Raw genomic sequence first — 115,343 nt, 5'->3', positions numbered from 1 at the left:
AAGCAGTAGGCTCTTCATCAAATACGTTTTTAATACCAAAGTTCATGTTTAAGTTATCGCTAAATACGTAAGAAGCACTTAAATCAAGATATACTGCAGGGTCAATTTCAGGAACAACTAAATCACTAGCTTGTAATGTATCACTAACCATTAATTGATCATCTTCAGTTGTACCAATATAACGGAACAATGCAGATAATGTTAAGTCGCCATTTGTCCAGTTAACACGAGTGTTAGCTTGAAAATCAGGCTGCATTCATCAAACGGTGATTGTTCTCCAATTGAGTCTGAACAGTCCACAATAAATGTGTCTTATGTGGTTTGACCAGAACACTTCACTCAATCTGTTTTTTTTTGCACAAATTAGGGCTAACTGTAAATAAACCGCTTCTTTTGCACACGATCAGCAATCAGAGCTCTGTAGATAGTTTCTGCTTGTTTAATCTCGCCATTCTGCTGGTAACTTAAAGCTAGCAACATGGGAAGTTGTTGTTTTTCCGTATTGTTGATGATTATTTATAGTGTTATGACTTGTAATTATAATGAAATCACTATAGTAATTATATTTTGCCAAAAGAAGCTATTCTTTATATGTGAAAGTCAGTACAAAGGTTGAAAAATAAGTTTGATAACAATATATTATCTGCACATTGAGGTAACTACTCATAAAGTGGTGGTACGTAATATCGAGGTAACTTTTTCACCACTCCATAATTCACTATAAGGTATATGTATCAAGTATTTTTTCAAATAAATTAAAAATAATGCTTGATGTACTTTTAACCGTTTTTTACTTGTTTTTTTACTTTGGTAAAAACACACCAATTATAAAACTGTTCACAATAGGTGATCAATATAGCTCAAAAAATCAGTCAACATTGTCATTGAATAACACCTCTTCCAATTTGCATTGATTTACGATGAATTTTAAATTTATTCTATTAGTATCAAGTAACCAAAAAATTATAACTTTTTAGTTCTTGTTGACTATAAAACAACCTCTCATATATTGATTAAATATTTGCTATGTATGTTTTATTCATTCGTAGTAAGTCAACTAAATAATATTTCAAGGTGTTGAAAATCACAATAAATATTTAAAAATTATGACTTTATATTTTAATATCAATACGTTATAAAAATTAAACTAACTACACACTATTAATGAAAGCTAGTATAATAGTCATAATACATATGTAGCTAAGTATATTTTATAAATAACTACACCCATGGTTCGATATAAAGGTTTTATGATGCAAACAAAATTATTCACTCAACAAATTCAAAATAACATTATTAACCTCTTAAATAGTAAACAGTTTAAAAATGCTGATGATTATATCGATATACATTTATCTCAAGATAAAATGAACGCCAATCTTTGGCATTTAAAATCAATAGCAAATCAAGGTTTAGGTAATTTAGAGCAATGTATGAGTTCTATTCAGAAAACGTTAAAGTTAAATCCTAAACATTTACCTGCATTAGCAAATCTAGCAAAACTACATTCTCATAATAACAATATAGATGATGCTTTCAGTGTATATAAGAAAATATTAGTTTTATCTAAAAACGATATCTCTGCTCTATTCCATATTGGAGTTTTATTAAATGATCGAAAACAATATAAAAAAGCTTTAGTTTATCTGCTTAAGGCCAATCAATTAAATAGCCAAGATATTAATATTAAAATAGCTTTAGGTCAGTCTTATTTAAATACCGATGATCTAGTTAATGCTCTTAATTTATTTAATCAGGTTTTGTTAATTCAACCCAATAACTTATCCGCGTTAAACAATAAAGGAATAAGCCTAAAGAGACAGTGTTTATGGCCAGATGCTATTAACACTTTACAACTGGCATTAGAGCTTTCACCTAGTAATATAGAAATAATCAAAAATTTAGCAAGCTGTCACACTCTTAATGGAGAATACCAAGCCAGCAAAGATCTATATAAACAAGCCGTTTCACTAAATCCGTTAGATATAGATGCCCATCACTGGTTAAACCAAATTCTTTGGGAAAATAAAGATCCTGAGTTTTTAGATTCATACAAATATGCACTTAAAAAGTATAACCAATCTACTGAGTTGATGCTTAGTATGGGTCATAAATTATTTCTTGCTGGAGAATACTTACAAGCAAAAGAAATTCTAGAGCAATCTATAGATTTGAATGGTAGTCATTATCCTACACTAATTAAATATGCTGTGGTTTTAAGAGAACTTGGTGATCTAGAACTATCACATTCCATTATCAATAAAGCATCAAAATATGGGGGGCATGATTTATTAGTCCAAGAAGAATTAGCCATAAGTCTCCTAAGTATTGACAAACCAAGACAAGCCTTAAAAATATTAAATAAACTATTGAAAGCACAGCTTAATAATCAAGGGTTGTTTGCGTACAAGTCAATTGCACTTAAATTATTAAATAGTGCTGAATATGATTATTTTTGTAATTATGATCACGTACTTATGTCAGAAATATCAATTCCTAAGGGTTTTTCAAGCTTAAAAGACTTTAACGTTAGTTTAGTCGATACATTAAGGGATTATCATCACGCAAAAACGAACCCTCTAGATCAATCATTTATCAGTGGTAGCCAAACCTCAGAAAAATTATTTGATTATCATGTACCAATAATACAGCAGTTACGCACAGCTTTTAGAGAACAAACCAGTGAATTTTTCTCAAAACTTCCCAAAGATAATAAACATCCCATATTAGCAAAAAATACGGGTAAGTTAATTGAAACAGATTCTTGGTCTGTTATTCTACATAATGCAGGTTTCCATAAAAATCATCATCATCCTGCTGGCTGGTATAGTGGCCCTTATTATGCGCAAACCCCAAAAATAATTAATAACAATAAAGATAAGCAAGGGTGGTTAAAACTAGGGCAACCAGGTTTTAAAATGATGACTCAATTAGAGCCGGATAGGATTATTGAGCCTAAGGAAGGACTAATGATTAGATTCCCATCGTACTTTTGGCATGGCACTATTCCATTTAAGAGTAATGAAGAAAGAATTACCGTTACCGAAGACATTAAACCCATTTAAAAAAGATACTTTTTGTTACATTATTTCATACTTTAAATAGAAAATTTATAGATATTCATTTTAGTGTGTGTAAAATTAATCTTTAGTTACAATATGTAATAATAAAAATTAATAAGGAATTATCAATGAACTTCAAGTTATTATCCCTAATCGCATTTACAACTATCCTTGCTGCTTGTTCAGGGAAACCTGCAAATACTGCAGGAAATACTGCAAACCAAGAAAATGGCAAAATCTGTACATATGAAAAAGTTACAGGTACCAAAATTGGTACTAGAGTATGTAGAAGCCCAGAACAAATGAAAGAAGAAAAAGTAGCCGCTGATAGAGCTATGAAAACATTAAATCGCGGGCAAGCAAAAGGTAGTAACTAAACAATTTATACACCTATAGTTCAATTATAAATATTGAACTATAGGTCTTTCATATCACTTATATTTTTTCTTTATAATTTTTCCAACGACCAGAACTAGCTTTATATAATGGCTGCCGAACCTGCCATAAACTCACTGTTTTAACGTTATTTTTTACTCGATGAAATTCAAGGCAATCGTTATGCCAATCTAGTTTTAAAAATTTAAGCAGCTTGGCAATACTAGGCTTGGGACTATCAACCAATTCATCATAACTGACTTCAATAATATCTTTTGGGAAAAGTTTTTTCCAATGTGTCATTAATTTTTTTTGCTGTTGGGAATGATGTATAATTTGATTAATATCATTCGCATAATTAAATTCCTTTGATAGTTGCTGAAAATAAAGAGAAAGGCTGTTATCTCTTATATCTCTTGTTGTAAAGACTATCTTAGCATCTGGAAATACTGTTTTTATTAATCCCAGGTAATGGATATTATCTGGTCTTTTATCTGTAATTAATTTAGCGTTCGGAAACATTAACTTTATTTTTTCTTGATATTCCCCTCTCCACTTTTCAATATCATTTAATTCAATGTTATGTAAGGATAATGGGTAAGGTGAAAGTAAAGATTTAACTTTTTGACTGAAGAATTCATTTTCCCCTCCAGCGGTAACCTCAGGGTGTGCTGCAAGTATTTGCTCTATTAGTGTAGAGCCTGATCTAAACATACCACAGATAAAGATAGGAGCTGAAAAGCTCCCTTCTGATAACTTATTAAGCCATTTTTCAGAAAAGTGTTCAATATTTTGATCTACTAGTAGTTCTTGCTCTTTTTCACAATATGATTGGTTTATCAGTTTTTCTTGATTATTAGCTAACTGGTAATAATGAAAAGCTAGCTCATATTTTTTCAGTTGGTCATATACTTTCCCAAGAGAATAATACAAAACAATTTTCTCATCTACATAGCTATAATTGGATTGAGCTAAATTCTTCGCTTGCTTAATTAATTCTGAGATATCATCATTTTCTGATGATAAGAAAAGTAATCTAGCTATTGCTAAACTATGGTTACCATCAATATTGATTATTTTTTTATATAACTTCTCAGCATCAATTTTATCACCTTGCTCTTCAAATATACCCGCTAAATTGAATAATGCTGGGACATAATTCTCTTTATGCTCTAATGCACTTACTAAACAGCTCTTTGCGTTATTATAGTCTTGTAGATGATCACCAAATAGCACAGCTAAATTCAGGTAAATCTCCTCAATATTTCCCGCTTTTTTTTCTATCGCTGTTTGATAATTATCAATAGCTTGTGAATATAGCCCAGCTAGTTTTTGATAATATGCAAGATTGAAGTAGTTATTTCCGTCAGCTGAGTTACCCGCTATTTTAGTTGAAAAGAGCTCTACAGCCTCAAGCCAATAATTCTCTTGATGACAAAGGCTAAGGAGTTTATTCACGTAATTCTTGTTTTCTGGAATTAAGCAACATAAAGCTAATAAAAACTTAGCGGCTAACCTGGATTTTTTAAACTTTACTTGTAAACTTATTAACGAATTTAATGCTTCCTCACTTTCCCCTTCTTTATCAATATACGCCAATAAGAAAGAATGCGTTCTTTCATAATCACACTTATCAGTAGCAAGTTGTACATGTTTAGCTAAATCAGTCATAAAAGATATTTTCTTCATTGTTAATTGGGTTTGATATCCCAATTATTTGTTAAATAATCAGCAAAAAAAATGCGATACCTAAAGTATCGCATTTTTATCAAACTAAGGTGAACAATTAGAAGTTAATTGTTGTACCTAGGTAGTAGTTAGTACCAACATAGTGATACAAGGTAGTATCAGTATTTGAATCATCGTAATCTGTGTAGTATGGCGGCTCTTCATCTGTAAAGTTATCAATACCAAAGCGGATTGTAACATTATCATTCATGTGATATGAACCACTGATGTTATGTGATGCAAATGCGTCAGCATAGTTATCTGAATTACCCGCAGCAACGTCTGCTCTATCTGCAGCATCAGCATAGAATAAAGAAGATGTTTCTAACTTATCAACCCACATTACGTTGTAACTAATTGACCAGTTATCACCAAGTACTTGTGCGCCAAAGTTCACTTTAAGCTTTGGAATAGAACCTGAACCACTTGAAGCAGCGCCAACAGTATCAATTGGATCTTCACCTTCAAAAGCAACAGTAGACCATTCATCAATTTGTGAAGCATCTAAGCTTAATTTCCAATCTAAATTATACGCTTCAAACTTGTACTGTACGTTATAATCAATACCGTTAACAACCCATGTTGAAAGGTTATCAGAAGTTGCTGGTGTACCGTCAAAATCACCTACATTGTTACGTACAACGCCATTACAGAATGAGTTAGAACCACCTACGCCACCTTCAGCACCGGCAGAGTAACACTTGTCTAAACGTGTGCCAACACCAATTGAACTTACAACATTGTCGATTTCAATATTGTAGTAATCAATAGTAAAACTTAGACCTTCTACTGGTTCAACAACTAAACCTACAGTGAAAGTGTCAGCAGTTTCTGGACCTAACTCTGGGTTACCACCTGTTACAGCACGTAATTGACCGTTACCTTGGTCCCAAGAACCGTCACCTGGGATTAAGCCAGCAGAGACATCTTTAGCACAAGCACCAGCATATGCTGAACTAGCATCTGCACCGCCAACACCCTTACAAGGATCATTGTAGTTAGTGTAGCTATCAGATTGACCGCCAAACAACTCACCTACAGAAGGTGCACGGAATGCTGTTGATAGAACTGAACGAAGCATGACCATATCGTTCATTCTCCAAGTTAAACCTAACTTGTAAGTATCATCTGAACCGAAAGTATCATAATCAAATGCACGCATTGCGACTTCTAAATCAACTTGTTCAGCAAATGGTACACCAGATAATAATGGCACAATCATTTCGAAGTACATTTCATCAACCGAGTACTCACCAGCAGTAGGTTGTACAGCATTACCAGCACCGATTCCTGCAGCAGTAAATGCATCAGGTTGATTGAATGCTGACTCTTCACGATGTTCAACACCTACTGCAAAACCAACAATACCTGCTGGTAATGTAAATAAATCACCAGACACTGCAGCACCTAAATGATGCATTTCAGTACCAGATGTCCCTTGATCCGTATAACGAATGTAGTCAGCATCTGTTGCACTTACTGCACCTAAGCCCATGTAATTAATACAAGGATTCGCTGCGTCATTTCCTTGAACAGAATAGTTATCATGAGTACCTGTAACTGTTACACCTTCACAGTTTTGTTCTACAGATCTGTTCATCTTATCCATGTTGATATAGTTTTTAGACTTATCAATAGCCGTATTACGACCATAGGTATAGAAAACATCCCAAGAATAATCGCCAATCATACCTTCAAGACCAGTAGTCAGTTGAAGAGTATTAACTTCTTGTTCAAAAATTCGAGGACCAACTTCTTGCATACGACGTAAAGGATACGATAAAACGTCTTCACCTGGAGTAGCAAGAGTTGGGTAAAGCCCCATAAATGGATAAACTTCAGGATTTTGAGAAGGCATCCAGTCTTTACCATTCGCGCCATAACCATAATATACAGGCTGTGGAGCCATTTGCTGTACAGAACTACGATTAGTATAATAAGCTTCAGAAAAGAAGCTTACGTTATCAGAGATTTCGTAATTACCAAGCACTGAAATGTTATAACGTGTTGCTGGTGTTGATAGGTAAGACAATGCAGAGTAGTTATAACGGTCATTATTATCACCGGCATTTACCCATGGGTGCATACCTTCTGGTGTAGAAGTGCCATTTCCGCCTGGTTCAAACTGATAACGTGAAAAATCACGTCCATCATACATATTCATACCTAATGAGAAAGAAGAACCGCCACAGTATTTATATGGACCATCACCGTCATCAGTTTCCCAAATTGGACACTCAGAATAGCCACGAGCAGCTTGACGTACAGAACCACGGTCATAATAGCCTAAGTTAACAACTATGTTACCTTTATCGCTTGAAAGACCGATTGTTGTACTTAATGCAGACTCTTCGCCATCACCTTCAGAAGTTTCTGAGTAAGTTGCGTCAAACTCAATACCTTCAAAGTCATTTCGCATGATAATGTTAACAACACCAGCGATGGCGTCTGAACCATAAATTGCAGAAGCACCATCTTTTAATACTTCAATACGTTTTACTGCTGACATTGGAATTGTATTTAAATCAACACGAGCAGAAGCACCAGTACCTGAAGCAACAGCACGACGACCATTGATCAACACTAATGTACGGTTAGAACCTAACCCACGTAAGTTTACTGTCGCATTACCGTTACCGCCATTGTTCACAGCAGCAGTTAAGCCACCTGATTGAGCAGTTAAGTTTTGAAGTGCATCAGCAACGTTAGTGATACCCTGGATTTTCATATCTTCAGTAGTGATTACACTTACTGGAGAAGCGTTTTCTAGGTCAGTACGTTTAATACGAGAACCTGTAACCTGGATACGCTCTACTTTTTCAACTTCTGCTTCGTCTGCTTCTGCTGAAAATGCAGGTGCTGAAATTGCCGCAGCTGCTCCTGCACCAAACATCATGGCGATGCGCACTGCTTTAGCGACTTTGCTATTGTTGTACATAAATACTCCCTGGATCACTTTCGTGAGACTAGTGTTTAAATTCAAGACTATGTTGCCTTGTTGAATTATTTTTGGTCAGATACCTGACCTATCGGTTAAGATATTAAACTTAATATTGTTAATAGGTCAACACAAACAATTACATTTGAATTACTTTTATAAGAAGTCGCAGTGAAATTAAACAAAAAATACTTTATAAACAATTAGATAAAGAGTATCTCTTCACGTGGAAACTTACAAAAATAAACATCAACAGATCGCAGTAACCTTGTTCACTATAAAAATTAAGCCAAATGCGACAGCATATTAAATTTTAATAATTTTGTTAAGGGAGCCAACATTTAAAAGAATAACGTTTTGGAAGGTATAAAAGAATAATCAGGGAATAATAAAAAAATGATTAAAATGACTTAATAACAGACACGCTCATGTAGACAAAATGAAAAAATTTCATAAATTTATGCTTAGCTGAGCGCAGACGATGATAGTGTTGATTAGGTGTTTTTATATTTAAAGTTTTTTATATTTAAATTTATGGCAGAGAAAAAATTATTAGTGCCAAAGCTTCTACATGCATATTCAAAGTGTATTAGTTATATATAAGCTATGTATAATTGCTACACAATAGCCAAAAACTGACTACACACTTAGCAAATTGAAAAAATAAATCGCTATTAAATTCAAGTCCTACAGCACTCAAATTATCAGCAAATTTTATACGCAATAAATTCTATGGTTATTGATGCTAGTGGTGTAAAGCCTAACATTACTAACTTCGAGCTTTCTCCTCGCGTTAACTTGGATACCAATAAGTTTGACGTGGTCAACCAAATTCAGTCAACCTAGTTAAGCAACCATTTCTAATTCTCTACCCACTGATTCAAAAACGTTAGGACTTTGATAATCCAGATATGAATGAAGTCGGTGGCTGTTGTACCACATGGTTATGTAGTTCAGTACATCTTGCTGTGCGGCATAACGTGTTTCATAATTACGCCAATGAACACGCTCTTGCTTCAAGCTCCCGCAGAAACTTTCGGCAACGGCATTATCCCAGCAACACCCACTTTTACTCATACTGCCAACCAACCCACGAGACTTGGGTAATCGACGATATTGATGACTGGCATACTGAACCCCCTGATCTGAATGAACTATCAACCCTGCTTTGGGTTGTCGTTGCCAAATAGCCATTGTTAATGCATCACAAACAAGCTGCGCTTTCATTCTTGATCCCATGCTCCAACCCACGATTTTTCGTGAATATAAGTCAATCACGACACATAAATATAACCAACCTTCTGATGTCCAAACATAGGTGATATCAACTACCCACGCTTTATTAGGTGCTTCAACAGCAAAGTTTTGCTTTAGCTCATTTTGATAAATGGGTTTGTTATGCTCGCTGTTGCCTTGTATTTCTTTTTATAACGAACCCAAACGTTCGCTTCTTTCATGAGCTGAGCCGTCTTACGTCGACTAACCGGAAGGCTTAATGTATTGAGTACTTTTTTAATCCGCCTAGCGCCATAAGTATGGTCACTGAATTTAGCAATATCTTTGATCAACGCCATCATTTCTTGATGTGTTGGATCATAGCGGCACTTACTTTACGCTTTTGAAAGCTATAGAAATTATTACTTTTAACACCCAGTACGTGGCACATGACTACCACAGGCCAGATCTTCTTATGTTGGGCAATGAACGAATATTTTACTTTGTTTCTTTGGCAAAGAAGACCGTCGCTTTTTTTAGGATTTCACGCTCTATTTCTAAACGCTTTACTTGAGCTTTTAGGTTACGGATTTCTGCTTGCTCAGGTGTTAATTTCCCGTTGCCACGAAAAGCGTGACCATCCTCATTGTCAGCTTCTTTGATCCAACGACCCAGCATATTAGGATTAACCCCTAAGTTTCTTGAGGCTTCTGCCTGGCTATAGTTTTGTTCAACGACTAAAGCGATAGCATCAAGTTTGAATTCTTTTGAATATTTTTTACGTTTTGTCATTTTCGATCTCCAATTAAAATTATTATCTCTTAACTAGGTAGTCGAATCCATTAGACCACGTCACTTCAGCCTGACTTATTCAAGTTATGCACTTATTATTTGAATCTAGGACTTTTATTGCCACACATCATCTAATATTAAATTAAAAAAAAAGTGACCAACAAATGTTGGTCACTTTTCAATTGATTAGTACTGAATTAAAACTAGATAAAATATAATCTTAATTTTTGATTAATCAAACGAGTAAGAAGCACTTAAGAATACACGTGGGCCAATAACATCATATGTTTCTGGGAAGGTGTTAGCTTGTTGTTGTGAATCACCTAAAGCAGTAGGCTCTTCGTCAAATACGTTTTTAACACCGAAGTTCATGTTTAAGTTATCGCTAAATACGTAAGAAGCACTTAAATCAACATATACTGCAGGATCAATTTCAGAAACAATTAAGTCACTACGTAATACTGGGTCATCACCTAACAGTTGATCATCATCAGTTGTACCAATATAGCGAACCAATGCAGATAATGTTAAGTCGCCATTTGTCCAGTTAACACGAGTGTTAGCTTGGAACTCAGGTTGTGGATTACCACATGTAGCACCGTAGGAACCCGCACATTCATTGATTTTATCTAAACCAACAACTGGAACTACGTCAGAGGTATCAAGGAACGTTGAACGAAATTGAATGTTCAAGTCTGAACCGCTATCAAACAAACCAAAATCTAGTTCAGTGTTATAAGTAACGTTAAAATCAACACCGCTTGTTTCAATTGATGCAATGTTTGCATTCAATGATTTAACAAGGCTAACGTTACCGTCTGAACGACGAGTAATATTTTGACAAGTTTCATCAGCCGCATCTTTTACAACGTTATAACAAACATCAAGTGTATTATTTACACCGTATAGAGAGATAGCATCTTCAATTTCAATTTTAAAGTAATCAATAGTGAAATCTAAACCTTCCATTGGTTGAACAACAACACCAACAGTAAAGGTATCAGACGTTTCTTCTTGCAGTTCTGAGTTACCGCCAAATGAACCTTCAATTTGTGTATTAGCTTGTTCGAATACACCAATTTGGTCAGCCGCAACACCATCAGCAAGACAAAGTGCATCACTTGTTATACCCGCTTTATAACCATCAACAGCACATGGATCAACCGCACCAGGGAAGCCTGCAGATGAACCTAAGAATAACTCAGAAACATTTGGAGCACGTACTGCTGATTGGAAACCAACACGTGTGCTAATCCAATCAGTAGGCGCCCAGTTCAAGGCCGCAGCAAATGATGATACACGACCGATGTTAGAGTAATCAGCAAAACGTGCTGCACCCCATAAACTTAATTCTTCAGCAAATTCTTTACCGCTAAGCAGTGGTAAAGAGAATTCGGTAAAAATCTCATCAGAAGCATATGAACCCACTGTTGCTTCACCAGCATTAAAACCTAATACATCACCTGCTGATAAGAATTCATCCGGACGGAAAGTTGATCCATCTTGACGTTTCTCATAACCAAATACCATACCCACTGATTCAGTTGCACCAGGAAAAGTAAAGGGTAATGCACCCGATACTGTTGCCATAAACACTTCTTGTTTAAGTGTAATAACGTTAGTTGCACCAATATTTATAAAATCTATAGCAGCATCAGAAATGTTACCTTCACCAAAAATATTCAGTGGTGCGCAGCCCGCTGAAGTATCTTGACACGCTGTACCCGCGTCATTCACTAAAAGAGCTTGTTTAAAACGTGAAGCGGCAACATCATTATTTAGTAGCGTTGATTGATCCATTTGTGAACGACTGTAATAAACATCGTAAGACCAGTCATCGTTAAAGTAACCATCAATACCCACTAAGATACGCATTGCATCACGTGTATCGATAGATTGGCGTGAGCCATTTTCTACCATACGACGACCAACAAACATTTCATAGTTACCCGCGTCGTTTAATGCTGATTCAAGGAAATCATCTGACTCATCAGTTGGAGTTCCATTATCATTTGTTTGTTGTGCATTTAAGAAGGCGTCTTGAACGTCAGCACCAAAAAATGCACTGTTAGGATTTACTTCGATAGTAGTAAATGCTGGTGTTGGTGCTAGCTCTTGCGGCACCTCATTACGAATAAAGGAAAGTTCAGTGTAGATACGAGTCTCGTCATTAATGTAAAAATGAGAGAATGCGTTCATGGTTAAACGCTCTTGTGGTAACTGTAAGAAGTTATCTGGTGCATAGTTAAAACGGTCGGCAAGCGTGAATGTGTTACCTGAGCCATCTGGATTGAATCGGCCTAAACTTGAGCCTGCGTTTGGACCAATATTAAGCGTTGGACCACCAAATACACGCGTACCAGGAATACCAGAAGAGCCACCTGGAACTAATTCGCCATCGCCTTCAGTTAACGCAACACTTGCAAAATCACGGTCGCCTTGGAATAACGATTCACGTTTAGAGTAACCCACATAAAGTACCGCATTACCACGGTCATCAGCAAAATTACCACCCATAGTTAAATCTAAGTTAAACTTCTCAGCATCGCCTTCAGTCGTAACGTCATACAAGGTTGAAATTTCAACACCTTCAAAATCATCTTTTAATTTAAAGTTAACAACACCACCGATTGCATCAGAACCGTATACCGCAGAAGCACCACCCGTAATGATTTCAACATTTTCAATTAAAGAAGCTGGAATAGTATTTAAATCAACAACGCCTGATTGGTTAGCAGGAACCCAACGACGTCCGTTCACCATAACTAACGTACGGGAAGTACCTAAACCACGTAAATCAACGGTCGCAGTACCATCACCTGGATTGTTTGAGCTAGGACCAAACGAAGGTAAAGTAGAAGGTAACTCAGCAAGTTTTTGCTCAATGTTAAGGTTACCTGAAATTGCAAATTCTTGAGCGCTGATTTCGATGATAGGTGTTACAGCTGTTAATTCAGAACGTCGAATACGTGAACCAGTTACCTGGATGCGTTCAACGCCTTTTTCTTCTGCTGCTACTTCTTCAGCAAATGCCATAGCACCTGGTGCCGCTAAAATAGTTGTTGTTGCGCCGGCTACAAGAGCTAAGCGAACAGCCTTAGTAAGCTTGTTACTTTGATACATTGATGTACTCCCTGGACCACTTTCGTGATATTAGTGTTTAAATTCAAGGCTATTTTGCCTGTTTTTGAATTATTATTGCTCTTTTGGTTGTAAAACCTAATTTGCTCTTTTGGTCGTAAACCTGATATGTCAGCTAAGACATCGAACTCAATACTGTAATATTTAAGTTAACAGGTCAATACAATGTTGTTGCAATTTAGTTACTAGGTCAATACAAAGGGTTACGTTTGTTGACTTTAGATTAAGTAAATAAGTGAAAACAGCAAAATACCTGCACAATACTGACTAAAAAAATAAAATGTCATCCCGAGTGAAACTTACATAAATAAACACTAATACATCACAACAACCTAGTTCAACATTATAATTAAACCATATAAAACAATTAATAACGTTCAATTATAATATCTAATGAAGAACTGGATTTAAAAAAATAAAAAAATTTGGACGATATAAAAAATAACCCGTCAATTAAGATAAACCAATAATTACAATAAGTTAACAATAAATTAAACCTACGTAAACAAAACAGAACGTTTAACTACTTATTGTTAACATTTATTTTATCAATGAGCCCAAGTAATACTGAGGAACTATTGTATTACTCGTTATTTTAAGAGGGATATTGGTATTTAAGGTTATAAAAAAGCCTAAGTTATTAGTACCACCACTCATTAATTACATATTCAAAATATCTAAGTTAGGTTTAATTAGTACACATTAATTGAAAAATGATTTCACACCTGAAAATTGCAAAATAAAGGGCAATCAAATAAAGCTTTCACTGTGGTATAGTTAGCGCTAAATTTTATACGCAATAAATTCTATGATTATTGATCCCGTCCTAGACATGAGTTTATGGATAACCTTATGTAGTGTCGGCTTTGTTGCAGGGCTAATTGATGCCATCGCCGGTGGCGGCGGAATGCTAACGGTACCAACATTACTAACGTCAGGCTTGCCACCACATGTTGCCTTGGGTACCAATAAGCTTGCTGCGTCTTTTGGTTCATTCACCGCATCATTTGCCTTCTATCGTAAAAGGCTCTTTAGCCCTAGATATTGGCGATTTGCTATTATTGCTACTGCCATTGGTGCTGTTTTAGGCACCATAATGGTTAATTTTTTATCCGTCGAATTTTTAGATAAGTACATCCCAGTACTCATAGTAATGACCGCGATATATACCTTACTTTCAAGCTCAGTCATTAGTGACATACATGGTTTGCCGTTAAAAACCATGTCGATTAAGTTCAAGCAAGTTGTGCAAGGCTTAATACTTGGATTTTATGATGGGTTTGCAGGCCCAGGTACAGGCGCATTTTGGGTAAGCTCGTCTAGTGCAATATATAAGATCGATATTCTTTTAAGTTCTGGCTTAGCCCGCTCAACCAATTTTGTCAGTAACTTTTTTAGCTTATTAACCTTTATCTATCTTGGCCATGTTAACTTTGTCTTAGGCATTTCTATGGGAATATTTATGATGCTAGGTGCGTGGGTAGGCGCTCATTGGGCGATTAAATTTGGTAGTAAGTTTATCCGCCCAGTATTTATTACTGTGGTCATTTTAATGTCTGTTAACTTAGGCTACCAAGCTTGGCTAAGCTAAGAAAGGTTACTTATGCAAAGTGCAATTAATAAAATTCACGCCATTCTCGATCAACTTGACGAGCAAGCTCTGCAAGTTGATCAACAAAATAAGCATTCTAAATCGCATAAAATAATTCAAGAAAATGATATTTTTTCTGAAGCATTATTCCTCACCCATAGCGATCTGTTCCACCCTTATATTGTTGAAGTAAAAAATAAAACCAATGAATTGTCTCGATTACTATCCGCTAACAAGAATGCACTTGCGCACAGCCGCTTGCTCATACTAGAACAGCAAATATCGGCGTTGCGTAACGCATTGAATTCAAATAGTGCGCTACATAAAGAGCCAACTCAAAGGCTTGTTGCCATAAAAGCCCGTCGTTATAAAAAAGCGGCTCAAGCGGTAATGCAATCGAGTCACAACTTACATAAAAAACTCAATGAAACCTTCGAGTTTGAACGCCGATTAGTAGAAATGATCCAAGTGCGTGAACGACAAGGCCACGACACATCAGTGACACAAGCAAAGCAATTTACTGAAGAAATTCTTGCGCTGCACCAACGTCTTGGTCGATGTCGTCAAGCCATATCTAAATTAGAGCGTGAAATAGCCCAAGCTGAAAAATTTTAACTAATAGCTTACTGCCATTAACTTTTTTGATGAAAATCAGTCTAAAAACATAAAAAAAGTTGGTATTTTCATTGCGCTAGCATTACGCTTGAAAATATAGTCATTTAATGAAGCGGCGCCTACATGAAAATTTCTGATGATATTCACAACTACTATGAAAAATTAGTGGATCAGCACTTTGCTACGTTAAAATTAGAAGAAAGCTATAATGCTGAGTTTATAGCAGATTTGGTTTGCGTGGTGTTAAACCAATTACCCACCCGCTACATCCGTCATGAAGTTGATATGGCCTTTTATTTACCCGCATCTGAACGTTGTGAAATGGAAAACAATGTCAAATTAGCGGTAGCAAAAGCATTAGAATTTATGAAAGCACATACTTAATATGTTAATGAATAAATGATGGAATTCGACCAAATCAGGGCTAGCGCTAAAAACTAAATAATTAAATCAACTGGGTAAAGCCTTTGAATATTCCAGAGCTTCCTAATAATCATGCCTTAGCTGTTTTATTGATAACCGTATTGGCATTGTATTTATTTCGTCGAGAAGATACTCCCTTAGAAACCTCCTCACTTGCTGTGATAGCAATTTTAAGTGTGATGTTTACTGTTTTTCCATTTTATAGCGATGGCAAACACTTTGAGCCAAGCTCTTTATTCTTTGGTTTTGGCCATGAGGCTTTGGTTACCGTGTGTTCCTTGATGATTATTGGTCATGGCATTGTGCGCACCGGGGCCCTGGAGCCTATTGGCCGATACCTGGCTAAGTTATGGAAAATAAGTCCCGCACTATCTTTATTGATCACACTTATTTTAGCGGGCGGGTTAAGTGCCTTTATTAACAATACCCCTGTGGTAGTTTTATTACTGCCTATTTTGATCAGCGTGTCGTTACGCACTAAAACAGACTCATCACCCATGTTGTTACCTATGGGGTTAGCCACCTTAGTCGGCGGAATGGCAACAACGATAGGCACCTCAACAAACCTACTCGTGGTTAGTATTGCAAGAAATATGGGCGCAGCTGAATTTGGGCTATTTGACTTTGCTAAACCGGCACTAATGGCTTCAGTCGTTGCTGTACTCTACTTATGGCTAATTGCGCCAAAACTTTTACCCCGTAGATCACCATCAATGCCTGATACGTCGCCACGTATATTTAGTGCTTACCTCAATATAAACGAAAACAGTCTTGTTAACGAAAAAACCATTACCGAAATAATTGCCTTAACCGATGGCCAAATAAAAATAGAGAGTATCCAGCGAGGGCCCGAAAATCGAAATATTATCCCTTTACCCGATACTTTGCTTGTTGTTGGCGACCGATTAAAGGTTCATGACTACCCCGATCGTCTAAAAGAATATGAAACCGTATTAGGAGCCACTTTATTTTCTGGCTTACATAAAGTTGACGACGAACATCCATTAAAAGCTGAAAAACAAACCTTGGCTGAAATTGTCATCATCGCTGGCTCTGGTCTTGAAGGTCGCACCTTACAACAGGCCAATTTCATTCGTAAACATGCCATAACGGTAGTGGCATTGCACAGAGCAGGTAAAGCCATGGACATTGGTGCTAATGGCATAGGAAACAGTCGCTTGCAGATTGGTGATGTATTACTTGTGCAAGGAGAAACCGAGCAAATAAGTTTATTAAAATCCAAAACAGGTCTGTTAATAATCGATGGGGCAGAGTCATTGCCACAAACAAAAAAAGCGCCATTGGCTTTAGGCACATTACTCGCCGTGGTGGTTTCGTCGGCACTGGGTATTTTACCCATTGAAATTAGTTCAGTATGTGGGGTGCTGATACTGTTGGTGACTAAATGCTTAGATTGGCAAGAAGCTGCATCTGCGCTTAGTACCCAAGTTATTTTAATTGTTGCCGCATCCTTAGCTTTAGGCTCTGCAATGATGATAACCGGAGGCGCAGAATATATAGCCCAGGTTTTTGTCGCCTTATCTTTTGGTTTACCACCAGGCGGAATTTTAGCCGCGTTAATGTTGTTATTAGCCATATTAACTAATATTATTTCTAACAATGCTGCAGCCGTTATTGGTACACCTATTGCTATTTCAGTGGCTAGCCAGTTAAACCTTTCACCTGAGCCATTTATCTTAGCGGTATTATTCGGTGCTAACTTGAGTTATGCCACACCTATGGCTTATAAAACTAACTTATTAGTGATGAATGCCGGTGGCTATAAATTTTCTGACTTTATGCGTATTGGTATTCCCTTGATTCTACTGATGTGGGTAACACTCTCTCTGCTATTAAATTGGTTGTATTTATAATCTGGGTGAGAATTAAGCATAGGTTTACGCCAAGTTTGCCTTTGATTAATACTTTACCTCACAAGGTAACTTTATAGCCCTGTTTTCCTTTGCTTTGAATACCATTAATTGCAGCTAAAATTTCTTCTTATTGGCTGTAAAAACATAAAAACCTTCTCTCTTACACTGAGCGCCTAGTCAGTTCCAAAGAGACTAATAGCGATTGTCATCAAAACTATCGTGAAAATAAAGAGGAATAATTAATAAGAAATTTAAGTGACTAGCATGCAACATGTAAGCTAAAAGTGATCGGCATCGATGTTATTCAGTGATAGGACTCAATGGTAAAATACACACATTATCACTGGCTGTATTTGCAATATAAGTCAATGTTGCTATTTAATTCTTTACGAAAATGTATAACCCTAGTATTTTTATCAGTATAGACTGATCGAGAAACTATCTGTTTTATCTATTATTTTTCGCTAAAACGTCATCATGTAAATACTTTTCTTATGTTTTCACTCATATAATAAAGGATTAAATTTTATAACTTTAACTACTCTTATCGTCACCTAGAGATCTCATTATTTCCTCAATTAAGGCATAACTTTCATAAAACGTCTAAGCTTATCTTGGGCTCTTACCACCCAACGAGGAGCCCCTTCCCCTATCCCTGCCACTTGAATATTTGGATGCATCTTCATCACTGAAGCTATTGCCATTTCTTGTTCAGGGTCGACATCAACAAACAAAATATACTTACCTTCATGCAACATTTCCTTAAACTGTACAAAATTGATATTAGGTGTTTGAATGCCGATAAGGCCGCCCTCCCAAGTACAAAAACCAAGTATAATAATAGACAAGAAAATAAAGGGTATCCAACCCACAGTAGATGCTGTCCAGCCCATAGCATATGAAATCAAGAGAGTGATAATAGCGCCAATAACGCCATAAATAGCACCAATTTTTGTTGAATGGACAACATCTTGTTTCAATACGGACTCTACTGCATGTAAATCATGGGTTTCAACCTCAGTATCATTTTCACTCAGCACATGAATTTGTGAATCAGTAAAACCGTGTGACTTGAGATCTTTTTCAACTTTTTCAACTTCATCAATTTCGGCTGTAACGTAAAAGTGTCTGATCATAATTTTTTCCACCTAGAATAGGATGTATAAATTTGCTATTTTCAGCTAGCGTATAACGAATGAAAAACAGGCTAAACCCCACAACTAAGCCTACTACGTTTTGAAGTATAGCAGCGATTTTTAAAAGACCATCTGGCAGTGAAGATAAAAATATTTAAGCTTTGTGTTGGCAATAAATTTGTTAAGGTCTTGTTTGGGAACATAGGTTTTTAACGCTAGGATGTTAATCTTCTTGTCGTCAATTTTTTTATACTAATTTAATTAAGTGATCAGCTTTTTTATGAGGGAGAATGGATAAATATAAAGCATTAAATTTAGTCAGTAGTTGTTCACCTTAGCAATTTTATAACGACGGTGTTGTTCATTTTAACCATCAAAAATGAGCAGATAATTAAGCAACTTGGTATTACTTCCATTCAACTGCCGTCACTATCTCCTAATTACTATTGGGCTAGGTCTAGAGCATTTTGCAGTATTCATTTTTTAAGTCATCAAATTTAGTTAATTACCATTTCTGAGGACTTGTCTGATGGAGTAGTCTGAAAGGATCGCCTGTTGGTATCAAAAATTTAAGGAATTTTGACAAGGAATAACGTTTCCATTAGCGTCCACTTTGCTATTGGGGCAATTCTGGATCAAGAGTTCTACTACGGCGCAAGGTAATTTTGTTGCAATCTGGCCTGTCATCACAGATAAATTTTGGCGTAATTTTGATGAGTAATACAGTGCTTAACGAGATGATAGTATGTTGTGTTGGTGCGGATGGTGCGGAGAGAGAAAAAATATATAATCGCTGATAACTAATTGAAGCTGCTTTTTCTAAGCTATGCTTAATAATGTACAAACAGGGTTATTTCGATAAAAGAATACCATTACAAGATTACAAATGAGTGGTTATAACTGACTTCGTTATTGCACCAATTGTAGCAGTTACGCTTTCTTGTGTAAGTCATTGATAAAAAATATTGGTGGCAACCCTAATAGCCACACTCCGGCACATGAGTCGTCTGCTGCGGTTGCTTCCTTCCGGACCTGGCCGAGTTCACAGAGTATCATTGCGGAGGGACCAAAAGGGTCACCATAGAGGCGCTAAAAAGAATATCTTCTAACACGCCGCGAATTATGGCTAATCAATGGCTTGGTTGCAAGCGCTAGTTACTAAATTCAGACTGCTTGCAGATTTTTTGCACAAACATCAGTGAAAACTTGCTTAAATTCGATTAACGCTTGATTTATATCGTTCGTTATAACGACTGCAGGATGAAGTCGCACTTCCTTTTTAATCAAATCAAAACTTAAGAGTAGCACTAGCACATTCGCTTGCTTGGCAATATGCAAAAAACCAGTTCTCCACTCGATGTGTTTTGCTGGGAGTTCCTTCCGGTGCTATCGCTAAAATAAATTGCTTATTATCTTTAAATTTTCAACTATGTGGTCTACAAGACTTTAGTTATGGTTATGTTCAACACCAATGCCACCAATGGCTGTCAATAACGACTTTATTGGCCAGTGATAGATACTGCCCTTAGCGAGAAATCACTGCTTAATATTTAATGAAAAAATAATCGCTATGCCAACACCTCGCCAAATTTAAGGGCTGAGGGGCCACGAAAATAATAAACTTTTCATGTTGTGGCAACGCTGCAGTAATTTTCAAACCACAGCGCACCACTGCTTGACTGGCGAATCATCTTACAAGAGCATAATCGCGGGTTGTTATACACGCAGGTAATCTTCGTTTGATTGACTGATTCATTTAATACTTAGCCAGTACTTAACGCGATCTTGCTAGCTTTTCGTTAATTTCTAACAACACTGACTTGATAACCAGTAAGTTTTCTTTACCTAGTCTTAGCAATAGTTTTTCTGCGTCATCTAAAGACTCTAGCGACGGATCTTTATATTTATACATAACGCTAAGGCGCTCTAACTCAGGCTCGTTTTTAGGAATTTCCATATCTAAAACCTTGGTTATAGCATTGTGCAATACTTCGGTAAAATCTTGTTCAGGGTAACCTAACTCACCATAAGCTTGATCAATTAACGGCTTTAGTTCAACGTACCATTTAACTAGCGTTTCGCTGTCCATTGAGCGAAGAAGATCAACGTAGTTGCTAAAACGACGAGTGCTACTTTCATCCCACTGCAATTTAATGCCCTTGTCTGTAGGTTCTTCTAGCGCAGTAAATTTTTCACTAGGTGTAATTAATGGGGTGTGCTCATAAGCTAAGGTACCTTGGCTGAAATTATCAGTAAATACCACAAACCGGCGGATTATATCTTCTGTAACGACCAGTTTCAGTAATTCTTTGCGCCAAGTTAACGTTGGTAATTTAGTGCTAAACCAAGTGTCACTTTCGTCCAATGTGGGTAATAAAATTTCAGGCTCAAGCTCAATAATGTCTTCTTCGACCTGCTCTGTCGTCATTTCTGGTTCAATTAACTCAGGCGTAATTTCTGGCTCAAGCACGGGTGTTTGAACCGGTGCAACGGCAGTAGTAGCAACGGTATCATTACTGTTTTTTTCATCTGCTGCAATCACGTAGAAATAGATAACCAAGGCAATGACAATAGCAATAATTACTGCAATAATGGCCCAAGGAGTTTGTTTTTGTTCAGTATTTTTAGTTGACATAATAACCTTAAATTTATGTAATACCCATTGTATTAATGAATTGGTTTAAGTAATGGCATAGTAAGTAATAAATTTTTAATAACATTGCACCTTACTGTGCATCCGCCTGATTCTCAGGCAAAGCGGCAATAAAGGCCGCATGTTGATTACAATTTTCAGCCACCCGACAAATATTTGGAAATTCACTCATATCAAGATTAAATCGATAGGCGTTATATACTTGAGGCACTAAGCAAATATCAGCCATAGTAATGATATCGCCAAAACAATATTTTCCTGAGTTTACTTTTAACTGCTGCTCTACAGCCACAAAACCTACATTCATCCAATGATGACTCCAGGTAAGTTTATCACTTTCTTGTAGTGAAAAATGATTAACTAGGTATTGTTGTACGCGTAAATTATTAACCGGATGCATTTCACAGGCAATATCAAGCGCAAACGCCTTTACTTTTGCTTTAGCCACAATATTTTCAGGATAAATAGCCTCCGACGGATATTTATCATCTAGGTACTCAACAATTGCAATCGACTGATGCAAAATAACATCTTCATCAATCAAGGTGGGAACTAAATGTGTTGAGTTTAATTCAGTGTAAGCTTTTTTATGCTGCTCGCCACCGTCTTTAACTAGATGCACAGGAACTGATTCAAACGCCAGCCCCTTTAAGTGCATAGCAATTCTTACTCTATACGCAGCAGATGAACGCCAGTAACCATATAATTTCATATCTAATACTCAAATAACTTTTGCAGTAAAACCAATATCGGCATGTTAACGTTAAATTTTAACAGTTTTTTTATTAATATCGTAGTCACGTAATTTGTTGGCAATGGCGGTGTGACTCAGTCCTAATTTTTTGGCTAATTGTCGCGTACTTGGATAAGCAGGATAAAGTTTACGCAATAAATCGGCTTCAAAATTTTTCACTGCCGCATCCAAAGTACCTTCAAAATCTTGCTCAAGGTAACCATGCTCGCGCGTATACGCAGGTAAATGCAGGTGCGAGGTTGTAATGATATTGCCATCAATTAAGGATACAGCTCTAATCAGCACATTTTCTAGTTGTCTAACATTACCAGGCCAAGGATAGTGTTCAATAAACTCAAGACATTCTTTATCGAAAGAAACATGGGTCTTGCCAACACGTTGACCAAATTTAGCGACAAAAAGTTCCGCTAAAGGTACAATATCTGAACGTCGCTCACGCAACGATGGAATATTAAGCCCCAAAACATTTAAACGATAATATAAGTTTTCTCTAAACTCTCCAAGAGAAACCATATTAAGTAAGTCGCGATTGGTTGAACCTATAATACGGACATTAACTTTGATTTCTTTTTCGTCATCAATGCGTCTAAAAGTGCCATCTTGAATGACCCGCAGCACCTTAGTTTGTAACTTGGCTGACATCTCGCCTACTTCATCGAAAAATACAGTGCCGCCGTCCGCTGATTCGAATATACCTTTTTTACTTTTTGCTTCTCCAGCGGCGCCAGAGCCAAATAACTCTGTTTCCGCGGCATCGTCAGGTAATGCTGCACAACTTAAGGTCATAAAAGGCTTATCCTTGCGATCACTGGCCGCGTGACAAGCGCGAGCTAATAACTCCTTACCTGATCCTGTTTCACCCACAATTAACATAGAAGAGTCGAGCAAGGCCATACGCTTTGCTTCGCGTATCAATTTACGCATTGAACTGCTATTAGACTGGATGCCGTTAAAATCGTTTTCATTGGCTTTTTTAAAGGCACTAATTTGTTGACCTAATCTCGCTTCTGATTTTAATATCAGTACTGCACCCGCAAGTACTTGCCTGCCATCACCTTCAGCAATGTGAATAGGGATGATATCTGCAACAAAGTCACCTTCTTGAAATTTAACACGGCGAGTTTGGGCCAGCACTTCTGCACTGCCCAACCAGCGGGTAAAATTAAAACCTTTAAGCCATTGTCCAACATACTCACCAATAATATGCTCAAGCGAGCTACACATTATTTGCGCAGCAATATTATTAACCACACGAATTTGGCCATTATTATCAATCGAGATAAAAGGGTCTGGAAAGGTTTTAACTAAGGTTTCAAATTCATTTCTTTCACGTTCAGATGGCATGTAAGGTGTTGTTTTAACATCGATGACGCCATCTATTAATCGCAATTGCGGCATGAAATTTTGCAGCTCTGAAAACTCTAAATCAGGGATGTTAATAAAAATTTTCCCTGGTTGTTTTAACTCGATCCCACGTAGGTCGATCCCACGTTCAACAAATATTGCTAATACACTTTGCGCAATACCAACTCGGTCCTTGCAACCAATTTCTAAACGCATTTAATAACCTCAAGCAAATCACAAAATCCAATATCACCATTGTAAACTATTTTTTACAATAAAAAAAAGCCCCCTTTAATAGGAGGCTTAGTATTAGTGTGTCGTATGAAGTTAAAGAAGCTGATCTGTTTTGGCCGCACAAATAAAGTCATTCTTATGCAGCCCTTTAATAGCATGGGTCCACCAAGTAACTTTTACTTTGCCCCACTCTAATAAAATGGCTGGATGATGAAATTCTTTTTCTGCTAATTCAGACACTTTATTTGCAAAAGCCCATGCTAGTTTATAGTTTTTAAATTTATAAACACGTTCTAGCATCATAATACCGTTATTCACTTCAGGTACCCAATCAGGTATTTGAGCCAATAAACTTGCTAATTCGTCATCGCTAACCTTTGGTGCATCTACTTGGCATGCTTCACATTGTTGATTTGATAATTCGCCGATCATAAAAATTCCTTTAACTTACTTTTGAAGTTGTTTTTAATTCAAATTTAGCTGGATGTAGACCTATTTTTTTCGCTTGTTCTACCAACGCCATAATATCTTCTACAGTTAGTTTTCGTACTTCATCGAGATCACTAATCTTGGTGAGCATAAAATAAACCGGTTGCAAAATATCAATGCGATATTGTGTCCGTAAAACATCTAAAACATCGAGTGGCTTTCTTTCAACATTTTTATCATGTAATGCATATTCTGTTTCAGTTGGAGAAGACAAAATACCACCACCATATACACGTAAACCTTTTGGGGTATCAAGTAAACCAAACTCTACGGTAAACCAATAAAGCCGAGCTAAAAACACACGGTCTTCCTTCGAAGCATTTAAACCCATCATGCCATAAGCTTGGGTATAATTAGCAAACGACGAATTAGTCAGTAAGGCACAGTGACCGTATATTTCATGAAATATATCGGGCTCTTGTAAATAGTCAAACTCTTCTTCGGAGCGAATGAAGGTCGCAACAGGAAATTTCTTTTCTGACAGTAAGCGGAAAAACTCACCAAAACCAATCAGTGCTGGCACGGGTTCACAGCTCCAACCCGTTTCTGCCCTTAATACCTCACTAACTTCTTCTAGTTGAGGAATACGATCAAGTGGCAGATTTAACTTACTTAAACCGGCGATAAATTCATCACATGCGGTGTTTTTTACTGTTGAAAGTTGTCGCGTAATTAACGCTTGCCAAATTTGATTTTCTGCTGCTGACCATGCAATGTTACCATGTTCATCTGCAACCTTAGAAACGTACTTACTCGCCTTCGCCATTCGTTTAACCTTACTGAGTGAATATCAATTTTTTTGTTAATTATATCTTGATATTTGGAACTACTTTAGTTGTCATAATCATAAGGCAACACTCATAGAAAAAGCACGGCTTTTACGGTGGTTATTTTTTAACCATATCAATAAAACTGTAAAATTTATGTTACATCTAAATATACAGTTAAAAAAATTATATTTATTTTCAGTGACTTGGCTAGCTCCTTTTCACCAGTGATTGCACTTGGCTGACAATCTGTTGACGAATATGCCCAAGCTTTGGCGCATCGTCGGTAAAGGGAATAGGTCGACATAAGTGCATGGCTTTGAGCCCCAATCGGGCGGTTAACATACCTGCACCTAGGCCTTGTGCCATACGCGCTGATAATTTTCCTAACAGCTCTGCGCCTAACAGATCTGCACCTAAATCAGCCACTAATTCACTTGCGCCTGCATAAGCCATGTTAATAATCACTTGTTTAATGAGTTTGACTCGGCTCCAGTAACTTAGTTTTAAACCATATAAAGCGGCTATTTTATTAACCAAACGTAAATTTCGCCATAACATCAGCAACATATCAATAATGGCAATCGGACTTAGGGCTACTAAAACCACTGACTCTGAGGAAAATTTTGCAATTTCTTTCAATGCTTTTTGATCCACTTGAGATAAAACGTTGCGAGCATATAACTGCATTATTTCCACATCGTTGTACTCTTCAAGGTTTAACTGCTGCCATGAGCTGTGATCAAATTCAGCTAGGTCAACCGGTAAACGCTGAGATATTTTATCACAAAGGCTGATGGCATCAATTTTGCCTTCTTCATTGATAATATCTTGTGCTTGTTGTTTAAGATTTTGCTGATATTTAAACTGCCTAAGCCCAGCAAATTCGCGCCACACACTACGGCCGCAAATAAGTGATAAACCAGCCAGTAAGATAGCGTACAAACTGGCGATTATCGGCGATTGACTAAAGCCATTAACAAAAAACTGTACCGCTTCAACCGCCACTAAAGTAACAAAAACCACCCCTAGTGTACGCCAAAGCCAGCTTGGTTTTTTGCTGGCAATAACGCTATTATCGTCAACCGTTTCTACTTGCTCATCACAAACCCAATCCTGCTCATTAACAATAATTTGCTGGGTGTTTTCTCTTGTTGGCTTATCGGCAACATCAACATCAAATAATATTTGTTGTTGATGTTTTTCTTTATTTTCTGTCATTTTAATTTATCTCCAAGCAAAAACTGCAACATTTGATCCATGCGAAGATGCGGTAAACATTCGTCACTACTAGCCGGTTCAATCGGCGAAAAAGCAATATAGTTAAAAGGTTGCTTTTGCCAATAATCAAGCGTTGGAATACTCGCCGGCACCGCACCAGGAAATAAGGTCATCATTTGGCCATTACTTAATTGACGACCTTTAATAACCGGAATATTTTGGCCTTGGTACAGGCTTTTGCCTACTTTGGTTGCTTTGACCGAGGCAATAGCGATTGTTTTCATTTTAATGGCATCAAAACTCAGCGCTCGCTTAGTTTGAAAAACTAGCTTGTTGAGCAAGGAAACTAAATTACCGTGTTGTTCAGGTGTAACATGGTCGGCCTTAGTGGCGGCAAAAAGTAATCGATCAATTTTAGGCGAAAATAAACGCGACAGTAAACTCGATTGCCCATATTGAAAGCTTTCCATGATCATTGCCATGGCATGTTGTAAATCTGCAAAACTTTCTGGGCCTTTATTTAATGGCGTTAAACAGTCAGCAAGCACAATTTGTCGATCAAAATTAATAAAATGCTCTTGATAAAAACGCCGCACTACACGCTCTTTATATTCAATAAATCGTGCGCGCAACATGCCGATATAACTGTCGTCTTTAGCATTTTGGTAGTCATTACTGTCAATATCGTCAAATCCGTTATAAGGAAAAAATTGCAATATTGGCGCATCTTTTAACTCACCGGGTAGAATAAAACGTCCTGGTTGAATAACAGACAAGCCAAGTTGATGACGAAAGAGTAACAGTAAGTCGGTATATTCTTGTGATAGTTGCGCTAAAACGGCTTCGTCAACAGTGGCAAAGGCATCAAACTCAGCCAGTTTATCGAGAAAGCCCTGTGCATGTTCACTTCTGGGAGCTTGCTTAAGGAGTTCTGTGGTCTGTTTCGACCATTGCTCAAATGTTAACGACAACATAGGTAAGTCAAGCAGCCACTCACCTGGATAGTCGGTAATATCAATATAGAGCGTTGCCGACTCCGTAGCATACTTTAATAACGAGTCTTTCGGTTGATAACGCACCGCTAAGCGTAGCTCGCTAATACCGTTAGTAGGTTTTGGCCATATTGGCGGCGACTGACACAAGGCTGATAGTGCCCCGTCATATTCAAATCTTGAAATATGAAGATGTTTTTGTGGCACGCGTTTAGCGGCAATGTAACGACCTTGATGGACCACATTAAAAAAGCTGAGCTGCGAATTATTACCTTCGTTGAGTAACTGATTCACTAAAGAGGTAATAAAAGCGGTTTTACCACTGCGGCTAAGTCCGGTTACAGCCAATGTGATATGTTGGTCGATAGAACGATTAACGATATCGCTAGCTTTTTGTTTTAACTTGTTTAACTGAGCTTTATTAATAAATGCCATACTTGAATGCTATCTTTTTATTTTCAATACGTTGAAGGTAGAATACTTGTCTTAACAATACTATTATTGCCTTAGATATTAGCGACTTTTACATTGAGATAACAGTGCTATAACGGCTTTATCATTAAGTTTACAACGATAAAAAAAGCGGCCTAGCCGCTTTTTTTTATAGTTGATTAATTTCTCGTGACACCGTAAATTCTGGTGAGGTGACATAGCGTTCAATCACTTGTAGTTCCAATTCTAATATCTTGAACTTGCGCCTAATATCCTGAAATGCTTGTTTAGGCGGCTCACCTGCTTGCCAGATTCGCGACTTCACTTTAATCGACTCGTTGGTAATGTCTTCATCAAACCCTTGTTGTTCTGGCGCTTGCTGCTTAGGCTGCTGCTGACCAGCCTGACCATGGCCAAAATGACCTCTTTGGGCGTTACGGTTAACATGGCCTACATTGGCGGGTTTTTTATCTAATATAAACCAAGCCGCAATATAGATAACAATAAACCATCCCATGCCTAACAACACACCAGAAACCACGAGTATACGCACCAACCATGATTCCCAGCCAAAGTAATCGGCAATACCGGCACAGACACCGGCTAACTTTCCTTGACTAGTATTTCGATATAACTCACCTCGGGATTTGCCAGTCATAATTTATTTCTCCACTCCGGTGTTTCAACATCCAAAATAGCTTCTAAGGTTTTTATTCTGTCAGCCATTTTATCGGCGAGTTCAGACAACTCAGTCAGTTGAATATACTCTTCTTCACTGAAACCCTGGCTAATTTGGCGTTTACTACGATAATGCAATATCAACCAAATAGGCGCTACGACGACCATGAATATAATTACTGGGGCTATGATAATCTCCTCCACGATTTTTCTCCTTTAATTGCACCTAATTAAGGCATATATTCTTAATCTATGATGATTTATTTTTAGTCTCTGATTTCATTTTAGCTTTTAATTGCGCTAATTCATCATCAACTTTTTCATCTGAAGCCAACTCTGAAATTTCATCAGCCAATGACTTGCTGCCCATATCGTAAGATTCGACTTGTGCTTCTATACCATCAATTTTACGCTCGTAGCGGTCAAAGCGGCTGAGTGCGTCATTAACCTTATCGCTGTCAATATTCTGTTTCACTTTTAGGCGTGAGTTCGCTGTTTTTTCGCGCATAATAATCGCTTTTTGACGCGACTTAGCATCGGCTAATTTGTCTTGCAACTGTGAAATTTCACTTTGCAATTTAGCAATATGGCTATCTACGCGGCTTAACTCTTCACGCAAAGCACAGGCGCTTTCAACACATTTTTTCTTTTCCATTAATGCTGCACGCGCTAAATCTTCGCGATCTTTACTTAATGCTAGCTCAGCTTTTTCTTGCCATTGTGATGCATCCGCTTCAAAGCGACTAGCTTGGCGTGCTAATTCTTTTTTATCTGCTAAAGTTTTTGCTGATGAAGAGCGCACTTCAACTAACGTGTCTTCCATTTCTTGTATGATTAAGCGCACCATTTTTGCAGGATCTTCTGCTTTGTCTAATAAGTTGTTAATATTAGAATTAATGATATCTGTAAACCTTGAAAAAATACCCATATTTACTTCCTCGTTCGAAAAGTGACTTAATTGTCTTAGGTTTTACTATTCACGTTCTGCGCCAAGTTTTTATAACACTATAATATATTGATTAATAATGTTTTATTATTATTTAAAAAAAGGCTTCTCTCTAAGCCGTTAATAAAATACACTATTTGTTAGTGAAAAAAACCAATTATTAGGTCAGTTCATGACACGTTTTAAACAACAAGATAATCTCATTGGCCAATCTAACAATTTTTTAGAAGTGCTTGAGCAAATTTCACAGATAGCACCTTTAAGCAAGCCTGTGCTGATCATCGGTGAACGCGGCACAGGTAAAGAGCTAGTTGCGGCCCGTTTACATTATTTATCTAAACGATGGGATCAAAATTATCTAAAACTTAATTGTGCAGCCTTGAATGAAAATTTATTAGAAAGTGAATTATTCGGTTATGACAGTGGTGCCTTTACTGGCGCTAGTAAACGTCATGAAGGTCGTTTTGAACGCGCAGATAACGGCACTTTGTTTTTAGACGAAATCGCCAATACCACTGGGTTAATCCAGGAAAAATTATTACGTGTTGTAGAATATGGTGAATTTGAACGTGTGGGCGGCTCAAGAACCATTAAAACTAATGCTAGATTAATCGCAGCAACTAACGAAGACTTACCGTCAATGGCCGCAGCAGGCGAGTTTCGTGCCGACTTACTTGATAGATTGGCCTTTGACGTAATTACCCTGCCGCCTTTACGCGAACGTTTAGACGATATACTGGTATTAGCCGAGCACTTTGCTATTAACATGGCGCGCGAACTTGAATTTGAGCTTTTTAGTGGTTTTACCGAAAAAGCAAAACGTGCCTTGCTTGAACATCATTGGCCGGGTAATATTCGAGAATTAAAGAATGTAGTAGAACGCAGTGTTTATCGTTGTAATAATCCACACTTACCTGTGCATGAATTAGTCATAGATCCATTTGAGTCACCTTATCGCCCTTCTAAACGTATTAAAACTCAAGATCGCATCATAGCTTCACCTGTTACTCAAACCAGTGAAACGACGACAGCAACGCCAGTTAAAGTAGAAGAAAAAATTCAGCCAAGCACGCAAGCTTTACAATTCCCACTGTCATTAAAAGATTTATCACAAAACTATGAAGTCGACTTGATCAAGTCGGCATTGGCGCATTGCCAATATAGTCAAAAGAAAACCGCTGACGCCTTAGAATTAACCTATCATCAGTTAAGAGGCTATTTAAAAAAATATAATCTACTCGATTCAAGTAGTGCAGACGAAGAATAAAGATTAGCTATGGCTTACTCTAAACTTACATACTATTACCGCTTTGCACTATTGATATTAGTGTTGTCAGGTTGTGATTCAAACGAAGCACTTTCGTTAAGTAAAAAAAGCATTATCTATTGTAGTGAAGGCCCTCCCGAAAGCTTCAACCCCCAAACAGTATCCTCTGGTACGACTATAGATGCCACGTCACATCAGTTATATAACCGTTTGATTGAGTTTAGCCCTATTGATAATGCGATTGTACCTGCTATTGCTAAATCTTGGCATGTGACACGTGACGGAAAAATGATCACTTTTTATCTTCGCAAAGATATTCAATTTCATCAAACTAGCTATTTTATGCCAACAAGGGCGCTTAATGCTGACGATGTGCTGTTTAGTTTCAATCGCATGCTGGATATCAACCACGAATATCACCCTATATCAGGTGGCAAATATCCATTTTTTCAGAATGCTCAATTAGCCAGTTTGATTGATAATATAGAGAAAATTAATGACCACACCATTCGCTTTCGACTTGCACATTCTGACAGCTCATTTCTTGCCAACATTGGTGGTGATTCAGCCGTTATTTTATCAAAAGAATACGCCGACGAATTAGTCGAACTTAACGCTATGCAAGAAATAGATATGCTTCCCATTGGCACTGGGCCCTTTAAGTTTAAACAGTATAGTTCAGGGGCTTTTATTCGTTATGAACCTCATTCAAATTATTGGCGAGGTAAGTCAGCGCTTAAACAACTCGTTTTTGACATAACTCCTAGAGATACCGCTCGCTTAACTAAGTTATTAGCCGGTGAATGTGATGTAATTGCCTACCCTATTGCACATGAAAAAATTAAACAACACCCCAATCTCATTTTAGAATCAGTGATATCTTTCAATGTGGGTTATTTTGGTTTCAATACCCGCAAACCACCCTTTAACGATCCTTTAGTACGCAAAGCTTTATCCTACGCTATTAATAAGCAAGCAATTCTAGAGGCGGTTTATACCGGCCAAGCAGAAATTGCTAACGGCATTATTCCAAACTCTTCTTGGGCTTATGATGCAAGGATAACAAGCCAAGATTATTCAATAGCTACTGCACAAGAATTATTAACGCAAGCAGGTTATAGCAATGGCTTTTCTATGGATTTATGGGCAATGCCGGTGCAGAGATCCTACAATCCTGATGCCATTACGATGGCAAAACTTATTCAGGCTGATTTACAAAAAATAGGGGTAGAGGTTAATATAGTGTCAGGTTATGAATGGTCAACTTTTTTACGAAAGGTTTCTGAAGGCGAGCATCAAAGTGTGCTATTAGGTTGGTCAGCTGATAACCCTGATCCCGATAACTTTTTTTCGTCATTACTCAGCTGCTCTTCAGCAGATACTGGCAGCAATCGCACCTTTTGGTGTAATAAAAAATTCGATCAGCTTATCCAAAAGGCGCTAAAAACAAATAACATTAATAAACGAAAAATCTATTATTCAAAGGCGTTAAAGTTGATCAATGAAGAAGTCCCTTTAATTCCCATTGCCCATTCAAAAAGATATCAAGCACGGCATAATAGTGTAAAAGGTACTGTCTTACGCGCCATCGGTGGGGTTGATTTTAACGGGGTTACAAAAAACTAATATGCTAATTTTTACTCTGCGTCGTTTTAGTTTGTTCTTTTTTACCTTGTTGTTATTAACAATGTTGTCATTTAGTTTGAGTTTTTTATTTCCTGGTGAGCAACTCATTAACCTAACTGGCCAAATAAGTGCTTCACCAGAGCAGCTAGCGATTTTAGCTGATGAATATCAACAGCAATCGGGTTTACTGGGGCAATATGTCAGTTATTTGAAACACCTATTTCAAGGCGACATGGGTTATTCAATGACCAGCCACCTACCGATTTCAAGCGAAGTACTTAACCGTTTACCTGCAACGGTCGAGTTGGCCAGCGTTGCTTTGTTAGTGGCAATGTTTGTTGGTATTCCCGTTGGCTTTTGTGCCGCGATTTACCACAGAAAAGCGGCTGACAATTTAATATTGACCATTGCAATGATTGGCTACTCAATCCCAGTTTTCTGGTTGGGCATACTCGCTATATTGGTATTTTCTATCCAATTAGGTTGGTTTCCTTCTTCCGGACAAATAAGTCTTTTGTTCGAAATTAAACATATTACCGGTTTACAGTTAATTGATATTTTACTCAGCGACAGTCCGTATAAATGGCAAGCTTTTCAAGATGCCACTCGACACCTTATATTACCTGTGATTGTAGTGGCATTAGCACCCGCCACCATCTTTATGCGCTTAGCCCGCTCAGCTATGCTCGAAGTTTTAGACACTCATTACATTAAAGCGGCAAAAGCAAAAGGCTTAACCTTTAGTCAAATTATTTATCGTCATGCTATGCGTAATGCTATTATTAAAGTTATCAGAGATATAGGGTTACAATTTGCTAATCTGATTACTATAGCTATGGTGACAGAGGTTATTTTTAGTTGGCCTGGCATCGGCAGCTGGTTGATCGAAAGTATATATCAGCGTGACTATACCGCTATTCAAGGCGGACTTATTGTGCTTTCAAGCTTTATATTCATTGTTCACATGATTATAGATTTAGTCTATGCAGCGCTTAACCCTTTAGCTCGGGAGCCTAATCATGGCACGTGATAAAATATACTTAGAAGAAGAGTTCCCAACCCCGCTAGTGCAGTTGTGGCATAACTTCAAACAACCTCCTGTTGTTATGATTGGATTTTGCTGTTTTTTATTTTTAATTGTGCTGGCAGTATTAGCCAATATCATTACGCCGTATTCCTCAGTGGAAAACCATTTAGATCACTTATTATTACCCCCGGCATGGAGTGATGATGGCGATGTCAGCTTTTTGCTTGGTACAGACAACCTAGGTAGAGATATGTTGTCGCGTTTAATTCAAGGTACCTCATTAACTTTTGGCTTAAGTATTATTGTGGTTATTGCCTCTTTAGCCGTTGGTGTTGTTATCGGTTCACTATCCGCCTTAACCACCGGGATTAAATCTAGCTTTCTTAACCATTTTCTCGATGTTATTTTATCCATTCCTTCCTTACTTTTAGCGATTATCATTGTTGCCATACTCGGTCCTGGTTTAGAGAATACCTTGTGGGCCATCATTATGGTGTTAATACCGCAATTCATACATGTCACTCGCAATGCCGTTAAGGAAGAATTTGCCAAAGACTACGTACTAGCATCGCGTCTTGATGGCGCTAGTTCGATTAGAATTTTACGTTATTCTATTTTCCCCAATATTATCGAAAAATTAATTAGCCAAGCAACACTTGCTCAATCAGCTGCTATTCTCGACATTGCAGCACTGGGTTTTCTTGGTTTAGGTGCCCCTATTCCTATGCCAGAATGGGGAGCAATGCTGGCTAATGGCATTGAGTTATTTTACATTGCTCCTTGGACCGTTTACCTACCCGGCTTAGCTATTTTATTTTCAGTTATCGCGACAAACTTAGTCGGTGAAGGCATGCGCCATGCCCTAAAAGTGCGCAAGGAAAACTAATGAACTTAATTGATATTCGCAACCTTTCGATAAAATTGCAGACTTCAACAAAGCCAATATTTGCTGTTGACCGAGTAAACCTAACCATGAAAGAAGGTGAGGTTCGTGGTCTAGTAGGTGAATCTGGATCTGGAAAATCGCTATTAGCACAAGCGATTGTCGGCGTGTTAGATGAGAAGTGGGAAGTTGATGCCGACCGTTTTCATTGGCGTGGCAACGACTTAATGCGGCTATCTGCTGAAGAAAGAAAAGCGATTATATCAAAAGACGTCGCCATGATTTTTCAAGAACCTATGGCATGTTTAGATCCAACCACCACCATTGGCGAACAATTAGAAGAAGCGGTAGATGTTGAGCAACTAACGGGCTATTTTTGGCAAAAAAGACAACAGCGTAAACTGGCTGCTATTAACTTATTGCACAAAGTGGGTATCAAGCAGCATGAAGTCTGTGTGAAGAGTTTTCCTCATCAGCTAACCGATGCATTATGCCAACGTGTAATGATCGCAATGGCCTTAGCACGTCGTCCTATGCTTCTTATTGCTGATGAGCCTACTGCGGCAATGGAAAGTACCAATCAAGGCCAGATATTTCGTTTATTAGCGAGCCTGAATCAACTAAAAAATATGTCGATATTATTAATAAGTCATGATTTAGAAAATGTTACCTATTGGACCAACACCATTACCGTGATGTATAGTGGCCAATTTGTTGAGGCAGGCACCACAGAGCAAATTTTTAACCAACCTTATCATCCCTACACCCGCGCTTTGGTCGACAGTAGCCCAAAAGCTAACCGAATGATCCCAAATAAATCTCGACTAATGACATTGCCTGGTAGTATACCTACTTTGCAACATTTACCGATAGGCTGCCGATTAGGCCCAAGGTGCCCCCGAGCACAACAAAAATGTGTGCACGCACCAAAAATTAAGAATTTTCATAGCCATCAAGTCAGTTGCCATTTTCCACTGAAGGATAACTATTCGTGAGTGATGTTTTATTACAAGTCAGTAACCTGAGTAAAACCTATAAAGATAAAAATTATTGGTTTAATCGTAAATGCGTCACGGCACTTGAACCTTTATCTTTTGATATTATGGCGCATAAAACGCTCGCTATTGTAGGCGAAACAGGCTCTGGAAAGTCTACGATTGCTAAACTACTAGTTGGCGCTGAATTGCCAAGCACTGGCCACATTAGTTTAAATGGCCAAAGCTTAGAACCAGGTAACTTTAAGCAACGTTGTCAATATATCCGAATGATTTTTCAAGACTCAGGCACCACCTTAAATCCTAGTCTGACGATAGAACAATTATTAGATGAACCACTGCAACTCAACACCAAGCTAAATGAAACTGAGCGCCATCAGTTGATCCGAGAAACCTTGCAAAAAGTGGGTTTATTAGCTGAGCATATGAGCTTTTATCCTCATATGTTTTCAGGGGGTCAAAAGCAACGTATTTCATTAGCACGGGCGATAATATTAAAACCACAAGTGATCATTCTCGACGAGGCTTTAGCATCACTCGACCCATCGTTACGCTCGCAAATGATCAACCTACTGCTCGATTTACAACAACAAATGGGCTTGGCATTTGTATTAATCTCTCATAACCTTGGCATTGTCAGACACTTTAGTGATGAGATGATGGTACTAAGCAAAGGTGAAGTTTTAGAGTTTGGTAAAACTGCTGATATTTTACAAAGACCGAAACACAAGTACACTAAAAGGTTGATAATGAGCCAACGTTTTCAACTGCTGCATCGTTAGCTTTAATGGCCAATTACGTCGTTTTAATGATTGTAATACCAATCTCATTAATGAAATTGGTATAAGCATGACAAATAAGTTATCTGCCATACCAAGTTGATCACTTTATTTTTTCAAATGAGCTACCTACACCTACCTACCTAATAACCCACTTCTTTTACACAATTACATAGCTTAGTTATAGAACAACTAACTGGATGATTTTTGGTATTTATGCTCTTCGATGTTATACCAGTGTCATTGAATTATTACCCATTGGTGCGGGTTAACAAACAAATATTAAACCCTAAGAAGCAAAAAACCAGCCTATTGGCTGGTTTTTTATTTAACGCTTTATTAGCTCAAATGATAGCTTGAGTTAGTATTGTGTCGTCGGTGCTTGCACTTTTTTACGTACAATCTCTGCGCCAACTTTCAGCGATTCAACATAACTTAAATAAGCCGCTTGTGCCAATTGCTGAGTTAACTGCTGCGACAAGTTCGGTGAGTTAACGGCTGTACCTTCGTTAACGGCTTGCACTTCAAGTAATGCTAAATTGCCATTACTAAGATTTACTGTCGTTGCCGATACCGCGTTTTCACTTGGACGAGGTAGTTTGAAGGCTTCACGGGCCAAGCTTGCATCTAAGCCGCTACCCACACGTGCCACTGCGGCTTTAACTTCCATGGCAGCACCAATTTCAGCTAATTGCTCAGTGATATCGCTGCCAGATTTGAATGCAATAAGCAATTCATCCGCAACAGTTTGCGCTTTTTCAGAAGCTTTTTTCGCACGTAAAATATTTTCAATTTGTGCGCTAACTTCAGCAAGGGGTTTAACACTCGCTGCTTGGTATTCATTTAGACGCATAACAATGGCTAAGCTATCGCTAACTTCAACAATGTCAGAGTTTAGTTGTTCATTCACCACGATATCAGAAAAAGCCACATCAACAACATTGCTGACATTAAAAGGGCCGCTATTAACACCACGCGTTAACCAGTCAGATGTTTTTATAGTGGCATTAATTGCGCCTGCAGCGTCGTATAAACTGTCAGGAAACTCGAAACTTAAACGAGCTACTTCTTGTTGAAGCTCAAAAAACTTGTCTTGCGCTTTTTCACTTTTAATTTTTGAGACAATATTGTCACGTACTTCAGCTAAGCTTTGCACTTTCTCAGCCTTATAATCAGTTAATTTAATGATGTGAAAACCAAAGTCAGTTTTAACCACATCACTAACACTGCCTATACCAGACAAAGCAAATACTGCGTCATCAAATGCTGTGTCCATTACGCCAGCATCAATCCAATCTAGATCGCCGCCATTTTCGCCACTAAAGGTATCTGCTGAATGCTCTTTTGCTAATGTAGCAAAGTCTTCACCGGCATTTATTTTAGCAAGTAAGGCTTCTGTTTCGACTTTAGCTTTCGCTTCGTCATCACCAAATTCAATGAGAATGTGGGCAACACGACGTTGTTCTTCATCGCGGTATTGACTAATATTGCTTTTATAATAAGCATCAACATCAGCGTCGGTTAATGTCACTGTGTTGGCGATAGTGTCAACATCAAGTGTTATGTAGTTAACTTTTACTTGCTCTTGATTTTCAAAACGCGATTGGTTAGCAAGATAATAGTCGTTAACTTCTTCATCGCTTAACTCGATGCTCGCTTTAAATTGTTCCGCATTAATCGTAGCATAACGAATGTCACGTTGTTGATTTTGTAAAGCAGTAAACATATTTTCTTGGTACGGTAAGCTAAACTCGCTTGCTACCAATGCTTGAGTTAATTGACGACGGGTCATTTCAGTGCGTAGATAGTCACGAAAATCAGCTGACTGATAAAAACCCGCTTGATTAATCATCGCTAAGTAACGATTATTGTCAAAAACACCGTCAATTTGAAATTCTGGCATATTTTGAATGGTACTTTTAATTCGCTGATCTGCTACACGAATGGCAAGCGCCTCTGAGTTTTGATCAATAAGTTTTTGGTTAATTAAATTATCAACCACACCCTTGCGAAAATTACTCATGTAACTAGGATCAGCTGATAATGTTTCAAACATTTCACCAAACTGCTGCGCCATACGGTTACGTTGTGCTTGATAAGCTTTATTAAACTCATCTTGTGATATTTTATCACCATTAACATCAGCCACTGACGTATCAACTGAGTTACTGTAACTACCAATGCCGGCAACAGCGAAGGTTAAAATAATAAAACCAAGAATAATCTTAGCCGTTAATCCTTGAGAGCTTTCTCGAATATTTTCTAACATCTTTATCTCTTTACACGAGGGTATTGTACTTTTCGGGCGATTTTAACTGCGGCATTACTTTACCGCTATTATACGTTGTAATTATTGAGTAGCTGGTTAATTTGTTAAAGTATCAATTCACTTTAACAGCAAACTAATCTGGCTATTTCACTAACTTATACGCTTTAAAATCGCAATATGAACGGGCATGTTAGCCCAATAATAATAAAAATGAAACCCTTTTACTCTAGCGATGAAATAACGGTTAAATAACCATCATTCAAGTATAAAAAACACGAATATCATCAAGTTTAGCTTTAGCTGTTTTTTATAGCTTTACTACTTATTGAGAATATCATCCAAGTTAGCTTGCTCTTGTGTTGATAAATCATGTTCATTTGCCTTAACTTGACTACGTTTTCGTAAAACAAATATCACACCGATGATAAAACCGAAAAGAATAACCAATGGACCAAACCATAGAATATAAGTTTGTTCTTTCAATGGCGGTCGATATAAAACAAAATCGCCATATCGGTAGACCATAAAGTCAATAACTTCTTGATCACTCATACCTTCTTGCAGCAAGTTGTAGAGGTTCTTTCTTAAATCTACAGCAATTTTAGAGTTCGAATCGGCTAAATTTTGATTTTGACACTTAGGACACCGTAACTCTTTCGATAATATTTGAAAGCGTAATTGGGTTGCTTCATCTTTAAATTCAAAAGTGTCTACTGGGCTAGCATTTACGCTAGTTGCCCAAAAAACACTCAGCAGCATGCTGATAATAAACAAGCGTATGGCATGCTGTAATGTTCGGATCTGATTGTCTATCCGGTTTTGCATTAAGACGCTCCTTCTGCCATTTCTGCTTCGAGAGTTTCAATTAACGGCAGAAACTCTTTTTGCCATACCTGATCGTTAATCGGACCTGCAAAACGCTTACGAATGATACCCGTGTGATCAATAACAAAAGTTTCAGGCGCACCAAATACACCAATATCTAGACCAAGTGCACCCTGTTCATCAAAAATTGAGAATACATAAGGGTCTTGATATTGTTTTAACCAACTTAAGGCGGCCTTGTGATCGTCAGTAAAATTAAGGCCATAGAGCTTAATACGCGGATCACGAGCAATAGTAAGCAGATAGGGATGCTCATATTTACATTGTATACACCAAGTCGCCCAAACATTAAGTAAAACAATATCGCCTTTTAGATCATCTCGACCTACCGGTTGTTCAATCGCTTTTAATGTCGGCAATTCAAAGTTTGGCAATGGCTTGCCTATCATAGCTGATGGCATCGACTGCGGATTAAGAAATAAACCTCGATATAATAATACCGCCAATAAAAAAAATAGAATTAATGGGATAAAACGAATAATACTTTTCACTAATTATGCCTCTTGTAAAACAACGGGTTTAGCTTGGGTAAGCTTTTGTTCTGTTACCAGCACGCGCTTACGATAGCGTTTACTTAATATGGCTAAGAAACCACCTATTGCCATACAAAAGCCACCTAACCATATCCAGATAATAAAAGGTTTATAATATAAGCGCATTGACCAGGAGTTTTGCTCTAGCGGATCACCTAAAGCGACGTAAATATCACGCCATAAGTTGGTATGAATGGCGGCCTCGGTCATCCCGGTACGTTGTACTTTGTAAGTACGTTGCTCAGGCTTTAATAAGGTAACAAATTCACCGTCCAGTGAGACCTTAAGTTGCCCTTGAATTGCGCTATAATTTGGTCCTAAAACATCTTTAGTACCGACAAACTCTATCATGTAACCTGATAAATTAGCACTTTCCCCTGGCGCCATTTTCACGTTCATTTCTTTTTCATAGGTCGACACCATAGTCACACCAATAACCGTAATTGCAATGCCGGCATGGGCAAGCGCCATACCAATATGATTAAGTGGCACGGCTGAAAATTTCAAGCTACCGTCGGCCTGCTTAGCATTGATAAATACATCTTTTAAAACCGCTAAGACAATCCAACAACCTAAAGTCATGCCAATGAATGCGCTTAGGCTAAATTCACCCGCATAGATAAACGGCCAAGCAGCACCAAAGAAGACACTAAAAATTGAAGTTTTATTTAAATGTTTAGCTAGTTCACCTTTACGCGCTTTTTTCCAGCGAGTAAGCGGCCCAACACCCATAAATAGAAATAGAGCGATCATCATAGGAACAAATACCGCATTAAAATAGGGTGCACCTACTGATATTTTGCCCAAGCCCATAGCATCGATGATTAGCGGGTAAAGTGTGCCTAGTAAAATAGTCACTGTCGCTGTGACCAATATTGACATGGCAATTAAAATAGCGTTTTCACGTGAATAAAACGTAAAGCGGTTTGGGCTACTCACATTGGCAGCTCTGATAGCATAAAGCGTTAACGAGCCGCCAACGGCTATCGCTAATAATACCAGTAAGTAAATGCCGCGCTCTGGATCTACTGCAAATGAATGTACTGAAGTAATAACACCTGAGCGGACTAAAAATGCGCCTAATAAAACCAAAGAAAAAGTAAAAATAGCCAGTAATAATGTCCAATGCTTAAAAGTGTTACGTTGTTCTGTTACTGCTAACGCATGAATCAGCGCAGTACCAGCAAGCCACGGCAAAAATGAAGCATTTTCAACAGGATCCCAAAACCACCAACCGCCCCAGCCAAGTTCGTAATATGCCCACCAACTGCCTAACGCGATGCCTACCGATAAAAATGACCAAGCGGCAACCGTCCATGGGCGAGACCAACGTGCCCATGCGGCATCCATTTTTCCAGCCATAAGCGCAGCAATAGCAAAAGCAAAAGCAACTGAAAACCCAACATAACCCATATATAACATTGGTGGATGAATAATTAAGCCAATATCTTGTAATAATGGATTTAAATCAAGACCTTCAAGCGGAAAATTTGGTAATAAACGCTCAAACGGGTTAGAGGTTAATAGCGTAAAGAGAATAAAGCCAACCGCAATCATGCCCATTACCGCTAAAACACGGGCAACAAACTCTTTTTCTAATTGCTTACTAAAAATACTCACCGCGAAGGTCCAACACGTTAAGGCAAAAACCCAAAGTAGCATAGAGCCTTCGTGTCCGCCCCAGACCGCACTGATTTTGAAATAATAGGGTAATAAACTATTAGAGTGACCCGCAATATATTTGACTGAAAAGTCATCAACCGTAAAGCTATAGCCTAATAAAGAAATACTGATGGCTACAAAGAAGAAAAGACCAAAACTCAAGGGTTTGGCACTATTGATTAATTGATGATTGTTCTGCGCTACGCCAATCAGCGGCACTACGCTTAAACATAATGCAAACGCTAACCCGATAATGAGTGCGAAGTGCCCGAGCTCTGGGATCATGATAATTCCTGTAAATTAATGTTAAAACATTATTGGGACTTAGTTTAGCTGATTTTAACTAGACAAGACTAGCGCCAAATCAGATCTTCTCTGCTTAAATATCACCATAAATGTTACCAAAGGTAAATTTTATAGTGATACTTTAGCCATTAACTTTATGGTACTTGTACTGATATTTTCATTGTGATCAAGCTTTTTTCCATCGCATCAACATTAAGTGCTTCGGCTTTAAAGTCACCTGACTTAATACCCACACTACCTTGCATCGACACGACTGCGTAAATATGAACTTTATCCACGCTACTTAAACGCATTTGCGGCGTCATTGCTTGTGAATCATCTAAAACTATACTGAGCGGCAAGTCACTGGCTTTAATTTTTACCGCAGCTAAAGGCATTCTAGGCCCCTCAGTAGCAATGGCATATATATATACGGTCTTATCTTCACTGTTGATCAATTGTTCTTGAACATTAGCCGCTAAAGAAACCTCAATAGTAAGATGGGGCAAGTTTGCCTCAAGTTCAGCACTAACGGCTCCAGAAGCTGTGTTTTTATTGCTCAAGCGCAATTGGTTTTTAGCTTCTTCTACAGCGCCCGCTAGCGCTTGTGTACTTATCCCTGGCCGGTCGCTATTTAAAACCACTTCCCAGTACTGCACTGCTTTAGCAAATTTTCGCTTGGTAAAACTGTCCATACCTAAAAGGATATTGGTTGATGCGTCTAATGGATTTAACACTAATGCCTTATCAATCACAGCTTGAATGTCTGAGTTCAATTGCTGATTATTTTTATAATACATAGCTTGAGCTTTTGGCCCTAATAACTCGGCATGCTCGCCGACTTGCTTCATTACGCCGTCAAACGCTTCAATCGCATTGTCAAACTCACCGGCAGAAATGTAGGCTTGACCTAAACTGAACAAAGCTTGTGAATTACTAGGGTCGTCTTTTACCTCGCGCTGAAGTTGCTGTAAACGAAAAGCCAGCATTTGTTCTGGGGTTAATTCACTCTGTGCGATATTTTCATTACTAACGACAGGTGAACTCAATTGAGCATACGAACCCAGGTTCATGTAGGTATATAAACTAAAGCTAACAACAGCTATTGCTATGCCTAGTGGCCATAACCATGATGCCTGTTGTTTTTCAAGCGTTGACGATTTACTTAAGGTAGCATCTTGCAAAAGTGTTTTATCTAACTCTGCTTTTAATTGTAGGTAACTGTCTTGCCCAATACTGCCCTCAGCCAAATCGTTTTCGAGAAGTGACAAGTGCTCATGGTAAAGTGTGACATTGGTTTCTTGACGAATATTTAGATTTTCCGCACCGATAGTATTTTTAGATGAAGAAAAAATACGCCAGACAATAATTAAAGCAATCACTATTAATGATAAAACTGCCAGCCAGAATGTAGTCATATTATTTAATTTATACCTATGTTGATCAAATTATTTAAACTGCTGAGTATTAGCCGTGTAAGAGGTTTTAATTAAAGCTATTTAAAGCAATAAGTAACGATTAACACCCTCGTTTATAAGTGCCATAGCGTAACAATTTTATCCGGTTTTTTCTAGCGATACCGTCGCAAAAAAGCCACTTATTCATCGTAATAATAGTGATAAATTAGTCGCAGTAAACGTGTCCTTGCTATAACCGCCTAATGGCTCAAGTTTATTTTTCTAATATACCAAGTAACATTGCTTCCTCCCCCTAAGTGTATAGGTACCCGTTCAAGGTTTAATTGCAGTTAAAAAAAGCATAAATTGCTTAGTCAGATAAAAAAACAGAATTGCAAGCAGAGGTAAAAAGGGGGGATTAAACCAGTTTTATTACGTTTGGCGCTGATATTAATTAAGCGCAGCGTAGCCGTGGTGTACTTTAACCAGCATAAGTGACAATAACTTAATGAAATTGGTATAAGCTTTATAGTTTACTGAAGGAAGTGATGTTATAACGATTAGTCTTTTCAACTATAACTCATGCGCTAGAAACAATTAAGCCGCTTATGAAAGCGGCTTAATGTTCAATCTTTAGCAAGGCTATTAATTAAGCGTTGCAAGCATCTTTAAGTGCTTTACCAGCTTTAAAAGATGGAATTTTTGCTGCTGCAATTTCGATAGTCGCACCAGTTTGTGGGTTACGACCTGTGCGTGCAGCACGGTCACGTACTGAGAAAGTACCAAAACCAACTAGTGCCACTTGCTCGCCACCTTTTAATTCTTCTGTTACTGCTTCGATAAATGAATCTAATGCACGACCAGCCGCAGCTTTAGAAATGTCAGCACCCGCAGCAATTTTCTCGATAAGTTGAGATTTGTTCACAGTGTATTCCCCTTCAATTGTTATTATTCAGCGCAATCTTCTGTTTAGCGTCCAGCAAAAACTTTATCTTAAGCTTCTTTTTGAACATAAAGCGCCGAGTTAAAGAAAACTAAAATATTGATAATAATTTTTATCTCTACTAGTCCCCTTATAAATTGGGGGCTCTAGCGTTGTTAGCGCCATTAACTTACCATAGTTTCAGCGTTTGAAAAGCGTTAATTACGTTTTTATCAATTTTTTTGCTCTTTTTTTAATTTTTTTAACAAAAACAGCTATTTTATAACCACTTCCTTGTCTGACTGCCATTTATCAACAGGATGTACTAAAGCAATGTTTAACACTTCATCTATCCATTTCACTGGGTAAATGGCTAGATCAGCTTTTACATTATCAGGGATTTCTATCAAATCGCGCTCATTATCTTTAGGTATAATAACCGTTTTGATACCACCACGATGCGCGGCAAGTAATTTCTCTTTTAAGCCACCAATTGCCAGTACTTCACCACGTAAAGTAATTTCACCAGTCATTGCCACATCAGCTCTGACTGGATTACCGGTTAAACTTGATACTAATGCCGTACACATACCGACACCAGCACTTGGGCCGTCTTTTGGTGTTGCACCTTCAGGTACATGCACATGAATATCGCGTTTTTCATGAAAGTCACTATTAATCCGTAACTTTTCTGTGCGACTTCGCACTACCATCATTGCCGCTTGTATCGACTCCTGCATTACGTCACCAAGCGAACCCGTATAGCTCAACTTACCTTTGCCTGGCACAGAAGCGGTTTCAATGGTCAGTAGCTCACCGCCGACTTGAGTCCAAGCAAGACCAGTGACTAAACCAACACGATTTTCATCGTCTGCTTTACCATAATCAAAGCGTTGCACACCAAGAAATTCTGATAAATTCGCTTGATTTATCGTTACTTTTTTGACGTTTTTATCCAATAAAATCGATTTAACCGCTTTACGACATAACTTAGAGATATCACGTTCTAAGCCACGCACACCAGCCTCGCGAGTGTAATAACGAATAATACCGACAATAGCGCTGTCTTCTATTTCAATTTCTTTACTTTTTAAACCGTTGCGTTCTATTTGCTTATCAAGCAAGTGATTTTTCGCAATGTTAAGCTTTTCATCTTCGGTATAACCCGATAGATGGATGACTTCCATACGGTCTAGCAAGGGGCCAGGAATATTCATACTATTTGACGTAGCAACGAACATCACATCAGATAAGTCATAATCAACTTCCAAATAGTGATCATTAAAGCTACTGTTTTGCTCTGGATCTAGCACTTCTAATAATGCCGAGGCAGGATCGCCACGCATATCAGAAGCCATTTTATCTATTTCATCTAACAAAAATAACGGATTTTTCACGCCAACTTTAGCTATTTTTTGAATTAGCTTGCCCGGTAATGAGCCAATATAGGTTCGTCTATGTCCACGTATTTCAGCTTCATCTCGCACACCGCCTAACGCCATACGGACATATTTACGACCGGTCGATTTAGCAATAGATTGTCCTAGCGAGGTTTTACCTACACCTGGAGGCCCAACTAAACACAAAATAGGCCCTTTTAAATGACTAACACGTTGTTGAACGGCCAAGTACTCTACTATGCGTTCTTTAACTTTATCGAGTCCGTAATGGTCTTTATCTAACACTTCTTGTGCTAATTTAAGATCACGCTTTAATTTACTGCGCTTTTTCCACGGCACACTAATCATCCATTCGATATAGCTGCGCACAACAGTGGCTTCAGCTGACATGGGTGACATCATTTTTAATTTTTTTAATTCTGTTAAGGTTTTTTCTTTTGCTTCTTTAGGCATTTGCGCTGCTTCGATCTGCTTTTCTATTTGATCAGCTTCGTTCGTCCCCTCTTCGTCATCACCTAATTCTTTTTGAATTGCTTTCATTTGCTCATTCAAATAATATTCACGCTGGCTTTTTTCCATTTGCTTTTTAACACGCGTGCGAATTTTTTTCTCTACTTGCAATAAATCGATTTCACCTTCCATTAACGCCATTAAAAACTCAAGACGTTCTGAAACATGGGTAATTTCTAGTACCTTTTGTTTGTCGACTAATTTAAGTGGCATATGAGCGGCCATAGTGTCAGCTAACTGCTCGGCATCATCAATACCTGAAACCGACGTTAACACTTCCGGTGGTATTTTTTTATTTAATTTAACATAACCTTCAAACTGAGAAATAGCCGAGCGAATTAACACTTCAGTACTATCGTCAGGAACACCTTCAACACTTAAAAATGTAGCATTGGCGGTAAAGTATTCATCGGTTTCAACAAACTCAGTAATTTGAGCTCGACGCACACCTTCAACCAGTACTTTAACGGTACCATCAGGTAATTTAAGCATTTGCAAAATAGTAGCAATAGTACCGGTTTGGTACAAATCGCTTTGTGCGGGGTCGTCCACTGCAGCATCTTTTTGTGCAACAAGGAATATTTGCTTATCATTTTCGTTGGCAATATCAAGACAACGGATAGATTTCTCGCGACCAACAAATAATGGGATAACCATTTGTGGATAGACAACGACATCACGTAAGGCTAATACGGGAATTTCAACTACGCCAGATAACTCTTTAGTCATTGGTTACTCTCTCGGTGAATAGTATGATGTGATTTTTAAGGATATGTATTTGTATATGGGGTGTTTGTAAATACTTTCAACAGATGAATAAAAAAAAGTGACGTTAACCAAACTGGCTAACATCACTTTTTAGACTTAAATTAGCGAAATAATTATTCTGATGACGCTTTATCTTGCTGCGTTTCATAAATAATAATAGGTTTAGACTCGCCTCTAATCACCGTTTCATCAACAACAACTTTAACAGCATTTTCCATCGATGGTAATTCATACATAGTTTCTAGTAGAACCCCTTCGACAATCGAGCGTAAGCCACGAGCACCCGTTTTACGCACCATAGCTTTATGGGCAATAGCGGTTAAAGCATCGGCTCTAAATTCAAGTTCAACATTTTCCATATCAAAAAGCGCAGAAAATTGCTTAGTTAAGGCATTTTTAGGCTCTTGTAAGATTTGAATAAGTGCCTGTTCATCAAGCTCTGTCAAGGTTGCTACGACAGGCAGACGGCCAATAAATTCAGGGATAAGGCCATATTTAACAAGATCTTGAGGCTCAACATCTTGAAAAAGCTGCGTTAAGGTTTTCTCGTCGTCTTTGCCACGAACTGTCGCGCCAAAACCAATACCTGTGCCGGTTTGACAACGTTGTTCAACAACTTTATCAAGGCCTGCAAACGCACCACCACAGATAAATAGAATCTTCGAGGTGTCAACCTGCAAAAACTCTTGTTGTGGATGCTTACGACCCCCTTGCGGCGGTACAGAGGCAATAGTACCTTCAATGAGTTTCAATAACGCTTGCTGCACACCTTCGCCCGAAACATCACGGGTGATTGATGGATTGTCTGATTTACGCGAAATCTTATCAATTTCATCGATATAAACAATACCACGTTGTGCTTTTTCAACGTCATAATCACATTTTTGCAGTAGCTTCTGAATGATGTTTTCAACATCTTCACCCACATAACCTGCTTCGGTTAGTGTGGTGGCATCAGCCATGGTAAATGGCACATCTAATAAGCGCGCTAATGTTTGCGCTAGTAATGTTTTGCCACTACCCGTGGGGCCAATGAGCAAAATATTACTTTTGCTTAGCTCTACACCATTATGTGAGTCACCATTGCGCAAGCGCTTATAATGGTTATAAACCGCAACAGCAAGCACTTTTTTAGCGTGTTCTTGCCCGATAACGTAGTCATCTAAGCTTTCACGAATTTCGATTGGCGTTGGTAAGCTTTCTTTATCTTGCTTAGGCGCAATTTCTTTAATTTCTTCGCGGATAATGTCATTGCATAACTCAACACATTCATCACAAACAAAGACTGAAGGGCCTGCAATTAACTTACGCACTTCATGCTGACTTTTACCACAAAATGAGCAATACAGTAATTTTCCGTCATCACCGTCACCTGTTTTCATATCGGTCATACGGTACCTCTAATATTTTAAAATTTTATAAACAAATACTATTCAGTATTTCATAAATCGCGAAAAAAATAACAACGCGCATCACAAAATAGAAGGTTATTTATCCATTCTTTGTTCTAGTATGGCATCAACTAAACCATATTCAACCGCGCTTTCAGCACTTAAGAAATTATCACGGTCTGTATCGTCAGATATTTTCTCTAAGGATTGGCCGGTGTGCTCTGCCATTAAACGATTAAGCTTGTCTTTGATATACAAAATTTCTTTTGCATGAATTTGAATATCAGAAGCTTGTCCTTGAAAACCACCAAGAGGTTGATGAATCATGACACGAGCATTAGGTAAACAATAACGTTTGCCCTTTTCTCCACCAGACAGCAAAAATGCGCCCATACTAGCCGCTTGACCAATACAAACTGTGCTAATATTTGGTTTAATAAACTTCATGGTATCGTAAATAGCCATGCCTGCAGTCACAGAACCCCCTGGAGAATTTATATATAAATAAATATCTTTATCTGGGCTTTCTGATTCTAAAAATAGCAATTGAGCAACGATCAAATTAGCCATATGGTCTTCAACTTGACCACAAAGGAAGATAACGCGCTCTTTTAACAGTCTTGAGTAAATATCGTAAGAGCGCTCACCTTTGGCAGTTTGCTCAACAACCATAGGTACTAAGGCACTTTCGGTCATACTCGTTAAATCGTGAGAATTATTGTGAGAAGTAAACAACTAACTTTCCTTTTATAAAAAAATGGCTCATATGTCCCCATACAAGCCATTTAAGCGATTGCTCAGCAGAATGTCAATCTAAAAGGTCTATTTACCTTCAGGATTCATAATATCTTTAAAGCTGGCTTTTTTGTCTGTTACCTTTGCACTGGCAAGTAACAATTCTACGGCTTGTTCTTCTAATGCAACATTTTGCATTTGTTGAGCAAGTTCTTTGTTAGTTTTGTAGTACTCAATAACTTCAGATGGATCTTCATAAGCTGAAGCGGCTGACTCAATTAAGTCAGTTACTTTAGCTTCGTCAACTTTTAATTCGTTAACTTTGATCACTTCACCTAAAAGCAAACCCGTTTTAACGCGGCGTTTTGCTTGTTCTTCAAACATTTCAGCTGGAAGCTCTGGTAAGTTATTAGGGTCCATTTGATCGGCAAAACGTTTCATAGCTTGCTCGCGCAATACGTCAACTTCTTGCGCAATAAGTGCCGCTGGAATATCTAATTCGCTAACTTCAAGTAGGCCTTCAATCACTTGCTCTTTAACTTTAGCTTTAACAGCTTGGTTAAGTTCGCGCGCCATGTTTTTGCCAACTTCTTCACGAAGTGCAGCAACACCACCCGTTTCTACGCCGAATAGTTTTGCAAACTCATCATCTATTTCTGGTAAAACGGCTGATTCAGTTGTATGCACAACAATATCAAACTCAGCAGTTTTACCTTTAAGCTTCTCAGCATGGTAATCGTCTGGGAAAGATACCGTGATAGTTTTTTCGTCGCCAGCTTTCATACCTATGATGTCTGTTTCGAAACCAGGGATCATACGACCTGAACCTAATTCAAGTTCAAAACCTTCAGCTTTACCACCTTCAAATTCTTCACCGTCAACGCGGCCATTGAAATCGATAGTTAGCTTATCGCCTGTTTTGGTTTTACGCTTGTTTTCTTTCCACGTTTTATGCTGATTTTGTAATGTTTCAAACATTTCATCAAGGTCAGCTTCGGTAACGTCGACTGCAGGACGTTCTACCGCTATCTTATCTAAATCTTTTAAAACAACATCAGGGTAGATCTCAAATGTTGCTTCAAATTCTAATGGTTGACCATCTTCATTGCTTTTGGCAACGAATGCTGGACGACCTGCTGGGTTTAATTTTTCAGCAACAATCGCATCAACAAAGTTGCGTTGCATAAATTCACCAGCAACTTCTTGACGAACAGATTGACCATAGCGTTTTTGAATAACCGATGGTGGCACTTTGCCTGGACGAAAACCATTGATACGTTGGGTCTTACCGATGTGGCGAAGACGATTTTTAACTTCAACATCTACTGTTTCGGCAGGAACAGAAATCGTTAAACGACGTTCCAAACCTTGTGTAGTCTCAACTGAAACTTGCATTTAATTACCTCAAAAAACTTAGCGTTTGTACGCTTTCTATAACGCATCTAAATATAGTCAACAAAACTTTATAGTAAAGTTATGTCTGCAGCCTGCCAGCATTACTAGCAGAACCCGGAAAATCCGAATAAAGATGTTCAGATTAAAATAATGACGCGAAATTATAGCGGTGCTTTAAACAAGAGTCGAGCATAGAACGCAAATAAATTAAAAATTTAATGCTATTGAGGTAATAATAGAAAGTAAAATGGCTATTTAGGGATATTTAACTGAAGAATTTTAATAAAGTTGTTAGTAATGCAATATTTGAACTTCTTACTGAGCTTAGTGGAACCTAAGCCAGTGTTTAATTTTTTAAGCTACATTTTTAAGCTACGTAAGGTAGTTAAATAAATCACATAAAATAAAAAGTGGTCGGTGATGCAATATTCTAACTTGCGACTGAACTTAGTAACACCCAAACCATCGCTGATTTTTAAACTACGTAGACTAATTAAATAAAAAATAAGAAGTGGTCGGTGATGCAAGATTCTAACTTGCGACTGAACTTAATAACACCCAAACCATCGCCGATTTTTAAACTACGTAGACTAATTAAATAAAAAATAAGAAGTGGTCGGTGATGCAAGATTCTAACTTGCGACTGAACTTAATAACACCCAAACCATCGCTGATTTTTAAACTACGTAGACTAATTAAATAAAAAATAAGAAGTGGTCGGTGATGCAAGATTCGAACTTGCGACCCCTTGGACCCAAACCAAGTGCGCTACCAAGCTGCGCTAATCACCGATATACTTTTTACTAAACCATACATAAAAATGGGGTGGCTAAAGGGACTTGAACCCTCGACAACCGGAATCACAATCCGGGGCTCTACCAACTGAGCTATAGCCACCACTGTATGGCGCGCCCTGTAGGATTTGAACCTACGACCCACGCCTTAGAAGGGCGTTGCTCTATCCAGCTGAGCTAAGGGCGCACATTGCCTACAGATGCTAAACAAGTTTTATTAGGTATAAAACTTGCCTTTTTTTATTTTAAAATAAAAACATTAAAAATAAAAAAATGGTCGGTGATGCAAGATTCGAACTTGCGACCCCTTGGACCCAAACCAAGTGCGCTACCAAGCTGCGCTAATCACCGACATACGTTAAAAAAGCTTGCTCTCTCAACGGATGCGGATATTACCTAGTTGCCCGTTGTCCGTCAAACACTTTTTTTAAATAAATGTGCGTTCGCTCATTTTTACAGCATCTTGATTAAAATACCACTGATATTGGCTGATAAAATAAAAATATCCCCCTTATTTATCAATAAATAATTATTTCGACACGCTATGCATTTATTTTCTACAAATAGCTTTTCTATTATGCGAAAATAACCACGTTTTTTAGCCTTTTGTGAAGAATTATGACTGCAGCTCTTATTGACGGTAAGTTGATCGCCCAGCAACTACGCCTTTCTGTTAAAGATAAAGTACAACAACGCATAAAAAATGGTCTGCGTGTTCCCGGATTAGCCGTGATTTTGGTCGGTTCAGATCCCGCCTCTCAAGTTTATGTTGGTAGTAAAAGAAAAGCCTGTGAAGAAGTTGGCTTTGTATCTCGTTCTTATGACTTGCCTTTAACAACATCTCAAGAGCAACTTTTCAACTTAATTGATGAGTTAAATAACGATAATGCAATAGACGGTATTCTTGTTCAACTGCCCTTACCTGCAGGCTTAGATGCCAATTTAATTATTGAGCATATTAATCCATTAAAAGATGTTGATGGCTTTCATCCCAACAATGTAGGTAAATTAGCTTTACGCCAGCCTGGACTTCGTCCCTGTACGCCAAAAGGTATTATAAAATTAATCGCCTCAACTGGCGTGGAACCTCACGGCTTAGAGGCTGTTGTGGTCGGTGCATCAAACATTGTTGGTCGTCCTATGACACTGGAGTTATTACTCGCCGGTTGTACGGTTACCACCACCCATAGGTTTACTAAAGACCTAGAAACCAAAGTAAGAAATGCTGATTTATTGGTGGTAGCTGTTGGTAAAGCTGAATTTATTCCTGGTGAATGGATAAAAGCAGGCGCTATTGTTATTGATGTGGGTATTAACCGTTTAGAGAACGGCAAGCTAGTGGGTGATGTTGGCTTTGCTAAAGCAAAAGAAAATGCGGGTTATATCACGCCGGTACCCGGCGGTGTGGGTCCAATGACGGTTGCTAGCTTAATAGAAAACACCCTTATTGCGTGCGAAGAGTTTCATAGTAAATAGTCTGGTTATTTGTCAATGTAAGCGCTTGTGCATTAATGCGCTAATGACACTACCTGCATGGACGCAGGTATTTATTTTTTGTCTGGAACAAAAAACTGCCGGCACATCAGTACATAAAAGCCTGCTATTGCAGGCTTTTATCTTTATAATACGCTTGTGCTAAGGTAACTCTAGCCTTTACGCCACGTTGTACCGCCCGCACTATCTTCTAGAATAATATTCAATGCCGCTAGCTTATCGCGTGCGTCATCCGCCATTGCCCAATTTTTATTGGCACGGGCGTCATTACGTTGTTTAATCAAAGCTTCAATTTCTGCCACTTCATCGCTATCGCCATTCCCACCTTGTAAAAAATCTTCCGGTGAATTTTGCGCAACGCCTAATACTGCACCTAATGAAACTAAAATAAAGGCCAGTTTAGAGGCGGCTTCAATATCTGTTGCTTTGATGCGATTGATTTCTTTCGCTAATTCAAATAAAACTGGCATAGCTTCAGGACAATTGAAGTCATCATTCATCGCTTTTTCAAAACGCTGAACATATGCGTTGCCTTTTAACTCTACCTTAATGGGCGTGACATCACGCAACGCCGTATAAATACGCTCTAAACTTGCACGCGCCTGCGTTAAGTTATCCTGTGAATAATTTAATTGGCTACGGTAATGACTCGAGGTTAAAAAGAAACGCACACTTTCTGCATCATAGGCATCAAGCACGCTGCGCAAAGTAAAAAAGTTATTTAAAGATTTTGACATCTTTTCTTTATTTATTTGCACCATACCGCCATGCATCCAGTAATTAACGTACGGTGTATCGTGAGCACAACAAGATTGAGCTATTTCGTTTTCATGGTGTGGAAATTGTAAATCTGAGCCTCCGCCATGAATATCAAAATGTTCACCTAAATGCTTTAGATTCATCGCGGAACATTCAATATGCCAACCCGGGCGACCTTTACCCCAAGATGACTCCCAGCTTGGCTCATCGGGTTTAGCCATTTTCCACAGCACAAAATCTAATGGGCTACGCTTTGCTTCGTCAATATCGACACGAGAACCCGCTTGCAGCATATCTAAATTTTGCAAACTCAATTTGCCATAATCTTTATAGGTACTGACTTCAAACATAACATCACCATTACTGGCAACATAAGCATTTTTTCGCGCTATAAGGCGTTCAATCAAAGCAATGATCTCAACCATATGACCGGTAACCGTTGGGGCAACATCTGGGCGCATAATATTAAGATCATCAAAGTCTTGATACATTTGCTCGGTCATACGTAAGGTTAAGGCTTCACAGGTTTCACCGTTTTCATTAGCACGTTTGATAATTTTATCGTCAACGTCAGTAATATTACGCACATGCGTTAAGTCGTAGTCTAAATATTTTAAGTAACGGGCAATAATATCAAAGGCAACGTAGGTTCTGGCGTGACCGATATGACATCGATCATAAATAGTAATACCGCAAACATATAAACCTACCTTGTTGGAAGTGATCGGCTTAAAAACTTCTTTTTTCCTGCTTAAGGTATTATAAATCTGCAACATAATGGCGCTTTTTCCTGTCTAATATCAATACGTGATTAAATTCACTTATCCCCACAACGGGAATTATCGCAATTGTACCCCAAGTATGGGTATGAATCATCAACTTGGCTCATTTGCAGAGAAATTTTCTGATAAATTTACGATGAATTTTGCCAAGAAATGTTTCTTTTATTGAGTTACAATTTAGCCAGTTAAATTTCCTTTAGATTTATGAGTAAAAAAATGATCACATTTAAAACAAGCTTAGGCGACATTAAAATTGAATTAGATTTTGATAACGCACCTGTTACCGCTAAAAACTTCCAACAATACGCTGAAGACGGCTTTTATAATGGCACAGTTTTTCACCGTGTTATTAAAGGTTTTATGGCGCAAGGCGGTGGTTTCGCATCAGGTATGGACGAAAAAGACAGCCGTGAATCAATTCAAAACGAAGCAAATAATGGTTTAAGCAATACCCGTGGTACTTTAGCTATGGCACGTACCCAAGACCCACATTCAGCATCAGCACAATTTTTTATTAACTTAGCTGATAACGACTTCCTTAACTTCAAAAGTAAAGATGTGCAAGGCTGGGGTTATTGTGTCTTTGCTAAAGTGGTTGAAGGTATGGACATAGTTGACAAAATGGCTGTAGTTGATACCGGTCGTTCTGGCTATCATGACGATGTGCCAAAAGAAGAAATACTAATTGAAGAAACTATCGTAGCCTAATACTTAAATACGCACGTTAACGCCATGAGCGAAATTTCTCACTTGAGCAATAAATCAGCTTTAACTTATTTTATTGCTGATTTACATCTCGCGCAAAACAGGCCCGATATAACGGCCTGTTTTTTAGCTTTTTTAAAAAACGAAGCACCTAAAGCACAAGTATTATATATTTTAGGCGATTTATTCGAATACTGGATTGGCGACGATGACGATAGCCTTTTTATTCTAGACATATCTCAAGCGATAAAAGCACTATCAGCACTGGGTTGTAAAATTTATTTTATTCATGGTAATCGTGATTTTTTATTAGGTAAACGTTTTGCTAAGCAATCCGGTATGCAACTATTACCCGAGGTCACCTTAATAGACTTATATGGTAAGCCGGTGATTATTATGCATGGTGATACCCTTTGTACTCGCGATGTTAGTTATCAGGCTTTTCGTAAAAAATCACGTAGTTGGTGGTGGCAAACGATGATCAAAAGCTTACCTTTATTTGTTCGACGAAAAATTGCTAATAATTATCGTGACAAAAGTGCGACAGCCACAGCGATGAAATCACAAGACATTATGGATGTTACGCCCAGCGAAGTAGTTCAGTGTTTAGAGCAATACCAAAGTCAGATTTTGATCCACGGCCATACGCACAGACCTGCGATACATGAAATAATAGCCAACAAAAATGCAGCAAAGCGTATTGTCCTCGGCGATTGGTATGAGCAAGGTGCTTGGCTTAAAGTCACGCCTGATACCATGGAATTAATGGACAGCCCATTTGAGCTCAACAAGTCATAACCGCTTTTTCTGAGCACATTTTATCAGCCTACTAGTGTTGATTTAGGTGAAATGTGATTTAAGAAGAAAATCCGCCTGCCTAACTCTATTTCTCACCCTAAATATTGCCACTTCTTTACCATCGATGCCCATGGACCTATTAATGCCGTGGCATCATGTGCTTACATAGATGTAAGTTATTAACCTAATGCCGGCACAATGACCTAAATGGCTAAGTGCGGCCCTGTGATCCTGACATACCATTTATCCTGAATATAAAAAAGTGCCTGAACTTTCACTCAGGCACTTTCATTCAGGCACTTCATTAATAAAGCTAATAACTACCTAGGGTTGATCACTACTTAGGTATTTGGCTACTTACCCAGTCATTCACTCTTCGCTCTAATATGGCTAATGGCATAGCACCGCCACCAAGCACGGTATCGTGGAAGCCTCGAATGTCAAAACGATCGCCGAGTGTTTGTTGGGCATTTTCACGTAAGGCTAATATTTTCAGCATGCCAATTTTATAGGCGGTTGCTTGACCTGGTAACACTAAGTATCGACGCACTTCAGAAATAATAGCTTCTTCAGCAATAGGTGTTTTTTCTTTAAAGTATGCAATAGCTTGCGCTTCAGTCCAGCCTTTTGCATGTAAACCGGTATCAACCACCAAACGGACGGCGCGCCACATTTCATTCACCAGTCGACCAAAATCAGAAAAGTCATCTTGATACGCGCCCATCTCTTTCGCTAGCAATTCAGCATATAAACCCCAACCTTCGCTATAGGCAGTAAAGTTAGCTTGCCGACGAAACTGTGGCACTGATGTTAGCTCTTGTGCGATGGAAATTTGCATATGATGGCCCGGATTACCTTCATGGTAAGCCACGCCTTCCATTTCATTTTTCGGCATGGCTGACATATCAGATAAATGCGCATAATAAACCCCTGAACGACTACCGTCTGGCGTACCTGGGTTATAATGTTGAGCTGCACCATCTTGTTCTCTAAAGGCTTCTACACGCTTAACCACTAAATCAGCCTTTGGCAACAGGCCAAAGTATTTTGGTAGTTGTTGATTAATAAAGCCTAAGTAAGCTTCAGTATCACTAATATAACCTTGTCGCCCTTCGTCAGTATTTGGATAAAAAAATTGTTCATCCGTTTTAATAAAATTAAAAAACGCGGGTAAGTCGCCTTCAAAACCAACACGGTCTTTAATCGCGATCATCTCATCGGTAATACGCGCGACTTCTTTAACACCAATATCATAAATTTCATCAGCAGATAATTCAGTGGTTGTTGAAGCGCCAATCATATAATTATAAAATGCTTGACCATTTTTTTGAGATGAAACGCCTGTTGGGTTACTCACTGTGTTGACTATATCACTTTCAAACCAAGCAATTAACGCTTGGTAACTTGGTAAAAAGGCTTCAAGCAGTTGCTTTTTAGCGTCTGACTCTAAAGTTTTTGCTTGTGCTGCCGTAATTTTTTTAGCGTCAACTAGCGTTGTAATTTTTTTCTGAGCATCCAACCAAAGTGGCGAATCACTTGCGCTTTTTGCATTTGAAAATGGACGACCCGTAATCAAATTACCTGCCTGTTCAATAACGCCTTCGTAAGCAAATTTTGGTGGTCGTGTACCTAACGCAGCATTTTCTTTTGCTCGCAGCAATAATTGACTAATTGCCGTACTAATACCGCCAATACGTTTGATATATGCCTGCATATCGCTTAACTCATCAACACGGTGAAAGTTAATTAAAAACTGGGCGGCAAAGGCTTGAATGCCATTGAATTGAGTAAAGACATAATTGTTATTTTTAAATTTTTGGCCGGCTTTAGCTTGTTCATATTGATAAAGCCAAATATCGTATGAGATTTTAGCCTCGGCGGTTAATTTGTTGTAATCAAAACTAGCGCTTAACTCAGCAACCGTTGCCGCTTGCCATGCCAATTGCTTTTGCTCAAAAGCTTCAGTCATATCATTGATTTGATCGTACTGCTCTTTTCGCCCTAAAAACGTCAACATTATGGGGTTACTTTGCAGCTGCTCTTCATATTTAACCGCAAACCATTCATTTAATCGTTGCGACTCGCTAAGTTTATTTTGTTCAACCGGTTGAATTACCGACGCTTCGGTCGGTGCTTGAATGGACTTTTGTGTTGAACTATTAGGTTGGCAGGCAGATAAACAGGCCACAACTCCAACTAATGCAATTATAGTGCGCATCAATTATTTTCCTTATTATTGTATTTTATATGAATATCATGTTCATAGGCAGCGCATCAGACAGAACGCCTGCTAGCAGTCTAGCGAGTTATGCTGAGAATTAAAAATTTTATCCGACATTATTCATCATTGGGTAGGTATAAACCCTAAAAGCCAAAATATATAAGACGGTCATAGGGTTTTAATTATTCACTGTAATAGATGTTTTTTTCAGTAACGATTGCCTTTAGTCATTATTCTTTATTCTTTAGTGAGCAAGTCGAACAGCTAAGGGGTTTTCGCCGCTAAAATGATGGTGCACCGCTATGAAATTTAAAATCATTATCTGGGCTGATGATTAATTGGCTTTCTACCTCAGCAAAGTAAGCAATACGACTATCAACTTTGTCACTTTGTTCTGGGCCTGAGATTTCTTTTGCCAGTGTTAGGTAGTCTTGATAATGTCGCGCTTCAGAACGAAGTAAAGAGATATAAAAGTCACCCAAGCGTTTATCAACCAATGGCGCCAACATAGCAAAACGTTCACAAGATCTTGCTTCAATATAAGCACCAACAATTAATTTGTCGATAAGTGCATCAGGTTCGAAGGTTTTAACATGCTTTAACATGCCTTTAGCATAGCGACATGGGGTAATACTACGATATTCAACACCATATTCATCCATAATTTCTAAGACCTGATAAAAGTGATGCAGCTCTTCTTTTATTAACAAGACCATTTTATCAATCAAACTTTGCCCATAAGGAGAATTTGCTTTTGGGATCACTGATTTTGTCAGTTTATTTTTAGTTGCTAATGAACGCCAATCACCTTCTCGCTTGTATATCAGGGTTTCAAAAGGTTGTAACCAAGCTAATAGTGCATCACCACTGGCTTTATCAACCACATATTTTCGGATGAAAAACATCGCAGATTGTGCGGCTTTTAGCTCGCATATCAGGTGATCAATTAACAGAATCGGTAAGTTTTCTTTTTTTGCTGCTTCATCAAGCCATGCTTGCGGAGTTTCACATCTTAAGAATGACTTGATTGGGGCTAAGAGTTTTTCTGTGGTCACAGGTAAGGTATCTCGCTATAAGTTTAGAAATCAGGGCTATTTTATCATGAATTTATGAGTGGGAATATTGGTAAATCATGAGGTGAATTTTCTTTATGTAACACACTACACAAGGGCTAACGCGCCGCTATTAAGATATTTATGTGATACTAGCGTAGATAGATATCTAACGTGACTAAACAGGCTGACTAGGCTTGTTTCAACCACTCTGCTTGTGCGTTATTGAGTGTTAACTTTTATATGCTAGTTTCACACCCATAAAGCCGTTTAGCTATTTTGCTGCGCTATAAAATCTAAAGAGTGTTTATTAAAAACATCTGGGCTCTCAACATTACAGACATGGCCACATTGATGAATGGTATGTAATAAACTATTTTTGTGTCGCTTAACCATTTCTTTTACCGGCTCTAGAAACATATGGTCTTCTTTACCCATAATATAAAGAATAGGTATGTCGATTTCCTTCTCTTTGAAGTAGCGCATTAAAGGATTAACATCCATGGCCAATTTGAACCAACGAATAAATTCCTTCTGGCACAAACGCTTAGCTTCACGAACAAATAAATGACGAGATTCTTTATGGCGTTTTTTCGGCATCATAATAAAAGCAAATAATCGATACAACCACATATAGGGTAAACAATGTTTAAAGGTATTGCCCAAATAAACTAAGATATTACTGCGCACGTTAAAACGCGTAACAGCACCACCTAAAACCATACTTGATACGTACCTTGGTGCAATTTCAGCGATATTACGAATGATAATAGTGCCTAACGAAATGCCAACAAAATGTGCACAAGCAATATTATTATGATCTAAGACATCAATAATATCTTCAGAGACTTTATTAAAAGAATAATGACTGCCGACAAAGTTTTTGACTAACTGACTGGATTTTCCATGGCCACGAAGGTCCAACAAGAGCACATTATGCAGTTGTTGAAACGCTCTGATCTGACGAAACCATACCGCAGAGCTACCACCAGCTCCATGGACAAAAACCACCCATTCTTTACTTGTTTTATGTGGATAAATAGTATGAGACAAAATTGGTTTTATCATTACTGCAAGTGACCTGTTATATATACAAATTTAATATCGACGAGTATAACTAATTTAAAAAAATCGCTCAAATACCTACTAATATGATGAGGCATCCGGCCTTAAGTAAGCGATATCGTCTTCATCATCAGCATGAAAGTCGTAACCGCCATCAAAGTCATCATTCAGCTCATTGGCAACCGTGATAGGGAGCTCTAATATTTCTTGTATATAAATAGCGATATTTTCTTGCTGGTGAATAATACCCTTGAGTTCAGTAAAGTCCAATAAAGCTAGCGCTTGAAGATCACCTTTGGTTAATCGTGATAATTTTTCAGTAAAGCTAATAATACAAGACTCTATTTTAATCAGCACTAGCTCTTTTTCTGTACTCAAAAGGTAAGTCGTTAACGCTTGATATAAGCTATGGGTAAAGGTCTTTTTATCAGAATCAATCAGTAATAATGCAATAGCGGTGTTAAGAAATCTTTGTAATTCAAACTTCAATACTTCTTCATCACTATCAATAAGTATAGTGCTAGCGCAATAGCTAGCCGCAATGGTTTTATAGACTTGTAAAAGCTTAGCGCTTTGATAGCCTTCATTCACTAACGAGGCATGCATAAGGCGAATATCTGAGGTGTCATTAATCGCTAAGGCATAGGAAGAAATTGAAATGCTGTCGAAGTAGGACGCTGATATGGTTTTTAACTGAGCATACTTTGCCCAGCCGGCCCTAAAGCAGTAAACTACACCGTGGGTTTTTAGTATCGCCTTGGCTTGCTCAGTATCGTTATCACAAAGTTCTAATAAACCTAAGTTACTCATACCTAATACAATTTCACAGCCTTTTTTTATTTGATCGGCATAAATTATTGAGAGCTTATCAGAGGCTATCCTCAACGACATATCAATTAATTGTTGTTTGCTTTTACGCATAAATTCGGCGGTAAAATAGCCGTCATTTTCACCATCTTTTAATACTAAAAGTAAAAAAGGATGATTTCTTAACTCTGCAATGGTCATTGATGGATCCCAATCAATTAAAGCGGTTGATATTGGTGAGTTTGACTTGAGCTTTTATCTCTATCTCTGCTCAGGCTTGTTCTATGCCAAGCAATAAAGAATCTCTCTTAATTCTGCTAGGTAAACGACTAACAGCGTTAGCCGGCTAAATAGCCCTGAGCCTTTGCCAATAGTTTAAAAAGCTTAAGCTTAAATTTTTCATTGTTTATTAGCAGCAACCCAACAATATTTTTAATATCTACTTGATGGGTTGTTGTTGTCTAAAGCTGAAGTTCTGTGTTCAATGTTCAATAGTCAACAGGCTCTAAATACAATATTTATACATTACAGTGGCGCGAACATATCGTCAGTGTCCATTTCAACGGCTGTAACGCGATGTTTATTGGCATTTTGTTTTAGCGAATTTTCAATATTCTCAAGTGTACCATTGCTGCTAACTGTCATCACTTCACGATAAGCTTCTTCGCTTAATGTTTTTATTTTCATTAACAGCTCTTCAAGGCTGCCTGATGTTTGTTCTTCATCTTCTTCTAATTCAGAAAAATCGTGACCGATAAAGGGTAACGATAAATATAAAAGACCAAAATCGTCTTCCACAATAGCTTTTAATACTTCTAATTGTTTTTCTTCATCATCAGAGGAGAGAAATATTTGTGTTAATAAACTGTGTGCTTCTGTTTGCGCACAAAACACATGGTCTTCATCGATATTTTGCCAGTATGATGGTTCAACGTTTAATAGTTGTTTAATTGAATCTGCATCCATTAACCAGGTGGCAATGGAAGGTATGGTGGCATCATGCTCTCGCACAATTTTAGCTACGGTTAAAATATCCATCTCTGTTAGTACCGCAAGCATTTTCTCATCGCCTTGTTCAGAGGCAATAGCTTCTAGTGAGGTGCCCGCACATCGACCACTCAGTTGTGCTTGTTCAATAATGTCGCTAGCAAGAATTAATGCATTTTTTGTCAAGGTCATTCCTTAAAACTTATATCGATTGAGTAATGAATAAAATTTTTATTTTGTTCAATGCAAATTTTATAAAATCTATTGTTTATCGCCTTAGTAATTCTCATCAAAGTCATTATATTCATCATCTGTGACTTGATCATCTTCATCTACTTGCGTTCTTAAAGGTGTCGCATCATAGCGGTTATAAAAATGAATCAATAAAACAGCAATTTTTAGCTCTTGTTCTGCATGCGTCATTATCTCAGTAATACAAGTTCGAGCATCTGTATGTACTCCAACAAAAGGTTTTACTTCATCCCATGAAGGCTCAGGGTTAAAAGATATTTTTTCTAGGCCTTTACTGTCAATTCTAATTTTAGTTGATATCGCCATCGCTAATTGATCAACCATGCCAGTAAATAATAATGGCATTTGCTTTAATTGCTCGAATAGCGTCGCGACATAGTTTGATAATAAGTCAGGATTTTCAGGATCAGCTAACGAGGTCATATTCTCTAAATACAGAGAAAAATCATCGGTTAAGTAATCAGGAATATTGGTTTCTGCTTGCATTCTTTATTTCCTAATGGAGAGGCTAATTGAGAAAATCATTTAAAGCTTAATAACTACTTAGCTTAAAGCGCTTTGCCAAAAGGAGTCAGCAATTTCTCGAGGATCAGTGATAACGGTATAGTTATTTTTTAAATATAAAGAGCGTTTTTTGGGATCCGCAATAACATCATAAGCTTGCTGAATTAATTGAAATTTTTCTTTAGCTTCAACACTATCATTTCTATCTGGATGATATTTATTAGCGAGTTTTCGATAAGCTTTTTTAATCTCTAAGGTGGTCGATACTCTACTAACACCTAACTGTTCAAAATAATCCATAAACCTTCAATTACCTTTTACTAGACCACATAAAATAACGGTTACCACAATAGCGCCAATTTTACCTTGACAGTTAGATTATTAACACCATTATGTTTGCTTATTTATTGTTTGCCCGTCAGGTCTTAGTGTCTATTTATTTTAACTGATTATTTTTCAGCAGGTTAATCGTTTTTACTAATCTGTTATTCACTAAAGCTTATAGCTCAACGCCCTGCTATCTTGATAAGAAATTTTCGTAACAACTTACCTGCTGCTATGGCAATAAAGCATGATTTTTCTTTGGTATTAATGAATTATGGACGTTTAACTCACTAAATAATAATTAATTTATACTAACAAAGATTCAAAGATAGCGTTAAAAGTCAGCAATTAACTAAAATAAAGCGGCACTATTTGTTATAATATTTTCTTAACAAGTTAACCAGACGAACTTATTTTTAACAAAAACATAGTGAATACCACAATGAAAAAAACTGACGCTGAATCACTAACAAAGAAACACCAAGCACTTACTCATAGTGAGCAAAAAACTGTGCTCTCACATGTGCAGCGTGAAGTTGACCATTGGTACCTAAATACCATCATGCTAAAGGGTATTGATGTACCTTTTAAGTATCGTAGAAAAAAACTTTATAAGTCGTTACAAAACCAACAGGTCAATATTACCTATTATGCCACTAAAGAAACGGTTGCAGGTTTTGAACTTGAAGTGATGAAGATTGTGCGCATTAAAGTCTGCTAATTAAAGTCTGCTAATCATTTTTGTCTAAAAGCCAAATTATCAGACTGATAGATGGCTAAAAAAATATATTTACGTCTAAATATCAAACAAGCCTTGACGAATCCCTCTTCATCTTACATAAATAGCATATCAACAATAAAAAAAATAACGTTGATTTAAAGTCAGGTCGCAGATTTTTACTTATATCTGCAATATTTTGGGGTACAGAGAGAGGTACATAACATGATCTTAAATCATATCTGGGGGCTTTATACTGCACCTAAAAAAGAATGGCAAACTATCCAGAAACGTCACGAAAGCTTAACCTATTCTATGGTGCATATTCTCACCATAGCCTTAATTCCCGCCATTTGTGGCTATTATGCTACTGCACACATTGGCTGGGCAATAGGCGCAGGCGATCCGATTCGATTGACTGAATCAAACGCAATTTTTATGTCAATCGCTATGTATATTGGTTTAATTACAGGTGTACTTTCCCTAGCGGTTTTAATTCAATGGATGGCAAAAACTTTTGATTCAACACCAAACTTCACCCAGTCATTAGAGCTAGCCGCCTATGCAGCAACACCTTTATTGATGGTGGGTTTAGCTGCGCTATTTCCAGTGCTTTGGTTTGTAGCTCTAGCCGGGTTAGCCGCGCTGTGTTACTCGGTATATCTGCTTTACTCAGGTGTACCCATTATGATGAATATACCTGAAGAAAAAGGCTTTATTTATTCAAGCTCTGTTGTAACTTGTGGCCTAGTACTGATTGTGGCACTCATGGCAGCAAGTGCTATCGTTTTTAGCTCTGGCTTAGGTGTTGAATACATTAGCTAACAGCATAAAATAAACGTCGACGCTCTTTCACATCTATGTGGCTACGACATACCGTTTATCTTGAACATAAAAAAACCGCTTAATTAGCGGTTTTTTAATATCAAAAATTTAGTATTTAAATAATTATTCTGAACCTTCATTATGCATATCAATAATTGAGTCAGCATTTTTATCAGAGGTTTCTTTAGTGTCGTTATTACGCAAAGCGTCTAGACGGTCTAAATAGCTTTGATCTATGTCTTTAGTGACATATTCGCCATTAAAAACTGAGGTTTCAAATTCAGTAATATCTGGATTTTGTATTGAAACAGCCGCAACCAAATCTTCTAGTGTTTGAAAAATCAATTTATCTGCACCGATAAGCTCGCAGATATCGTCCAGCTCGCGACCATGAGCAATCAACTCATTCGCACTTGGCATGTCAATGCCGTAAACGTTAGGGAAACGAATCTCTGGTGCAGCTGAAGCAAAATACACTTTTTTAGCACCGGCGGCACGAGCCATCTCAATAATTTGTCCTGACGTTGTGCCACGTACGATAGAGTCATCAACTAACAAAACATTTTTACCCAAAAACTCTGTACCAATGGCATTAAGCTTGCGTCGCACTGATTTTTTACGCAGCTCTTGTCCCGGCATAATAAAAGTACGGCCAATATAACGATTTTTAACAAAACCTTGGCGATACGGAATATTAAGGTGACGGGCAATTTCTAATGCGGTATCACAAGAGGTTTCCGGAATAGGAATAACAACGTCAATATCGATGTCGTCCCATTCTTTGGCAATTTTATCACCCAGCTTTTTACCCATTTCAACACGAGAACCGTAAACTGAAATTTTGTCGATAGATGAGTCAGGACGAGCAAAATAGACATATTCAAAAATACAGGGATGAAATGATGGATTTTCAGCACATTGTTGGCTGTGAATTTGACCCGATTCAGTAAAGAATATCGCTTCTCCAGGAGCAACATCACGCACAAACTCAAATTCGTTAGCATCAAGCGCTACCGATTCAGACGCCACCATATATTCAATACCTGATGGTGTTTCGCGCTTACCAAATACCAAGGGACGAATACCATTAGGATCACGAAATGCCACCATACCGTAGCCAATAATCAAAGCAACCGTAGCATAGGCACCACGTACACGTTTGTGAACATTGCTTACCGCTTTAAAAATATCACTTGGGTCTAACGTATGTTGCTCTGAGTTTTGTAGTTCGTGACCTAAAATATTTAATAATAATTCGGAGTCAGATGTGGTATTCACATGACGACGGGCTTCTCTGTTAAGCCATAACTTTAACTCTTCGGCATTCGTTAAATTGCCGTTATGCGCTAGAGAAATACCAAAAGGTGAGTTGGCATAAAATGGCTGCGCTTCTGATGAACTTGATGTTCCTGCCGTTGGGTAACGAATATGACCAATACCCATATTACCTTGTAGACGTAACATATGGCGGGTATGAAAAACATCTTTAACCAAACCGTTACCTTTTCGCAATCTAAAGGTATCATCGTGAATAGTCACGATACCTGCTGCGTCTTGGCCACGATGTTGTAATACCGTTAAACCATCATATAAAGCTGTAACAACGGGTGTTTTACCAACAATACCAACAATACCACACATGAATTTTTTCTCCGACGAACTAAGTTTAAATACTAAGCTAAAAAACTTGATGATTGTTTGAGATACTCAAAAAACCATTCAACTATTAATGTAAATTCTGGAACTAATTGTGAATTCTGCCACCATGCTCTAGATGACGCGGGCGTAAAGGCATCCATAAAAAATAATACCGCGGCTATAATTAATACACCTCTTAACGCCCCGAATACGATACCCAGTACCCTATCGGTACCAGACAAACCGGTTTTGCTAACAAGTTGACCAATGATGTAATTAATAAGCGCACCTAAAATTAAGGTGGAGATAAATAAAATGGTAATCGAGGCGGCGTTACGCAGCAGTTGATCAGAAATATTGGTGAGTTGGGTCGACAAGTTAACATAGAAGCTGCTAGCGACAAAAAAGGCGCTGATCCAGACAATTAATGAAACCGCTTCTTTGACAAAACCACGCACTAAGCTAATTAAAGCTGAAATGCCAATGACAGCCAAAATGGTATAATCTATCCAAACCATAAATCGAATATTCTCATTGATTAGAGGCGCGCATTCTATCAGAAGGCGACTAGGATTTACTATTAATTTTATTATTTAGCTGGATAAAAGCGAGTCACTTTACCTTGCACATGAGTCAACTTTTTCAATGCGGGTAACTGTGCTTCCAAGGATGACTTGATCAATTCAGGTCCAATACATACCTTGGTTAAGTTACCTTTTTTAGTTTTAATAGGCTTAGTAAAGGCGGTATAGCCTGCTTTTTGTAATTTACTGAGTAAGTCATCAACATTATTTTGATGACGAAAACTGCCCAATTGAATAACCCACGCCTGTTGAGCTATTGCTTTGCTAGGTGCTTTTTTTATGGTTTCAGTCACAGAAGTTTTTGCTGCCGCGACTGCCGGCACAGCTGAAAAATCGGGCTCTTTAGATAAAGTAGAGACAGTAACACCTTTTTCCTTAAGGGCTTTTGCTGAGTCGATAACACTTTGCTCGTCCAGTGCAAGCTCATCAGAAATAGACTCTACGGGTAAATTAGCCAGTTTTTCTTCTGGAAAGCTTTTATTGGCTTGCAAAAATTCTACCTGAGGCGTGCTTGGAATGGCCTCAAAGTTATCTTGATAAGTTTTTTTGTCACCATCAAGTACATCAGGTAAGAATATGATGGCGATAGCAGCAACAATAATGGTACCCACTAAACGATTTTGAAATGGTGTAGACAAATTAGACTCCAAGCATGGCTAAACTAACAAACGTCTTATTTCAGCAACCGTATAGAAAGATCCGAAAACCAGAATGAGATCAGTTGCTTTTGCATTCTTTTTAGCCATTTTAAATGCCTGAGAGACATTGTCAAAACAATTCACCTTAGCCGGGTCTATTTCTGTAGATTCAAGAATTTTTTTTGCTTCACAGCCTCTGTTAATATCAAGCGTACCTATATACCAATGCGCAACTTCTGGCAATAGTGGTGCTATGGTGTTGGTGATATCTTTATCTGCCAACATACCTAGCACGGCATGAACCTTAGGATAGTGTAACGGCTGCAATTGTGCTGCTAAATATCGCGCCGCTTGTGGATTGTGCCCAACGTCTAAAATAACATCACAATCGAGAATAAATTTTTCCATTCTCCCTGCGACTTTTGTTTGAGTAATAACCTGATTAATAAAGGCACTATCTAAGGATAAACTGAGTTTTTCCGCTAAAACACTTAACACCATAATCGCTGTTGCAACGTTGTCTTGGGGAATTTGGCAAGGAGTCAGTGCTGAAAAAACCTGGTGACTACTACGCCAATGCCAAGTGTTATTATGGCTTTGTTCAACAGTAAATTTTTGTTCGCGAGAATACGCTATAGCACCAATATCGTTAGCGTGAGTGATTAATGAGCTAGGTGGATTAGTATCACCCACTACCACCACTTTATTTGCCCGCATTATGCCCGCTTTTTCAAAACCAATAGCTTCTCGGGTGTTACCCAAAAATGCTTGGTGATCTAAGTCAATAGTGGTAATGACGGCAATATCGGCGTCGATCATGTTAGTGGCATCTAAACGTCCACCTAAACCCACTTCAAGAATAATAACCTCAGGCTGCTCTGCCATTAAAACCAACAAAGCGGCTAACGTAGTGTATTCGTAGTAGGTTAGGCTAATATCGCCACGGGCGCTTTCTATAGTTTCAAAAGCACTAACGAGTGCATTGTCACTAACTTCACAGCGATTAAGGCGCAAACGCTCATTAAAGCGCTCAATATGAGGTGAAGAGTAAACCGCACAAGTTAAGTTTTGTGCTAAAAACGCATTTTCTAGAAAAGCACAGGTAGTGCCCTTGCCATTAGTGCCGGCAACGGTAATCACCGTTGACCTAGGAAAAGCAATGTTAAGGTTTTTCGCCACAGCGGTAATACGCTTTAAGCCAAGCTCTATTTCGACTGAGTGAATACTTTCTAAATAGGAAAGCCATTCAGTAAGATTTTTTCTTTGTGAATGGCTTTGAGTCATTTTTGACATGAGTTTACCGTTAGGCTGCTGGGCTATCTTGTCCCATAAACTTAGCAAGCATTCTTGCTAAAGTACTGCGCATTTCACGGCGGTCAACAATGATGTCAATTGCGCCTTTCTCTTTTAAGAACTCACTGCGCTGAAAACCTTCAGGTAGTTTTTCACGTACCGTTTGTTCAATAACGCGCGGGCCGGCAAAACCAATCAATGCTTTGGGTTCAGCCACGTTAATATCACCTAGCATCGCCAAACTTGCTGAAACACCACCCATAGTTGGATCGGTTAATACTGATATATATGGTAAACCTTTTTCACTCATTTTTGCTAAAGCTGCACTGGTTTTTGCCATTTGCATTAATGAAAACAATGCTTCTTGCATACGCGCACCGCCACTAGCAGAAAAACAAACAAAAGGTACATTATTTGCTAAACAGTACTCAACACCTTTAACAAAACGAGCTCCAACAACAGACGCCATTGAGCCACCTAAGAAGCCGAATTCAAATGCAGCAACAACAATAGGTTGCCCATGTAATTCACCTCTCATTACCACCAAGGCGTCTTTTTCACCGGTACTTTTTTTCGCCGCTGCAAGACGATCTTTATAGCGTTTTGAGTCTTTAAACTTGAGAATATCTTGTGCTTCAAATTCTTCACCTAGCTCGACTCGCTCGCCTTGGTCAAGAAAACCGTCAATGCGTTTACGTGCAGAAATTCGCATGTGATGATCACACTTTGGACAAACCGACATCTGTCGGTCTAACTCAATTTTATATAGAACCGCGTTACAGCTAGTACACTTACTCCAAACACCTTCTGGAATATTTCTTTTTTGTGTCGACTTTGCTTTTGGGAGAATCTTTTCAATCCAGCTCATAATATATTTTTGCCTATACACGAAAGATCTAATAATTGTTTAAAATACAACCACTAAATATAAAATTTTTGCTAATACTATGAATTAAACCATAGAACACCTATATAATTATAGGAAAAACTGGTCTGTTTACTTCTAATGCTTGATTATAGTAAAAACAAGGGTCCTGGGTTACGTTTTGGAATGCCAAACTCCTCAGGGTAATCAACATCAACAAAGTATAGTCCAGCTGATGGTGCTGTAATACCAGCAACACAACGATTTTTTGCTTCTAATACTTCTTTGAGCCAACTAACGGGTTTTAGTTCCTGACCCACTTTCATCAAACTACCGGCAATATTTCTCACCATATGGTGTAAAAACGCATTGCCCTTAACATCAATAATAATAAACTCACCTTGGCGAGAAACATTACAATGATGCAAGGTACGTGTTGGAGAATGTGATTGACAATGCACCGTTCTAAACGAAGTAAAGTCGTGTTGACCCACCAAATATTGTGCGGCTTGATGCATTAAATTTTCATTAAGTGGAAAATGACAAAAGCTAATACCTGAACTTAAAATCGCTGACCGTAACCGATTGTTATTAATAATATAACGATAACGTCTAGCCGTTGCACTAAAGCGCGCATGAAAGTCATCATTAACCTCTTTCACCCAAGATACCGCAATATCTTTTGGTAGGTTAGTATTAACGCCTAGTGTCCAAGCAACATCTTTACGGACTTTATCAGTTTCAAAATGAATGACCTGATTAGTCGCACTGACCCCAGTATCGGTTCGGCCTGCGCATACTACCTCAATGGGTTCATTTGCTATTTTTGATAAAGCCTTTTCTAATGACTCCTGCACACTAATAACATTCTTTTGTCTTTGCCAACCGTAGTAGTTACTACCATCGTATTCTATGCCTAAAGCGTAACGCATTTTATCCTCCACTGCTAAGATCACGACATTATCTATTATTTTACTGATTATTACCAAGTGACTATTGGGTAATGACCAATAAAATAATGAATTATACTCATTTGATGAATTAAGTGAGCACCTTTTTCATGCAGAAAAATGGATAAATACCAGGTATAAAATTTAATCAGTAGTTATGCTACTTATAAATTTTATAACGCCATAGTTGTTCATTTTAACGTCAGCGTCTAGTAAGAAACAACTAGTTAAATGTTACATTCCAAGGTATCAGTGGCTCAATGTCAGTCGGGTTTTGACTTAGTTGCTCAAGAAGTTTTTCCACTCATCAAAAGCTTTACTAGACATAAGTTGCTCCAATGAATGAAAGGGAAGTAACTTTAGAATGAAAGATTAACCAGGGAGATGTGCAGGTTGCCAGGCGCTGACGATAAAGGGTTATAATTTTGATTATTAAAATAAAAATAAAAATAAAAAAAAGGCGCATAGGGCGCCTTTAGATATTTATTTTTCTCATCAATAGACCACTTGTATTAGGTCAATAGTTACCCGTTATCCTTGAAACTGCAGCCTTGCTAGGATGCCAATCACATAGTTTATCTCTTCTCATAGCACTCACTTGCTCATCGCCTAACGGTATGTCTGCTGCTTTTTGGGATATTATATTAACGTTGTAGTTCAGCGCTTTAGTTCAGCGCTTTAGTTCAAGGTTTTAGTTTAACGCTTTAATTCAACATAGCTAAGCGGTTTTGCTGAGTCTGCTCTTTTTCAACGTAAGTAAACCATTGTTTTGCCACTTTGCTCGTTTCAGCATAACTAATGGCTTGGGTTAAGGAAGTTAGCGCCTGATCATATTTTTTTAAATTAAATTGCGCCATACCCACCACTAAATACATAGTGCCCGTTGAGGACAGGCCGCCGCGAGCTATGGCTTTTTTTGCGGCATCTTGCGCAAGTTGCCAATGCTCAGTATTTAAATAAGCTTGCGCTAATTGCGCATCAAAAACACCCGTTTCAGCAATGCTAGACGCTTGTTGCAATACCGGGATCGCTTTATCATCTTCTTTCGCCATTAGGTAAGCTTGTGCTAACAAGTTAAAATATTTTTCTTTTGCACTCACTTGCCCGTTGTCAATGGCTTCATTTAACAAGTTGGCCGCCTTGTAGGGTACGTTATGATAAAGATATAACTGTACTAAAGAAATAATATCATTGGGTTTGGTAATAAAGTCATTTTGCCAAGCCGCTTCCATGACCGCTAACTGCTTAGCTTCTTCACCAATTTCTCCGTACATGGCCGCCAGTTGTGGCCAATATTCAGCTTTATTGTAATAACGTACCAGTTGTTCCATTACCTTAGTGACTTGCTTTGGTTGTTTTAATTCAAAATACGCAGCGCGTTGCAATATCAGCCAATTTTCTGCGGGTAGATCATTTTTAGCTAAAGCCTGTGCTATGGCGCTGTCAATATGGCTAATACTGGATTCATATTGCTTGTCTTGGTAAAAAATCTGAGCAAACAATAAATCTTGACCTGACGTTAACGCTTTTTTATTAACACTTTGCCATTGCTTGAGATAACCCAAAGCTTTGGGATAATTATTTTGCTGCATTGCCAACTGTGCCAGTGAATATAAAGTGGATAGGTAAAGACTGTCTGGGATCCCTTCTTCACGCACCACCTTTTCAAAGCTAGTCATAGCTAATGCGGTATCGTTATTACCATATTGCATAAAACCGTAAAAGTTCCAGAGCATGGCCCTTTCATACGAATTTAAGCTATCAAGACGTGCTTTAACTTGGTCTAAAATCTCAAATCCGCCAATTTCATCACCTTCATCGGCCTGTTTTTGTGCTCGTGCTAGCTGGCTGTAAACCCGATCTCGCATGGCTGGCACTATTTTAGATTGCCTTGTTGCAGAAGTTGAATCCGCTGCTTGAGCTATGCCAATATCGATAAAACCTGTGATATTTACCAGTACCGGAGCAAGATATAACAAGCCAAGACTTAATAGCAATAAGGGTGTTTTATTCATGAGTATTTATCCTAAGTTAATCATTCACATTATCTTGAGCTTACCGATTTTAAAGCTACGGCTTTTAAACTTACCTTTTATATCAGTGCGTTAACCGTCAATTTGAAAAGTGATTTTGTTTTGCACGCCGGCCACCGCCATCGCCTCACCATCAACGACTCTAGGTTTATATTTAAACTTCAATACCGCATCCATTGCAGCGCGGTCAAATAAACTTTCAGGATTTGCTTCAACTACCACAGGGTCTTTAACCGAGCCATTTTTAGTGACGGTAAATTCAACAATAACGTAACCCGCTATGCCCCTAGCCTGTGCGCGCCTTGGATAAATCGGGGCCACTTTAACAATCGGTAAATAATCGCCGTCACCGCTGTCTAAACTTAAGCCCCCGCTTAATCCTGCATCAATTTGAATGTCAGCAGCAAAGCTGGTGCTTAACGTTTCGCTATTGGGATTATTTTGCTGCATTTGCGGTGCAACCATAGGTGGTGGTGGTTCTTTCGGCTTGGCGGGTTTTTGTGGTTTACGCTCTTTCTTTAGCACCTGTTCATCTTTTTTTAAGCGAATAAAATCAAGAACATTACCTCGTGGTGCTTCGGTCATGGCTTTGTTACCACCCACGATAAGTGCTTGCATACTCCAAAGTAATAAAAAGGTCATAACGACAGCAAGCAGCAAAGCAATACCGTAACGACTAGTGTGCGAAACCATGATTAGCCCTCTTGCGCCGCAATGGAAACGTCATAAACACCCGCAGCGCGAGCAGAGTCCATGACTTTAATTAACACGTCTGTGGTCGCTTTTTTATCCGCTTGAATAACCACAGTGCCTTGCGGATTTTCAGCTTTTAAGCGCTCAATGTTAGCTTGTACCGAACGGACATCAACGTGACGTTTGTTGATCCATATTTCACCTTTGTCACTAATGGCCACTAAAATATTAGCGCGCTCTTTTTTTACTGCGGTAGCGGCTTCAGGACGATTTACCTCAATGCCCGCTTCTTTAACGAATGAAGCAGTAACAATAAAAAAGATCAGTAAGATAAACACCACATCCAACATAGGTGTCATGTCAATTTCTACGTTATCATCGGTATTTTGTTGTAATTTTGCTAATTGTGAACGCATAATATTCCTCAAATGTCGTTTTCGTGAGTCACTCTTGTTGTGCCAACATGCTCTGCCAACGTGGTGCCAATACTTAGTTAACGAATTATCTAGTGCTTATTGCCATACTATCTTCAAGCAATTCAGTTTCACGCTTGGCATAACTTTTCAGCCATGTGACCGCAAAGACCCCAGATAATGAACCCACCATGCCGGCCATGGTTGGGATAGTGGCACGCGACACCCCAGAGGCCATGGAACGCGCATTACCACTGCCTGAAATAGACATAACATCAAACACTTCAATCATACCGGTTACCGTACCAAGCAGACCTAATAAGGGACAAATCACCACTAAGCTTTGGATCAGAACCAAATTATTGTTTAATGCCGCTGAGCCGCGAGATATCAACGCGGTTCGAATTTGTTCTGCGTGCCAGGATTTTTGCTCACTGCGCCCTTGCCAATTTGCTTGTAACTTTTTTTTGGTCTCTTTATAGCCAAAATATACAAAGGCAAAACGTTCAAAAATGAATAACCACATCAAACAAATAACCCAAGCAATCACAGTCAACACCAGACCGCCAGTGTCCATAAATTCACTGATTACGTTCATCATTTCCATGAACCAAATCATGTTTACGCTCCTTTTTCCGCACGTTCGGCAATTATTCCAGCACTTTGCAGTTGCAACACATTGATAATGTTGCGGCTACGAGAGTTTAATAGCGCGAAGATAAATACCATAGGAATAGCAACCACTAGACCTAACACTGTGGTCACTAGCGCCTGTGAAATACCGCCTGCCATCAATTTAGGATCGCCGGTACCAAACAAAGTAATGGCTTGGAAAGTATTTATCATCCCAGTCACTGTGCCCAATAAACCTATGAGTGGCGCAACCACTGAAATAATTTTTATTAAGGTTAATTTGCTGGATAGTTTTGGCACTTCACGCAATATTGACTCAGAAAGTTTTAGTTCGAGGGTTTCAGTATCCGCCGTTGGATTTTGTTCTTGAACCAGCATCACACGGCCAAGCGGATTATCACTTGATGCCTGATCAGATTTAAGTTGGCGATTGACTTTAGCGCCAGTAAGAAAAAGACTGATAAAACGTTGTATAGCAATCAATAAACCAATCAAACCAAGACCTAAAATAACGTAACCTATAGCACCACCTTGTTCGATACGCTCTTGCATGTCAGGTGCCTGTACTAATAAACCTAATATTGAGCCGCCAGTGGGGTCGAGTGCAAACGGCACCAGGTCACCATCACTGTGACTTAAGGCTGTTGTAGTGGTTAAAAAGCGTTCAGAGGGTTGTCTGATAAGTTCGGCGACCGTGCCAGTTTCATTAATATATTCAAGGTATTTGCCATCGGCTATCAAGTTAAAACCACCGACCCGGGTAATTTCCTGGTTTACTTTTGTGCCATTAGCAATAACCACTTCGCGGGTAAATGGCTGAACTTTGCCGCTTTCAGTCATTTCACGTTGTAATTCAAACCATAAACGTTCAATTTCTTCAATCGATGCCAGTTTCGATGTTGAGCCCATGCTTTGCGCAAACTCATCTAAGAATTCACCACGGCCTTCAAATTGTGCTGAAATGACCGAGGTTTCAAACTTACTTCGGGTATCACCCGCTACTTGCTGTAATACCCCGAACAATTCTTTTAATTCGCCTAGGCTTTTATTGAGGGCGTCACTTTTATCCGCCAGCGCAAGCTCGTTATTTTGAAAGTTTTGCTCAAGCTGGTTACTTAAATCAATTTGCTCATCGCGCTGTTTACTTGCCTGCACCAGTAATTGGTCTTGTTCGCTTAACTTTGCCTTAAACTGGGCTTCTCGTGCTTTATTTTGTGAGTTTTGAGTGATTTGTCCGGCGGCCACTTGAGCCAACAAATCATCTAAATCAGCCGCTGGTTTTGCAAAAACAGTCGTTGCCATTGCCGTAACCAACAGGGTGCTTAATGCCAATACTCGGCAAGAAAATGGTTTTTTAATTCGCTTCATTATATGTTCCTATATTCCTATTGGTTGGCGACTAATTGACACTGTTTTGGTTTGCTGAGGTGCTATTAACAAGTAATGGCACTAAGACCAAATCAGGGGCAAGTTGTTTGCGCGCAATACGCAGCGCTTTGTTAACACCCAAACGGTAATCACCCGGCAGTGTTTTCCAGCTTTGACTTGTCTGGTCCCAACGCCCTAAATGATTACCATCACGCGTTTGATACACCAAACTTATCCGGCCAATGCGCAAAAAGTCGACGTCGCGCTCACTCCCTTCAACCTCAAGTAAACCCGAATAGGCTTCAATAGTGCGACCGTAATCCACTTCCACCTGATAGGCTGATAACACTCGACGAAATTTTTCAGATACAGAAACATCGGCGCGATTAAGCATGTTATTTAAACTCGCAATACGCTCACTGCGCTCTATAGGTAAAAATGGTACATCTAAATTTACAAACTCAGCCAAAGTAGAAATCATTCGCGACATCAAGGGTGAAACCTGACGTTCGATAATACTGACCTGATTCATCGACTGAGCAATTTGCTGTAATTCAATCAGCTGATTCGAGGTCTGGCTTTGCATTTGTTGGTTGTAAACATTTAACCCCTGAATTTCCTTATTAACAGTTTTAAATTGCTGTAATTTACTCAAGGTCTTATCACTTAACTTATTGATCTGTAACTGTGACTGACTCGCCGTTTTATTGAGCTGTTTACCTGCTTTAACAACGTCAGTAAGTTCAGCGCTTTGGGCGTTGACTTGACTAACAAATAACGAGCAGACCAATGTACTTGAACTAATAAGCAAGTTAAGTTGCGCCTTTAGAGATGTTTTCATAATAAAACCTACTTAGTGCGGTTAATGCTAAAAGTGGTAGACAATCACTTAGTCTTGAGGTGTTTGTTTACCGTTATTACTATGAGGCGCAGCTTACTTACCTATTGTGACAGTCAGGTTGCAGTAATATTTCATCTTTGTTAAATGACAAAAATATGATTTTTTTCTTATAGTTAGAACACACCAATCAAAAAAAATTGTGGATAAGTTTCTGCCATAGTTTGCAAACATAATTTACACCCTTAACTTACCCGCATAAAAAAAGGCCACCGAAGTGACCTTATGAATTAAAAACAAGTATGACGCTTAAATTAGAAATCCCATTTTAACGACAAGTCTACCCCGACACCCCGAGACTCGCTGCGTAACAAGGTATCTTCAAAGATAATTTCTTTTTCTTTGTCTAACAAGTTCTTAACTTTGAACTTAACCGTTGAGGAATACGTTGGATAATAAGTGTAAATAAAGTCCAACGAATGGAATGGCTGCTCATAAGCATCATCTTTTTCATCAATACCTGGAATGATAATGCGTGCACCAGAGACGTTATACGCTAAAGTCGCCGAATGGTTACCGTTAGGCGCGTCGTAACCCAAATTTAAGTTGACCACGTATTTAGAGTGGCCTGTCATGCGTCTAATTGGGTTAGTGACGGTAGTCGAAACACCCGTTTGCTCCACCACTTTTTGAGTGTCTATGGTGATTTCAGAGTCACTTAAGGTCAGGTTACCCGATAAGAAGAAACTTTCAGCCCACGGCCCGATGAAATTAAAGTCTTTCAAAAACTCCATTTCAATCCCGTACACTTCGCCCTTTTCCGCATTAGCGATTCGGATCAATGGCGGACCATCTTGAGAGGGTGATTGCACCGCTTCTATTGGGTCGATCATATCTTTGTAAAACAGACCAACCGACAAGTTTTCACCGCTGTTTAAATACCATTCCCAACGCAAATCATAGTTTTTCACCTCAGTACTAGTGACGCTAGGCGTACCACCAATAGGGAAACCTGTGAGTGGGTCAAGGTAAGTTGCCGGCGCTACTTCACGAATATCAGGACGCACGGTAGTTTCACCATAAGAAAAGCGATATTGCATTTCAGTGTCCGGAATATAGGTTAATGCCAGCGCCGGATAAAAGCCTTGTTCAGCAAAGGCAAGTTTCTCTAAATCTGTGGTGGTTGGCTGTAAAGGTAGATCAAATTTTCCGGTTGCTGGGTCTAACGGTGCCACCACTTGACGGAAATCTTCCCAACGCACGCCACCACTAACTCGCCAGCGATTATTGAAGAAAAAATCAGCTTCAACATAATAAGCATCCACTAACTGTGCGGAATAATAATCATCACCAGCCACAGAAGTATCGCGAATAATTTGCTCATTGCCGCGCAGTGGTTGATTGAGTATGACCTCATCGGTCAAAATACTGTTCAGTTGACTACCCGTTAAATCAAGCGCATCGAACGCCAACGTATTCACGTCGACTCTGCGGGCAAGTGCATCTCGTGATTTTTCTACAAAATCAGCACCCATTTTTAATTCAACGTCCAATTGTTTGAAGTACAGCGGTAACGACAGGTTAAAACCATAGTTTTCAACTTTGTCATTCAGGTCTTGAAAACTGTATCGAGAGGCTGTGGTAGCTTTGCGCAGTGAACTTTCATTAGCGATATCAAACAAACCATCTTGGTTAACATCTGACAGAATATAACGGGTGGAAATATTACCCGGCGCATAACGATTCGAACGGGCATTTGAGTATTTCCAGTCCAGCCCTATGTTCCACAGCGCAGGGAAGTTGTGAGTACCGCGCACCTGATTAGCCAACATTTGGCGCTCTTCATAATTCACTTCGGTATCGCGTACCCGCAAGCCATCACTTAATAATACGTTGTTGGTATTACCGAACTTTTCTTTTATTTCATCACGAGTATCACGCAACACTAATGAGCTAAAATCAAGGCGGTGATTTTGGTTATATTCAATGCCAAAATTGAACATACCTGAAAATTTAACCGAATGTTCGGTGGCATCCACTTTATCGAAACCGCGTACTAATGACCAGATACCATCACCTTGATTGGTAAAGTCTTGCCCTTCATATTGCTTAGATACTTGCCATTGATTGTCATAAGACAAGGCCGCCAAATAGCCAAAGCGAAAATTGTTATAGCTAAAACTGTTCCCCAAGGTCGCATCAAGACCAAAATCAGGGGCTACGGTATCGACTACCGGGTCGTAGTCACGGTTAAGGTCAGCGGCAATTTGGCGATTTTCCTCTTGCGAAATACCATTGAGTGCAGTGTAATTGCCCCATAATTGCTTTAATGCTGCCGGTGCTGCGCGGGTACCATCATCTTTGCCACGCCAGTCGTTGCCTCCGCCTTGATAACCAAAGCCTTCGCCAATATTGTCAGTATTACCACCAAAATTTCCCGCCAAACTAAAGATAAAGTCTTTGGGAATGGTTTTTAAGCGAATATCAACATTACCGCCACCAAAATGGGCTGGCATAGACGGCGAGTAAGATTTTTGTACCGATAAAGACTCTATGATAAGTGCAGGGAACAAATCCAATGGGATAATAGTTCTGGTGGGATCTGGACTAGGCACAGCGGCACCGTTTAGCTGGGTGCTGGAGTAACGCTCCCCCAAACCACGCACGTAAATAAATTTGCCATCAACTAGCGTTAAACCGGTAACACGTCTAAGCGCCGCGGCGGCATCACTGTCACCCGTTCTTGATATTTGCTCTGCCCCTAGAATATCAGCAATAAACGCCTGATTTTTTCGCTCTGCAATGACAGCGCTGGCAGTCCCTTTTAAGCGACTGGCTTTAACAACGACTTCTTCAATGGCGGCGTTTTCGAGTGCATTGTTAGTCACTTGGTCGCTAACTTCAGTGTCAGATGTAACCACTTGCTCGGTTGTTTCTTGCCCAGAGGCCTGCAAAGCAATCAAACTGCTTAGCACGCCAAGCGCTATCTGTGATAAAGAGAAACGGTTTGATTTATTTTTCATTTTTAACCTCATATGAATGGCTGTCCATCAATAGGAAAAGCTGCTTATTCGCAAACGGCGAGTTAAGTAGCATGGCATTAAAGTTAATAACAAATGCCCTAATTAATGTTGCCGCCAACAAGTCTGTTAGCGGCAATGTTTAGATTATTAACAACTTATTCTAAACCTACAGTCCATCCTTGAGTCCAATCGTTGTCAGCAGTAACCGCACCTATATGGCTGGCATTATTGAAGAACGCATGACCGGTAAAATCTTTAGCCGTTGTAGTATCTGTGGTAAAGATACCGTTAACCACATCGGTCATACTCGCGGCGGTACTGTTATCAGCATTACTGTTTAATACCCAATCACTAGTGTTTAATAACACTGAGCCATCGGCCGCTTTTGCATTTTTGAAATTCTCGCTACAGGCAAATACTGAGTTAGCAATCACGGTTTCGCCCGCAACGGCTTGGTCAACCGTCACTGAAGAGGTATTGCCACCTTCAATTTCAAAACACTCACCCATATCTGCTGTACCAGTTACCACAAAGTTAAAAAGCTGAGCTTTAGTGCCTTCGCGTAAATAAACCCCTTCAGAGTCACTCGACGTACCTTGATAGTTATTGCCGATAATAGTCATATTGGCGATCGTTGGGTTAGACTGTGGCAGCTTACTTGGATTTGAACCATCGTTATCCGCTTCAATAGCACGGTTTGCTGGGCCATTGTCTGGATTTGCTTTTACCAAGACATATTGCAGATTACCGCGAAAACCATTATCCCAGTCCAAAGCATCATCTTGGTTTGAGGTTAATACTAAGTATTTCGCATTAACTGTGCCACCGAAGAATTCAACACCATCGTCAGCATTGTCATTAACTTGCACGTATTCAACTGTTGTGCCTGAGCCCACACCACCAAAGGTGATACCGTTCAATTCGTTATCTGGCGCAATTTCATAACCCGCGTGGTTAACCACTACATAACGTAAGGTGCCCGAGCTGTCGCTGTCATCGCTGCCGCCAAATACCGCACCTTCTTCAGCACCTTCCACTTGTAATGAACAGGCACTGCCATCGGTAGGACACTTATTGGATTGAGCATTACCTAACAAGACTAAACCGCCCCATTGCCCGGCTGATGTCGCTTCGCCTTTGAGGTCTTCACTTGAAGTGAAGGTGATGGGCTTGCTTTGACTGCCGTTGGCTTGAATTTTTGAATCACGGCTTACTACTAAATAATCCGCACCTGAACGGCCATAAAGTGTCGTACCTGCTTCTATGGTTAATACCGCAGAATCCGCTTTGTCGTTACCCACAAATACTGGACCATTTAATGCGTAAATATTTTTCGCCGTTAAGGTTAAATCCGCAGTAAGGTGACCGGTAAGTTGACAGGTGGTCGTGACACCGTCGATAGGAGAAATGGCGCTAGTACCTGTTGGACAACCTTGAACTTCGGCTGCGGCGGTAACTACGCCACCACCAAAACCAAATGCCCAGCCTTGACGCCAATCATTAGTGCTTGATATTGCGCCAATGAAATCAACTGAGTCAAAAAATCCGTCTTGGGTGTTTGCTACATTTTGACCCGCCCCCACTAAGGGTGAATTACTATCAGGCTGACCGCTTTCATCTAACAAGATTGAGGTACTGATACTGTTTGAAGACTCAGCCGAGAACCAAGCTTCAAGGTCTAACAGCACCGAACCGTCGGCTGCTTTTGAGTTTTTAAAGTTTTCACCGTTGTTACAAGCCATCACCACGTTTTGCATGACTATTTTGGCGCTATTGGCATTATCAACAGTCACCGATGAGGTGCTGCCGCCTTCAAATTCTAAACATTCACCCATCTCGCTTGGGCCAGTAACCACAGTATTGAATATTTTTGCTGCTGTACCTTCGCGTAAATAAATACCTTCAGAGTCGTTTGCTGTGCCTTTGAAATTATTACCAACAATAGTTAAATTTGCTAACGTTGGATTAGACTGTGGTTCAATATCAGGATGTGAGCCGTTGTTATCTGCTTCAATGCCACGGTTGCCTGGGCCTGAATTTTTGTCTTGTTCAATATAAGCAAACTGAATTTTACCCCGAAAACCATTATCCCAGTCGATGCTATCGTCTTGGTTGGCAGTTAACACTAAATGTTTAACTTGCACTGCACCACCAAAAAACTCAACCCCGTCATCCGCGTTTGAGTGCACTTGCACGTAATCAACTCTGGTGCCTGAACCAACACCACCAAAAGTGATACCGTTTAATTCGTTATCTGGGGCAATTTCATAGCCAGCATATTTTACGACTACATATTTTAATATACCTGAATTGTCTTCCCAGTCAGTACCACCAAATACCGCGCCTTCTTTAGCGCCTTCAACTTGCAATGAACACGCGCTGCCATCCGTTGGACATTTATTGGTTGGTGCATTACCTAACAAAACTAAACCACCCCATTGACCAGCGGCGGTTGATTCGCCGATAACATCTTGCAGTGAGGTAAAGATAATAGGTTTTGTACTTGTGCCGCTGGCATCAATTTTTGCGTCGCGATGCACAACTAAATAATCACCACCTGACTGACCAAATAATACTACCCCTGGCTCGATAGTTAAGGTGGCGCCCGCATTCACCTCTAGTGGACCACTAATCGCATAAAAAACCGGTGCACCATTGGCAGAGGCAACAAGCGTCATATCTTCGCTAATGTCACCATCTAAGGTTTGTACATTAACATCAAAACCAATGACTTGAGAAACTTGACCACTCAAGGCTGAGTTAGTTTTGCCAGGTAAAGCCATATCAATAGGGGTGCTTGGCGCTGGATTATTGATAACACTGTCTCCAGCAGAATTATCAACATCGGATGATAAATTAATATCTCCACCACAACCGGTTAATATTAGCGCGCCTGCAATGGTACTTATTTTGAATAGGTTTTTTATGTGCATCTAGCTGTGCTCCGTAGAAAGTAGTTGAAAAATTTAAGTGTCAATAAATTATTTTGGCTATCGTACGGTTGATAAATGACAGCAATACGTTATTTTTGTGTACTTAATGTGACAGCAATGTGACTGTCAAAGAGGAAAGCGAATAAATAACGGCTGAACGGAACACAAAGGAACGGAAAAATATAGCTCACCAGGAGCTGTTATAGGGTCATTCAATCAATTTATTGGTTACTTAATGGTGAGCGTCTGGCAATCGACACCTCACCAAGTTTTACATTCCAGGGTACCAGTGGATTAATATCAGTAGGGTTTTGACTTAGTTGCTCTGCTGTGTACATTCATATAGTTTATCAATTGGCATCATGATTAGTTTCCTCATGAGTTTTAAGATAAGAGCTTTAAGATCAGAACTTTAAATCAGAACGTTAAATCAGAGTGTAAACGGCTATATGCCTGCTATTGAAGCCGTGGCTCTGCCGATAAAAGGATCAAAAAAGGCTGCAAATTGCAGCCTTTTTACCCAAGCTAAAATGCTATATCTTAGTTAGTCTTTTAGCTTGTCTAATAATTGCTGTGCATCAGATTGTTGTGGTGCATCACCCTGTTTAATAACATCAAGTAAAATCACTTCGGCGTTCTCGTCATCACCCATCTCAATATACACCTTAGCCAAATCTAATTTTGCCACAATACCATTGTCATCATCAATATCGTCTTCGCTGAGATCACCTGAAAATTCAGGAAATTCATTCAGACCAACATCAATATTCATTTTTTCATAAGGTTCACTTGGCTCACCATCTGATAGACTATTGAATAACAAAGAATCTACAGAAATAAAATCTTTATCTGCAGTTTTGTTATCCGATTTATCTTTTGCTAGCGCTTTATCTTCCTCAACTGTCTCTAGGTCATCACCTATGTCAAAGTCGTCACCTATGTCAAAGTCATCATTGGCATCAACATCATCACTGGCAGGTGGACTACTTTCTTCTTCAATATTCGCCAATAAGTCATCAAAATCTAAGTTATCAAGCTCTTTCATACCATTAACTTCTTCAGCGTTGCTCTTTGTAGTGTTTTTAGCAGCACTCGGTGCGCTGTTTTCATTACCAGAGAGTAAATCAGCTAAGACATCGCTATTCGTAAAATCTGGTGATAGTTCCACCCTATCACCACTATCTTTTTCATCATTGAGCAAGTTTGCTAAAGTTGATTCGTCAAAGTCGCCAGATAATGCTGAAAAATCTTCTTCGTCAGTAGTACGGCTAGCTTGCTCTGCCACTTTATTTTCAGTGTCTTCACTGAGTAAATCACTCGCCAATTCGCTATCAGATTCTTTATCAAATAGTCTAGTATCAAGAATATCATCACCAATATCTAATGGTGCGTCACTCGCTTCAGGAGTTTGATTGACTTCATCAATCAGAGTGTCAATATCGAAATCAAAATCATCTGAAATTTCTTCGCTGTTGGCCGTTGAATTTTCAGTTTGACTCTCTGTGTCAGTTTGACTCTCTGTATTTGTATTTATTTGCGGCTCAACAACCTCTACTTCTTCAATACTTTCATTCGTTTGTTCACTAAAGTCAGTATCTAAAAAGGATTGCACATATTCATCAGTAAAATTATTAATCAGTGCTCTATTTTCATTATCTGATGGAGCTGAAGTATCAATATCGTCATTACTGATATCCTCACTTGCTAATGCTGTAGCCGGATTACTTGTTGTTGCTGTTGCATCAGGGTCTGATGCTTCACTGCTAGCATCTTCGCCCGTATCATTTATTGCATCTAACAAGGCATCAATATCATCAGGGTCTGATAATTCACTGCTATCTTCTTCACCCGTGTCATTTATTGCGTCTAACAAGGCATCAATATCATCAGGGGCTGATATTTCATTACTATCTTCTTCACCTGTATCATTTATTGCGTCTAACAAGGCATCAATATCATCAGGGGCTGATATTTCACTGCTAGCTTCTTCACCTGTATCATTTATTGCGTCTAACAAGGCATCAATATCATCAGGGTCTGATATTTCACTACTATCTTCTGCACCCGTGTCATTTATTGCATCTAACAAGGCATCAATATCATCAGGGTCTGATAGTTCACTGCTAGCATCTGCACCCGTGTCATTTATTGCATCTAACAAGGCATCAATATCATCGGGGTCTGATATCTCATTATTCTCTTGTGCTGTAGTCTCTTCTACTTTTTGGTTATTGGCTGCTGACGTATCACTTTCATCATTTATCGAGTCTACCAGTGCATCAATATCTTCAGGGTCTGATACCTCATTAGTCTCTTCTGCTGCAGTCTCTTCCACTTTTGGGTTATTGGCTGCTGATGTATCACTTTCATCATTTATCGAGTCTAGCAGTGCATCAATATCATCGGGGTCTGATACTTCATTAGTCTCTTCTACTGCAGTCTCTTCCACTTTTGGGTTATTGGCTGCTGACGTATCACTTTCATCATTTATCGAGTCTAGCAGTGCATCAATATCATCGGGGTCTGATACTTCATTAGTCTCTTCTGCTGCAGTTTCTTGCACTTTTGGGTTATTGGCTGCTGATGTGTCACCTTCGTCATTTATCGAGTCTAGCAGTGCATCAATATCATCGGGGTCTGATACCTCATTAGTCTCTGCTGCAGTCTCTTCCACTGTTGGGTTATTGGCTGCTGATGTATCACCTTCGTCATTTATCGAGTCTAGCAGTGCATCAATATCTTCGGGGTCTGATACCTCGTTAGTCTCTGCTGCTGCAGTCTCTTGCACTGTTGGGTTATTGGCTGCTGATGTATCACTTTCGTCATTTATCGAGTCTAGCAGTGCATCAATATCATCGGGGTCTGATACCTCATTAGTCTCTTCTACTGCAGTCTCTTCAACTTTTGGGTTATTGGCTGCTGACGTATCACTTTCATCATTTATTGAGTCTTCTAATGCATCAATGTCATCAGTACTTGATACTTCACTTGTCTCTTCTGGTGCCGTATTTTCAGGTTCTGATACTTCACTCATATTTTCACTGGCGGTATCCAACAAAGCGTCAACATCTTCTGGCTCGCTCAGGGTTTCAGTCTTGTCACTTGCTGTTGGCTCACTTTTCGTACTTTCAGCACTCTCAGCCAATATATTATCTAATTCACTTTGATCAATTTGGTCTGAATCAAGCTTAGTATCATCGTCCGTACTGGGTTCGTCTTCTAATCCTGCAAACAAGGAGTCTAAATCGCCTTGGTCTAACTGACCACCGTCTAAGGCTTCACCTTCAACAATTTCATCATCTAAAGCAATAGTTTCCGATTCATTGTCTACAGAAACATCTTCGAGCTCGTCTAAATCGTCTAAATCTTCGATCTTGTCTAAATCGTCTAAGTCATCGGAAAATAAATCAGCATGATCTTCATCATTCTCTGATAAATCTATTGATAACTCATCGTCGAGTGACAGTTCATCAAGCGCTAATTCATCGTCTACAGTTTTAGGCTCTTGCTCATTTGTCGGTTTAGTTGTCGGTTCAACGATTTTGTCTTTTGTTGTAGGCACAACATTTTCGCCATTTGCTTTACGTCGGTATAAAAAAGTTAAAAATAACAACACTAATATGGCGGGTAAGGTTGCCATTAACACAACAAACCAGGTACTTGACATCAAGCTACCTTCTTCGAGATCAGCTTTTTGTTTTTCTAATAATAAAGCTTGCTCTCTAGCTTCAGCTTTTGCCAGTAAAGCTTGTTGCAGTGAGATCATATCGTCCATCTGCACTTTTATTTCTTTGCTTTTAGCGACTTCGTCCTGCATAACACCCAGTTGGTCAGTAAAGCTAGTAAGGCGTTGACGTAATGCTTCATTTTCTTTTAATAGACTTTGTAAGCCATCGATTGAGTCTAAAACATCATTTTGAATAGTGGCGAATCTTTGCTGTTGAGAACTGTCTATCGCTTGTAACTGCACATTGATTTCTGATTTAGCATCATCTAAGTCTTTTTTATTCACCGAGGTTTCTTCTGACGACCGCACTTTGTTAGGGGCTACTTTCAGCATTTTCTTTTGCCAAGCTTTATCATCACTAAGTGATTTTTGTTGTGCGCCTTCAGGATTAATGGCTCTCATTGCTGCAATTGAGGGGATTTTTAAATACTGGCCACTAATCATGTGATTTAAATTTTTATCTTTAAAAGAGTCAGGATTGTTTTCATACAGTGCTTGCATCACTTGATAAACAGACAAACCTGAGTCTGGCCGCACTTGCAGCGCAATATTCCATAACGTATCTTTGCCTACAATCGGGCCATAACGGTCATAAGGAAAAGCATCTGTCGATTGTGGGCCACGAATACGTATACCGTCGTCAGCAGAAATAGGCAGACTAAAACAGCTAATGCTAATAATAAGTACCTGCCATAGGCACAGGCGTAACAATGTTTGCATTAAAATTTCCTATTTATAATAATTATGCGCCAATACAATGACGGGACCCAGCTATGAAGTTTTAAAGCAAAAATTATTCCAGTTCTTAATCATTGCTGCTAGGTAATTGGATAAATGCTCGTTAATTTTCACTATATTATCAAATTAACGCGACAATGCTTATCTTATCGTTAATTTAATAAAAGTTAAATAATACCAAGTTGTAATATCAGGTTGATTGACTACCTGTTCATTTTTAAGGCTTAAAATGAAAAACTACGGCGTTATAAAATTTATAAGGTGAATAACTACTGACTAAATTTTATGCCTGGTATTTAGCTATTTTTCCTGATGAAAAGCTCATCACTTATTTAATCAAATGGGTATACTATAAAAACAAAAAACCCGACGTTTATGATAACGACGGGTTTTCAAGTTTCTTTAGTAAAGCTATTACTTAGTTACTTAGCGCTTAATACTCGCTAAGGTGATCTTTAATTAATAACTCAGCAATTTGAACGCTGTTTGTTGCGGCACCTTTACGTACGTTATCGGCAACTATCCACATATTAATACCACTGTTGTGGCTAATGTCTTCACGAATACGACCAACAAAAGTTTCATCTTTACCGCTAGCATCAGTAATTTGCGTTGGAAAGTCTTCATCTTTGTGACAAACCACTATACCTGGCGCTTTGCTCAGTAACTCTTTGACTTCTTCAGCTGAAATGGGTGAGTTGGTTTCAATATGTAATGATTCACCGTGACCAAAAAATACCGGTACACGCACAGCTGTTGGGTTAACCATGACACTATCGTCGCCCAATATTTTCTGGGTTTCCCAAACCATTTTCATTTCTTCTTTGGTATAACCATTTTCAAGAAATACGTCAATTTGTGGAATAACATTAAAAGCAATTTGACGAGAGAAATTTTTCGGCTCTACCGGTTTGCCACACAGTAAGTCCGCAGTTTGCTTGGCTAACTCGTCCATAGCGGCTTTACCACCACCTGAAACTGACTGATAAGTACAAACATTTACCCGTGAAATACCTACGGCATCATAGATAGGCTTTAATGCCACCATCATTTGAATGGTTGAACAATTCGGGTTAGCAATAATATTGCGGTTACGATATTCAGCTAGTGCTTGTGGATTAACTTCCGGTACGACTAATGGAATATCAGCGTCATAGCGAAACTCAGAGGTATTATCGATAACAATACAGCCATCATTAGCCGCTATTGGCGCATACTTTGCCGATATTTCACCGCCAGCCGAGAAGAAACCAATTTGTGCTTGGCTCCAATCAAAATTGTCGGCATCTAAAACTTCAATACTCTCACCCTTAAAGTCAATAAATTCACCCGCTGAACGAGCGCTCGCTAATGGGTAGAGCTTATTAATGGGAAAGTCGCGCTGTTCTAGTATTTCAATAATTGTTTTACCAACTAAACCCGTTGCCCCTAGTACGCAAACATCAAATTTCTGTGCCATGTTCCTCTCTCTTTTTATCCAGTTTATTTATTAAAGCCAAGCTGATGTGGCACATCTAAACTCAACGCGTTATTCAAGTTGACGGTTATTGACGAAAACTCCCGGCGAGTCGGGTAAGTTTTACGAATATGGTCAAATCCTTGAAGTTTAATTTGTTGACGAAAAATTGCATCGTCACGCCTAACATCGTATACCATTTTTACTAGCTGGTTTAACAGTATTTCATCAAATTCTTGTTTAATTTCAATAGTGCCAATTGCCGATATCGGTAAAAAGTCAGCCAGCTGCTTATTTGGCAAAATATCTAGTTGGCGACATAATGCCCGATAGAGAATTTCTGTGCCACGAGCTTTTCCTTCTAAGCTATAACCAGCAATATGCGCGGTGCTAATGTCACAATACGCGATTAAAGCGGATAATATCTTAGGTTCATTTTCCCACACATCCAGTACCAGCTTTAACGTATGTCCTTGCTGCTTGATTTTCAATAAAGCGGCATTGTCGATAACTTCACCCCGACAAGCATTAATCAATATTTGGTTAGCTTTAAATTGAGCTAATCGGCCGGCATCCAATAAATGATAAGTGGCATGTGGGCCGGTGCGAGTTAACGGCACGTGTAGCGAAACCACGTCGCAATTTAACGCTTGCTCAAGCTCAACAAAATTTCGTTTATCCGCTGAATTTTCAGCGAGTAAAGGGTCACATAAAACATGCTTAATATTTAAAGCCGTTAACTTCTCACTTAACCTTGAACCGGTATTACCTGCGCCAACAATACCGACGGTTAACCCTGATAAGGTGATTAAATATCGCTCCGCTAATACGACTAGGGCACTCAGGACATATTCAGCGACAGACACGGCATTGCAACCCGGTGCAGAATAAAAGTTAACCCCTCGTTCGGCTAAATAGTCTTGATCTATATGATCAACGCCAATGGTTGCTGTACCGACAAAACTTAAATTTTTATTATCTTGCAACAAGGCTTCATTGACTTTAGTGATTGAACGCACTAATAACACGTCAGCATCACTGATATCTGCTGCCGACAAATCGCGGCCAGAAAATGGTGTTAACACACCTAAATCAGCAAAAAATTCCGCCGCAAACGGCATATTTTCATCATAAAAAATATTCATTTAGCGTTTCCAATTCATCAGAAAGTCATAAAAGCATGACGACAGGGTATTACGCCGTTAATGTGACTTTCTTAATATAACTTTCTTTTTCAATTTTTGTTACTTCAACCGTAATGACCGCCTCTTCAATACCCAAGCGTTCAAGTTGATTGCTAACACTGTCAGTCAGGTTTTTACGCTGTGATAAATCACGCCCTGATAATATTTTTAAATTAACATGGACAAAGACTTGCTCAGCACCCGGCAGATAAAAGTCATCATAAGCACATGCTCGAACTTTAATATCAGCTGCCGTAAATAATTCACTTTGGTTTACACCTTTATAAACAGCATGCATTAGCTGTTCTACGGGTAAACTTTCAATAATTTTTGCAGAATACTCAACAATACAATGAGGCATAATAGGCAGACACAATTAATAACAGACAAGATAGCTATTGTAACGAAAATCTAAGCTAAAAAGAATATCGATGGCTAGGTTATTTAGCCAATTTTCTAATACTTTAGGCTTAAATCTATTTTAGCAAGTTATATATGCTGACATAGATCTAGGTCACTAGGCTAATGTCGGACTAGTGTAGGTTTAGTGTAGGTGTAATGTAGGAGTAATGACCAAGCACTATTAATGCTGTGCAGCCATCGATATCGTGACTTAGCTTTTTTCGCAAGCATAAAAGCTAACTATGCTTCAACATACAAAGAGGTACTCATACCTAAAAAGCGGGATGTCTAAGAGCGGTCATGTGATCGCACCATGCCATTGTCCTGAAGATAAAAAGTACTGAAGATAAAAAAGCCGCTAAAATTAGCGGCTTGATAAACAGTTTGGGCTAAAAGCCAATTAACGCGGTTTTATTTATACTTTTGCATAACCAGTGTGGCGTTAGTGCCACCAAAACCAAAGCTGTTTGACATCACTAAGTTCAGCTCCATATCACGCTTTTCGGTAACTATGTCTAAGCCTTCAGCTTTTTCATCTAAGGTATTGATATTAATAGATGGCGCAACAAAGCTATGTTCCATCATCAATAATGAAAATATCGCTTCATGAACACCAGCGGCACCCAAAGCATGACCTGTCATGGCTTTAGTGGCACTAATGGCTGGAGAATCATCACCAAATACCGCTTGAATCGCACCAAGCTCTTTAACATCACCTACTGGCGTAGAGGTGCCATGGGTATTTAAATAATCAACTTTCGCGTCAACACCCTGCATGGCTTGTTGCATACAACGAATAGCGCCTTCACCACTTGGCGCCACCATATCAAAGCCGTCTGATGTGGCACCGTAACCCACAATCTCAGCGTAAATATGTGCGCCACGCGCTAAGGCGTGCTCAAGCTCTTCAACAACAACCATACCGCCGCCACCTGAAATAACAAAACCGTCACGGTCTGCATCATAGGTGCGTGAAGCTAGCTCAGGTGTATCATTGTATTTAGAAGATAACGCGCCCATGCCGTCAAACATCATAGCTAATGACCAATGAACTTCTTCACCGCCACCAGCAAATACCACATCTTGCTTACCTAATTGAATCAGCTCAGCCGCGTGACCAATACAATGCGCACTGGTAGCACAAGCCGAACTAATTGAATAGTTAACGCCTAAAATTTTAAACGGTGTGGCCAAACAGGCAGAAATGGTGCTCGACATAGTTTTTGGTACCGCATAAGGCCCAACACGTTTAACGCCTTTTTCACGCAGTATGTCAGCTGATTTAACGACGTTTTCTGAAGAAGCACCACCAGAGCCCGCCACAATGCCTGTGCGGAAATTTGAAACTTCATCTGGTGTTAATTTTGAATCTTTAATCGCTTGATCCATGGCTATGTAAGCAAAAGCTGAAGCTTCACCCATAAAGCGTAAGGCTTTACGGTCAATGTAATCTTTTACTTCAATGTCAGGTTTGCCCCAAACTTGACTACGCAAACCCATTTCAGCAAAACTTTCAGAACGGGTAATACCTGAACGCCCTGCTTTTAACGACGCTAATACTTCTTCTGTATCATTACCAATACTTGATACAATACCTAATCCGGTGATAACTACACGTTTCATATTAATAACCATATTCAATTAAAAAATCTGGGCGTATCATACATACTTTTGCCCCCTATACTGGTCTGTCCAGCGTACACTTGTACACTGAATGTTTTCATTTTATACCAGTATTTTGTAATAATAAATAAAATAACCTTTTTTCACCTCCAACGGAAGACGTTAATATTGTGATTGTTCAAACAAAAATTACCTTTAAGGCTGACGGTTCACCTTATTCAAGCCAGTTTGAAGATATCTATTTTGATATAAACCATGGCACTAGCCAAAGTGAATGTATTTTTATTGATGGCAATAATCTTAAAGCAAGACTAGCCCAGTACCCAGAAAAATTTGTCATTGCTGAAACAGGTTTTGGTACGGGATTAAATTTTTTATTAACCCTAGCGGTATTTGACCAAATAAAATCAACCGCTCACGAGCAAAATGCAGCGCCAGCTAAAGTGAGTGCTTTGCACTTTATTAGTGTGGAAAAATATCCCTTATCAAAACAGCAACTGGCACAATCGTTAGCAGTTTTTCCGCAACTTAAAGAATATAGTCAGCAACTTATTACCCAATATCCTGAACGTTTTGATAAAGATATTACGCTAAGTTTTCTTAAGGGTTCAGTCACACTGCAACTAATATTTAACGATGCCACCCAAGGTTTAGCTCAGCTAGGAAACGAGAAAGCCGTGCAGCTTTCCACACAGGTTGACGCTTGGTTCCTTGATGGTTTTTCACCCGCCAAAAACCCTGAAATGTGGCACGAAGCGCTTTTTAAGCAAATCACACGCTTATCAAACGAGCAAGCAACGTTAGCCACCTTTACGGTATCAGGAAAAGTTAAACGCCAACTGGTTTCTGCCGGTTTTCGGGTTGAAAAACGCCCTGCTATAGGTAAAAAAAATGAAATGCTTAGCGCTGTGTTTCAGCAAAATCCTCTTTCAGGCAAAGGTTATCAGCAACGCCCTATAGTGAATAAACCGCAACATGTCAGCATTATCGGTGGTGGTATAGCGTCAGCATGTGCCGCTTATGCCTTAACAAAAGCTGGGGTTAAAGTAACGGTATATTGCCAAGACTTCAGTGTTGCTCAAGGTGCATCAAGTAATAATATTGCCGCACTATACCCACTTATTCATCAAAAAGCCGATGATATTAGCCTATTTTATCAACGAGCTTTTGAGCAAGCAGTCACTTATTATAAAAGTATCAACGAGCAAGGATTTCACTTTGATCACGACTGGTGCGGCCTGTTAGAAATATCTTATAAACCCGCGTTAGCATTGCGTCAGCAACATATAGCAGACTCTAGTGTTTGGCCAAAAAACTTAATTCATAGTGTTGATAAAAACCAAGCTAGCGCATTAGCAGACATAGCCCTTGAACATGGCGGGCTATTCTTCCCTAAAGCGGGCTGGATAGCCCCTGCTCAACTGGTAAAGCAAATATTTAAGGCAGCTGAATTAAGTCATCGCCTGCGCATTGAAACCGGTTGTAAAATTAATAAAATTAGCCAACAAGCTCAAGGAAAATGGGTACTACACAGCGATACGGATAATTATCCAGCCAATGTTATTATCTATTGTGGCGGCGCCCAAGGCATACCCTTAAACCTGATTGAGCAATTACCCTTAACCTCGGTACGTGGCCAAGTCAGTAATATGACCAGTAATGAAAAAATTGCCAAACTAGCGACTGTTATTTGCCATAAAGGTTATTTAACACCGGCGAATAAAAACCTGCACTGCATCGGGGCCACGTTTCAAAAGCACAGCTTTGATATCGACAACAAAGCCGAAGAAGACCAATTTAATCTTGCTATGCTAGATAAATGCTTACCGGGTTTAACACAATGGCAAAGTACAGATATTTTCAGTAGCAAAGCGCGCTTACGTTGTATGACGCCGGATCACTTGCCCATGGTAGGTGCTATGCCAGACATTGCTGGCCATAAGCAGCAATTCCCGCACTTAAGTAAAGACAAACGTTGGCGCTATCATCAACAAGCACCCGTGATTGAAAATCTATATATGTTGACGGGATTAGGTGCGCGAGGACTTTGCACTGCGCCCTTATTGGCCGATATTTTAACCGCTGATATTTGTGGTACACCCTATCCTCTAGATAATGAACAGTTATTTAACCTGGCGCCAAATCGCTTTGTTATTCGAGACATTATTCGTCGTAAGTTCGATTAGTTTTACCGGCTAAAATCTAAAAAAAAAGCAGCTAATTCAACATGAAAAGCTGCTTTTCTTTCAAACTGACAGCAATAAAACTTACGCTGTAAAACTTAGCCTGTAAAAATCACGCGGTAAAAGCCGTTTTTAATCCTAGCCAATAATCTTGTACAATTTGGTGATCTTGTGGCGTAAGCTCAGTACGAGCAAGCTGTAACTTCTCACTAATATTTATCGCTAACGTTTGCGTTAACACTTGTGACTCATCGCCATATTCACTGCCCGCTAAACTAATAAATCCTCTTAAATAACTCCCGGCAAATAGTTCATCGCCGCTGACATCTTGTGTAACTTGTTCATCTAAAAAGTGATATAACGCGGTAAGGTTTTCAAATTGCATACTTAATTCCAAATTCATGTAGACTCGTTTTTCAACTTCGCCTATGTTTAATATATTTACAGTTTTTCGGGAGAGCTATTGATTATTGCGGGCTAGCAACCGGGTATAATACTTGGTCATTATAACCTGTGATAACCGGCAAATAGCATGACAAAACCCTATCGAGTTCGCTGTCACCGGTGTCAGCAATTAAAGGCCTAGCTGCCAGCGCATTCAATTTTGCTTTTGTTGCGATAATAATAATATTTTCTTTACCTATAGCGCGAATAACACGTGGGCTCAATTGTTGATTACCGCGGCCAAATATATGACCTTGACCACCAATTAAGGTAATAAGCAGTTTAACTTTACCTTGTGCATAAGGCTGAATTAACTGCCAAAGCTGAGGTTCAGTCAAATCACTGGCAATTAAGGCTTGCTCGCTTATCGCATCAACGCCCAGTAAAGTATTGTCAAGCGCCAACTCTTCCATAACAAAAGCCGTGGTAGAGCCTGAGCCAATAATAAATAGCTCGTCATCCATTTTAGCGATAACATCCGCGGCAATATCTTGTAACACCAACTCATCCGACTCGACACCACCGGATTTAACCGCTTGAATATAACGTAACTCTGATGGTACTTGCATTTCACCAAAGCGCTTTGCTTTTACTATGCCTTGGCGAAATAAACTTTCATCAATATCCATAACATCAGCGTCGGTTAAGCTCACTAATTGATTCGTTATCATCAATTCGACCACTCGCCCAGCGGCTTTAGGCGTAATAGCATAAACACCTGAATGAATTTTGCAACCTGCGGGAATGCCCAATACCGGAAACTTGTCTTCAACAATATGGCAGACATTACGTGCAGTGCCATCACCGCCAGCAAATAACAGTAAATCAATATCTTTAGTGATTAATGCGCTAACTGCCTGCTCAGTATCAAGCTCTGTGGTATGCCTATCTTCAAGCTTATGTTCAAGCCTATCTTCAAACCTATATACCACTTGGGTGTTAAAGCCTAACGCTTTAGCGGTATGCTCGCCCATATCGCCAGCAGCGGTATAAATAATGATATTTTCTTTGTAAGGGAGCAATATTTCTAACGCCAGCGATGCTCTAGTGTTTGACTTTGCCGTAGCGCCAAGTGCAATCGCTTGTTCTGCAATACCAATACCATCGCTACCTTTTAATGCCACACTACCACCGATACCCGCAATAGGATTAATGACTAAGCCTAATTTAAATTGTTTCATTAATTAATCTCATAAATTTTCCATACATTTATTGCAAAGACACTTATTCTTCGGAGGATTTTAATTTTAATTCTAATTTTAATGACCTTAGGTTGAAAAGCATTCAGGGTCCGAAAATTTAAAATGCTCAGAGACTAAAGGCCAAGGCGTTTGATAATAGGTTGTTAAAGCGATAATAAATGTTGCTGCATCGTTAGGAAAACCGTATTCAAGATAGGCAAGCACTTGTTGGTATACCTTAGCTTTAAACACCACTCGGTCAGTTTCGCCGTTACCCAGCAAATTATCGCTAGAAACATCAAAGGCTTTTCCTGTAGCGACACATAACGCCCATTCAATGGCCTGCGGTTTAATCTCTACTTGCTCAAATGCTTGTTGTTGGCTTTGATCACGACCATCAGGAATATACCAATAGCCAAAGTCTTCTAATAATCGCCGCGAAGCCCCTGCCAAGCACCAATGAGAAATCTCATGTAAGGCACTAGCGTAATAGCCATGAGCAAAAATAATCTGATGATATGAACATTTATCATCAAGAGGTAAATAGAGCGGTTCACCATCGCCTTTTATTAATCGAGTATTATATTTTTCTTTAAAAGTGTCTTCAAAAATGCAGATTAAATTATTAAAACAATGTTTCATGAAAGCCAAGTATATTAAGTGAGTTATTAATGACTATTACGCCAAGTATGGCATAACTGTATGGCATAAGTTAGCCTAATAAATCAGGCAAGTCATGCCTGCATCTCACCCAGAAAAGCTAAAAAACAAAACAGCTAAAAACAAAACAGTTCTAAGCTAGACATAGATGAACTAACGGCGTATCTTATTGATTGTAAAATTAATGTAAATATATAATTAAAAATAAAAAGATTGGCTTTAAGACGTGAATTAAAAAAACGTGAATTAAAAAACGTAAATTATCACTAATTCACCACTATATTTCAGCCGGACAGTATATATCATCACTATGTTAGTATACATTTTAGCGAGTGAATTTTACAATTTTGGTTAGCAATTCGGAGAATTAATTATGTCAACGGATATGACAAAACTACGTGCGTTTATACTGACTTCAACAGTTGATATAATGGGAGAATCTCACTTAACACTGCTCAACCGCTTTACTGGCTTAATCAAAGCCTGTGATATCAATCTTGATATAGGGAATAAACTTCCTGATAAATCGCAATTACTTTCATATCAATTTCTGCTGATCGACTTATTTGCTTACCAAATAGGAAAAGGGTTACCTACTAATATTACAGCGCTTGCCGCCAATAATAACACCATACTTTTCAATGCTACCGATGGAGTAACCTGTGAGAAAACGGCCTTACTGTCAAACGTAAAAGGGGTGTTTTATACCAAGGATCGACCAGACATCATATTAAAAGGTTTTGAGGCTATTATGAAAGAAGAGTCTTGGTTTAAACGCACAACCATGAACAAAGCCGTTAACGACTTATTAAGAAACAAAAAAACTCAGCAGACTAAACTTCTTGATGAAGACACGGATACCATTTTTCCTACGTTAACCAAGCGAGAAAAAACCATCATCGGCTTAGTTTCTAGAGGCGCTCAAAATAAAGAAATAGCAGATCAGCTCCACATTAGCCCCAATACGGTAAAAACACACCTCTACAGTATTTTTCGAAAAACCAGCTCACGAAATCGTATTGAGCTGATTAGTCGAACACAAAGTTATACAGGTACCCTAAATTAATAACCTGAATTAATAACCTGAGTTTTTAAAATACAGACTGTCCTGTCATCCCATATGTTTACAAATTTCATCACGAGAAATAAAAAATAAAAAATAAAAAAGCCAGTGATTATCACTAGCTTTTTTTATCCCGTGTGCCCAGTGCTAAATGTGTTTACACCTTTAAAACTTAATAAGAAAAAATCAAATACAAACTTACATCCTTACATCCTTACATCCTTACATCAACTATGTATCAGACATCAACTAAGTATCAGCTCGCCAGACTTTGCGCTTAATGCCTTTCACCACCAATTCCGTAATAGCTTTTTCAATCGCTTGTTGCACACAAACATGCATAGGTTCATTTTGACTAAAACCACCTTCAGCTTCAGCTAAACGCTTAAAGCTGACATAACGAAAAAATCCAGCTCGTACTTCTTGACTCAAGACCTTTTTATTAGTGGATACCGAGACCAAAACTTGTCCAGTTCGAACATCAACCGCACGTAAATACACAGTGATCTGATCTTCACGATAAAGCTCTGAAGCACCAATACCAAAATATTCCGCACCAAAACCACCCGTTTTAGTATTAGAGTCATAGCTGATAATACCGCCTTCAAGTAGTATTTTAGCTGTGGTCAAAGGAGGTAATTCAATATTTTTTGTGCCTTTACTTGCTTGATTTGCCGCACGAGTAATTTTTCGCTCAGTTAATACATTCTGTAGACCTTCACGCTCTACCGGCAAGAACCAGTCCGAATCACTTAATGCTTGCATCAGAATAGACGTTGCTCCTTGCGTTACCGCAGTAGAAAATGAACTGACATTCGCTTGTGGTTTGTATTGCCCTGTTTGGTCACGATAAGAATATACCGACACAGGTATGGCACCTTTGGGCTTAGGCAGCGACTTTAGTTCTTTAAAGCTTTCAAGTGGCGCCATTTTTGTTGCTAACGATTGCTCTGGCGGAAATAAGTTACTCGCGTTATCCAGAACACTACAGGCCGACAATAAACTGACAAGACTCACGATTATAATTTTTTTCATTTCTTCATCCAAACTTCGGTATTTCAATTATTGTTATTTTTCCCGTCAACAAATCAGTAATTTCTATCGTAATAGTGTCACTGTTCGCAGATAAAATATCAATTTGATAGTCACCACTAATAAAGCTCTCGTCTTCACCAATATCTATGTCGGTGTTTTCACCTAAGACCGTATCTTTATATTTACTGACAATATCACTGAGGGTTGCGCGCTCCAATGCGTCTGATACTTTTTCTTCAAAGCTTTTTTCACTCCGTGTTGCTTTATTTTTATTTTGCGCTTGCGCTTTACTTAACAAAAAACCACCGTTTGACGCGCTACCTCCAAAACTGGGGTTAATGGGTGTGTAAACTAATTCTGTACTTAACGCATAATGACTTAAGCTAAGATAAACCACCAAGACTACAATTGATTTCTTCATTACTACTACCTTTTAATTATCAACCACTGCTACCAACCATTGCTACCAACCACTGCCAGCCATATCTATACTGTTTTGGTTATATTGAGTTTCCGCCATAGCATCAATCAAGATAAATATAGCTTGCTCCACTTTATCTTTAACGGGTGATTGACGACGGCCAAAATAAGTAACATAAATAATGCGACCATTGAGTAATAAGCTAAGTTTAGTACCCGCCATCGGCACAATTTGCTCAATTAATTGCGCATTTATGCCTTGCGTATTGGGTATATCACGCCATAACTGAGAAAATTGAAAATAAAAATCATGGCCTGAACGACTCTTAGTGTTATCAAGTAATAGGCCACCAATTTCGACTTCTTCGACTTCGTTAGTGGCGTAAGACATAGGAGTAGATAACAAGGAGAGTGTTACCATAATACATAAGCAGATATATTTAGACATATAATGAGACATACAAAGGGGCCTTAAGCCCCTTATTACCTTATAGAATATCAGCAATTATTGCTGAACAATTACTGCTGAACAATGACTGCCGCATTCCAATCACCTACTTGTGTGACTGAAACAGAACCACCATCACTAATAAATGAACCTTCGACAATGTTACCATTACCAAATTGGCTGACATTAAAAGCGACATTAGCACCGCCAATTAACATAGTCTCGCCCCCTTCGCCAGTGATTAAGTTTTCATTACCTATTTGCTCAATATCAATGTCATGATTACTACCTTCAACTAAAATATCTAATGAGTTCAACTCACCGTTTTGGGCAATATCAATGGTATTGACATTACTATCGATAATGGTACTCATCATAACAACGGCGTCGTTAGCAAAGCCTGTTTGCGCGATTCCAATGTCATTTTCGCTGGTAGTCAACTCATTATCGCCAGCTGAAGCCTCTAAAATAACGACGTTTTCATCGCCTGATTGCATCACGTCAATGTCATTATCGTTACCGTTAAAGTTAACCACGTGGCTTTCATTTAAGTTACCCATTTGTACTGTTGAGTATTCGTTATTAACACCAATAGCGCCAATATAACTCGTGTTACCATCACCTACTTGCTGGTAATTAAACTCATTATCATCACCGATAGCTTCAAAAGTAGCACTGTTGTCACTACCGTTTTGCATAATATCTGTTGAGTTAGCTATACCCGCATAAACACCAGATTCAGCAGTATTACGGTCACCTTCTTGATCAATAGAGATTTCATTTTCATCGCCATCAACTGAGGCAATAGCCACCTTATTACGAGCACCATCTTGTTCAATAGCCAATTCGTTAGCATTACCTGCAATCGCTGAAATATTTACCACATTCCAATAACCATCTTGAGTGACTTCAGCCGCATTGAAGTCACCCACGACGCTGTTGAAATAAGCTTCTTGCCATTCGCCGTCTTGTACAATGTCGAGATCATTGTTAACCCCGGTCATTTCGTTATTAAATGCCCAATGCCCCCCCTCACTTTGATCTATAGCAACCATATTACCATCGCCTAGCACTTGGTTAACCACACGGTTACCAATACCCAAATAACCGGCACCTAATTGAGTCACTTCGATACTGTTGTCATGACCTGTAACGTTGTTCTCGGTTTCGTTAATATCACCATCTTGTTCAACGAACAGCAGATTATTATTACCGGTATAAGTACCAAGAGCTAAGTTATCACTACCCACTTGAATAATTTCAGTGACATTGCCTTCACCAATAACAGTAAAGCTGTCACCGTTAAAGTCACCTTCTTGCATAACAGCCGTTTCGTTACCTTGATCAACACCTTCAGCAGAGGTCTGAGATATCACAATGACATTGCCTGAGGCACTCACCATTAAATCTGATTGAATAATAGTGTTTTCAGTTTCTACTTTTGTGTCTTCAACAGCAAAAGCGCTTTGGTTTAGTCCAAGTGCCATAAAGACAGCACAAGCAATTAATGATTTATTAAGTTTCAAAATATATCCCTATTTCTATTTTTGTTTAATATGAGTAAAAATTTAACCCATATATATTATGAATAGATAAGCAGCTTATCTGTCTTATCGTTAGTGGCGTTTTGTATTCCCATAGTAGTTTTGAAAATAATACGAATACTATTATTAAAAAAACCCGTAATTTTATTAAAATTTTTTTGCAGTGAGCTTTAAAAGTACTAGCTTTATTTGTCTCACTTCACTTAACTGGTTTTATTGGCATAGCGCTATAAATTAGTAAATTTGCAGATTTCATCAACAGATATACCATCAGATAAACCATCAAAAAAAAGCACTTTTCAGACTTTTTCTTTACTAACCTCAGCAATGCCAATAAAAGCTCAGTTCGCTTTCTTTCGTTGCGTTAAGAACACTACGTCGTTTACCAATCAATAAATATCACCCTATTTCATTATTTAAATAAATTAATTAAAAAACAATAAGATAAAAACAAAAGGTAGGTGAAAAGTTGAATATAAAAATGTTAACAATTAAAAAGCACTAAAAAAGTACTAGTTTTATCAGGCTAATTACAATCAACAAAAAGTAGTAAAAAAGTAGTAAAAAAGTAGTGAAAAACATCTTTATAGTAATGAGAAAGTCGTGTTTGTTGCAATTTTATAGTCACAGCCCTATTTTTATGATTAAAGTAATAAGGTTGCGTAAACCCATAGAAAGTAAAAAAGTTAAAAATAAAGGACTACGGCCTAACGCTTATTTTTCGGCTATGTTTTTTGGGCTATGAAGAATGTAAATAACATACTAAATACAATACTAAATAAAATATGGAGCAAAACATGAAAGCAAAATTATCGGCTTTAACGTTAGCGTTACTGCCATTATTAGCAAATGCATCAATCGAGCTAAGTTCAGTAAAAAACCTTACTTACAAATCAGACTCAGTTATTGTTGTCTATAAGAACCATGCCTCTCAATTTGACCGTCGCGCTGCTCGTAACCTTGTTCAGGCTAAAATTTCTGATCTAAACAATGACGAAATTGATGATAAATATCGCAACTTAAATAAAGGCCGCATAGCAAAATTTTCACTCAATAGTAAGATGTCAGTGAAAAATGCGCTAAAAGAGTTACGCAAAAGCTCAGCAGTTTTATATGCAGAACCTGACTATATTGTCAGCATCGCTGGTATTCCAGATGACGCACGATTTGATGAACTTTGGGGCATGCATAACACGGGACAAACAGGCGGCGTAGATGATGCTGATATTGATGCGCCTGAAGCTTGGGATATTTCTACCGGTAGCCGCGATGTCATTGTGGGTGTTATCGACACGGGTGTTGATCATACGCACCCAGACTTAGCAGCAAACATGTGGGTAAACCCTGGCGAAATTGCAGGAGATGGCATCGACAATGATAACAATGGCTATATTGATGATATTCATGGTATTAACGCTATTACCAATAGTGGTGACCCTATGGATGACAATGGCCATGGTACTCATGTATCGGGCACCATTGGCGCAACAGGTAATGATGGTATAGGGGTTGCTGGTGTTAACCACAATGTTTCTATTATTGGTTGTAAGTTTTTGGATTCAGCCGGCAGTGGTTCAACCTCAGATGCTTTGACATGTCTAGATTATTTTGTTGGCTTAAAGAATAACCATAACGTTGACATCAGTACCTTAAATAACAGTTGGGGTGGTGGTGGTTTTAGCCAAACGTTATATGACGCAATAACGGCAACTTCAGATGCCAATATCTTATTTGTCGCAGCGGCAGGTAATGGCGGCTATGATAATGATGCTAGCCCTAGCTACCCGGCAAGTTATGATCACGACAGCGTTTTTGCCGTCGCGGGAACTAACCATACTGACGCTATGTACACATCATCACAATACGGTTTAACCTCAGTCGATATTGCCGCTCCTGCGCGTAATATCCTGTCGACTGTACCGGGTGGCGGCTATTCTTCTTTTACCGGCACGTCCATGGCTACACCACATGTAGCAGGTGCTGCGGCATTAGTATTATCAGTTAATCCTGAGTTATCTGCGGTCGAGTTGAAAGAATTATTAATGAATTCTGGTGATGCTAACCCAGCAACGGAAGGTAAAACCGTTTCGGGAAAACGCTTGAATATACATAACGCTTTACTTGACGCAGATCCATCTCCAGGATTTACGCTTAAAGCGACACCCAATTCGACTACCATTGAAGCTGGCGAAACGGCAACTTATAGTTTTGACATCGGCTCTGTTGCTGAATGGGATGGTGAAGTTAACTTAACATTAGTTGGCTCACTTGCTGGCGCGATGTTGTCAACTGACACAGCAACACCAGGTACAACATTTGAATTGACTGTACCAACAACCAGCGAAACACCATGGGGTGAGTATGACTTTACGGTAACAGCAACCAGTGACGAACTAGTCAAAACAGCAAACGTTCGCTTAATGGTTAACCCACAAGGTTTGGTTGAGTTCACTTACACTAATGATGAAGTTATTAGCATTCCAGATAACGATGCTAGCGGCATCACTTCAGCCATTAATGTTGCAGATGAGCTCACGGTATTTGCATCAGATATTTATGTCAATATCACTCACACTTGGATTGGTGACTTAACGGTAATGTTAACCTCTCCTGCAGGTACTTCTGCTGTGTTACAAAGTGCATCAGGTGGCAGCGACGATAACATTGACAAAACCTTTAGTTCTGATGCGTTCAATGGTGAAGTAACAACAGGCGATTGGATATTGAGTGTTGCAGATAATGCATCGGCGGATACGGGCTCATTAAACAACTGGGCAATTACTATTACAGGTATTGGTGAAGTACTGCCTAGCGCACCAGAAGTTAGCTTTGCTTATGAAGCTGATGGCCTTACAGCTACCTTTACTGACAACAGTACCGACAGAAATAACGATATGGTGAGTTGGAACTGGAGCTTTGGTGATGGTTTAGTATCGAGCGAACAAAACCCTATTCATACCTTCGCAGAAACAGGCAACTATGATGTTATGCTTACCGTAACAGATGCTGAAGGCTTAAGCAGCAGTGAAACTGTCATTGTTACTGTTTCATCAACCAATATTGAAGCTGCCGTTAAACGAGCATATAAATCTCGTTTAGGTCGTTTACGTGTTGATATTACATGGGATGGCAGTTCAGCGGATACCGTAGATATCTTCCGCAATGGTATTAAGATTGATACGGTTGAAAATATAGGTATTTACCGTGACCGCGAACGTCGCACCACGGAAAGTCAGTTTATTTACCAAATATGCGATGCATCAACAGCATGTTCAAATGAAGTAACCGTAAACTTCTAAGCATTATTTTTTAAACGGCAAAAAGGGCTTCTAAGTAAATTAGAAGCCCTTTTATTTTTCCCTTTAACTAAAAAATTTATCTACTCATACCACTTTCATTAAATTTGTGATCTTGTTGTGCGCAGAGAAAATGCATCAGGGCAAGACGCTTGATTGAGCAATAGCTGGCTATTGTGATTGAGAGCACCCTAGCCTTGGTGTATTTTAACCAGTACAAGTGGGCAATAACTTAATGAAATTGGTATCACATATTGCCACACACGCTCTGATATCATGACGACAACCGCTATAATAAAAAGCTCAGTTACCCTGGCAGAGTATCGCCCGTTAAAGCCTAATGTTAGATATAGAGAATGTCAGATATAAAGAATGTTAGATATAGAGAATGTCAGATATAAAGAATGTTAGATATAGAGCATTTTAAAGATAACTAAGCCAGAAAAAGTCCAGGCCGATAGCATCAATTAAACATAGTGTTAACGAAAAACGGCGATTGTTACCTCGCCGTTTAAAATCATCATTTAAAATCTAGTAATAAAATCTAATATTAAAATCTAGTATTAAAATCTAGTATTAAAATAACGCTTAATCTTTAGTACTTCTCATATCTAAAATCGGCATATTACTGCTACCCAGTACGGTTGCCGGTAATTTACCATCCCAGTTTTGCGCTTCCGTTAACTTAACAATTAGCGGGTTATCACCTAGCGCCTTAGCTTTAGCTGTAATGGCTTCAGCTTCTGCCAAACCTTTAATGCGAATCGACTCAGCTTCCGCAATCGCGACTAATTTAATCCCATCCGCTTTGGCTTTGGCTGTATTGACATCACGTTGCGCTTCAAGGTTTTGTCGGGCTAACTTATGCTTTTCGGCATCCGCTAAATTTTTCTCTGTCTGCTTTGTTTCAATTGAAGTTAAATACTTAGCGGGCAGTTGAATATTTTCAATTTGAATATTATCAACCGTCACCGGAAATTCTTTCATTTCTTCAATAAAGTTAGCTTCAATTGCTTGAATGGCGCCTGCTCTGTCTTGAATAAGCTTTTCCGCGTCATATTGTGGAATAACATCTTTTGTCGCTGATCTAAAACGGGGATCTAGAATTCGGTTTTCAAATTGTGACAAGCCGCCATATTGTCTAAATAACTCCAATGCCGCGGCTTTATCGACTGTCCAGTTCACTGAAACACTAATAGTGACCGGCATTTGCTCTTTGGTGCTCGAAGCCATTTTTTCTTCATTTTTACGGGTGCGTACTTCTATTTCTTCAACACTATCAATAAAAGGCACTTTAAAATGCAAGCCAGGATTTACCTGCTCTTTTGCTTCACTAAAGCGTTTTACAATGCCGATATGACCTTCGTTAACCGTATACACAGAGCCAATGCCAGCAACAACAACGGCGGCAACTACGATAATCGATTTTACTGGGATATTAAATTGTTCTATTTTCATGAGTAAACCTTTTTTATTTTCTATAGAATTTATTATCTGCATTTATTCTTTTATATCGTCACTTTCTTTACTTTCTTCACTTTCTTCAGCACTGTCAACACCACCTTTAATAATGAAGTAACCCAAAACACCCGATATCAATGAACCAATCACAATGCCTAACCTGTCTTGAAACATCAGGTTAACGCCCTTGCCTTGCTCGAAGGCTAAAGAGCCAATAAATAAGCTCATGGTAAAACCCACGCCACATAATATGGCCGCGCCATAGAGCAAGCGCCAATTAACCTTAGCCGGCATTTTTGCCCAGCCCAACTTTATAGCAATAAAACAAAAACCAAACACCCCAAGTTGCTTGCCAATAACCAAGCCGACAATAATGCCTAAGGGTACAGGTGCCATCACTTGCTCAATACCAACACCCGCAAAGCTTATTCCCGCATTAGCAAAAGCAAATACCGGTAAGATAATAAAGGCAACCAGCGAATGCAAATTATGCTCTAAAGACTTAAGCGGTGATGCCTCACCCTCTTTACCTTTAATAGGAATAAAAAAGGCTAACACAACACCGGCTAATGTCGCATGTACACCCGACTTTAATACCGCTATCCAAAGTACAACACCTAAGAAAATATAAGGTGCGGTATTGGTGACGCCACGTTTATTCATAGCAAATAATATAGCGATGATACTGGCAGCAACCACTAAGGATAATAATGAAAGTTGATCGGTATAAAATAAAGCAATAACGATAATAGCGCCTAAATCATCAAATATAGCTAACGAGGTTAAAAACACCTTGAGTTGTAAGGGTACCTTACTACCGATAATCGACAAAATACCTAAGGCAAAAGCAATATCAGTAGCGGTTGGAATTGCCCAACCATTAATCGCATCAGGATCATTATAATTAAAGGCAACATAACATAAGGCAGGTATCAACATTCCGCCTAAAGCGCCTATGGCCGGCAATGTCACTTGTCCTGGTTGTGATAAATCTCCTTCTATAAATTCTCGCTTAAGCTCTAAACCCACAAGAAAGAAAAACAACGCCATTAGGCCGTCATTTATCCACAATAATAGTGGCTTAGCTATTTCAAAACTGCCAACCGCAACCTGAACGGGAATGTTCAACAGCATGTCGTAGTAGACCATAAACGGCGAATTGGCGATAATCATCGCAGCTACGGCAGCAAACATTAAAATAATGCCACTGGCCGCTTCAAGATTTAAGAAATCATTAACACTTTTAATCATCATTTGTTCTCATCAATTTATTGACCACATGACATAATATGTCACATGGCGTGTTTTTACAAATTTGTTAAGCTGTTAATTTGTAAACGTTTTAATTTACATCGGCAGCCATTAATGACAAAAATTCGGAAAGATGCATAAATATCGAAAATAATTCATCTTTATAGTCAGCTCACTGGTAATATTGCATTTAATAAGTGTAATATGTAAATAGATGAAAAGAAAACCCAGCAAATATTTCCCAAAGGCTAATGTATAAATGAAAAAACTTGATGATATAGATTTACGTATTCTCACCTTGCTTTATAAAGACGCAGATATTACCAACAAAGAGTTAGCATCACAGATAGGCATAGCGCCCTCAACTTGTTTAGAGCGTGTTAAACGCATGAAAAATAATGGTGTCATCAATAACGCTTTTATTGATATCAACTTCAAGAGTATTGGCGGCAACATTGAAGCCATAGCGGCAATAAAGTTACAGCCCTATTCAGAATTAATTGTCAATAAACTCAGAGATGATCTGCTTAAGCTACCTGAAATTGTCAGCTTATATCACATGGGCGGAAGCTATGATTACTTTATTCATATGTCGGTAAAAGATAGTGAACACTTACGTCAGTTTGTCTTCAATGCCATTACTTCTCGCGAAGAAGTCACCACAGTAGAAACCTCACTTATTTTTGAACATAGCCGTAGTGGCGTATTACCTATTTTTGATGATGAGTAATATCTGAGTACCGACAAAGCCAAAGCATTAAATCTCAGCAAAAACTGATAAAAAAAAAGCCGCATTAAGCGGCTTTTTTATCTAGGGTTACCCCTATAGTTACTTACTCGTTAGCAGTAAAGTGTACTATGAACCGCCTGTACTGCCTGTACTACCAGTTGCTGTATCACAAACAATAGACTCTGTTTGTGTTTCATCAGTGCCATCGGCAGTAATTGTATACGCTTTAGTACCTAAGCTTGCAAGGCTACCTTTATACTTAACAGTTACGTTATAAGTTGAACCTTCAAGAAGGTTTCTTAGAGCGTAAGTACCCTCACCCTGGTCTTTAGCCACTTTTTTAGACTTATTAGTTAAGCTATATTTAACTAATGCGCCAGAGGCCGCCACAGTTAAGCTGGTATCATTACTACACTGCGCTACTAACGAAAGTGTTTCATTAACAACAGCTGGGCCAGCTAATGTTGCGTTAATATCACCACATAAGTTAACTTCTTCCGCTGTTTCAAACCATACTGTGTCACTGCTATCAGTAATCACTAAATTCGCTTTAGTATCTACAGCAATACCTCTTTTAGATAGCTTGTTTAGTTTTACAAATATTGGATTATTGGCTTTAAGCTTTTTAGAAAAATTAACGCCATCTGATGAAACATCAACATACAAACCATCAGCAGGCATTGCATCACCCGTAGTTAAAATACGTACAGGTACAGTACAAGTAGCACTTTCTTTAACACCCGCAAAGGTAGTTAAGTGATCAATTGCAAAGCTTGTATTGTAGTAGTTGTTTGCGGCAACTAGGTCACCCACAACTAATTTTTGAGATTCAGTTGTCCACACACCCGTATCTTCGTTTTGCGAAAGTAATGCTAGCTCATCACCTGTAGTAAAACCTTTAGCTGCAGGTAGTGCCATTTCAATAGTAATTGGCTGAGAAAAATTCTTAATTTTAACGCCATTATTATCAACCATTACTACGCTTACAACACTTACCGGTGAAAGCGTTGTAGCTGACTCAGCAGCATTTAAGCCTTCTGGTGTAATTGCTGTACCAGCAGATGTACTAGTATCTGCAGTAACTACCTCTAATGAGATACTGTTACCAGAAATTGCATTGCCATCGGCATCTTGTAATATAGTGCCCGCAGCAACTGTTACATTGGCTGCTGCTTGACCGTCGGCTACATTAGCAGTAATTTCACCTGGAGTAGCTCCACCTGCTACAGTGCCAGTGACTTCAGCAGTTGCAACACCCGCTGTTTCTTTTGAAATCAGCTTCAATTGCACATCTAGGTTACCTTCGCTTAAGTCTTCAAGCTCAATAACATAGCTTTTAGTAATATAAGTATCAGCGGTAACAATCGCAGTTATTTCTGAAACACTAGCACCACTTTTCAGCTGAAAAGTAAAACTACCATCAACAGACTCAATAGTAGCAGTAACATTACCATCAATATCAACGATGTTTGTTGACGCTGTACCATTTTCGAAAAATGAAATGTTAGCAGCGACAAGGTCAGTACTTTCAGCATCAATAACGTTAACGTTTGCAACCGGGGCTAATGCCACTGGGGCTGCTGGCGGAACGATAACGGCTGGTGGCGGCTCAACCGGTGGTGGCGTCTCAGCGCCTTTTTTGTCGCTAAAACAGCCTGATAATGCAATAGCTGATACTACTGATAAAGCTAATAGTGATTTTTTGTTAGTAAACATAGAGAGTCCTTTTTGATTCCATCATTGTGTTGTTTTTTAATACTGCTTGATTGTGTTTTAATACTGCTTAATTGTGGTGTTTTTTAATACTGTTTTATTGTACCTTGTTGTATCCCGTGGTTATACACCGAGCTTGTTAATTTTTTGCTAAAAGCTTTAAACTTTCGTTAAAAAACGTAGGGGCGACTTTAGTCGCCTTTATTGCCCGAACAACTAGCCAACACCCGTGTTTTATATTGAGCTTTATACCAAGGCGAATAAATTCGCCCCTACAGCAGACCTCAACCAATACATATCGTAAAAAAACGTAGGGGCGACTTTAGTCGCCTTTAATTGCCGAACAACTAGCCAATACCCGTGCTTTATATTGAGCTTTGTACCAAGGCGAATAAATTCGCCCTTACAGCAGACCTCAACCAATACATATCGTAAAAAAACGTAGGGGCGACTTTAGTCGCCTTTATTGACTAAACAACTAGCCAACACCCCTGCTTTATATTGAGCTTTGTCCAAAGGCGAATAAATTCGCCCCTACAGCAGACCGTAACCAAAAAATGTCGTTAAAAACGTAGGGGCGACTTTAGTCGCCTTTATTGGCCGAACAATTTGCCAATCACCTGTGTTTTATATTTGGTTTGTACCACGGCGAATAAATTCGCCCCTACAGTGTCATCAACCAAAAGATAACTGCCCTGCTGCTTTTACTTATACTCCATATAAGCATTTTTCAATCGGGCTAAATTAGCATAAATATAATCGCTCGACATGCGGCCTTGATTTAAAAAACTACGGTCTAAGCTAATGGCTGTACCTGGAGTGTAACCCTGATTAAATACTAGGCGGTTATGCGACTTGCCTATTTGCGTACTCGCCGTATGGCGCCAAGCTTCTTTACCTTTTATTTGACCATATCGGGTAACGGCCATATCTTTGCGTGAGGTTAGCGGAATACTGATAGACACCCCGGCTTTTTGCGCGCTGGTATTTTCGTAAAACAGGCCAATGTAACTATCACCAAACCAAAAACGGCTTTCTAGTTTGGCACCGGTATCTTTACTCCAAAACTCACCCGCCGTAGCATGAAAAGTAATATCCTGCTCTACCCAGTTATATTGGTACGACAGCGTTTTATAGTCGCGGTTACCATTATAGTTTTGATATACAAAGTAGCCAGCATTAGCACTTACCTTATGGCGCCCTGCAGGGCTTAACCAAGCGGTTTCATTAATAATACCGCTGTAATCGTAGGTTTCTTGAAAGTAACCTACTTGAGTTTGGTTGTATAAACCAAAAGGTAAGGCAAAGGTTTGATAAAACACCGCACGGTCAACCCCAGTATGCTCACGATAATGTTTAAACGGCGCGGTTTTTCCAAAATCGTCCGTGTTAGCCACATGTACTTGGCCGCTAACACTTACACCACCCCCTTGCCATAAGGGTAAATCAATATCGGCGCGTAGCGCTAACGACAAATCATAAACACCCAACTCTGTAGCATAAGTGTTTGTTAGTGCTGGGCCAATGGTTACCCGGGGTTTAAAGTAAGGCGAGTTTGCTCGTGTAAGCCCAACCCAAGTTACCCCTTTGGGGATAGGCATTGCACCTTGCTGTATAGCTAAATCTGGATTTTGCTGGCCGTTAATAAAGGCGCGGTAATGATCAACTTGCCCGAGTATGCTCATTAATGGCGTGTCGTATTTTGCCAGCTGAACAGTAAACTCAACACCTGGCTCGGTTACATGCTCGGCTATACGGCCAAGCACTAAACCAAAGGCATCAATATCGTTACGGTTAAATACCGGATTTTCAAACTGAATAATCAACTGCTTTTGTTGGTTATAACCTACCAGTATGTTTTCAAAGCCATCGGCAGCCAGTGCCGATTTTAGCGAGAATGCTTGGGTATTTAAGGTCAATTTATTTAAGGTAATAGTATTTAAAGCGGTATCGGCTGCCGTTATCGGGTAAGTTGAAACCTGTGCAGCAATTTTCATGGTATTTCGGCTAGCGGTGTTCTTTGATGCTACAGTTTTAACTAAAGGTACAGGTGCAGCATCCCTGGAAGCCGAAGTAACAAAGCCTGGCGGTTTATTTTGTTTTACACCATATGCAGCAGCCGCGTGGTTTGGTTGTACTTGTGCTGCGCTTTTGCTGTTAACTACGGGCTGATCATAGTCATCAAACAAGGGTATGGTAAGGTTAAGGCCCCAATAGGCGTCCTGTTCATCATAAGCGCTATTACTATAAAAGCGACTGGTTAAGGTCAATGTACCTAGATCAAACAGCCATTTTTTAGGTAAGGTAATGCGAGCCGCGGCATTTTCTGCCTCACCATCATGCTCTACCTGTAGGCTAAACCAATCAAATAATTGCCATTCAACACCGGCAAATACGCCATCCATTTGCCCAGTTAAACGATCGCTTTTAGCCAACCCAGCACTAAAATTAAAGTCACCTAGCTGTTTAGAGGCCACCGCATAATAAGTTGCGTACTGATTCGCAGCACCACCAACATCTTTACCCCCTACCGCTAAACTAAACCAATCATTAGGAATAAACGGAAGTTGATACTTAGCGTTAAACGAGAGATCACGGGTTTGTTTTTCAGTAAGAGCAAAAGTATAGTCATGCATAGTGCTAGAGGCAATTTGCCCGCTAATCTCAAAGCCATCAAACAAGCCAGCGCTAAAAATAAAATTATGACCGTTTTCATAAAGTTTGCCAGAAAAGTCTAACTGGTTATTATAGCCAATATCAACCGTGCCTTTAGCCTGCGCCTGTGCCGATGGCGTATTAATTAGCCCGGTATAGCCATTTAACGATTGAAAGCTATTTAATTTATCTGCCGCCATAAGAGGCGCGCTTAAAGCAACTAAACCGCCCAAAAATACCGTATTTAATTTAGTCATAATAATAGTCATAAATCCGAGTTAACTCTTTTATTTTTAGTGATTGTCAATGCGACATAAATGCGACATGAACGTGGCATTAACACAGCATCAATCAATCAATTATTCACTCACGACTAATGTGAGTATTTACTACACTTTGTAGTAGGCAAACGTTATTAGCGCTGTTTTTCAAGGTGGTTAGCATAAACAGCTTAAATTATATTAATGACAAATAGAAATAAATTAATAGTCTCAAGGCTAAAAAACAAAGATTCTATACGCTTGTTAGCGCGATGTTTTTATCAAACCGAAAGCAATTAATGCCCTCTAAATCGCATTCACCCTAACCTAAAGCTGCTTTCGAGTTACGCTGAAAAGTCCTGTCTAAGGCCAAACCCAATCCCGGAGCTTATCTAATTTTGTTCTGATATATGGCTTCTAATTTCTTTAACATTTAATCTTTATCTTAGTCACTACCAAACAAGTCGCGCGTATACACTTTATCAGCAATATCACTGAGCTCTTCAACCATGCGGTTAGATACAACAACATCAGATATTTTTTTAAACTCGTTTAAGTCTTTAATTACCTGCGAATGATAAAACTCATTTTCTTCAAGTACAGGTTCGTAAACTACAACTTCAATACCTTTAGCTTTAATGCGCTTCATAATACCTTGAATGGCTGAAGCTCTAAAATTATCAGACCCCGACTTCATTACTAAACGATAAATACCCACAACATTAGGGTTACGCTTAATAATTGAGTCAGCAATGAAATCTTTGCGTGTGGTATTAGCATCAACAATTGCACCAATAATATTGTTTGGTACATCAGCATAATTGGCACGTAGTTGTTTTGTATCTTTTGGTAAACAATAGCCGCCATAGCCAAACGACGGATTGTTGTAATGATTACCTATACGAGGGTCTAAACTTACACCCTGTATAATTTGCTTACTGTTTAAGCCATGTGCTTCGGCATAACTATCTAGCTCATTAAAGTAAGCTACACGCATAGCAAGATAAGTGTTTGAAAATAACTTAATAGCCTCAGCTTCGGTTGAGTCTGTAAAAAGTACTTCAATACTTTGTTTAATAGCTCCCTGCTTAAGTAAGTTAGCAAACACTTCAGCATGCTCACTTTGCTCACCAACAACTATACGTGATGGGTATAGGTTGTCGTGTAAGGCTTTGCCTTCACGTAAAAACTCTGGTGAAAAAATTAAATTATGTATACCTAACTCAGTTTTAATATTTTGAGTAAAGCCAACTGGTACAGTCGATTTAATTACCATAACAGCACTTGGGTTATGTGCTATAGCGTCTTTAATAACTGCTTCAACCGAGCTAGTATTAAAATAATTATTTTCTACATCATAGTCAGTAGGGGTGGCAATAATAACAAAGTCTGCATTTTCATATGCCACAACTTTATCTGTGGTAGCTGCAAAATTTAAACCATCACGTGCTAAAAACGCACTAATTTCGGTATCAACAATAGGTGACTGTTTATTATTTAAAAGTGCTATTTTTTGTTGATCAATATCAAGCGCAACTACTTCATTATGTTGTGCTAAAAGCATTGCGTTTGACAGGCCAACATAACCTGTGCCTACTACTGTTATTTTCATTTGTTTTCCCTAAATTTTAATCTTAAATACTTAACTATAAATTTTATTAAACACTCAGGGATAAAGTATAAGATTTCTTGCTGAAAGCTGATGGCTGACCACTGCTACTCATATCCACCTGACATCTAAAGCTTGCTCTTTTATTTTTTCAAATTAACCACATTACTCAAAACCTTCTCTTCCAAAACATTTTCAGACCTAGCATCCCACACTAAATCACAAATACCATCAGTAGGGTTAAAACCTGTAGGTGCGTCGAGTAATAGCTGGCGAATTTTTTCATGCTCAAAATTATGACAAGCAATATCTAAGGCATCAATAAATACATTGAGCTCTTTAAGCGGCAGCATAACTTCGTTGGCGGTCATTATACGCTCGTGCCGGGTTTGCGCTACGTTATTGCCTATTAGCAGTTCTTCATAAAGCTTTTCACCTGGACGAAGGCCGGTGCAATTTATTTCTATATCGCCATGCGGGTTATCTTCTGTTTTAATTTCCAGGCCCGACAGCCTGACCATTTTAATGGCTAGGTCTTTTATTTTTACCGAGTTGCCCATGTCAAGCACAAACACATCGCCACCTTTACCCATAGCCCCTGCTTGTATTACAAGTTGAGCGGCTTCAGGTATGGTCATAAAGTAACGCGTAATATCGGGGTGAGTTAATGTAATTGGGCCGCCTTGTTGTATTTGGCGACGAAATAGGGGTACTACAGAGCCAGACGAGCCAAGCACATTGCCAAAACGCACCATACAAAAACGTGTGTTATGTTTGCTACCTTGCTCTTGCGCTAAGCCTTGCAGTACTAGCTCGGCCATGCGTTTTGTAGCCCCCATAACATTAGTGGGGCGTACGGCTTTATCGGTAGAAATAAGCACAAAGGTAGCTACTTTGGCGTTAACAGCAGCCTTGGCCGCATAATAGGTGCCAAAGACATTATTACGCACCCCTTCAACTACATTTTGCTCAACTAAGGGGACATGTTTATAGGCTGCGGTATGATAAACGGTTTGCACACCAAAGCTGATCATAACAGTTTCGAGGCGGTTAACACGCTGCACTGAGCCCATAATAGGAATTAACTCAATGGCTAGTGCTTGGCGAGTAATGTATTCAGCTAGTTCTTTTTCAATAGAGTAAAGCGCAATTTCGCTACGCTCAAAAAGTACTAACTTTGTGGGTTTTATTTTAACTATTTGCCGACACAGTTCAGAGCCAATAGAACCCCCCGCACCGGTAACCATAACAATTTTATTGCTTATATTCGCAGTCATTAGTTCAGGTTTAGGCGTTACAGGGTCGCGCCCTAATAAGTCTTCAACACCAACATCTTTAAATTCAGAGAGCTTTGCTTTACCTTCAACCACATCAGCCATACTCGGAATGGACAGCACTTTAATGGTTAGGGACTCTAGCTGAGCCAATACCTGTTTACGCCTTGCACGTGTAGCACTCGGCATGGCCAGTAACACCTTAGTGGCTTTACGTTTTTTTATTAACTCATCTATGTTACTAAAAGCACATACGGGTATACCCTGTATTATTGAGCCATGTTTATTTACGTCGTCGTCAATAAACACACTGACAAAATATTCAGGGCCTGCATTTAACGCAGTAGCAAGCTGCATACCCGCAGAGCCCGCACCATAAATAATCACCGACTCTTTATTACTGGTGGTCATTTTACCAATAATTGCCCTGACTAATATGCGCGAACCGCCCACGGTTAACAAACACAACCAAGCAAAAATAAACGGCATAGTACGGGGTATGCCCACACCGATAAAAAAAGCTAATAACACAAGCACAACGGTTGTTATCGCTGTACCTAATACAATGGCCCAGAGTGCTTGCGAGTTCATGTATCTAAGCACGGCACGGTATAAACCCAAGCTAATAAATACATATAAACTGATGGGTATTAATAAGGCCAACAACAACCAATTATCGGCACTTTTTAAAGGCTCAACACTATCAAGCCTAACAATAAGCGCTAACCAAAAAGCCATTGCGATAAAAAGTGAGTCGACACACAAAGTAATCACGCGCTTTTTTGCCCGTGATGCATTGATAATTAAGCGGATAAAGCTATCCATTACAAGTTCCTTTTACTACTTAAGGTTCTAGGTTCTAGGTTCT

General features: G+C 38.9%; 86 protein-coding genes, 4 tRNA genes, 1 other RNA gene and 1 pseudogene (1 of these 92 running past the window's edge). 21 read left to right on the top strand and 71 right to left on the bottom strand.

What is annotated here, in order from left to right; genetic code table 11:
- On the bottom strand, window positions 1-256 hold the 5' portion of the coding sequence (locus H4J54_RS07230; RefSeq protein ID WP_182190226.1) for a TonB-dependent receptor. The gene continues 95 nt to the left of window position 1, outside the view; only the first 256 of its 351 coding nucleotides appear in the window; its start codon is at window positions 254-256; its stop codon lies beyond the left edge, outside the window.
- Between the two features lie 997 nt (window positions 257-1,253).
- Between H4J54_RS07230 and H4J54_RS07225 the strand changes: the two genes are divergently transcribed.
- A complete protein-coding gene (locus tag H4J54_RS07225) occupies window positions 1,254-3,065 on the top strand; it encodes a putative 2OG-Fe(II) oxygenase (protein ID WP_182190225.1) in 1,812 nt (603 codons plus the stop codon).
- 125 nt (window positions 3,066-3,190) lie between these two features.
- Entirely contained in the window at window positions 3,191-3,439 is a 249-nt protein-coding gene (locus H4J54_RS07220; RefSeq protein WP_182190224.1) for a hypothetical protein, read from the top strand.
- A gap of 58 nt (window positions 3,440-3,497) precedes the next feature.
- On the opposite strand, the gene H4J54_RS07215 is transcribed toward H4J54_RS07220, so the two are convergent.
- From H4J54_RS07215 to H4J54_RS07200, 4 genes and pseudogenes are all read right to left on the bottom strand, one after another.
- Complete coding sequence (locus H4J54_RS07215) at window positions 3,498-5,108, bottom strand: tetratricopeptide repeat-containing sulfotransferase family protein (RefSeq protein WP_182190223.1); 1,611 nt, start codon at window positions 5,106-5,108, stop codon at window positions 3,498-3,500.
- 115 nt (window positions 5,109-5,223) lie between these two features.
- Complete coding sequence (locus H4J54_RS07210) at window positions 5,224-8,103, bottom strand: TonB-dependent receptor domain-containing protein (RefSeq protein WP_182190222.1); 2,880 nt, start codon at window positions 8,101-8,103, stop codon at window positions 5,224-5,226.
- Between the two features lie 846 nt (window positions 8,104-8,949).
- Window positions 8,950-10,110 (bottom strand): annotated as a pseudogene (locus H4J54_RS07205) (IS3 family transposase).
- A 231-nt stretch (window positions 10,111-10,341) separates the two neighbouring features.
- Entirely contained in the window at window positions 10,342-13,233 is a 2,892-nt protein-coding gene (locus tag H4J54_RS07200; RefSeq protein WP_259367161.1) for a TonB-dependent receptor domain-containing protein, read from the bottom strand.
- A gap of 829 nt (window positions 13,234-14,062) precedes the next feature.
- On the opposite strand from H4J54_RS07200, the gene H4J54_RS07195 reads away from it, so the two are divergent.
- The 4 genes from H4J54_RS07195 (at window position 14,063) to H4J54_RS07180 (ending at window position 17,754) form a co-directional block, all read left to right on the top strand.
- Window positions 14,063-14,842, top strand: a complete 780-nt coding sequence (locus tag H4J54_RS07195) for a TSUP family transporter (protein ID WP_182190446.1) — start codon at window positions 14,063-14,065, stop codon at window positions 14,840-14,842.
- A 12-nt stretch (window positions 14,843-14,854) separates the two neighbouring features.
- A complete protein-coding gene (gene priC / locus H4J54_RS07190) occupies window positions 14,855-15,457 on the top strand; it encodes a primosomal replication protein PriC (RefSeq protein WP_182190221.1) in 603 nt (200 codons plus the stop codon).
- Between the two features lie 123 nt (window positions 15,458-15,580).
- Window positions 15,581-15,841, top strand: coding sequence for a late competence development ComFB family protein (locus tag H4J54_RS07185; RefSeq protein ID WP_182190220.1), 261 nt, complete (start codon window positions 15,581-15,583; stop codon window positions 15,839-15,841).
- A gap of 83 nt (window positions 15,842-15,924) precedes the next feature.
- Window positions 15,925-17,754: an SLC13 family permease gene (locus H4J54_RS07180; RefSeq protein WP_182190219.1), complete on the top strand. Its 1,830-nt coding sequence runs from the start codon at window positions 15,925-15,927 to the stop codon at window positions 17,752-17,754.
- A gap of 578 nt (window positions 17,755-18,332) precedes the next feature.
- Here the strand turns inward: H4J54_RS07180 and H4J54_RS07175 are convergent.
- The 12 genes from H4J54_RS07175 to pspA form a co-directional block, all read right to left on the bottom strand.
- Complete coding sequence (locus H4J54_RS07175) at window positions 18,333-18,890, bottom strand: NAD/FAD-utilizing enzyme (protein WP_182190218.1); 558 nt, start codon at window positions 18,888-18,890, stop codon at window positions 18,333-18,335.
- A 975-nt stretch (window positions 18,891-19,865) separates the two neighbouring features.
- Window positions 19,866-19,962: signal recognition particle sRNA small type (ffs, locus tag H4J54_RS07170), an RNA gene on the bottom strand.
- Between the two features lie 702 nt (window positions 19,963-20,664).
- Window positions 20,665-21,525, bottom strand: a complete 861-nt coding sequence (locus H4J54_RS07165; RefSeq protein ID WP_182190217.1) for a DUF3014 domain-containing protein — start codon at window positions 21,523-21,525, stop codon at window positions 20,665-20,667.
- A 91-nt stretch (window positions 21,526-21,616) separates the two neighbouring features.
- Window positions 21,617-22,255, bottom strand: coding sequence for a maleylacetoacetate isomerase (gene maiA, locus H4J54_RS07160; protein ID WP_182190216.1), 639 nt, complete (start codon window positions 22,253-22,255; stop codon window positions 21,617-21,619).
- 51 nt (window positions 22,256-22,306) lie between these two features.
- The gene (gene tyrR, locus H4J54_RS07155; protein WP_182190215.1) at window positions 22,307-23,857 is read right to left on the bottom strand and encodes a transcriptional regulator TyrR; all 1,551 of its coding nucleotides are present in this window, start codon (window positions 23,855-23,857) and stop codon (window positions 22,307-22,309) included.
- Window positions 23,858-23,968: 111 nt separating this feature from the next.
- The gene (locus H4J54_RS07150; RefSeq protein ID WP_182190445.1) at window positions 23,969-24,304 is read right to left on the bottom strand and encodes a 4a-hydroxytetrahydrobiopterin dehydratase; all 336 of its coding nucleotides are present in this window, start codon (window positions 24,302-24,304) and stop codon (window positions 23,969-23,971) included.
- 13 nt (window positions 24,305-24,317) lie between these two features.
- Complete coding sequence (phhA, locus tag H4J54_RS07145; protein ID WP_182190214.1) at window positions 24,318-25,130, bottom strand: phenylalanine 4-monooxygenase; 813 nt, start codon at window positions 25,128-25,130, stop codon at window positions 24,318-24,320.
- Between the two features lie 211 nt (window positions 25,131-25,341).
- Window positions 25,342-26,352, bottom strand: coding sequence for a YcjF family protein (locus tag H4J54_RS07140; RefSeq protein WP_182190213.1), 1,011 nt, complete (start codon window positions 26,350-26,352; stop codon window positions 25,342-25,344).
- Complete coding sequence (locus H4J54_RS07135; protein ID WP_182190212.1) at window positions 26,349-27,779, bottom strand: YcjX family protein; 1,431 nt, start codon at window positions 27,777-27,779, stop codon at window positions 26,349-26,351. Before H4J54_RS07135 ends, H4J54_RS07140 begins: the two co-directional genes overlap by 4 nt.
- A 166-nt stretch (window positions 27,780-27,945) precedes the next feature.
- Window positions 27,946-28,434 (bottom strand): envelope stress response membrane protein PspC, encoded by a 489-nt coding sequence (gene pspC / locus H4J54_RS07130; RefSeq protein ID WP_182190211.1) that lies wholly within the window; start codon window positions 28,432-28,434, stop codon window positions 27,946-27,948.
- Entirely contained in the window at window positions 28,431-28,658 is a 228-nt protein-coding gene (gene pspB, locus H4J54_RS07125; RefSeq protein WP_404851668.1) for an envelope stress response membrane protein PspB, read from the bottom strand. Before pspB ends, pspC begins: the two co-directional genes overlap by 4 nt.
- A gap of 46 nt (window positions 28,659-28,704) precedes the next feature.
- Complete coding sequence (gene pspA, locus H4J54_RS07120) at window positions 28,705-29,382, bottom strand: phage shock protein PspA (RefSeq protein ID WP_182190210.1); 678 nt, start codon at window positions 29,380-29,382, stop codon at window positions 28,705-28,707.
- Between the two features lie 190 nt (window positions 29,383-29,572).
- On the opposite strand from pspA, the gene pspF reads away from it, so the two are divergent.
- Genes pspF through H4J54_RS07090 form a run of 6 tightly spaced genes read left to right on the top strand, consistent with a single transcriptional unit; the run spans window position 29,573 to window position 35,980 of the window.
- The gene (pspF, locus tag H4J54_RS07115; RefSeq protein ID WP_182190209.1) at window positions 29,573-30,667 is read left to right on the top strand and encodes a phage shock protein operon transcriptional activator; all 1,095 of its coding nucleotides are present in this window, start codon (window positions 29,573-29,575) and stop codon (window positions 30,665-30,667) included.
- Between the two features lie 9 nt (window positions 30,668-30,676).
- Window positions 30,677-32,293: an ABC transporter substrate-binding protein gene (locus tag H4J54_RS07110; RefSeq protein WP_182190208.1), complete on the top strand. Its 1,617-nt coding sequence runs from the start codon at window positions 30,677-30,679 to the stop codon at window positions 32,291-32,293.
- Window position 32,294: 1 nt separating this feature from the next.
- Complete coding sequence (locus H4J54_RS07105) at window positions 32,295-33,323, top strand: ABC transporter permease subunit (protein WP_182190207.1); 1,029 nt, start codon at window positions 32,295-32,297, stop codon at window positions 33,321-33,323.
- Complete coding sequence (locus H4J54_RS07100) at window positions 33,313-34,206, top strand: ABC transporter permease subunit (RefSeq protein WP_182190206.1); 894 nt, start codon at window positions 33,313-33,315, stop codon at window positions 34,204-34,206. The genes H4J54_RS07105 and H4J54_RS07100 overlap by 11 nt, the downstream gene beginning before the upstream one ends.
- Complete coding sequence (locus H4J54_RS07095) at window positions 34,206-35,198, top strand: oligopeptide/dipeptide ABC transporter ATP-binding protein (RefSeq protein WP_182190205.1); 993 nt, start codon at window positions 34,206-34,208, stop codon at window positions 35,196-35,198. Before H4J54_RS07100 ends, H4J54_RS07095 begins: the two co-directional genes overlap by 1 nt.
- The gene (locus H4J54_RS07090; protein ID WP_182190204.1) at window positions 35,195-35,980 is read left to right on the top strand and encodes an ATP-binding cassette domain-containing protein; all 786 of its coding nucleotides are present in this window, start codon (window positions 35,195-35,197) and stop codon (window positions 35,978-35,980) included. Before H4J54_RS07095 ends, H4J54_RS07090 begins: the two co-directional genes overlap by 4 nt.
- 358 nt (window positions 35,981-36,338) lie before the next feature.
- Here the strand turns inward: H4J54_RS07090 and H4J54_RS07085 are convergent, their stop codons facing one another.
- The 14 genes from H4J54_RS07085 to H4J54_RS07020 form a co-directional block, all read right to left on the bottom strand.
- Window positions 36,339-38,246: a SurA N-terminal domain-containing protein gene (locus tag H4J54_RS07085; RefSeq protein ID WP_182190203.1), complete on the bottom strand. Its 1,908-nt coding sequence runs from the start codon at window positions 38,244-38,246 to the stop codon at window positions 36,339-36,341.
- A gap of 318 nt (window positions 38,247-38,564) precedes the next feature.
- Window positions 38,565-39,071, bottom strand: a complete 507-nt coding sequence (locus tag H4J54_RS07080) for a cytochrome c-type biogenesis protein (protein ID WP_310650181.1) — start codon at window positions 39,069-39,071, stop codon at window positions 38,565-38,567.
- Window positions 39,071-39,622, bottom strand: coding sequence for a DsbE family thiol:disulfide interchange protein (locus tag H4J54_RS07075; protein ID WP_182190202.1), 552 nt, complete (start codon window positions 39,620-39,622; stop codon window positions 39,071-39,073). Before H4J54_RS07075 ends, H4J54_RS07080 begins: the two co-directional genes overlap by 1 nt.
- Before the next feature lie 3 nt (window positions 39,623-39,625).
- Window positions 39,626-41,611: a heme lyase CcmF/NrfE family subunit gene (locus tag H4J54_RS07070; protein WP_182190201.1), complete on the bottom strand. Its 1,986-nt coding sequence runs from the start codon at window positions 41,609-41,611 to the stop codon at window positions 39,626-39,628.
- Window positions 41,612-41,766: 155 nt separating this feature from the next.
- Window positions 41,767-43,029, bottom strand: a complete 1,263-nt coding sequence (gene ccmI, locus H4J54_RS07065; protein WP_182190200.1) for a c-type cytochrome biogenesis protein CcmI — start codon at window positions 43,027-43,029, stop codon at window positions 41,767-41,769.
- A gap of 628 nt (window positions 43,030-43,657) precedes the next feature.
- Window positions 43,658-43,933, bottom strand: a complete 276-nt coding sequence (gene hupB, locus H4J54_RS07060; RefSeq protein ID WP_146880417.1) for a nucleoid-associated protein HU-beta — start codon at window positions 43,931-43,933, stop codon at window positions 43,658-43,660.
- Between the two features lie 272 nt (window positions 43,934-44,205).
- A complete protein-coding gene (lon, locus tag H4J54_RS07055; RefSeq protein WP_182190199.1) occupies window positions 44,206-46,569 on the bottom strand; it encodes an endopeptidase La in 2,364 nt (787 codons plus the stop codon).
- 152 nt (window positions 46,570-46,721) lie between these two features.
- The gene (gene clpX / locus H4J54_RS07050; RefSeq protein WP_182190198.1) at window positions 46,722-47,999 is read right to left on the bottom strand and encodes an ATP-dependent protease ATP-binding subunit ClpX; all 1,278 of its coding nucleotides are present in this window, start codon (window positions 47,997-47,999) and stop codon (window positions 46,722-46,724) included.
- 96 nt (window positions 48,000-48,095) lie between these two features.
- Window positions 48,096-48,695 (bottom strand): ATP-dependent Clp endopeptidase proteolytic subunit ClpP, encoded by a 600-nt coding sequence (gene clpP, locus H4J54_RS07045; RefSeq protein WP_182190442.1) that lies wholly within the window; start codon window positions 48,693-48,695, stop codon window positions 48,096-48,098.
- 126 nt (window positions 48,696-48,821) lie between these two features.
- Complete coding sequence (gene tig, locus H4J54_RS07040; protein WP_182190197.1) at window positions 48,822-50,129, bottom strand: trigger factor; 1,308 nt, start codon at window positions 50,127-50,129, stop codon at window positions 48,822-48,824.
- 714 nt (window positions 50,130-50,843) lie between these two features.
- A tRNA-Pro gene (locus H4J54_RS07035) sits at window positions 50,844-50,920 on the bottom strand.
- A 30-nt stretch (window positions 50,921-50,950) separates the two neighbouring features.
- A tRNA-His gene (locus tag H4J54_RS07030) sits at window positions 50,951-51,026 on the bottom strand.
- A 7-nt stretch (window positions 51,027-51,033) separates the two neighbouring features.
- Window positions 51,034-51,110 (bottom strand) — tRNA-Arg (locus tag H4J54_RS07025).
- A gap of 87 nt (window positions 51,111-51,197) precedes the next feature.
- Window positions 51,198-51,274, bottom strand: a tRNA-Pro gene (locus tag H4J54_RS07020).
- Between the two features lie 267 nt (window positions 51,275-51,541).
- Between H4J54_RS07020 and folD the strand changes: the two genes are divergently transcribed.
- Window positions 51,542-52,399 carry a bifunctional methylenetetrahydrofolate dehydrogenase/methenyltetrahydrofolate cyclohydrolase FolD gene (gene folD / locus H4J54_RS07015; protein WP_182190196.1) on the top strand — a complete coding sequence of 286 codons (858 nt, stop codon included), beginning with the start codon at window positions 51,542-51,544 and terminating at the stop codon, window positions 52,397-52,399.
- 170 nt (window positions 52,400-52,569) lie between these two features.
- Here folD and cysS read toward each other — a convergent pair whose 3' ends face one another.
- Window positions 52,570-53,952, bottom strand: a complete 1,383-nt coding sequence (gene cysS / locus H4J54_RS07010; protein ID WP_182190195.1) for a cysteine--tRNA ligase — start codon at window positions 53,950-53,952, stop codon at window positions 52,570-52,572.
- A 222-nt stretch (window positions 53,953-54,174) separates the two neighbouring features.
- On the opposite strand from cysS, the gene H4J54_RS07005 reads away from it, so the two are divergent.
- Entirely contained in the window at window positions 54,175-54,666 is a 492-nt protein-coding gene (locus tag H4J54_RS07005; protein ID WP_182190194.1) for a peptidylprolyl isomerase, read from the top strand.
- Between the two features lie 24 nt (window positions 54,667-54,690).
- A complete protein-coding gene (locus tag H4J54_RS07000; RefSeq protein WP_182190193.1) occupies window positions 54,691-55,461 on the top strand; it encodes a UDP-2,3-diacylglucosamine diphosphatase in 771 nt (256 codons plus the stop codon).
- A 337-nt stretch (window positions 55,462-55,798) separates the two neighbouring features.
- Here H4J54_RS07000 and H4J54_RS06995 read toward each other — a convergent pair whose 3' ends face one another.
- From H4J54_RS06995 to H4J54_RS06965, 7 genes are all read right to left on the bottom strand, one after another.
- The gene (locus H4J54_RS06995) at window positions 55,799-57,679 is read right to left on the bottom strand and encodes a DUF885 family protein (RefSeq protein WP_182190192.1); all 1,881 of its coding nucleotides are present in this window, start codon (window positions 57,677-57,679) and stop codon (window positions 55,799-55,801) included.
- Between the two features lie 284 nt (window positions 57,680-57,963).
- Window positions 57,964-58,737, bottom strand: a complete 774-nt coding sequence (locus tag H4J54_RS06990; RefSeq protein WP_182190191.1) for a tRNA isopentenyl-2-thiomethyl-A-37 hydroxylase MiaE — start codon at window positions 58,735-58,737, stop codon at window positions 57,964-57,966.
- A gap of 267 nt (window positions 58,738-59,004) precedes the next feature.
- The gene (locus H4J54_RS06985; protein WP_182190190.1) at window positions 59,005-59,802 is read right to left on the bottom strand and encodes an alpha/beta fold hydrolase; all 798 of its coding nucleotides are present in this window, start codon (window positions 59,800-59,802) and stop codon (window positions 59,005-59,007) included.
- 78 nt (window positions 59,803-59,880) lie between these two features.
- Window positions 59,881-60,807 (bottom strand): DUF6178 family protein, encoded by a 927-nt coding sequence (locus tag H4J54_RS06980; RefSeq protein WP_182190189.1) that lies wholly within the window; start codon window positions 60,805-60,807, stop codon window positions 59,881-59,883.
- A gap of 324 nt (window positions 60,808-61,131) precedes the next feature.
- The gene (locus H4J54_RS06975; RefSeq protein ID WP_259367160.1) at window positions 61,132-61,785 is read right to left on the bottom strand and encodes a hypothetical protein; all 654 of its coding nucleotides are present in this window, start codon (window positions 61,783-61,785) and stop codon (window positions 61,132-61,134) included.
- Window positions 61,786-61,869: 84 nt separating this feature from the next.
- Window positions 61,870-62,331 carry a hypothetical protein gene (locus tag H4J54_RS06970; RefSeq protein ID WP_182190187.1) on the bottom strand — a complete coding sequence of 154 codons (462 nt, stop codon included), beginning with the start codon at window positions 62,329-62,331 and terminating at the stop codon, window positions 61,870-61,872.
- A 57-nt stretch (window positions 62,332-62,388) separates the two neighbouring features.
- Window positions 62,389-62,649 (bottom strand): DnaJ domain-containing protein, encoded by a 261-nt coding sequence (locus H4J54_RS06965; RefSeq protein ID WP_182137004.1) that lies wholly within the window; start codon window positions 62,647-62,649, stop codon window positions 62,389-62,391.
- A gap of 466 nt (window positions 62,650-63,115) precedes the next feature.
- Between H4J54_RS06965 and H4J54_RS06960 the strand changes: the two genes are divergently transcribed.
- Window positions 63,116-63,394: a hypothetical protein gene (locus H4J54_RS06960; RefSeq protein ID WP_182190186.1), complete on the top strand. Its 279-nt coding sequence runs from the start codon at window positions 63,116-63,118 to the stop codon at window positions 63,392-63,394.
- 222 nt (window positions 63,395-63,616) lie between these two features.
- Entirely contained in the window at window positions 63,617-64,216 is a 600-nt protein-coding gene (locus tag H4J54_RS06955; RefSeq protein WP_182190185.1) for a Yip1 family protein, read from the top strand.
- Between the two features lie 123 nt (window positions 64,217-64,339).
- On the opposite strand, the gene purF is transcribed toward H4J54_RS06955, so the two are convergent.
- From purF to fabB, 19 genes are all read right to left on the bottom strand, one after another.
- Window positions 64,340-65,857: an amidophosphoribosyltransferase gene (gene purF, locus H4J54_RS06950; protein ID WP_182190184.1), complete on the bottom strand. Its 1,518-nt coding sequence runs from the start codon at window positions 65,855-65,857 to the stop codon at window positions 64,340-64,342.
- 32 nt (window positions 65,858-65,889) lie between these two features.
- Window positions 65,890-66,372 (bottom strand): CvpA family protein, encoded by a 483-nt coding sequence (locus H4J54_RS06945; RefSeq protein ID WP_182137008.1) that lies wholly within the window; start codon window positions 66,370-66,372, stop codon window positions 65,890-65,892.
- 71 nt (window positions 66,373-66,443) lie between these two features.
- Entirely contained in the window at window positions 66,444-67,076 is a 633-nt protein-coding gene (locus H4J54_RS06940) for an SPOR domain-containing protein (protein WP_182190183.1), read from the bottom strand.
- Window positions 67,077-67,094: 18 nt separating this feature from the next.
- Window positions 67,095-68,369: a bifunctional tetrahydrofolate synthase/dihydrofolate synthase gene (gene folC, locus H4J54_RS06935; RefSeq protein ID WP_182190182.1), complete on the bottom strand. Its 1,275-nt coding sequence runs from the start codon at window positions 68,367-68,369 to the stop codon at window positions 67,095-67,097.
- 10 nt (window positions 68,370-68,379) lie between these two features.
- Window positions 68,380-69,237, bottom strand: a complete 858-nt coding sequence (accD, locus tag H4J54_RS06930; protein ID WP_182190181.1) for an acetyl-CoA carboxylase, carboxyltransferase subunit beta — start codon at window positions 69,235-69,237, stop codon at window positions 68,380-68,382.
- 146 nt (window positions 69,238-69,383) lie between these two features.
- A complete protein-coding gene (gene truA / locus H4J54_RS06925; RefSeq protein WP_182190180.1) occupies window positions 69,384-70,166 on the bottom strand; it encodes a tRNA pseudouridine(38-40) synthase TruA in 783 nt (260 codons plus the stop codon).
- A gap of 722 nt (window positions 70,167-70,888) precedes the next feature.
- Window positions 70,889-72,199: a lipopolysaccharide assembly protein LapB gene (locus H4J54_RS06920; RefSeq protein ID WP_182190179.1), complete on the bottom strand. Its 1,311-nt coding sequence runs from the start codon at window positions 72,197-72,199 to the stop codon at window positions 70,889-70,891.
- Window positions 72,200-72,289: 90 nt separating this feature from the next.
- The gene (locus H4J54_RS06915; protein WP_182190178.1) at window positions 72,290-72,910 is read right to left on the bottom strand and encodes an energy transducer TonB; all 621 of its coding nucleotides are present in this window, start codon (window positions 72,908-72,910) and stop codon (window positions 72,290-72,292) included.
- A 2-nt stretch (window positions 72,911-72,912) separates the two neighbouring features.
- A complete protein-coding gene (locus tag H4J54_RS06910; protein WP_182190177.1) occupies window positions 72,913-73,326 on the bottom strand; it encodes a biopolymer transporter ExbD in 414 nt (137 codons plus the stop codon).
- An 85-nt stretch (window positions 73,327-73,411) separates the two neighbouring features.
- Entirely contained in the window at window positions 73,412-73,942 is a 531-nt protein-coding gene (locus H4J54_RS06905; RefSeq protein WP_182190176.1) for a MotA/TolQ/ExbB proton channel family protein, read from the bottom strand.
- 2 nt (window positions 73,943-73,944) lie between these two features.
- Entirely contained in the window at window positions 73,945-75,324 is a 1,380-nt protein-coding gene (locus H4J54_RS06900; protein WP_182190175.1) for a MotA/TolQ/ExbB proton channel family protein, read from the bottom strand.
- A 31-nt stretch (window positions 75,325-75,355) separates the two neighbouring features.
- Window positions 75,356-76,165: a DUF3450 domain-containing protein gene (locus tag H4J54_RS06895; RefSeq protein WP_182190174.1), complete on the bottom strand. Its 810-nt coding sequence runs from the start codon at window positions 76,163-76,165 to the stop codon at window positions 75,356-75,358.
- Between the two features lie 311 nt (window positions 76,166-76,476).
- A complete protein-coding gene (locus H4J54_RS06890) occupies window positions 76,477-79,185 on the bottom strand; it encodes a TonB-dependent receptor domain-containing protein (RefSeq protein WP_182190173.1) in 2,709 nt (902 codons plus the stop codon).
- Window positions 79,186-79,340: 155 nt separating this feature from the next.
- Window positions 79,341-82,118, bottom strand: a complete 2,778-nt coding sequence (locus H4J54_RS06885) for a hypothetical protein (protein WP_182190172.1) — start codon at window positions 82,116-82,118, stop codon at window positions 79,341-79,343.
- A 544-nt stretch (window positions 82,119-82,662) separates the two neighbouring features.
- Window positions 82,663-86,565, bottom strand: coding sequence for a FimV/HubP family polar landmark protein (locus H4J54_RS06880; RefSeq protein WP_182190171.1), 3,903 nt, complete (start codon window positions 86,563-86,565; stop codon window positions 82,663-82,665).
- A gap of 451 nt (window positions 86,566-87,016) precedes the next feature.
- Entirely contained in the window at window positions 87,017-88,042 is a 1,026-nt protein-coding gene (locus tag H4J54_RS06875; protein WP_182190170.1) for an aspartate-semialdehyde dehydrogenase, read from the bottom strand.
- A 23-nt stretch (window positions 88,043-88,065) separates the two neighbouring features.
- Window positions 88,066-89,184 carry a 4-phosphoerythronate dehydrogenase gene (locus H4J54_RS06870; RefSeq protein ID WP_182190169.1) on the bottom strand — a complete coding sequence of 373 codons (1,119 nt, stop codon included), beginning with the start codon at window positions 89,182-89,184 and terminating at the stop codon, window positions 88,066-88,068.
- A 49-nt stretch (window positions 89,185-89,233) separates the two neighbouring features.
- Window positions 89,234-89,584 (bottom strand): 5-carboxymethyl-2-hydroxymuconate Delta-isomerase, encoded by a 351-nt coding sequence (locus H4J54_RS06865; protein ID WP_182190168.1) that lies wholly within the window; start codon window positions 89,582-89,584, stop codon window positions 89,234-89,236.
- Between the two features lie 452 nt (window positions 89,585-90,036).
- Complete coding sequence (fabB, locus tag H4J54_RS06860; RefSeq protein ID WP_182190167.1) at window positions 90,037-91,248, bottom strand: beta-ketoacyl-ACP synthase I; 1,212 nt, start codon at window positions 91,246-91,248, stop codon at window positions 90,037-90,039.
- Between the two features lie 170 nt (window positions 91,249-91,418).
- On the opposite strand from fabB, the gene mnmC reads away from it, so the two are divergent.
- Window positions 91,419-93,434: a bifunctional tRNA (5-methylaminomethyl-2-thiouridine)(34)-methyltransferase MnmD/FAD-dependent 5-carboxymethylaminomethyl-2-thiouridine(34) oxidoreductase MnmC gene (gene mnmC / locus H4J54_RS06855; protein ID WP_310650180.1), complete on the top strand. Its 2,016-nt coding sequence runs from the start codon at window positions 91,419-91,421 to the stop codon at window positions 93,432-93,434.
- Window positions 93,435-93,543: 109 nt separating this feature from the next.
- Here the strand turns inward: mnmC and H4J54_RS06850 are convergent, their stop codons facing one another.
- The 3 genes from H4J54_RS06850 to H4J54_RS06840 all read right to left on the bottom strand — a co-directional run bounded on the left by H4J54_RS06850 (window position 93,544) and on the right by H4J54_RS06840 (window position 95,698).
- Window positions 93,544-93,816 (bottom strand): YfcL family protein, encoded by a 273-nt coding sequence (locus tag H4J54_RS06850; protein ID WP_182190166.1) that lies wholly within the window; start codon window positions 93,814-93,816, stop codon window positions 93,544-93,546.
- Window positions 93,817-93,898: 82 nt separating this feature from the next.
- A complete protein-coding gene (locus tag H4J54_RS06845) occupies window positions 93,899-95,056 on the bottom strand; it encodes an ATP-NAD kinase family protein (protein ID WP_182190165.1) in 1,158 nt (385 codons plus the stop codon).
- An 87-nt stretch (window positions 95,057-95,143) separates the two neighbouring features.
- A complete protein-coding gene (locus H4J54_RS06840; protein ID WP_182190164.1) occupies window positions 95,144-95,698 on the bottom strand; it encodes an elongation factor P hydroxylase in 555 nt (184 codons plus the stop codon).
- 391 nt (window positions 95,699-96,089) lie between these two features.
- Here H4J54_RS06840 and H4J54_RS06835 point away from each other — a divergent pair, with 391 nt between their 5' ends.
- A complete protein-coding gene (locus tag H4J54_RS06835) occupies window positions 96,090-96,782 on the top strand; it encodes a helix-turn-helix transcriptional regulator (RefSeq protein ID WP_182190163.1) in 693 nt (230 codons plus the stop codon).
- A 246-nt stretch (window positions 96,783-97,028) separates the two neighbouring features.
- Here H4J54_RS06835 and H4J54_RS06830 read toward each other — a convergent pair whose 3' ends face one another.
- The 4 genes from H4J54_RS06830 to H4J54_RS06815 are packed head-to-tail and all read right to left on the bottom strand — an operon-like array spanning window position 97,029 to window position 100,208.
- Window positions 97,029-97,814, bottom strand: a complete 786-nt coding sequence (locus H4J54_RS06830; protein WP_182190162.1) for a CsgG/HfaB family protein — start codon at window positions 97,812-97,814, stop codon at window positions 97,029-97,031.
- 4 nt (window positions 97,815-97,818) lie between these two features.
- Entirely contained in the window at window positions 97,819-98,235 is a 417-nt protein-coding gene (locus H4J54_RS06825) for a curli assembly protein CsgF (RefSeq protein ID WP_182190161.1), read from the bottom strand.
- Between the two features lie 42 nt (window positions 98,236-98,277).
- On the bottom strand, window positions 98,278-98,694 hold the full coding sequence (locus H4J54_RS06820; protein ID WP_259367159.1) for a curli production assembly/transport protein CsgE: 417 nt from the start codon (window positions 98,692-98,694) through the stop codon (window positions 98,278-98,280).
- Between the two features lie 59 nt (window positions 98,695-98,753).
- Entirely contained in the window at window positions 98,754-100,208 is a 1,455-nt protein-coding gene (locus tag H4J54_RS06815; protein WP_182190160.1) for a curlin, read from the bottom strand.
- A gap of 815 nt (window positions 100,209-101,023) precedes the next feature.
- Between H4J54_RS06815 and H4J54_RS06810 the strand changes: the two genes are divergently transcribed.
- Complete coding sequence (locus H4J54_RS06810) at window positions 101,024-103,525, top strand: S8 family serine peptidase (protein ID WP_182190159.1); 2,502 nt, start codon at window positions 101,024-101,026, stop codon at window positions 103,523-103,525.
- Window positions 103,526-104,110: 585 nt separating this feature from the next.
- Here H4J54_RS06810 and H4J54_RS06805 read toward each other — a convergent pair.
- Together H4J54_RS06805 and nhaA are read right to left on the bottom strand one after the other, a co-directional pair.
- The gene (locus H4J54_RS06805; protein WP_182190158.1) at window positions 104,111-104,980 is read right to left on the bottom strand and encodes a prohibitin family protein; all 870 of its coding nucleotides are present in this window, start codon (window positions 104,978-104,980) and stop codon (window positions 104,111-104,113) included.
- A 42-nt stretch (window positions 104,981-105,022) separates the two neighbouring features.
- Window positions 105,023-106,237 carry a Na+/H+ antiporter NhaA gene (gene nhaA / locus H4J54_RS06800; RefSeq protein ID WP_404851892.1) on the bottom strand — a complete coding sequence of 405 codons (1,215 nt, stop codon included), beginning with the start codon at window positions 106,235-106,237 and terminating at the stop codon, window positions 105,023-105,025.
- A gap of 256 nt (window positions 106,238-106,493) precedes the next feature.
- Here nhaA and H4J54_RS06795 point away from each other — a divergent pair, with 256 nt between their 5' ends.
- Window positions 106,494-106,964: an Lrp/AsnC family transcriptional regulator gene (locus H4J54_RS06795; RefSeq protein WP_182136577.1), complete on the top strand. Its 471-nt coding sequence runs from the start codon at window positions 106,494-106,496 to the stop codon at window positions 106,962-106,964.
- A 126-nt stretch (window positions 106,965-107,090) separates the two neighbouring features.
- Here H4J54_RS06795 and H4J54_RS06790 read toward each other — a convergent pair whose 3' ends face one another.
- The 4 genes from H4J54_RS06790 to H4J54_RS06775 form a co-directional block, all read right to left on the bottom strand.
- Window positions 107,091-108,680: a hypothetical protein gene (locus tag H4J54_RS06790; RefSeq protein WP_182190157.1), complete on the bottom strand. Its 1,590-nt coding sequence runs from the start codon at window positions 108,678-108,680 to the stop codon at window positions 107,091-107,093.
- A 701-nt stretch (window positions 108,681-109,381) separates the two neighbouring features.
- Entirely contained in the window at window positions 109,382-111,601 is a 2,220-nt protein-coding gene (locus H4J54_RS06785; protein ID WP_259367395.1) for a YjbH domain-containing protein, read from the bottom strand.
- A gap of 436 nt (window positions 111,602-112,037) precedes the next feature.
- Window positions 112,038-113,204, bottom strand: a complete 1,167-nt coding sequence (locus H4J54_RS06780; protein WP_182190156.1) for a nucleotide sugar dehydrogenase — start codon at window positions 113,202-113,204, stop codon at window positions 112,038-112,040.
- A 140-nt stretch (window positions 113,205-113,344) separates the two neighbouring features.
- Window positions 113,345-115,300: a nucleoside-diphosphate sugar epimerase/dehydratase gene (locus H4J54_RS06775; RefSeq protein WP_182190155.1), complete on the bottom strand. Its 1,956-nt coding sequence runs from the start codon at window positions 115,298-115,300 to the stop codon at window positions 113,345-113,347.
- Window positions 115,301-115,343 lie beyond the last annotated feature (43 nt).

The sequence above is a fragment of the Colwellia sp. MB3u-8 genome (assembly GCF_014076985.1).
Taxonomy (GTDB): Bacteria; Pseudomonadota; Gammaproteobacteria; order Enterobacterales; family Alteromonadaceae; genus Cognaticolwellia.
This window is presented reverse-complemented; position numbering and strand designations above follow the sequence as displayed.

Bases quoted from the DNA above. Each gene is read 5' to 3' on its own strand.
- H4J54_RS06970 (WP_182190187.1), bottom strand. From the start codon at position 62,331: ATGCAAGCAGAAACCAATATTCCTGATTACTTAACCGATGATTTTTCT.
- H4J54_RS06845 (WP_182190165.1), bottom strand. From the start codon at position 95,056: ATGAAACAATTTAAATTAGGCTTAGTCATTAATCCTATTGCGGGTATC.
- truA (WP_182190180.1), bottom strand. From the start codon at position 70,166: ATGCGTTACGCTTTAGGCATAGAATACGATGGTAGTAACTACTACGGT.
- H4J54_RS06915 (WP_182190178.1), bottom strand. From the start codon at position 72,910: ATGGTTTCGCACACTAGTCGTTACGGTATTGCTTTGCTGCTTGCTGTC.
- H4J54_RS07165 (WP_182190217.1), bottom strand. From the start codon at position 21,525: ATGTCAACTAAAAATACTGAACAAAAACAAACTCCTTGGGCCATTATT.
- cysS (WP_182190195.1), bottom strand. From the start codon at position 53,952: ATGTTGCAGATTTATAATACCTTAAGCAGGAAAAAAGAAGTTTTTAAG.
- lon (WP_182190199.1), bottom strand. From the start codon at position 46,569: ATGACTAAAGAGTTATCTGGCGTAGTTGAAATTCCCGTATTAGCCTTA.
- folD (WP_182190196.1), top strand. From the start codon at position 51,542: ATGACTGCAGCTCTTATTGACGGTAAGTTGATCGCCCAGCAACTACGC.
- H4J54_RS07220 (WP_182190224.1), top strand. From the start codon at position 3,191: ATGAACTTCAAGTTATTATCCCTAATCGCATTTACAACTATCCTTGCT.
- H4J54_RS06775 (WP_182190155.1), bottom strand. From the start codon at position 115,300: ATGGATAGCTTTATCCGCTTAATTATCAATGCATCACGGGCAAAAAAG.
- H4J54_RS06905 (WP_182190176.1), bottom strand. From the start codon at position 73,942: ATGATTTGGTTCATGGAAATGATGAACGTAATCAGTGAATTTATGGAC.
- H4J54_RS07210 (WP_182190222.1), bottom strand. From the start codon at position 8,103: ATGTACAACAATAGCAAAGTCGCTAAAGCAGTGCGCATCGCCATGATG.
- H4J54_RS06985 (WP_182190190.1), bottom strand. From the start codon at position 59,802: ATGATAAAACCAATTTTGTCTCATACTATTTATCCACATAAAACAAGT.
- H4J54_RS06975 (WP_259367160.1), bottom strand. From the start codon at position 61,785: ATGACCTTGACAAAAAATGCATTAATTCTTGCTAGCGACATTATTGAA.
- H4J54_RS07100 (WP_182190206.1), top strand. From the start codon at position 33,313: ATGGCACGTGATAAAATATACTTAGAAGAAGAGTTCCCAACCCCGCTA.
- H4J54_RS06805 (WP_182190158.1), bottom strand. From the start codon at position 104,980: ATGAAAATAGAACAATTTAATATCCCAGTAAAATCGATTATCGTAGTT.
- ccmI (WP_182190200.1), bottom strand. From the start codon at position 43,029: ATGACTACATTCTGGCTGGCAGTTTTATCATTAATAGTGATTGCTTTA.
- H4J54_RS06850 (WP_182190166.1), bottom strand. From the start codon at position 93,816: ATGCAATTTGAAAACCTTACCGCGTTATATCACTTTTTAGATGAACAA.
- H4J54_RS06835 (WP_182190163.1), top strand. From the start codon at position 96,090: ATGTCAACGGATATGACAAAACTACGTGCGTTTATACTGACTTCAACA.
- H4J54_RS06960 (WP_182190186.1), top strand. From the start codon at position 63,116: ATGAAAAAAACTGACGCTGAATCACTAACAAAGAAACACCAAGCACTT.
- H4J54_RS07000 (WP_182190193.1), top strand. From the start codon at position 54,691: ATGAGCGAAATTTCTCACTTGAGCAATAAATCAGCTTTAACTTATTTT.
- H4J54_RS06820 (WP_259367159.1), bottom strand. From the start codon at position 98,694: ATGTCTCATTATATGTCTAAATATATCTGCTTATGTATTATGGTAACA.
- H4J54_RS06945 (WP_182137008.1), bottom strand. From the start codon at position 66,372: ATGGTTTGGATAGATTATACCATTTTGGCTGTCATTGGCATTTCAGCT.
- fabB (WP_182190167.1), bottom strand. From the start codon at position 91,248: ATGAAACGTGTAGTTATCACCGGATTAGGTATTGTATCAAGTATTGGT.
- nhaA (WP_404851892.1), bottom strand. From the start codon at position 106,237: ATGATGATTAAAAGTGTTAATGATTTCTTAAATCTTGAAGCGGCCAGT.
- tyrR (WP_182190215.1), bottom strand. From the start codon at position 23,857: ATGCGTTTAGAAATTGGTTGCAAGGACCGAGTTGGTATTGCGCAAAGT.
- maiA (WP_182190216.1), bottom strand. From the start codon at position 22,255: ATGAAATTATATGGTTACTGGCGTTCATCTGCTGCGTATAGAGTAAGA.
- H4J54_RS06830 (WP_182190162.1), bottom strand. From the start codon at position 97,814: ATGAAAAAAATTATAATCGTGAGTCTTGTCAGTTTATTGTCGGCCTGT.
- H4J54_RS07110 (WP_182190208.1), top strand. From the start codon at position 30,677: ATGGCTTACTCTAAACTTACATACTATTACCGCTTTGCACTATTGATA.
- H4J54_RS07105 (WP_182190207.1), top strand. From the start codon at position 32,295: ATGCTAATTTTTACTCTGCGTCGTTTTAGTTTGTTCTTTTTTACCTTG.
- H4J54_RS06780 (WP_182190156.1), bottom strand. From the start codon at position 113,204: ATGAAAATAACAGTAGTAGGCACAGGTTATGTTGGCCTGTCAAACGCA.
- accD (WP_182190181.1), bottom strand. From the start codon at position 69,237: ATGAGCTGGATTGAAAAGATTCTCCCAAAAGCAAAGTCGACACAAAAA.
- H4J54_RS07070 (WP_182190201.1), bottom strand. From the start codon at position 41,611: ATGATCCCAGAGCTCGGGCACTTCGCACTCATTATCGGGTTAGCGTTT.
- H4J54_RS06890 (WP_182190173.1), bottom strand. From the start codon at position 79,185: ATGAAAAATAAATCAAACCGTTTCTCTTTATCACAGATAGCGCTTGGC.
- H4J54_RS07175 (WP_182190218.1), bottom strand. From the start codon at position 18,890: ATGATCAGACACTTTTACGTTACAGCCGAAATTGATGAAGTTGAAAAA.
- pspF (WP_182190209.1), top strand. From the start codon at position 29,573: ATGACACGTTTTAAACAACAAGATAATCTCATTGGCCAATCTAACAAT.
- H4J54_RS06895 (WP_182190174.1), bottom strand. From the start codon at position 76,165: ATGAAAACATCTCTAAAGGCGCAACTTAACTTGCTTATTAGTTCAAGT.
- H4J54_RS06920 (WP_182190179.1), bottom strand. From the start codon at position 72,199: ATGAATAAAACACCCTTATTGCTATTAAGTCTTGGCTTGTTATATCTT.
- phhA (WP_182190214.1), bottom strand. From the start codon at position 25,130: ATGGCGAAGGCGAGTAAGTACGTTTCTAAGGTTGCAGATGAACATGGT.
- H4J54_RS06875 (WP_182190170.1), bottom strand. From the start codon at position 88,042: ATGGCACAGAAATTTGATGTTTGCGTACTAGGGGCAACGGGTTTAGTT.
- H4J54_RS06870 (WP_182190169.1), bottom strand. From the start codon at position 89,184: ATGAATATTTTTTATGATGAAAATATGCCGTTTGCGGCGGAATTTTTT.
- H4J54_RS06795 (WP_182136577.1), top strand. From the start codon at position 106,494: ATGAAAAAACTTGATGATATAGATTTACGTATTCTCACCTTGCTTTAT.
- H4J54_RS06840 (WP_182190164.1), bottom strand. From the start codon at position 95,698: ATGAAACATTGTTTTAATAATTTAATCTGCATTTTTGAAGACACTTTT.
- H4J54_RS07080 (WP_310650181.1), bottom strand. From the start codon at position 39,071: ATGCAAAACCGGATAGACAATCAGATCCGAACATTACAGCATGCCATA.
- H4J54_RS06885 (WP_182190172.1), bottom strand. From the start codon at position 82,118: ATGCACATAAAAAACCTATTCAAAATAAGTACCATTGCAGGCGCGCTA.
- H4J54_RS07200 (WP_259367161.1), bottom strand. From the start codon at position 13,233: ATGTATCAAAGTAACAAGCTTACTAAGGCTGTTCGCTTAGCTCTTGTA.
- H4J54_RS06825 (WP_182190161.1), bottom strand. From the start codon at position 98,235: ATGAAGAAATCAATTGTAGTCTTGGTGGTTTATCTTAGCTTAAGTCAT.
- tig (WP_182190197.1), bottom strand. From the start codon at position 50,129: ATGCAAGTTTCAGTTGAGACTACACAAGGTTTGGAACGTCGTTTAACG.
- H4J54_RS07005 (WP_182190194.1), top strand. From the start codon at position 54,175: ATGATCACATTTAAAACAAGCTTAGGCGACATTAAAATTGAATTAGAT.
- H4J54_RS07185 (WP_182190220.1), top strand. From the start codon at position 15,581: ATGAAAATTTCTGATGATATTCACAACTACTATGAAAAATTAGTGGAT.
- H4J54_RS07135 (WP_182190212.1), bottom strand. From the start codon at position 27,779: ATGGCATTTATTAATAAAGCTCAGTTAAACAAGTTAAAACAAAAAGCT.
- H4J54_RS06900 (WP_182190175.1), bottom strand. From the start codon at position 75,324: ATGAAGCGAATTAAAAAACCATTTTCTTGCCGAGTATTGGCATTAAGC.
- H4J54_RS06910 (WP_182190177.1), bottom strand. From the start codon at position 73,326: ATGCGTTCACAATTAGCAAAATTACAACAAAATACCGATGATAACGTA.
- H4J54_RS06785 (WP_259367395.1), bottom strand. From the start codon at position 111,601: ATGACTATTATTATGACTAAATTAAATACGGTATTTTTGGGCGGTTTA.
- H4J54_RS06980 (WP_182190189.1), bottom strand. From the start codon at position 60,807: ATGACCATTGCAGAGTTAAGAAATCATCCTTTTTTACTTTTAGTATTA.
- H4J54_RS06965 (WP_182137004.1), bottom strand. From the start codon at position 62,649: ATGGATTATTTTGAACAGTTAGGTGTTAGTAGAGTATCGACCACCTTA.
- clpP (WP_182190442.1), bottom strand. From the start codon at position 48,695: ATGACCGAAAGTGCCTTAGTACCTATGGTTGTTGAGCAAACTGCCAAA.
- H4J54_RS07225 (WP_182190225.1), top strand. From the start codon at position 1,254: ATGCAAACAAAATTATTCACTCAACAAATTCAAAATAACATTATTAAC.
- purF (WP_182190184.1), bottom strand. From the start codon at position 65,857: ATGTGTGGTATTGTTGGTATTGTTGGTAAAACACCCGTTGTTACAGCT.
- H4J54_RS07095 (WP_182190205.1), top strand. From the start codon at position 34,206: ATGAACTTAATTGATATTCGCAACCTTTCGATAAAATTGCAGACTTCA.
- priC (WP_182190221.1), top strand. From the start codon at position 14,855: ATGCAAAGTGCAATTAATAAAATTCACGCCATTCTCGATCAACTTGAC.
- H4J54_RS06810 (WP_182190159.1), top strand. From the start codon at position 101,024: ATGAAAGCAAAATTATCGGCTTTAACGTTAGCGTTACTGCCATTATTA.
- pspA (WP_182190210.1), bottom strand. From the start codon at position 29,382: ATGGGTATTTTTTCAAGGTTTACAGATATCATTAATTCTAATATTAAC.
- H4J54_RS06790 (WP_182190157.1), bottom strand. From the start codon at position 108,680: ATGTTTACTAACAAAAAATCACTATTAGCTTTATCAGTAGTATCAGCT.
- H4J54_RS07085 (WP_182190203.1), bottom strand. From the start codon at position 38,246: ATGTTAGAAAATATTCGAGAAAGCTCTCAAGGATTAACGGCTAAGATT.
- H4J54_RS06865 (WP_182190168.1), bottom strand. From the start codon at position 89,584: ATGCCTCATTGTATTGTTGAGTATTCTGCAAAAATTATTGAAAGTTTA.
- H4J54_RS06955 (WP_182190185.1), top strand. From the start codon at position 63,617: ATGATCTTAAATCATATCTGGGGGCTTTATACTGCACCTAAAAAAGAA.
- folC (WP_182190182.1), bottom strand. From the start codon at position 68,369: ATGTCAAAAATGACTCAAAGCCATTCACAAAGAAAAAATCTTACTGAA.
- clpX (WP_182190198.1), bottom strand. From the start codon at position 47,999: ATGACCGATATGAAAACAGGTGACGGTGATGACGGAAAATTACTGTAT.
- H4J54_RS07215 (WP_182190223.1), bottom strand. From the start codon at position 5,108: ATGACTGATTTAGCTAAACATGTACAACTTGCTACTGATAAGTGTGAT.
- pspC (WP_182190211.1), bottom strand. From the start codon at position 28,434: ATGACTGGCAAATCCCGAGGTGAGTTATATCGAAATACTAGTCAAGGA.
- H4J54_RS06880 (WP_182190171.1), bottom strand. From the start codon at position 86,565: ATGCAAACATTGTTACGCCTGTGCCTATGGCAGGTACTTATTATTAGC.
- H4J54_RS07140 (WP_182190213.1), bottom strand. From the start codon at position 26,352: ATGACAGAAAATAAAGAAAAACATCAACAACAAATATTATTTGATGTT.
- H4J54_RS06995 (WP_182190192.1), bottom strand. From the start codon at position 57,679: ATGCGCACTATAATTGCATTAGTTGGAGTTGTGGCCTGTTTATCTGCC.